Below are 115,343 nucleotides of genomic sequence, written 5' to 3'. Positions count from 1 at the left end.
CCTGAGCCACCAAGAGGATCAACACCTAACTTTAAGTTTGCTTTTTGAATCGCTTCAATATCAATAACATTGACTAAATCAGCAACATAAGGTGCAACAAGATCTTGTTCTACAACAAGATCTGACGCAAAAGCATCTGTAATTGAAACACGCTTTACGTCAACCATGCCATTAGCAATAATGTCGTTCGCACGCTGTTCAATCGCAGTGGTTAATTCACTTTCAGCAGGGCCACCGTGAACGGGGTTATATTTAATACCACCATCTTGTGGTGGATTATGCGATGGAGTAATGACAATACCATCAGCTTTATCAGCATGGGCTTTATTATGGCAAAGAATTGCATGTGAAATGCCCGGTGTTGGTGTGTAACCTAACCCTTCTTGAACCACAACTTTAACATTATTTGCCACTAACACTTCTAATGTTGAAGTGAATGCGGGTTCAGATAAAGCATGGGTATCCTTACCTAAAAATAGCGGGCCAGTTAAACCATTTGCTAGACGAACTTCAGCAATCGCTTGAGCAATTGCCCAAATGTGGTGCTGATTAAAGGTACCTTTGTCTGCTGTACCACGATGTCCAGACGTACCAAATGCTACTTTTTGTAGCGGATCGGTAATATTTGGCTCAATGAGAAAATAATTAGCAACAAGTGCTGGAATATTATGCATATCTTCTTGCTGAGCGCGTTGACCCGCACGAGGATGGATTGCCATTGTCTTATCCTTGTAAAAACTCAATAGTGATTATATTTCACCACAAACTTTATCAATAATATCAGAACTGAAGCCCATCTTCGTCATTAATTGGTCAATCATTTGACGCTTTCGGTCAGTATTGGTATTAGTGATCACCCAAAATGGCGTCGTTGGGATTGATTTAGGCTTGGTTGTTTTACCACTTGCAAGCAGCGTTTCTTCGTCATGCGCAAAATAAACGCGTGTACGCCCTTTAATGGCTGCCGCTTCAGCAAAGCCGTCAGCATCAATGCGATAAAGAGAAGATAAGATCAGCATAAAACGGCCAATGGCTTTTTCTTGCGCTGCAAATTCATCAGAAATTAGCACGGTACGCATTTCTTTAACGCGATCCATGGTTGATTCATTACCAGCATCTCGACTCACAACGATGCCTTTAGGACGAACCGGCATTACAACAGCAACGTCTGATTGCAATTGTTCTTCTGGCACCATAAGCAAGCGACGTAAAATATCAGAAGCGCTTTCACCAATGTGTTGAGTTTGGCTAGCAATAAAACGATATAGCTCTTCGTCTACCTCAATAGTCTTCATGGTATTATTCATTATCATTCCGTTTAAAATTCTGGGTACGATTATAGCCTGATCCGAGGTTATACTCTATGGTAAATACCACACCTAACTAGAGAAAATAGCCAGTGAATCTTCATTTTCGTGCTGAAGGCAAGGGTAAAACGATCGTTTTGATCCATGGTTTGTTCGGCAGCGCAGATAATCTTGGTCTTTTAGCCCGAGAATTAAAACACCATTACCAAGTGATCAGTGTCGATCTTCGCAACCATGGTTTATCCCCGCATAGTGATCAATTTAACTATGCTGATCTTGCGCAAGATATTATTGAGACCCTCGATCATCTAGCCATTGATCAGTTTGATGTTATTGGTCATTCGATGGGAGGAAAAGTTGCAATGACATTAGCAGCACTCATGCCTGCTCGAATTAACCATCTTATTGTTATCGACATCGCTCCCGTTGCTTACACGGAACACCGTCATCAAAATGTCTTTAATGGATTGCGTGAAGTCAATCTTCACTCTATAGCCAAGCGTTCACAAGCTGAAGACTATTTAGCCCGTTATGTTGATGATGCTGGTGTGCGTCAATTTTTATTAAAATCATTAACCAAAACCGACACCGGCTATCAATGGCGATTTAATGTCGAAGGGTTAATTGCTAACTACGCCACAATTATGGGTTGGCAACCAGCACCACAACCTTTTAACGGGCAGACGTTATTTATTAAAGGTCAGTTGTCTGATTATATTGAGCCTCAATACCGTAGTGAGATTATGGCGCAATTTCCACACGCTAAAGCACATGTGGTTGCTAATAGTGGCCATTGGCTTCATGCCGAGAAGCCAACCACCGTTAATCGAATTATTGATCAATTTTTAGCGCAATAAACACAAATAACAGCTCATTAAAATCAGCTGTTAACTATAGTAGACTACAAGAGTAATTATTAAATCCCGTACTCTACTGTGATATAGTGCGTTAAGTTTGATAGCTTTCATTGATCTGTAATGCGATTAAAACAGCTTATATGTAAGCTGGCGCTATTAACGAGATGCTATCGCGCCCTACTTAGTCAAGGGCAACAATAACCAGTGATAATATTTGGGCGAAAAAACACCAAATCGTCATCAAACAGCAATTATCATTGCGTCATTTATACTGATTTCTGTAAACTGCCAGCAGCAGTTAACAATTTAATATGGGTAATATCTACTATGGCGAGCGTTGGACTCTTCTTTGGTAGCGACACCGGTAACACCGAAGCTGTCGCTAAAATGATTCAGAAGCAACTAGGTAGCAAACTAGTTGAAGTAAAAGATATCGCAAAAAGCAGCAAAGAAGATATCGACAACTTTGATCTGATACTACTAGGTATTCCTACTTGGTATTACGGTGAACCACAATGTGATTGGGATGATTTCTTCCCTGAGCTTGAGCAAGTTGATTTCTCAACCAAGCTTGTTGCTATTTTTGGTTGTGGTGACCAAGAAGATTACGCAGAGTACTTCTGTGACGCGATGGGTACAGTACGTGATATCGTTGAAAGCAAAGGCGGCACAATTGTTGGTAATTTTGCAACAGCTGGCTATGAATTTGAAGCATCAAAAGCATTAGTTGATGATGCAAACTTCGTTGGTTTATGTATCGATGAAGACCGTCAACCAGAGCTAACAGCTGCTCGTGTTGAGCAATGGGTTAATCAGATCTTTGATGAAATGTGTCTTGCTGAACTTGCTGACTAAGCATCGTCACAATTGACCAATGAAAACGCGCTTCAATAGCGCGTTTTTTATTACCTTACAATCGTTAATCAGCCCGCTCCATTTCAATATCAGCACATGGTTCAAGCCCTTGTGAACGGTATTGCGGCTTTTTCCTAACGTATAATATTCGTGTAACTTGCGCCACAACCTCATTATTCGCTTTAGTCACACTGACACGAAACTCTGGTAAATATTTACTCCCTTCAGCGGTTGCCGCAAGAATGTCAGTTATACACGATTGTGAAATAACAAACTCAGCAAATAAATCGCCATCACCTGGGCGTATAAACTCGATATGTGCTTGCTTATCCCACACGAAATAGTGCTTACCTAAAATTCCCATCAGCATCAGTGAATAAACCGGATCAGTTAACGAGAAAATACTGCCGCCATACTGAGTTCGATTGGCATTTTTATTCCACCAGCGCAATTTTAATTGTAACCGTACATAACGAAAATCATCACTAATAAACAATATTTTAATACCAGCTCCCCAAAATGGAGGCCATAAGTTTAACGCTAGCTTAACCAAACTTGGCTTATAGTAATCAAACAAGGCAATACTCCATACAAGCTGGTATGATGAGTTAATTTATTACATAAGTTTTACAATATTGCAAACTAAAGAAAAGTGACACTTCTGCTAGATAACTGACCTTTTAAGGTTTATTGTTATTGTTACGTCACTTATAATGAATCTAAATGAGAAAGACTACTGCTACATGTGCAGCTAGCCAACAGGAAAATCGGATGTCAGATAATAATCACGCGCTCAAGCAAGCAGGTCTTAAAGTAACGCTTCCTCGTCTTAAGATTTTAGAAGTGCTTCAACAACCTGATTGCCAACATATCAGTGCTGAAGACCTGTATAAAAAACTCATCGATATCGGTGAAGAAATTGGCCTTGCGACCGTTTACCGTGTCCTTAACCAATTTGATGATGCAGGCATTGTAACTCGTCACCATTTTGAAGGTGGTAAATCAGTATTTGAATTAGCCACTCAACATCATCATGATCACCTTGTTTGTCTTGATTGTGGAAAAGTAATTGAATTTTCAGACGAAATGATTGAGCAACGCCAAAAAGACATCGCGGCACGCTTTAATGTTCGTTTAACAAACCATAGCCTATACCTTTATGGTCATTGTTTTGATGGCAACTGTAATGCAGATGAAACGTTGCACGATGAAAAATAACAATGATTAGTTATTTTCACCCTAAGAACCAGTGAGCAATATCACTGGTTTTTTTATATTCAGTAAAATAGCGACCCAGCTCACTATTCAAATAACGTTACAATTGACCTCGTGACAACCAATGATTAATTAAATATATATCAGTTAGTTACTTATATAGGGAATTAATCATGAAATCGAATTCATTAACTGTCGCTCTAATCACTGCTTTATCTTTAGGCTCTATGTCATCGGTTGCTAATGCTTGCACTCGTGTTTTATGGCAAACCCAAGATCAAGGTACCTTTGTTGCTCGTACCATGGACTGGTCAGAATCAACTCAACCAACATTGGTCAACTTCCCTCAAGGCAGTGAATATTCGACTCATTTAAGTAAGCTTAATAATGTTAATGCCAAGTATGCCGTTACCGGTATTACCGCCTATGGTATTGTGCTAGACGGAATCAACTCGCAGGGTTTAAGCGGCAATGTTCTTTATGATGGTGGTATGGATTTAGGAGCTGCCGATCCACAACAAAAAGTGGGCGCAATCACCTATTTACGCCATTTATTATCACAGTATAAAAACGTCAATGAACTGGTTACTGCAATTAAAAATCATGCCCCAATTGAAGAGCTGATCAACGGTATTCCAGTGCGTATTGCATTACACCTCTCTTTTCAAGACCCAAGCGGTGACAGTGCCATTATTGAATGGCGTGATGGCAAACCACAAATTTGGCATGGTAAGCAATATACTGTACTCACCAATCAACCAGGCTATGACCAACATCTTGCAAATGTAAAACGTTCACAACGAGGTTGGGGCGAACAAGCTCAGCAATGGAGCCAAACGAACCTTGGTACTGGTGGTAATGCTAACCCTGAAGATCGCTTTATTCACACTACTTATTTTTCAAAACACTTGAAAGAGCCAACCAGCGTCATTAACGGTATTCTAAAACTAGATTCGACCATGTTCCGCATTCCCCATGATGCTCCCAACCGCCCTATCAATGGTAAAATGGCTGGCTATGCAACTGAATATTCAGTCAATACCCATTTACAATCAGGCCAAACCTTTGTTCGTTACCAGTGGGGCGATACTTACACCCAATTTAACTATGACGTTAAAGCCATTCAACAATCACAAAAGTTGATCAACTTTAATATTGTCAACAATGAGTTAGCGGGCAACATTACTCAAAAAATCATCATTTCAGGCAAGTAGTTCCCAACAAGAGAGCATAAAAAAAGCGCCGATTCCATCACTGAAATAGGCGCTTTTCAACAAAGATTAATAACTAATTAGTCACCAATTTTTGCCCAAGTATCACGTAAGCCCACAGTGCGGTTAAACACTAAGTGCTCTGCAGTTGAATCTTTGTTATCAGCACAGAAGTAACCCATACGCTCAAACTGGTAAGCTTTTTCTGCTTCTGCTGCTGCCAATGCAGGCTCAACAAAACCATTTAATACCGTTAGAGATTCAGGGTTAATCACTGATACGAAATCTTCTGCAGCACCTGGATTTGGCACTGTAAATAGGCGATCGTATAAACGAATTTCTGCTGGAATACCGGCTTGTGCTGATACCCAGTGAATAACACCTTTTACTTTACGACCGTCTGCTGGGTTTTTGCCTAGCGTGTCTTTATCGTAAGTACAGTAAATAGTCGTGATATTGCCTTCAGCGTCTTTTTCAATACGCTCAGCTTGAATCACGTATGCGCCACGTAGACGAACTTCTTTACCTAGCACTAAACGCTTGTACTTCTTATTTGCTTCTTCGCGGAAGTCTTCACGTTCGATGTAAAGTTCACGGCTAAATGGCACTTCACGCGTACCCATTTCTGGCTTGTTCGGGTGATTAGCGACAGTCAACACTTCCGTTTCGCCGTCAAAGTTTTCAATAACAACTTTAACAGGATCTAAAACAGCCATTGCACGTGGTGCATTTTCGTTAAGATCATCACGAATACAAGATTCTAGTGAGCTAATTTCGATGGTGTTGTCTTGCTTAGTCACACCAATACGCTTACAGAATTCACGCATAGAGCCTGGAGTAAAGCCACGACGACGTAAACCAGAAATCGTTGGCATACGTGGATCATCCCAACCATTTACTAACTTATCTGTAACCAGTTGGTTTAGCTTACGCTTTGACATCACAGTATATTCAAGGTTTAGACGACTAAACTCATACTGGTGGGGTGTGCAATCAATAGTGATATTTTCAAGCACCCAATCGTACAGACGACGGTTATCCATGAATTCAAGCGTACAGATAGAATGCGTAATGCCTTCTAATGCATCAGAAATACAATGCGTAAAGTCGTACATTGGGTAAATGCACCACTTATCACCGGTTTGGTGGTGAGTTGCAAAACGTACGCGGTAGATAACCGGATCACGCATAACCATAAACGGTGATGCCATGTCGATTTTTGCACGTAGGCACATCTTGCCTTCTTCAACTTCGCCATTCTTCATTTTTTCAAATAAGGCTAAGTTGTCTTCAACGCTACGATCACGGTAAGGACTATGTTTACCCGCTTGGGTTAACGTACCGCGGTATTCGCGCATTTGCTCAGGACTTAGCTCATCAACATACGCTAAGCCTTTATTAATTAATTCAATGGCAAACCCGTGAAGCTGATCAAAGTAGTTTGATGAGTAACAAATCTCACCACTCCACTCAAAGCCTAACCAGTTAACATCATTTTTAATCGACTCAACGTATTCAATGTCTTCTTTCTCAGGGTTAGTGTCATCGAAACGTAAGTTACATTGACCCTGATAGTCCTGAGCAATACCGAAGTTCAAACAAATAGATTTCGCATGGCCGATATGCAGATAACCATTTGGTTCTGGCGGGAATCGGGTATGTATGCTTGTATGTTTGCCACTGGCTAAATCCGCATCAATAATTTGGCGAATAAAGTTAGATGGACGAGCTTCAGATTCACTCATCTATTACACCTCGTGTACTTACAGGATTGAGAATTATGTACAGTTCATCAATATGAACTATGACTGCACACTATACCTTAATGCTGCTATGCAAAAAATCAAAAACACCGTTATCACAGACAATAGTTGTTGATTTCATAAATAACGCGCAATAAAAAGCCGACGATGGTTATCCCATCGTCGGCAATTAACCAGATCAGTCTGTGATCTGGCTTTATATTATCATCAGTTGATTACAGTGATGTAACACGACTGAAACGCTTACCGTTACCACTTACAGCACGAATTTCAACGTTACCCGTTACTGTTGGCTGTGCTTTCGCATCATAAGTGTTCCATATTTTACCAGCATCTGTAGAGTACTGTAGTGTAAGACCAGGCATGCTTACGTTCATCGCAAGTTTACCGTTTTCAATCTTAGCACCAGGTACTGGTACGCGGTACTGAATACCAGCTGCATCTAATTTAGCTAGCTCACGTTGACCAAGAACGTTAGCAAAACGCTGCCACTCATCGTGAAGTGCTTTTTTGTTTACCAGCTTAGAGTCTTGAGAGTATTCAACGCCTACTTGGTATTCATTTTCCCACTCACCTTTGTGCCATGCACGCTCAGCTGCTGCTAATACGCGTGGGAATACCATGTATTCGTATTGCTCGTCATTACCAACAGTCTCACTCCAAAGCTGAGCTGATAGACCGTGGAAACCTTTTGACTTCACCGTACCTTTACTTGCAAAACCGTTACCATCACGATCAAGTGATGTTTCCGCATTTTGCGGTAAGTTCTCTGGTGCAAAACCAAACATCTTACGCGTATCTGTTGCACGTGTTGCCCAGTAGTAGCCACGCTCTGATGGGTCTACTTCGTATGGCATATCCATGTAAACATAATCAGGGTTAGAAACAACTACATCGTAGCCTTTATCAGCCCACTCGTATGCAGATGCACCGCCGCCCCAGTATAGAACGTCCCAGAAGTTTACACGTACATTGTCAGTTTTAAACGCTGTTGAATCTTTAGAGTACTTCAAGCCATCTTGCCATGCTTGGAAGTTCTCAATACCTTTACCGTTAACCACTTCACTTACACGCTCTGCAAAGTAGCTTGGTAGACGGTCGTAATCACTTACCACACCTTCTGCGATCAACTTCTGACACATTGGTGATTTCTGGTATGGCTTATCTTGCTTAGATTGGTCAATAGAACCGGTCCAAGCTGTTTGATCAGCGGCATTAATATCTTGGAAACCAGCATTTAGTTTGATATTTTTCGCTTCATCACCACCGAAGTGCCATGTATTTAGCGGCATACCCGCTTCTTTGTGCATTGCTTGCATTTCAGTGATAACTTTATCAACAAACTTTGCAGAAGAATCCATACATGGGTTAATGAAGCTACGCTTATCGTAGAACTGTACTGTGGTTACGTTTGACGTATCTTGTGGATCCATCAAGCGGTACTCATTCGCTTCATCCATTTTGCCTTCAGCAGCTAGACGCTTGTAACGCGCTTCCATTGCTACAACTGCTGCACGTGCGTGAGCGGGCATATCGATTTCAGGAATAACTTCAATACCACGTGCTTTAGCGTACTTAAGAATATCTAAGTAATCTTGCTTGCTGTAGTAACCTGAGCCATCGTTATCAGATGTTGGACCTGAACCTAGTTGTGGTAGTAGACATGATGTCTCAGACAGATCGTGACAACGCTTGCCACCAATGTCTGTTAGCTCTGGTAAACCAGGGATCTCTACACGCCAACCTTCATCATCAGATAAGTGGAAGTGGAATTTGTTCATCTTGTACGCTGCCATTTGGTCTAGCGTACGTAAAATCACTTCTTTTGAGTGGAAGTTACGGCCCACATCAACCATCACACCACGGTAATCAAAACGCGGCGCATCGGTTACTTCTAGCGTAGGAATGCTATTTTTAGCACCAGTGCTCATTAGCGAGATAAGTGACTGCATACCATAGAATGCACCTTGGTCATCAAAACCAATAACCGTTGCACCTGTTGGTGTTACATCTAGCTTGTAAGCGCCAGTGATTTGTTGATCTTTAGCAAATGAACCAGGTAATAGGCTCACTTTTACTGGGTATTGACCTTTAGTGTTCACACCTAATACGTCAAGACGCTCATTCACCGCAGCCATCATATCAGCAGGTAGTGTGAAGTTGCTGATTTTAATACCGTTATCTAGTGAAACAGTATTACCTGTTAGCTTAGTGCTTAATGGCGTAGGAACAATCGTTGCTGCCACTTCTTCTGTTGCTAACACATTAATATCTTGGTTTTTTTCAAAACGTGTTGCTGCAGTTGCAAGCACGTTATTATCGGCTTTAACACGCTTGAATTGATCACCTTTAAGCGGCACTAGGTAATCAGCAGGATTTGCTGTATCTGTGCTCTTAATGGTTTGTGGTGCGGCATCGCCAGACGTTACATATGCACGTGGCATATAATCGTTTTCAAATAGCGTCCAGTACTCACCGATGTAAGGAATAACAACCTTCTCACCTTCTGCAAAACCATCAAACTTTTCAGTTGGTTCTAGCGTATGAAGGTCACCTGTTACGTGGGTAACTTTAAATTGGTCGTTTTGTACTTCAAGGATTTGACGAATGCTGCTGAAGTAAATTTTCCAGTCAGTACCTGTCACTGCTGGACCATTATTTTCCAGCGTCAAATTAATTAGATCACAAGATGCCCACTCTGCGCCTAGCGTCTTACATTGTAGGCCTTCTTCTGCACCGTGCTGAGTAACGATTTCATAAGTAACATCAAGGTTATTTGCTAATTTTTTAACAACCTTTTCATCATCATTTCCTTGTGTTGCACAACCAGTTACTGCTAGTGCAATGAAAGATGCTAACGCCGTAAGTTTAATAGTCATGAAATATTCCTTTCTCCCGATATCCCTTTAAAATGAAGGGAAAATCTATATAGAGCCCAAAAGTTGGGTACTCAAAATGCCGGTCTTGATATCTTACAACTAAAATATCAGGACCGGTCTAATTAAAAGTGTTGCGGTATTTCGTGTGTCGCTTAATTACTTAAGAATTTAAGTAATTATGGAAGTTTTACTGCTGATAGGTCTTCTGATGCTGGAATTTTTTTCATTTCGCCAGCAACGATTTCAGCTAGAGGGCCAAGGATAACTTGTAGGTTATTTGTACCTAATTTAACCACACCCATTGCACCTAGTGCTTTTAATGTCTTTTCATTCGCAAGGCTACTGTCTTTTAGAGTAAGACGTAGACGCGTAATACAAGCATCAATGTTTTCTAGGTTACCGTGACCACCAAGCGCTTTTAAGTATTGCTTCGCTAGTTCACCCGTTTCAGCAGAACCTTTAGCTGATGATGTTTCTTCTTCGTCGTCTTCACGGCCAGGCGTTTTAAGATTGAACTTAACAATCGCAAAGCGGAAGATTCCGTAGTAGATACCAAAGAATACGATACCTTGAAGAATCAACATGTACCAGTTCACTGCTAGTGGGTTACGTGCAGACAATACCATGTCAACAAGACCTGCAGAGAAGCCGAAGCCTGACATCCAGTGCATTGAAGCTGCAATGTATACTGAGATACCTGCTAATGCTGCGTGGATAACATACAGTGGCGGAGCTAGGAACATGAATGCGAATTCTAGCGGCTCAGTAACACCGGTGAAGAATGATGCAAAACCAGCAGCAATTAATAATGACGCTGTACGCTCTTTATTCTTAAGTTTAGCTGTGTGGTACATCGCTAACGCTGCACCTGGTAGACCAAACATCATTACAGGGTAGAAACCAGCTTGGTACATACCTGTTACGCCAGGAACACCTTGACCACTTAGGAAGTTAGGAATGTCGTTAATACCTGCAACGTCAAACCAGAATACTGAGTTCAGTGCGTGGTGTAGACCAACAGGAATCAATAGACGGTTGAAGAATGCATAGATACCAGCACCTGCAGCGCCTAGACCTTGAATACTTTCACCAAAGCTAACTAAACCGTTGTAAACAAGTGGCCATACGAACAGTAATACTGCCGCAATACCAATACCTGCAACAGAGGTTAGAATTGGAATTAAACGCTTACCACTGAAGAATGCTAATGTCTTATGCAATTCAACATTTGAGAAGCGGTTGTAGATTTCAGCAGATACGATACCAACCAAGATACCAACAAACTGGTTATTAATCTTCGCAAAAGCAACTGGAACAGCACTTGCGTCGATACCTTGAATCATTGCCACTGTTGCTGGCGATAGCAATGTAGTTACTACTGTGTAACCTACAAAACCTGCCAGTGCAGCTGCACCGTCTTTATCTTTAGACATGCCGTATGCAACACCAATTGCAAACAATACTGACATGTTGTCGATAATTGAAGAGCCCGCTTTAATTAAGAATGCTGCAATTGCAGAGTTAGCACCCCAACCTGACGGATCAACCCAATAGCCGATACCCATTAAAATCGCCGCTGCAGGAAGTACTGCAACTGGCACCATTAGTGCTTTACCTACTTTTTGAAAATATCCAAGAATATTCACCCTTAGTTCCCCCTATGGTTTTCTTAGATGCGATAGTGATAGCTTTTTTTTGCCATCGCTTTTTTGTCCTTTGCAGTTTATGAATTTTATTTCGCTCCGCAAATTAAAACATCATCATTTGTGATCTTAATCACCGACCGAGGTTAGAACTGAGTGATTTTGCTAGCTCGATCATAAAACTTATTTTATCATTCGAAACAAAGGCGCTATGCCGCTCAGATTTTTCCTGTTTTAACTATCTTCAAAGAGGTGTCAACGTGAGACTAATCCCGCTTAATAACGCTCAAGATGTTGGTCTATGGTCTGCTCGCTACATTGCAGATCGTATCAATAAGTTCCAACCAACAGCAGAACGTCCATTTGTATTAGGTCTACCGACTGGTGGTACACCTCTAGCAACTTACAAGCGTCTTATCGAGCTATACCAAGCTGGTGAAGTAAGCTTTAAGCATGTTGTTACTTTCAACATGGATGAATATGTTGGCATGGCTGCTGATCATCCAGAGTCATACCGTAACTTCATGTATAACAACTTCTTCAACCATGTTGATATGCAAGAACAAAACATTAACCTGCTTGACGGTAATACCACAGATCACCAAGCAGAATGCCAACGTTATGAAGATAAAATCAAAACCTATGGCCGCATTAACTTGTTTATGGGCGGTGTGGGTAACGATGGTCATATCGCATTCAACGAGCCAGCATCATCATTAGCTTCTCGTACTCGTATCAAGACGCTAACTCATGAAACACGTATTGCAAATTCACGTTTCTTTGACGGCGACATCAACCAAGTACCTAAGTACTCATTAACAATTGGTGTTGGTACGTTATTAGATTCTGAAGAAGTAATGATTCTGATCACAGGTCACAACAAAGCACAGGCACTACAAGCTGCTGTTGAAGGTTGTGTTAACCACCTATGGACAGTTTCTGCACTTCAGCTTCATCCAAAATCAATGATCATCTGTGATGAACCATCAACTCAAGAACTTAAAGTGAAAACAGTTAAGTACTTCCAAGAGTTAGAAGCAGAGAACATTACACACATCTAATCCTCATAAAGGATAATTCATGTACGCGCTAGTAAACTGTCGAGTATTCACAGGTAGCGATGTGCTGAATAACCACGCCGTCATTATTGACGGCGTGAATATTCACGCAGTAATTCCTGAAAACGACATAAAAAATGATATAGAAACAATTGATTTACAAGGTGCAAACCTAACCCCTGGCTTTATTGATTTACAACTCAATGGCTGTGGTGGCGTGATGTTCAACAACGACATAACCCCTGCCACCATCGATACCATGCACCGCACCAACCTCAAATTCGGTTGTACCAGCTTTCTGCCAACACTCATCACTTCTGCTGATGAAGACATGAAGCAAGCCATTCAAGCCCAACGCACTTACCAACAACAATACCAACATCAATCACTAGGCATTCACTTTGAAGGCCCTTACATCAACGTATTGAAAAAAGGTATTCATCGCCCAGACTTTATTCGCCCCGCAACCGATGAGATGATCAATCTTCTGTGTGAGAACGCAGATGTTATAACCAAAGTCACCTTAGCGCCGGAAATGAATACTGCTGAGCATATTAAACAACTGGTAGCTGCTGGCATTGTCGTTTCAGCAGGACACAGTGATGCAACCTATACCCAAGCTCGTCAAGGGTTTGATGCTGGTATTAGCTTCACAACCCATTTGTTCAATGCCATGACATCTATCGAAAATCGTCAGCCAGGTCTTGTTGGCGCAATTTATGATAGTAGCGAAATATATACTGGTGTTATTGCTGATGGCTACCATGTCGACTATGCCAATATTCGAATGGCACATAAAATGAAGCAAAGTCACCTTGTTTTAGTGAGCGATGCCACAGCTCCAGCAGGCGCTAACATCGATAGCTTTCTTTTTACAGGGAAAAAAGTATATTACCGGAATGGTAAGTGTGTTGACGAAAATGGCACACTTGGTGGTTCGGCACTGACAATGATTGAAGCTGTACAAAATAGTGTCGAACACATAGGCATCGCCTTAGACGAAGCGATTCGCATGGCTACCCTTTATCCTGCGCGCGCCATTGGTGTTGATAAGAAATTGGGTGCTATTAAAAATGGTATGGTTGCGAACCTGGCTATTTTTGATCGTGACTTTAACGTTAAGGCGACAATCGTTAACGGTAAATACGAGCAGAACTAAACTATGACAGGCGGACAAATTGGTAACGTTGATCTGGTCAAGCAGCTAAATAGTGCTGCTGTATACCGACTCATCGACTTGCAAGGCCCTATTTCTCGCATACAGGTTGCTGATATTAGCCACCTAGCCCCTGCAAGCGTCACTAAAATTACCCGCCAATTATTGGAGCGCGGCCTGATAAAAGAGGTCGCGCAACAAGCTTCTACTGGTGGAAGAAGAGCAATATCCCTGACAACAGAGTCAGTCGATTTTCACTCTATCGCAGTACGCATTGGCCGAAATTATATTGAAATAACCCTTTATGACCTCAGCGGCAAACATATTACCGGTGCGGCTTACCCATTCTTATATTCTGATCAATATGTATTAGCTGAAGGCCTTATCAAATATATTCAAGAATTTATTGATAATAACCAGAATGTAATGAAAGAACTGGTGGCATTTGGCATTATCCTGCCAGGGCTTGTTAACCCCGAAAATGGCACCGTCACTTATATGCCCAATATTGACGTGCACGATTTTGAGCTGGCTCATATTATTCAAGACACCTTTGATATTATTACTTTTGTTGGTAATGACATTCGAGGTCTTGCATTAGCTGAACACTATTTTGGCGCTAGCCGCGACTGTAAAGATTCAATTTTAGTCAGTATGCATAATGGTACTGGTGCTGGCATTATTGTTAATGGCCAAGTATTCCTAGGCCAAAACCGTAATGTTGGCGAAATTGGACATATTCAAATTGATCCCCTTGGTGACAAGTGTCAATGCGGTAACTTTGGTTGCTTAGAAACCGTCGCCTCTGATCCTGCGGTCATCAAACATGTACAGCAATTGCTAGATCAAGGTTATCCAAGCAGCTTACAAGCTCTTGAAGAACTGACAATGCTGGCCATTTGTGATGCTGCTAATAACGGGGATGAGCTTGCAACTCAAGCATTACTTAACGTCGGCCATCATCTTGGTAAAGCATTAGCAATGACGATTAATTTATTCAACCCTCAAAAAATCATTCTCGCGGGTAATATTACTCAAGCCCAAGCGATTGTATTACCCGCAATACAACGCTGTGTTGAGAATCAATCATTAGCTGCGTTTAATCATGATTTACCCATCGTCGCATCTGAGTTATTTAATCAGCCAACTATCGGTGCATTTTCAATGATCAAACGCGCGATGTTAAACGGCGTATTATTGCAACGCTTATTGGAAGATTAATCATCAATCACGCTTAAATTTGACAATAAAAGCATCACATTCAAAGGGGATTAATCACATTCGATTAATCCCCTTTGTGCTATCATCGGTATTATTTTTATACACTATCTTGCAAGGATGTAGTTCAAGGTATGGAGTTACTGTATATTAGCGCGGCATTTCTAGCCGGTTTCATCGCTCTACGTTGTAAATTACCGCCGCTGGTTGGCTTTTTAGTCGCCGGCTTTGGGCTAAATAGTTTTGGCTTTCATTCAACGCCAGCGCTAACCACGTTAGCCGATCTTGGCGTTACGTTGTTATTGTTCACCATTGGCTTAAAACTTGATGTCAAAACGCTACTCAATAAAGAAGTATGGGGTGGCGCAACCCTGCACAATCTATTATCTACTGCACTATTTACGCTATTTTTAGTGGTACTTAAACAATTAGGCTTAACCATGTTTGCCGAAATGGCATTCAATCAACTGGTACTCATCGGCTTTGCCTTATCATTTTCTAGTACTGTATTTGCGATTAAACTCCTGCAAGATAAAGGCGAGCTCAATGCTAAATACGGCACTGTCGCGATAGGTATTCTGGTTATGCAGGATATTTTTGCGGTGCTATTTCTCACTATATCAAGCGGAAAAGTACCAGAGATCACCGCGCTTGGTTTGTTCGCCCTGCCTTTGTTACGCCCACTGTTATATAAAATTCTTGATAAAGCAGGCCATGGTGAAATATTAGTCCTTTATGCTGTTATGTTAGCGTTAGTTGCTGGCGCGGGGTTATTTGAAATTGTTGGTATGAAACCTGATTTAGGGGCGTTGATATTAGGAATGCTGATGGCTGGCCACCCTAAAGCCTCTGAGATGGCAAAATCACTATTTAATTTCAAAGAGTTACTATTAGTTTGTTTCTTTCTAAATATTGGCCTTGCCGAATCACCTACCGTTAATGGCTTTTTAATGGCATTGATATTAATGCTATTACTGCCCCTTAAAGGGATCCTATATTACGCTGTTTTCCACTTATGTCGTTATCGGGTTCGCACCTCAATGTTAGCCACTTTAACCTTATTTAATTACAGTGAATTTGGGTTAATTGTGGGTGGCGTTGCTTATAAAATGGGCTTATTACCTGGCACTTTTTTAGTGGCAATGGCAATGGCGGTCTCATTATCATTTTTATTAGCGGCACCACTTAACAGCATGAGTCATAAACTCTACACCGAAGCCGCTAAACGTTTAAAAGAATTCGACCCAGATCGGCTTAACAGCAACGATAAACTGATTGATTTTGATCATGCCAAAATAGTTATTTTAGGCATGGGCCGCATTGGCTCAGGTGCCTATGACGAGCTAGAAAGCCGTTATGGCAAACAAGTGCTTGGGATTGAAACCCGTAGGGATTCAGTGGAACTACATCGTAAGCAACAACGCAATGTTATTCATGGCGACGCAACCGATCCTGATTTTTGGGAACGGACGATTAATAATAATCACATTGAGCTTATTCTATTAGCGATGCCCAACGGCACTGCTAATATTTATGCCCTTGAGCAACTAAAAAGCCGTCATTTTCATGGGAAAATTGCAGCAATAGCTAAATATGACGACGAAGAAACCCAATTACATCAACAAGGTGTTGATGCTGCCTTTAATATTTATAACGAAGCAGGCAGTGGTTTTGCACGTGATGTCTGTGAACATTTACCCCTCCAACTAACCGCACTTAAAACCGATTAAATTACACTTCAGAAGTTAGATATTTCGCAGTGAAAAATAAACAGTAGCGATCCTACTGTTTATTTTTTCAATTAAAAAACTGTTACAAAATAAATAAAATTCACTAAAACTCGATTTAAATAGATAATATTCACCAACAAGGCTTTATTTAAATTGAATTAAAATAAATGATTGCAATTGATTAGTGAATACGTAATTTTAACAAACAGAAGCGAAATAGAAGTGGCAGCAACATAAATTATCATAATGATAACTTCCCTGCTACATGATACATTTCCATTAATTATGGATAATTAAAAAGATAACATTTGGAGCGGTATTATTATGTGTTCAGTATTCGGTATTCTAGATATCAAGAGTGACTCTTCAGCACTTCGTGCAACGGCGCTTGAATTATCAAAAAAAATGCGTCATCGCGGCCCAGATTGGTCTGGCATTTATGCTTCAGACAACGCAATCTTAGTCCATGAACGTTTAGCGATTGTTGATCTTAATAGTGGTGAACAACCGCTATATAACGCAGATAAAAGTCATGTATTAGCCGTTAATGGTGAGATTTATAATCACAAGGAACTACGCGCTGAATTTGCACCTGACTACCCTTTCCAAACTGAATCTGATTGCGAAATTATTTTAGCGCTTTACAAAGAAAAAGGCCCTGAGCTACTCGACTACCTCAACGGCATATTTGGTTTTATTCTTTATGATGAGCAAGAAGATGCTTACCTTATTGGTCGTGACCATATTGGTATCATTCCGCTTTATCAAGGTTATGATGAGCACGGTAACTTCTATGTTGCTTCTGAAATGAAAGCATTGGTACCAGTGTGTAAAACAATCAGTGAATTTCCTCCAGGTACTTACCTTTGGAGTAAAAAAGGTGAGCCTGTTCGTTACTACAAACGTGATTGGATGGAGTTCGATGCCGTTAAAGACGCTAAAACCGATAAAGTGGCATTAACTGATGCGCTTGAAAGTGCGGTTAAACGCCAATTAATGACCGATGTACCTTATGGTGTATTACTGTCTGGTGGTCTTGATTCATCAGTTATCTCAGCAATCACCAAGAAATTTGCTGCTAAACGTATTGAAGACGATGAGCAGTCACAAGCATGGTGGCCAACATTGCACTCATTTGCGATTGGTCTTGAAAATGCACCCGATTTAAAAGCCGCTAAAATTGTTGCAGATGCGATTGGCACCGTTCACCACGAATTAACCTATACCGTCCAAGAAGGTTTAGATGCTATTCGTGATGTGATTTACCACATTGAAACTTATGATGTAACCACCATTCGTGCTTCAACACCGATGTACCTAATGTCACGTAAAATCCGCGCAATGGGGATTAAAATGGTGTTATCGGGAGAAGGCGCTGACGAAATCTTTGGCGGTTACTTATACTTCCATAAAGCGCCTAACGCTAAAGAATTCCATGAAGAAACCGTACGCAAACTATTAGCGCTTAACATGTTTGACTGTGCACGGGCTAACAAATCAATGGCAGCATGGGGCATTGAAGCACGCGTACCGTTCTTAGATAAAGAATTTTTAGATGTAGCAATGCGCATTAATCCCCAAGATAAAATGTGCGGCAACGGTAAAATGGAAAAACACATTATTCGTGAGTGTTTTGAGCATTACCTTCCAGAGGCGGTTGCATGGCGTCAAAAAGAACAATTCTCAGATGGTGTTGGCTATAGTTGGATCGATAGCCTCAAAGAAGTCGCTGCAGCGAAAGTCACCGATCAACAGTTAGCAACCGCAGCATTCCGTTTTCCATATAACACGCCAACAACTAAAGAGGGTTATGTGTACCGTGAGATTTTTGAAGAGCTCTTCCCACTAGAAAGTGCCGCAAAATGTGTTCCTGGTGGACCATCGATTGCATGTTCTAGTGCTAAAGCGATTGAGTGGGATGAGAGTTTTAAAAATGCTGCCGATCCATCAGGCCGTGCAATTGCTGCAGTTCACAACCAAGCTTATACAAAATAGATAAACCGAAGTCATAAAAAAACCGCCACGAATAATGGCGGTTTTTTTGTTAACAACAATATGCCATTAACGTTCCCAGTAAGCTTCTTCTAAACTATCTTCACGCTCAGGTAGGCCACGAGAAAGACGAGGAGAATATTGGGCTAATACTTCATAACTTACACGGTTTGAATATAAACAAACTTGTGAGAATGATGAGTACGTTAGGAAAGAGTATTGGTGCTTACTTGAATTTGGCACGTTTTCTTTATGGTAACGGTTAGCTGACATATCATGCAGTAATGCTGAAAGTGCACCATCACCCGCACCATTAGTATTTTTAATGCGCTCAGGACCGCCCATATAAGGTGCAATGTGTGAATACGCCTTAATTGGGCTCTCACATGCTGCCTTTAGCATTGGTCGGCTAAATTCATAACGGTTAAATTCAGCAATATCACCAGGAAGTAATGGCAAGCTTGTTTCACGCTTTGCATTGTCCTCAGTGTAACCTGCAGTGTATAAACCGACAGGACCTGCAGTACACAATACAAGATCAACCCATTCTAGGGTTTTATCTGCTGCAACTAACGGATCAGACTCACCGGTTAACGCTTCACCTTCGTCTTCATTCATCGCAACCACAGTAACATGATCACGTAGGAAATCACGCCACCACTGTGGATCGTCTTGAATCACAAATTTAGTGCCGAGGGTTAATACCACAGGCACATCATATTTTTTAGCGAATTCAATTGCTTTCATTGTTGCTGCTGGCATTGGATCGCCAGGCTTACAACGAACAAGGTATGCCGTTAGAACAAGTGCTGATGCATTTTCAAACACACACTCAGGAATACTCTCAGGCTTAAGTTGGTTCATGTTACCTTCGTTAATCGCGAAAGTACGTTCACCATCTTTAGAAATCAGCGCAAAACAACGGCCAATTGGACCATTAACAGGCTGAAGATAGTTCATATCCATACGGCTTGAGGTATTACAAAGATAACGGTAAGCATAACTACCAATTTCAATGTCTTTACTCATCACACCCAATAGTACCGATTTATCATCAGCTAATACTGAGTAGTTATGTAAAGTGTTACCGATAGTGCCGCCAGCAAACTCATGCGTCACTAAATTGTTTTCTTTTAGCTCATTATAAAGCGCTTCGGCTTTTTCATCAGTAATAACCAATGAATGGCCTTTGCTTAACTCATAACGTTCCAGGAATTCGTCATCCACATAGGCTTCAATATCAACCAATGTCTGATCAATACCCACCACATGAGTACGTGTTAAACGCTTCTCTACCTTAGTTTGACTTAAAAGTGGATCGCGAGCATGTACGGGAAAATAATGCTTAGATTTTCGTTGTCCTGGAAATTTCATGTCAATGGGCTATCAAGTTGTAAATTTTGCGAATTCTATCACAGAATTTAAGACATAAAAGCAAAAGCTATCATTGGTTTTGCGAATACAACCAAAAATAACCACGCAAACGTTATCGTTCAAAGTATAGCGGTAACTGCGAGCTAAAATTTACCACCCTTGTGTATGTTGCTTAATCAAACTTTCCATCATCAAAATATGTGCAGGGCTGTCATTTAAGCATGGAATCAAATTAAACTCTTTGCCACCCGCTTCCAGAAAAACCTCTTTACACTGCTCAGCAATCTCTTCCAGTGTTTCAAGGCAATCAACCGAAAACGCCGGGCACATTACATCTAAGCGCTTAATGCCTTTTTCTGCTAATGATTTGATAGTGGCTTCGGTATAAGGTTTCAACCATTCTTCACGACCAAAAATAGATTGGTAACTCATGCTCATTTTTTCACGCGCCATATTAAGCGATTGAGCCAATAGTGCCGTTGTTTGATGACAGTGCTCTGGATACGGATCGCCATTATCAGCATAGCGTTGCGGAATCCCATGATAAGAACAAAGTAGATAATCAGGTTGGCCTTTCTGTGCCCAAAACGCGTCAACCGACTGCGCTAATGCAGCAATATAGTCAGGATGATCATAATAATGATTAATAAACCGCAACTCTGGTAACTCAGAAGTCTTTTTTAAATCTTTAGCAATACGATCAAAAGCAGCCGCAGTGGTTGTTGCTGAATACTGTGGGTATAACGGTAGCACAACGATGCGCTTACATCCTTGTTGCTGCAATTGTTGTAAGCCTGATTGAATACTTGGCTCACCATAGGTCATACCTAATGCAACAGGAACATTGAGTGTTTGTTGCAGTGATTGTTGCTGGCGACGAGAATAAACCATTAATGGTGAACCCTCATCCATCCACACGGATTGATATAATTTAGCTACTTTAGGCGAGCGAATAGGTAAAATGACACCATGTAAAATTGGACACCACAACCAACGTGTCATATCAACCACACGCTTATCATGTAAGAAATCACCCAGAAACTGCTTTACTCCCGCGGCTGTTGGCTCGGCAGGTGTTCCAAGGTTTACTAGCAATACCCCATAGTTATTATTTATTGTCATCGGTATATGTCCTTTTTATCATTCGTTCGCGGCTGAACATTATATTATCTTCAGCAATGTGATCATACAATCTCGTAACCAAAATCACTCAATTGAACAACGTTCGTGATATTATCCTGATATTAAAACCAAAAAAAACGAGCATTACCAATCGGTAAGCCCGTTCATTTACATCGTTATTAGCTATGATGAGTCATTAGCTAATTGGCAATGCTATTTATGCTAATGCTTTCTCAAGCTGAGCACTTACTTCAGCAACAGGTAAAGTACCATCAAACTTAAGGTACTTAGTGTTACCAGCCGCAGCTTCTTTACCGTAGTATTCGATAAGAGGTGCAGTTTGCGTGTGGTATACGTTTAGACGTGCACGAACGGTTTCTTCTTTGTCATCTTCGCGAATAACAAGCTCTTCACCCGTTACGTCATCTTTACCTTCAACCTTTGGTGGGTTGTAAACAGCGTGGTAAGTACGACCAGACGCAAGGTGAGCACGACGACCCGCCATACGCTCTACAATCACATCATCAGCAACATCAAATTCAATAACGTAATCGACAACAACGCCATTTTCTTTAAGACCATCAGCTTGAGGAATTGTACGAGGGAAACCGTCAAGTAGGAAACCTTTTGCACAATCTTCTGCAGTGATACGCTCTTTAACAAGACCAAGGATGATGTCGTCAGATACAAGTTGGCCTGCATCGATCACTGATTTTGCTTGCTTACCTAGTTCAGTGCCAGCTTTGATTGCTGCACGTAACATGTCACCAGTAGAAATTTGAGGAATACCAAATTTTTCCATGATGAATTGAGCTTGAGTACCTTTACCTGCACCTGGAGCACCCAGAAGGATAATGCGCATTGTGTTCCCCTTTAAAATAGAGTGGAAATTTGCAAAAAACTGAAAATACACTGATTAGCGCTCAGTCGCAAGCTTGGCACTATGACCAAGCCGCGATTGAATGATTTATCAGAATAGTCTGTGACTTTGATGGGTTAATTGGTTATTTAACCAACAACTTGTTTACTGCTGCTAAGAACTGTGAAGGATCATCCATAGTGCCGCGTTCAGCCAGCATTGCTTCACCAAATAGAAGCTCAACCCAACGGCCAAAGATTTCTTCATCGGCTTCATCAGCCATTTGCTTCACTAGGCTATGCTCTGGGTTTAACTCAAAGATGTACTGCACCTCTGGCGCTTCATGGCCTGCAGCTGCAAGCAATTTCGCCATTTGGGTACCCATTTCGTTTTCGTCTGTCACCATTACAGCTGGTGTATCATGCAGTTTAAACGTTGGACGTACTTCTTTAACGCGCTCACCAAGGTAAGCTTTAGTGCGCTCTGTTACTGAAGTGAATTCTTTTTCCGTTTCTTTCTGCTTTTCTTTTTCTTCTGCATTATCAAATGAAGACAGATCAAGATCCGCTTTAGTGATTGCTTGGAACTTCTTACCATCAAATTCAGGTAAGTGACCCATTAGGTATTCATCAATACGATCGTACATCAAAATAACTTCTAAGCCTTTAGCACGGAATTGCTCAAGGTGCGGGCTATGTTTCGCTGCATTAAAGTTATCGGCAGTCAGGTAGTAAATCTTATCTTGGCCTTCTTGCATACGGCTAACATAATCAGCTAAAGAAACAGTTTGCTCTAGTGAATCATTGTCTGTTGATGAGAAGCGTAGCAGTGACGCAATTTTTTCACGATTGCTAAAGTCTTCCGCGAGACCTTCTTTTAATACTTGGCCAAACTCTTTCCAGAATGACTGGTATTGCTCAGGCTCATTTTTAGCCATGCGCTCAAGCATTTGTAGTACACGTTTAGTACATGCTTTACGTAGTGCTTGAGTGATTTTGTTATCTTGTAGAATTTCACGCGATACGTTTAGCGGCAAATCATTTGAGTCGATTAAGCCACGAACAAAGCGTAGGTAAGTTGGCATAAACTGCTGTGCGTCATCCATAACGAATACACGCTGAACATACAATTTAAGTCCATGTTGACCATCGCGATTATTTAAATCCCACGGTGCTTTTGATGGAATGTATAACAAGCTAGTGTAATCTTGCTTACCTTCAACACGGTTATGGCTCCATGTTAGTGGCTCAGCGTAATCATGGGCAACGTGAGTATAAAATTCTTTATACTCTTCATCACTAATGTCAGATTTATTGCGAGTCCATAGTGCTTGCGCTTTGTTAATTTGATCCCATTTAGTCCCCGTCACCTCGCCTTCTTCATTTTTTTCTTCAGCTTGAATGAAAACCGGAATACCAATGTGATCAGAATATTTACCCACAATTTCACGTAAGCGATGTTCGTCTAAGAACTCTTGCTCATCAGCACGTAGGTGCAAAATAATCTCAGTGCCACGCGTTGCTTTAGTGATAGTCTCGATGCTGTAATCACCTTCACCTGCAGAGGTCCAGCACACACCTTCATCAGCAGCAACATCAGCACTACGTGTATTCACCGTTACACTGTCAGCGACAATAAATGCTGAATAGAAGCCAACACCAAATTGACCAATCAGTTGCGAGTCTTTAGTTTCATCTTCATTTAACTGTGCAAAAAATTCTTTGGTGCCTGATTTCGCGATGGTGCCTAAATGCTCAATCGCTTGTTCACGTGTCATACCAATACCATTATCACTAATGGTTAAAGTGCCCGCTTCCTTGTTAATTGATAGCTTTACACATAAATCAGCATCATTGCCGTATAAATCGGTTTTTGATAATGCTTTAAAGCGTAATTTATCTGCAGCATCCGATGCGTTAGAAATCAATTCACGTAAAAAAATCTCTTTATTAGAGTAAAGTGAATGAATCATTAGATGCAGTAGTTGTTTTACTTCTGATTGGAAACCGCGTGTTTCCTTTTTATTATCAACTGTTTGCTCGCTCATTTCGACTCCAAAAAAAATTATGAGTAGTATATAAAGATAAATATGGTCAAACTGTATGATTTCAACCTAAAATAACATGTTTTTTATTTTTATATTTTTTGAGTAGTGGTTTTATATTTTTATATTCAGACAACATTCAGAGCAAACGCATAATAATATTGTTTATATAAAACCCTTGGCAAGGCTAAACCAATGACAACAAATGCAACTAAGTATTTGATTGGAAATCGTTTTATTTTCGATCCTAATGACAACAGCTTAATAGATAAATGTGATAATAATGAATTAACTCGACTTGGAAGTAATGAAAGTCGAGCGTTAAGTCTGCTCATTGAAGATCCTAGCCTCATTATTACTCGCCAACGTATTCATGATTATGTATGGCGTGAACAAGGTTTTGAAGTCGATGATTCTAGCCTTACGCAAGCAATTTCAACCTTGCGTAAAGCATTAAAAGACTCAACTAAATCACCAGAATTTGTTAAAACCGTCCCTAAACGTGGCTATCAAATGATTGCCAGCGTGGAAAACTACATCTGTCAAAAGTCACCACAAGACACAACGGTTGATATCGATGAGCCTGCAGTTATTTCGATGCCACCCGAGTTTGAGCCCGTGCTCTCTTCACCACGTAAAGAGGCATACCTTAACCTTTCAACAACAGAATATTACCAACAAGAGCAAACAGCATCCAAATCAACCTTTATTTCTTGGAAAGGTTGGCTGGCGCTGATCATTGCTTTTATATTACCTATTATTGTTAACATCAGTATGCCACCCAAATCTGCGGCGTTTACTCCTTTATTTGATGTTGACGGGGTCATGCTTTACACCCCAAATAACAATCCAGATATATCACAATGGCATAGCATGATAAAAACCTGTGTCAGTAATTATCTTCAATACCATAAAAGTCCCAATCAAAAGCCATTTGAAATTATCGTTACTGGTGGTCAAAACAACCAACTGTATTTAAATTACTTGCATAACAGTAAGGTGCCAGCAGAAAACGTTACAGTGCGTTTACTCACAAGTGATAAGGATAACTCGAGCTTATGTCGCTAACCGCCTCCAACCCAATAACGCGTTTATTACGCCAATATTGGCCATTACTGATTTTAATTAGTTCGATGGTGATTTGCTCATGGGTCTACTTTTCAACAGACTATAAACAACAGCAATTGTTGATGTCGCGAGAGTGGCAAAGTACCACCATCAGTCAGATAGAATCGTTACCGCAAGATTCTCTGCAAGCGCTTCGTAAGGTAAAACAAAGCAGTAATATGGTATTTTTACCCAATCATACCTACTCACGGATCACCATACTTGAGCTTCATAGCGATGAACCGCGACCATTAACGATTCATATTTCAGAGTCGGGACGTTGGGATGTCAGCGGCGGTTATTTACTGACTGAACCGTTGGAATTTAAAGATATCACCTCAGGTTCAAACCATGATTTTGATAGTAAGCAACTCAATATCATCAAAGATATCTTTAGAATGAATGCACAAGAAAGCCGCCGAATTGATGTCATAAATGAGCATACATTGCTGCTTACCAGCCTCACACATGGCTCAAAAGTATTATTCTCAACCAAATAAATTTTAACAAATAAGACATTATTAATAATATCTTATTAAATAACAGCCAATAAAAAACCGCGTCCAAAGAACGCGGTTTTTTTCTAGCAATAATAACCATGGTTATAATCGCTGTCGTCCAGCAAGGGAATGCGACAACGTAGTGCCATCAACTAACTCTAGCTCACCACCAACAGGGACACCATGAGCAATTCTGCTCGCTGGTACACCATATTCATGGCAAAGTTCCGCAATATAATGGGCTGTTGCTTCACCCTCTACGGTAGGGTTTGTGGCTAGGATCAATTCACTAATGGCTTCTTTTTGCAATCGAAACTCTAGTGTATCAAGGCCAATATCTGCTGGACCAATACCATCAAGTGGTGATAAATGGCCCATTAATACAAAGTAACGCCCTGAAAATTGTCCTGTTGCTTCGACTGCTACAATATCTGCGGGGCTTTCAACCACACAAATAATGCCGTTTTCTTTTCGACGAGGATTGTCGCAAATCGCGCAAACATCATCTTCGGTAAACGTACGACAATCACGGCAATGACCAATCTCAGTCATGGCTTGATTTAGCGCATCAGCCAGCTGCAAGCCGCCCTGACGATTTCGTTGTAGCAAATTAAAAGCCATACGCTGTGCCGACTTAGGACCGACCCCAGGCAGACAACGTAAGGCTTCCATCAAATGCTCCAGTAAGTGACTGGTTCGCATTGATTAGAAAGGCAGCTTAAAGCCAGCAGGTAAGTTCATACCGCCGGTAACACCCGCCATTTTCTCTTTTTGTGTTTCTTCGATACGACGTGCTGCATCATTGAATGCCGCAGCAATCAAATCTTCAAGCATATCTTTGTCATCTTCCATTAGGCTTTCGTCAATTTCTACGCGACGTACGCTATGGCTACCAGTGATAGTTACTTTGACAAGGCCCGCACCAGATTCACCAGTTACTTCCATGTTTGCAACTTCTTCTTGCATCTTTTGCATGCGCTCTTGCATTTGCTGCGCTTGCTTCATCATGTTACCCATACCGCCTTTACCAAACATAACTCTTCTCTCTCTATCTGGTCTGGTTAAAAATCTTTAAACTGGTCTAATACTTTCTTCATCCAGTTGTGCAGCAAACCGCTGACAAATGAAATTCACATTAGGATCGTTCGCTAAACTGTCTCGTGCTTGTAACAATTTTTGTTGATACAAGTGTTCACGTAATTCCAATGGTGTTTGACCTTGTTCGCCCAACACAATTGATAATTGTACAGATGTTTGTAACACATCATTTAAAGCACTATTTAATTGCGCCGTCGCTCGCTCTGCTTGTAAATGTTTCTGAGCTGAACGCAGATATAATGTGATGTGATCATCAGTACGCTCAAAAGCAGAGTTTAGTGCTAATTGCTGAATTAACTTAGGCACATCAAGCTGAGTGACTAACTGTGACCAACTATCCTGATTTGCTGCTTCATTGACAAGTAATTTCGCCATCTCAGGGGTTTTTTCATGCTCTAAAGCGCGCTTTAATACTCGTGGCGTTAACTCAGGCTTAACCACTGTTTCAGCCTCAGGTTTTGCCATTGGCTTCCAGCGATATTCATCATTCTCTGCCACATTAGTAACAGTCGACGCCGGCATCGCATGAGTATTCAATGATGGCATTGCCGTTTGCTTATTGGCTATGCGATCCATCACTGAAGTTGCGACTTTTTTAGCTGGCGCCGTTAGAGCCTTTTTTGGCAATACTGCTGCCGGTTGTTCTTCTTGACCACGTTTAGTTTGGCTACGTAACTGATTACGCGCAGCTAATAATCCAGATGCCGCCGATGGTCGAGCTGCAGCAGGTTGCGGCTGTGATGGTGTTGACGCTGCAGGAACAAATTGCTGCTGTGATTGTTGCGGTGCTACTACTGGCGCTGTCGGTACCGATTGCTGCTGTGGCATCGGTGGTACTGGCGCTGATAACGGCGGCTGCGATGGTGGCATCACTGTTGAGGTGACATTATCGGTTACTGGTGGTTGCATTTGTGCTTTTAATGCTTGCACCCGCGACACACCACTTACAGCAGTATTAACCGCTGCTGGCTGAGTACTTGGCACGACAATTGGCTGTGGTGTAATACTACCACCGCTCACTGGACGGAAAGCAAGCATGCGTAATAACACCATTTCTAAGCCAGTACGGCCATCTGGTGCAAACGACAAATCTTGACGACCTTGTAAACAAATCTGATAACACAATTGTACATCTTGTGGTGTCATCAGTTGGCTAAGTAAATTCACGCGCTCGGCATCGGGCAAGCTTTCGTCAAGACTTGCAGGCAAAGCTTGAAACATTGCCACTCGATGTAATTGGGCTGACAATTCACGCAATAAACTGTCCCATTCAATGCCAATAGCTGCAAGCTGCTGCAAACTTGCCATCGCGGTATTGGCATTAGCGCTAGCAACAGCCTCTAACAAGCACAGTGCTTGATCAGTATCTAGCGTACCCAGCATGGTCGCAACCGTTTCAGCGCTAACATGGCCATTGCCTAATGCTATCGCTTGATCGGTTAAACTTAATGCATCACGCATACTGCCTTCAGCAGCACGGGCTAATAATGCTAATGCACGCGCTTCATATTCAACTTTTTCTTCAGTTAATACTTTCTCTAATTGCGCGTGAATTTGTTGATGGTCTAGATGCTTTAAATGAAACTGTAAACAACGAGATAAAATCGTTACTGGCAGTTTTTGAGGATCGGTGGTTGCCAGAATAAATTTCACATATTCAGGCGGTTCTTCAAGTGTCTTTAATAACGCATTAAAACTGTGACGCGAGAGCATGTGAACTTCATCAATAAGATAAACTTTAAAGCGCCCACGTGCGGGTTTATATTGCACGTTGTCTAATAATTCACGGGTATCTTCAACTTTAGTGCGTGATGCAGCATCAATCTCTAACAGATCAACAAAACGCCCTTCATCGATTTCACGACAGGTTGTACATTTACCGCAAGGTGTCGCCGTAATGCCTTGCTCACAATTTAGCCCTTTCGCAAAAATACGTGCGATCGTCGTTTTACCGACGCCACGAGTACCACTAAAAAGATAAGCATGGTGAAGCCGATTTTGTTCTAAAGCATTACCTAATGCTGTTAACACATGTGATTGTCCAACCACATCTGCAAACTGATAAGGACGCCATTTTCGGGCCAGAACCTGATAACTCATTTATAAATAACCTTAATCAATCTGGACTGCATCTGGTGCAACGAAATTCGCCACTCTTTCTTTTATTCTCGCCATCATAGCTATAATGATAACAACTGCTAGTGATCATTATAAAACAAAGAAAATAAACGAAATAGTAACGAGATAGGTAAAACATTAGATTCAACATTAATGCTAGCATAGTGCCCATTTATGAGCGAGAGGGCGCTAGAGTAAGCGCCCAATGATTAACCAACTATGACCTTATTACAGAATATAATCAGCATAGTTGTTAAAGACATCTTAATGTCCTGGGAAATCACAAATAGAGTAAACGTTAAGTCCCAAACCTTTTAGACGTGCTTCGCCACCAATATCAGGTAGGTTGATAACAAATGCAGCATCAGCAACATCACCGCCTAAACGACGCACTAGATTAGTCGTTGCTTCAATAGTGCCACCCGTCGCCAGTAAATCATCAACTAACAACACTTTATCACCAGCAACAATCGCATCTTTATGAATTTCTAGGGTATCTTTACCGTATTCAAGTTCATAACTCTCAGCAATTACTTCACGTGGCAATTTACCCGGTTTACGTACAGGTACAAATGCAACCCCTAACGCTAATGCTAATGGCGCACCAAACAAGAAACCACGCGCTTCTGTACCAATGATCTTCGTAATACCTTGATCTTGATATTTTTCAGCCAAAATAGCGATCGTGGCACGATACGCTTCTGGCACTTCCATTAGGCTAGTGACATCACGAAAAAGAATACCTGGCTTAGGATAATCTTGAATTGATTTAATGCTGTTAGTAATTAGATCTAATGTTTCTTGGTTCATCATTCTTTCCGTACTTACTCTTACTGCAAACAGAGTAATCTCAAGTTAAAGCCTGCTGATTGCAGACGAAAGCATAAAAATAAAGCCGTTCACAACAGCTGTATTTTTATGTGATAAGTACGCATTTTATGGGTTTTCGTCAGCTTCGGCAACTGACGTAACATCAGCTTGAAGTTCAACCACTGGTAAGCGATTAAAACAGTATAATAAAACCATCATTCCCAGCAGCAACATTACTTTATGCCACCACAATGGCACCATCACGATTGAAAAGCTAAAGCTGAGTACTATCATTACCCTGCCACGGCGCTTTACAACAGATGTTACTGCGCCATGTTGGTGCCAATTAACTAAAATCGGTCCAAGCTGAGGATGTTGATGTAACCACTGATTTAATTTCGGTGATCCTCGCATAAAGCAAGCACTCGCCAACAACAAAAAAGGCGTTGTTGGTAATAAAGGTAAGAAGATCCCTAATACACCCAAAGCGACAGCAAGCCAACCCAAGATGACTAAAACATAGCGTATCATTCTGCTTTTCACCGCAATGTCTTTATTCAAGCCTTACTACCTCAACTCGCAAATTTAACAACTTATATACCTTTTCTATTGCGAAACTCGCACTTTGTAACATCAACCACTAGCAATTGTTAACATTTATCATTATTCATTGATGTTGGCTATACCACAGCAAAAATTAACCAATATTTATTAAATTCGCTTAAAGAATTGATTCAAATCACAACAGCATACTGAATCTCGATTAGACTAATAACACTTAGAGGTACTGCATTAGATTTTTATTTAGCCGCAGTATAACAACACTCAATCAAAGCAGCGGTAATGAAATTATTGCCCTGACTTTATTATTGAATATCACCACTATGGCTATGACCGATATGAATTATAAAAATTTTCAGTATCCGCTAGAGACAGAATATTTGTCTTTAGCTGAACAGTTAAAAAATGAAATGTTAATCAATCATTTAAATAACAGTGCGATTGCAGATAATAACACTGATCTTAATGATCTGATCGTAATGGCTAAATCGTCTTTTATACCTAACCTTTTTGATATGGCGATACGATTAGAAAAAGTAGATGCTGCGGTATGCTCATTTAAGTTAGGTATGTATGGCTTATGCGCCGATTGCGAAGAAGAAATTGAGTATAGCGATCTTGAACAAGATCCCGCTCAACCTCGATGCAAAGCTTGTCGAGAGCATAGCCGTTATCACCACGATTAATTATCGCTAAAGGCTATACTTAGCCACCAAACAAACAAAAGGCAACCTCGGTTGCCTTTTACTTTTTTATTACAAAATAACCACATTGCTAATCTGCAACCCATTAACTGAGTTGTTTAATTAAAATCTTTTTCCGCCATCCAGATTTTAAAGGCTTTTTTATCGTTATTTGATGCCTTGGTGTACCACATTTTTAATTGCGTTAATGCATCACCCGTAATTTCTACCTTGCCAGTTTTATTATCAACATTAACCGCAACTTGTTGTAAATCTACTGCGTTACCTTGTTCAATCACAATGCCATTGTCACTATTATAAGCAGCAACAAGTGCTTCAACATCACTGTAAGCCGCTAAACCTTCACCTTGTAATTCAACACCGTCGAGAGGTTGTAGCGCACCGCCTTCAACCGCTAATTGCCACTTAGCACCCCGTTCAAAAAAGGCTTTCGCTTGTGATTCAGTGCTTAAACGTGGCAGCGTGATTTCAGCATTTTTTTGGGCTAAATCAATCTCAAATAAATACGGACGAGTGGTAAAAATAGTCGATTTTGAACCGCGCTTAACATCACCGTCAAAACGCACTACCACTTGGTGTTTACCTGCTGATAATTCTACGCTATCGACAGTGTTCCAGCCTTGCGCTTTAACTTCTTTACCATCGACGACTAATAACTCAATTTTATCCGCGACTGATAACGTTGCCGCTTGGGTTGTTGCTGAAAACAGTGCCACTAATAGCCATAATGTGTTGTTCATTATTAATCCTTAATATGTTTTTTTATCGGCTGCTCATTGCTATCACTAGCGCTATTTAACTAATGCGTGATAGCAATATTCACTCAGTAAAAAATAAAAGTTAGCAAAAAGCCGCCCAAGAAGGCGGCTTCATTAATGATTACGTTAACACTTGATTAGAATTTAACTTCTAGGCCAGCTACGTAACCGAATTCTTCAACGTCAGCAAATACTTTGTCGTTATCAGAATAACCAACTTCAGCGTATACTTTAACATTGCTGTGTAATTGCTGTGTTACGTTAGCATATACGTTATCGTGCTGAACTTTACCTTTGCCAGCATGGTGGCCATTCGCATGTACGTAACCTAGAGCAAATGTTGTTTTGTCTAGCGTGTAAGAGCCGTTAACTTCGTATAGATCTAGATCTTTTTGAACTTTCTTAGTGTCAGAGGCTTTGTATTTCATCTGACCAAAAGAAGCCGCTAGGTTTACAGCACCCATAGCGTATTCAGCTTCTAAGTTGTAACCACGAATGTCATCACCAGCTTTGCCAGGAATAATAATAGGCGTACCATCAGCGGTTTCACCAGTCTCAACTAAACCTTGAAGACCGATACGCTTACCGTCATAACCGTATACACGAACGTCTAGACCGCCAGTACGGAAACCAACACGGCCATCAGTGATTGTAGTGCTGTGGTTAGTGTCCATATCATGAGAAATAGCAGTGTAGAAAGTACCGTTATCGTAAACGTACTTAGCAACACGGTCACCTTCAGTCTGAACAAAGCTAATTTGCTCTAGGCCCATTTCGTAGTCTTTACCAATACCTGAATCATCTGAAACTAGTAATTGACGACCAAAAGTTAGTGTACCGAAGTCACCAGAAAAACCAGCCCATAGCTCATAATTCTTAACTTCTTTGCTTTCATACTTAAACGCAGTACCAGAAACAACATTTAGGTTCTCAGACACAGCAACAGTTGCGTTAAGTGCTAGATCACCATCGTCTAAACGAATTGTTGAATCTGCATTCTTTTCATAGCCATCATATAGTTGCACTTCAACTGCGCCAGAAAGATCAACTTTAACGCCATTTGCGTCGTAAAGGTTGATGCCAGCATTTGCAGAACCAGCTGCAGTAAGAACTGCTAGCGCTAATAGAGTTTTTTTCATGATATGTCCACTGCCTTTCTTATTGTTGTAAACCTCAATCCTGAGGTTCCCTGTCCCTATATTCCCCTGCTATGTGTATTGATTAAAAAACAAAACACTAAAATATAAGGGGAAGTAATTTATGGCTCACATCCTGACAGAAGTTCAATATTTTTGTCAAATAATCTAAATTAAACATAAAAAAATATAAAACACATCACAAAAACAATGAGTTACAAATAAACAACTAGATATTAATCACATTAAAATAAGTAAAAAAATGCAATTAACAATTATTTAATAGCTGTAAATAACTGTTAATAACACTACTAATAAACTAGTTATTTACCTAAAAGCAGCATAAAAAACTGATTGTTTAATTATGTTATAGATTTTAAATTGGCATAGACCAAACGAATATAAACTCAATGTAACAGAAGTAAAAAATCGTGAGCAACCCCTCACTTTAAAACATAAATAGCGTAAATTTTGTTACCGCTCACATTTAGCGCTTCATGCTATAATGTATTTCCCGATATTTATGAAGTTTCAGTCATGCTGCATAACACCATCAAAAGCGACATTAAACAGTGCTACACCAACCTCGGTCATCAACTTGATAATTTTATTCCACGCCGCGCACAAAACTATTTAGTGGCAGAAATTGCTAAAACACTAGCGGGGGAATACCACAAAAAAAATCGTATTCTGGTGGCAGAAGCTGGAACGGGTATCGGTAAATCTCTGGCCTATTTAATTGGTGGAATCCCTTTTGCTTTGTTCAACAATAAGAAATTATTGATTTCAACGGCAACAGTGGCACTTCAAGAGCAGCTGATCAGCAAAGATTTACCGCTGTTTAATCAAATTTTTCCGCGCGAGTTTAGTTTTATTCTTGCTAAAGGCCGCCAACGCTATTGTTGTAACCATAAATTAGAAGCCAGTTGTTCAACCGATAAAGACTTACAACTGGGGATGTGGGAAGAAAAGCCGAAAAAATCTGATCTCGATTTACTCAAGCGCATGCTCAAAGCGACCGAACAAAATAAATGGGATGGTGATCGCGATAGTTGGCCAACCACGATTCCAGATAAAATATGGCAGCAAATCATGGCAGATAAACACAGTTGCCATGCGGGAATGCCCAAGCACCGTAGCTGTCCATTTGCTAAAGCACGTGAACATCTCGATAAAGCAGATGTAATTGTTGCTAACCATGCACTACTGATGGCAGATATTGAATTAGGTGGCGGCGTCATTCTGCCTGAGCCTGAACAAACCATTTATGTGATTGATGAAGCTCATCATTTACCTCAAGTTGCGCGTGACTTTTCATCTGCGGCTTCAAGTTTAAAAGGCGCTGCTGCTTGGCTTGAAAAGCTTAATCAAATTGTGTCTAAATTTGCAGAATTAGCCGATTATCAAAAATCAAATCGTTTTCAAAACGCGATTCAAGACAACATTCAACATTTAGTACCAACCTTAAATCAAATTGCCAATAATATTGATGCCAGCACATTTAACAAAGATGGCGTCTATCGCTTTGAACATGGCGAACTGCCTCAATGGCTTGAAGAAGAAGCCAAAGGCTGTAAAGAAGCCAGTAAAAAAGCGCTACAGTCACTGGGTAAAATTCAAGATCTTATCGCTGAGCGCACCAAAGAAAACATCATTATTCCGCGTTTAGGTGAGCAAGCACTTACTGAAATTGGTTTCTACTTGCAACGTCTTGAAAATTTAGAAAAAGTTTGGTCATTAATGGCACAGCCAAACCATAAAAAAGGGGCACCACTTGCGCGCTGGATAGAAAAAAGTCCTGATCGTGAAAATGACTACATCATTGAGGTGTCACCATTAGAAGTCGGTTATCGACTTGATCAATTATTATGGAGTCGTGCGGCAGGTGCTATTTTAGTCTCGGCAACCTTGCGCGCTTTGAACAAATTTAGTTTCTTTTGTCGTCAAGCAGGCATATCAGACACAGAAACTGACGGCACCCGTTTTCTGGCATTAGCGTCACCATTTGATTATCAAAACAATGCGCGCTTAGTGATTCCTGCATTAAAACTTGAGCCTCAAGCAGAACAATTTACCGATTTATTGATCGATGTATTACCCGAATACCTTGAAGGTGAAACCGCAAGCTTAGTGTTGTTTTCCTCTTATTGGCAGATGAACAAAGTTGCCGATGCACTGCGCCCACTAGCAAAGAAAAACAAATGGCAATTACTGGTTCAAGGGGAAGAATCACGAAATGAAACTCTAAAAAAACATAAAGAAAATTGTAAAAACGGCCAGCCAAGCATTTTATTTGGCACTGGAAGCTTTTCTGAAGGTCTTGATTTACCGGGTGATTTATTAACTAATTTAATTATTACCAAAATTCCTTTTGCGGTGCCAACCTCACCGGTTGAAGAAGCACATGCAGAATATATAGAAAGCCGCGGAGGTAATCCTTTCTTACAAATATCTGTTCCAGAAGCCAGCAAAAAACTGATCCAATCCGTAGGTCGATTGCTGCGAAAAGAGCTCGATTCTGGTAGAGTGGTTATTTTAGATCGTCGTATTATCAATCGTCGCTATGGAAAAGCATTACTGGATTCTTTGCCTCCATTTAAACGCGTAATTGAGTACAACTAATATCATCTTAACCATAATAAAAAGCATTTAAATGATTGATATGATTGAACCAAGTACGCTGTTGATTCTTGGTATTGTTGCATTAGCTGCAGGTTTTATAGATGCAGTGGCAGGCGGTGGGGGCATGCTAACTGTTCCCGCCCTGCTTTCTCTTGGGTTGCCACCTCATATTGCGCTTGGCACTAATAAATTAGCAGCAACATTTGCGTCATCAACAGCGGCATGGGCTTATTATAAAAAGCAGCTGTTTAGCCCTCAATTTTGGCGTGCATCTTTTGTGGCGACATTTATTGGGGCTATTGCCGGTACGGTTATCGTTAATCTGATTAGTGGCGCTTGGCTAGAAAAAGCGCTGCCTTTAATTATTTTTGCGGTCGCAATTTATAGTTTGTGGCATCCGCACCCAAATCCTGATCAAACCAAACTGCCAACCGTTAATCGCCAGCTTAAGTGTAAACAATGGCTGCAAGGTGCCAGTTTAGGATTTTATGATGGAATCGCAGGTCCAGGCACTGGCGCATTTTGGACAGTGTCGAGCTTGGTATTATATCGCTTAGATATGCTGCGGGCTTGTGGTCTGGCAAAAGCGATGAATTTCACCAGTAACATAACCTCATTAGTGACTTTTATTATTTTAGGTCACGTTAATATCGCATTAGGTTTAACGATGGGAATGTGCTTAATGATTGGGGCTTACCTCGGTGCACACTCAGCTATTCACTTTGGTGCTAAATTTATTCGTCCAGTCTTTATTAGCGTGGTCTTTATTCTTGCGGCTAAATTAGCTTGGCAAGCGTGGTTCTAACCATCGTTATTGATAGGTATTGCAATGATAGATCTTTCTCGACTTCAAACGCTGGTTGAACAATTACAACATCAAGCAGCAGCAACAGATCGTATTCGTGGTGAAGCATCGCGACCATTATTTGATCAACAATTATTTCGTTATCGCAGTAAATTGTTAGTGCCTTGCGTAGCAGAAATCGCTCAAGAATTAGCAATACTTCAAAAAGAGCAACAAACGGGAAAGTTATTACCGGAACGAACGCAACATGTCTGTGAAAAGTTAGTTGCTCAAATCCATGCTGTACAGCGTGAATTTGCCACCCAACACATTCGTAAAAATGAGCCAAAACAGGCAATACGTAAGCAACGTTCAATCAATCAAATATATCAAGATTTGAATCAACATCGTGATTGGGAGCGCCGTTTAAAATCGATGCTTCGCGATAAAGAGTCATTAGTTAATCGTTGCAGTTCTCAATTTGAGCAACAACAATTACAAAAAGAAATTCTAGCATTAGAAGGACGGATCAGTCGTTGCCAAGCCGCATTAATCAAGCTTGAAGATGAAATTAACCGCCGTGAAAGAAAAGGCTAATCACCATAGTCTCAACACACTACACTTAAATAATATTAAACCAGAGATTGATTAATGAGTAACGCTCCTGCATCACCTTTAGAGAATGCCCCTGCTGAAATTAAACTAGCCGTTGATCTTATTTGCCTATTAGAAGATAACGCGATTGATCCACATACGGTATTATCAGCGTTAGATATTGTGCGTCGTGATTTTGAAAAGAAACTGCAACCACAATCGGCATAATTATAACGAGCAGCCATAAAAAAAGGCTGAATTAATCAGCCCTTTAAAATAGTGGTATTTCTTAAAAATAAATTAGTTAATGCCTGCACGCTTTAATAGACCAGCCATCAATGCTGAACTTGATTTCACTTGCTTTGATTTGTTTTTCAAATCTTTCGCTAGTGCTGCATCATTAATGTCATTAGCAATGAAGATCATTGATTGATACATATCACGTGGTGTTTTGATACGCTCTTTATCATTCAATGGCTTCAGCAATGTCACTACATCAGAGCCTTTCTTTTTATTTTCAGTTGTATAGCGTAAAATAGAATCAAGTAAGCGATCCATATCAACCATAAATTCAGAGTTTTCAGTACCCTGCTTTTTCATTTCTTTAAGGTTTTTCTTACGAACCTGATTAATAACAAATGCTGGTTGATTTATTTTACGGTAAGCGAAGATACCCGCTAGCACCAATAACGCTACACTACCTGCTGCAACATAACCCCAGATAGAACCTGAAGATTCAGCAACAGGCTGAGCGACAGCGGCAACGTTTGCAACAGACTCTGGTACATCAGACATATTTGTAACCTTTTACTTTAAGAATTCGGAATGCGGTGAGACCTTACCACCTACTCGATAAACTGCTATATCTTTTATCAAAAATTAGTTCAAATAGGCGACAGAGCTCAAATCTATGCTCATTCTGCCGTTTTCACCAACAAAAATAAAGCACCGTTTGGTTGATTTACAACCAACCAATGGTAACTGTTTGTCTAACAATGTAAAAACCTTGATTCAATTCAAAGTTTATTTTCTGATGGAGCACAAACTAGCTAGCAGTTATACAAATTAATCAGTTGTCAGAGCCCTATTTCACGAAACTCGTGTCAGTACTAATACATCGACTTTAAACAACCATACCAATGCTTAAAGTCTAGTTGGTTTTAGCGACAATGACAGTATCAAGATATCTATCATTAATAGCAGCTAACACCACCAAAACCACAGTTATAATCAACCGCAGTAGCAACACTATTTTAATCGATATTAGAGGCCGTGACTGAAGTCTTGGTTCGTTTTAACTTTTGCACCATCAAGTACACACTTGGCACCACAAATAGTGGATCAACAATACCTAACGCCATCCCAGCAATAATAATGATCCCTAGCGATCCCATCGCATTAGCGCCGGGGCCGGTTTCGCACAATAATGGTAACGTCCCTAAGATCATCGTCAATGACGTCATTAATATTGGTCTTAAACGGGTTTTGGTTGCTTCTAAAATAGCCGCTCGTGGTGATAATCCTTGTGCCTGTAATTCATTGGCAAATTCAGTAATTAATATGCCATGTTTACAAATCAAACCTATCAAAGTGACGAGCCCTATTTGCGAGTAGACATTTAAACTGTAGTCACTGCTATATAATGCCCATAACGCGACTGATAACGTAATCGGTAATGACAGCATCACCACCAGTGCATCAACCACACTCTCAAATTGCGCACTTAATACCATATAAATAAACACTAACGCTGCAATAAATACGAACAACATTTGTTGATTAGCATCTAAATATTGTTTAGCACTATCGACATAGGTATAACGCGCATTAGCTGGCAACACAGTAGGCAATAACTGATTTAAGGCGTTAATCCCCTGTCCCATGCTAACTCCCTCCGCTAATCGAATCGATAATGAAGCAGATGTCGCACGATCATATTGCTCAAGAGAACGTGGACCAAGCTTATTTTTAATCGTAATTAGCTCAGATAACGGCACTAATATGCCTTTATTATTACTGATCTTCAGTTGTTTTATCGTATTCGGCGTTAAGGTATAAGCAGAGTCTAATTGTAAATGCAGTGGATAATTAGTCCCTTGGTAGCTCATATCATTACTGAATGATTTACCGCTCATAGCTAATTTCAATACTTGCTGAATATTATGCAGTGGAACACCATACTGCGATGCCAACACACGATTAATCTCAATGCTAAATTGATTCTGATCGAACTTTAGCGCGCTTCTTGCATGATCAAACAGCGGTGATTGCTGAATCTTATGCGTAACCTCACGCATTTCTTGTGCCAGTGTTTGCTCATCAATATTACTACTAACATTGATATCAATACCATTACTGTTACCACGGCGACCGCCGCCGGTTTCAATCGCGGGGATGACACCGGTAAAGACAATATTACCGCCAACTTTTAACCGAGCATTGATCATTTCACTGATTTTTAGCGCGGATAACTTACGCTGATCCCACGGTTTTAAAGTTACAAAACCACGAATAAAATCACTACTCGCTAAAATTGCTACATGCTCAATATCAGGGATCTGGCGTAACTGTTGATTCATGTTATCAATCATTTTTTGTTCGCTAGTGTCATCACTACTACCCACTAACGGCTGAAATAAAAATATTTGTCCAGAATCTTCCGTCGGTAACATTTCTGAGGGAGTTTGCATAAATGGCCAATAGCTACTGGCTAAAACAACCACCATAATAACTAATGTTGTTTTACGATAATCAATGGTCGCTGTTAATAGCCGTTGATAAGCATGAGCCAAACGAGTTAACTGATGATTGATCCATATCTCAAACCGACCCGGTGGTTGATGGTTCATCATTTTACTGCACATCATCGGTGATAAGGTTAATGCCACTACTCCAGAGATAATCACCGTACCCGCTAAGGTAAATGCAAATTGTTGAAATAACTGTCCTGTAATACCATCAACTAACCCTACCGGAATATACACAGCAGCCAATGTCAGTGTGGTTGCAATAATCGCAAATCCAATTTGACGACAAGCAATCACGGTTGCTTTACGCACTGACGAATGATGCCGCAGTTGACGATGCACGTTCTCAACCACCACTATCGCATCATCAACCACTAACCCAACAGCTAATAACATTGCTAATAACGTTAATGAATTAATGCTAAATCCGGCCAGTTTAAGAATAATAAACGAGCACGATAAACATACGGGAATGGTCACGATTGGAATTAGCGCAATGCGTAAATTACCTAAAAACAGCCAAATCACCCCAGCTACCAACAATACCGCTAACCCAATCGCAATATAAACATCATTAAGCGAAGTAATAATAAAGGTCGATTTATCCAGTAATACTGTCGCTTTCATGCCACTTGGTAAGGTGGTCGAATTCAACAATTGATGCACTTGCTGTGATAACACTAATGGATTGGCGGTCGCGGTGTATTGTGGATTAAGTACAAATAACATCGCACTTTGCTTAGAAAAATCCACCATCGGCTTTAATTCCAACTGGCTACTTGGCGTACCAATTTCCACCGTCGCAACTTGGGATAACCGTACTGGCTGCTGCTGATACATAGCCACAATGGTATTTTTAATATCATTAAGATTGGATATTGCACCAGTAGATACCAATTGATATTGACTTTGAGACCCCGATGTTTGCCCACTAAGTGCCGTTATACTGTCAACATCAGCGATTTTATTAATGACTTTATTTAACGTTAACCCATAATGCTGCACTTTATCTGGATTAAGCGTAATCAGCACCGATTGGCCAGAACTAGGCGCAACACTCACTGATCCTGCAGCTGGTAGCTGTTCTAGCTGCGGCAACAATGTATCAATACCATATTGATGAAATTCATACTCTGCTTGATGCGGCCCAGGGGTTAAGCCAATCAACATTGCAGGCATGCCCTGATCATCAGATTTAGACACGCGTGGCGAAATATCATCCGGTAACTGGCTTTCTATATTGCCAATATCATTATGGATCTCACTGACTAAGGTATCAATTTCACTGTCATCAACACTGGCAGCAACGTCAATGATAATATTGCCTCGACCTTGGCGCGCGGTTGCCGATAAATGGCTGATCCCTTCTGTACCTGCAATAGCATTTTGAATTGGGATCAATACTTCAGTCATCATATTTTGTGCAGCAAGTGCACTATCATGGACTGAGACTTGAATTTTAGATTGGCTAATTTGGGGTGTATAACGCCACGGTAATTTTTGACAAAACAGTAACCCAATAAATACTGGAATCAGCCACAACACAGTACATAGCACTGGGCGGCGAAGGCAAAGCTCTGTTAATTTCATGCCTTACCTTCTTTTGAATGTGGTTGTGAAGACGATAGTGGTTGAGACTGTTTAGGAACAACAATTTCAACCTTTTGATCAGTGCGTAAATAATTTTGACCATTAACAACCAGTTGTTCTCCTGCTGCTAAACCAGAAATTATTTGTACATAACCATCATAATATTCACCAACTTTAACATCCCGTAAACGCGCTTTTTTATCCACCACGATAAATGCCTGTGCGCCTTGTATATTGGTCATTAACGCTGATGTTGGAATCGTTACTTGATGAGGTAATAGCTGCGTTTTTTGAACAACGTTAATATTTTGTCCTGGAGAGAATGGCGCATCAGGCGGTAATTGCGCTTTTAATGTCACTAGTCCCGTTACCGTATTAGGTGCAATGTAGTCTACCGTAGCAGTAACCTTAGTCGTAGGATCTAATTCTGATTGCACCAACACTTGCTGGCCTAATTTATACTCTGAGCGTTGTTGTGCTGGTAGTTGATATTCGACTGTGAGTTGGTGAGGGGAGTATAACGTTGCGATGCTATTACCGACGGTGACCACATCACCAACATGGAAATCAGTTTGGCTGATCACGCCATCAAACGGCGCTTTTATGGTCAGTTCGGTTAATAAGGTTTTATCTTGCGCTAACTGCGCTAATGCCTGCTTATAACTGCTTTCACTGTCATCATAACTGCTACGAGAAATAACGCCCTTAGCACTTAATTGCGTTTGGCGTTGCCAGGTAGATTTTGCTGCCGCCAATAATGCTTGGTCATGGGCCACTTTTGCTGTGGCTACACGGGGATCTAACTGCACTAATCGTTGTCCTTTGACAACTGTCTGCCCTTCAGTAAACAAAATAGCGGTTATTTTATTGGTTTGTAGACTTTTTAGCGTCACAACATTATGGCTATTAATCACGCCATAGCCTGTTACTTGCTTAACCAATGTACGTGCATTAATCGTTTGGGTTTCAACTTGTGCCGCAGCTGCAGTTGGTTTTTTAGCCGCTAAATTAGCGCCACTATCGCAACCTGTAATAACGGATGCTAAAGCAGTTATTACCACCATTGAAATGACTGTTCGTTTTATCATGATCTACTTCCTAGAACATTAAACAACATGCGCTAGGATCAACCAGCACCATATATTCTCATAAGGAATACAATACTAGCAAAGCTATTTTTTCGAATATATGGCGATCACTCACCTTTACGCTGTTTTACATTTAGGTTGCCAAAAAAGCTTGTAACACGATAATTACTAACAATATTAGGCTAATAGATTGCCATAACAGCAATGGATTACGTTCAATTAATGGCTGTTGCATCATTGTCGGTAAGGGGGCGGGAGTGGCTAATGCAATCACTAATTCAGAAAGCGCTTGGTAACGATATTGCGCATACGGATGGCAACTTTTCTTGAGGCTCACATCTAACCATAACGGTAAATCTGCACGATAATGATTGAGCGCGGTATAATTCATTTTGATGGCGACAGGTACGCTACTATGAGGTGTTAAACGTGGGTAAGGTAATGATCCGGTTAGCATTTCATAGATCACAACTGCAACTGAAAACTGCTCACTCAACAATGATGGATTGCCACCAGCATGACATTCAGGAGCAAGGTAATTTAAATCTCCTCGAGGATGAGAGTAAGTCTGTGCTATGTCTAACTCTTGATAGCCATTGATCCACGCACTGCCAAAGTCAATCAGAGTCACCCTTAAATCAGGGCCTAATATAATATTTTCGGGTTTGATATCGGCATGATAAATACCTTGTCGTTGTAAGGTTCGTATCACTGCCACAATTTCAGTAACAATCACTCGCACAGTCGCCAAGGGTGGATTGGGATTATCGATTATCCACTGCCGCAGTGTAGAACCTTCAAGATATTCACACACATGATAGAGAAACGCTGATTGGGCATTATGATTAAATATTGGCATTATTCCATCAAACTGACATTGTCGTCCTAGCCAACCTTCACGCACAAAACAATCGAGGTATTGGACATCATCAACCATATTGGGCGATGGCATTTTTAATACATAATAATTGTTATCATCATTCGACTTGGCCAAGTAAATATGACTTCGACAGCCTGCATCAAGAATACGGCAAATAACAAATTGATCGATTCGTTGCCCAACATTAAGTGCAGCCGGAATAGTTTTATGACGGCACGCCGCTAAAATTTCATCAGCAGCAGGCAAAGGTAGCGCTGCAATCTCTAGCACCACACAACTGGCATTATCTGGTGATCCTTGTAGCTGAGCATTCGTGACTAACTGACGCGCTTGCCGCTCTAAACACTGTTGCTGTTGTAAGCCAGATAATAGAGGTTCAGTCGTCATCGTGGTTGCAATTGATTGTTCAATATCACCAACATCATGCACACCGTCAGTGGTCATCACGAGCTTATCACCGACATTTAACGCGATGGTTTGATAATCCACTTGTAGGTGCGAATCCATTCCTAGTGCACGAGTAAGATAGTGTTGACCATCATGATGATTGCGGCGGTGATCTTGAGTTAAGCAACAACAATTGCTATCACGCCATAAATACACTCGGCAATCACCAATATGAAAGATATGCGCCGTATTGGATTTAATGATCACCACTGAAAAAGAGCTCACAGCAGCATCTTGCGGTAACCCTGCTTGGTGGCCATCATCAAATAGCCATGAATTAAGCGTATTTAATACCGAAGAAGCAGCTTGCTTAACCGATAACGTGGTGGCGGTCGCTAAATAATCTTCAATAAAATGAACAACACTCAATTGGCTGGCGATATAACTGCGATGACTACAACTAACACCATCAGCAATACACGCCACCACCCCTTTATGTTGTAACTCTAGCGTTTTTGAGGGGGATAACACCGCAAAGGCATCCTGATTTTGCTGCTTTTTTCCTGCATCAGAATAACCACCATAACCTACCGACAGATTAGTTACCGTCATGATATTCCTTATTGAATGACTCGGTTATGCCACTAACTGACATCAATTAAGGTCACGCTACCATCATCATTGATCTCGGCCATTGTGCCTGATGGCTCCTGCAGTGCTAATAACGCCACAAAACCTAAGATAGCGGTTAATGCAATAATGACAAAAAAAGTACTGTATTCAACCACCGATAAAATAGTCAGATAACACACCGCACCAACATTACCGTACGCCCCAGTCATACCTGCAATTTGACCTGTCATGCGGCGTTTAATTAATGGCACCACAGCAAACACAGCCCCTTCTCCTGACTGAACAAAGAACGAACATATCATTGCTGCTAATACCGCACTCCATAGTGGCCAACTGGCGTTAATATTAGCCATTAACAAATACCCAATTGCCAAGCCAGCGGTTAAAATCAGTAACGTTGATTTACGGCCAAATCTATCCGACAACCAGCCGCCACCAGGGCGAGAGACTAAATTCATAAACGCATAGGAAGATGCAACCACACCCGCCATCACAGGGGTTAAGGTAAAGATGTCAGCGAAAAATAATGGCAGCATCGATACCACCGCAAGCTCTGAACCAAAGGTAGTAAAATACAGCACATTAAGCACCGCAACTTGCCGAAAAGAATAGCGATGAATGGCGGCTACAGGCTTGATTAACATTTGCTGATTAGCTCGCCACAGTTGTTTAATATCAAATAAATACAATCCAACTAAAACGATATAAATACCATAACTAATATCAGCATTTAACATACCAATCGCTGGCGATGACAGCTTCCACACCAATAACGCCATTGCGGCATACATGGGGATTTTCATAACAGTTAATAGCCATAAATCTCCGCGTGATGTCACTTCCATAGCACCAACATGATGGGATTTATAATAGGTTGCACCTTTGGGAGTATCTGTCACCGTCCAATAAAATATCACCCCAAAAATAACGCTTAACCCGCCAGTTACTGCCATCGCATAACGCCAACCATCATCACCACCGAACCATAATGCTAACGTCGGTAATGTAAATGCCGCCGCCGCAGAGCCAAAATTGCCCCAGCCACCATAAATACCTTCCGCAGTGCCTAATTCATGATGGGGAAACCACTCCGACACTAATCGAATCCCAATCACAAACCCTGCACCTATAAAACCGAGCGCAAAACGGGCAATAGCGGCTTGCATAAACGTGGTTGAAAATGCAAAAACAAAACAAGGGATCGCACACAGTACTAATAACAAGCTATACACAAGCCGTGGGCCATATCTATCGGTTAACATACCAACCACGACTCGCGCTGGAATAGTTAATGCGACATTTAATATTAATAAGGTTTTTATCTGCTCTGTGGTTAACCCTAACGAGGTTTTTACGGCTTGCAACAAGGGGGCGAAATTAAACCACACCATAAATGTGATAAAAAAAGCTAACCAACTTATATGAAGTATTTTCATCTTGCCGCGAAAAGAGAACAAATTAAACTTGTGATAATTCGACATTATTGCTCCCTATTTACCCAATAAAGAAACGACCAATTGCACCTGAACATTACCGTTATCGCGGCGCACAGGGTATGTCGGTACTAGCGTTTCAGCCAGCTCGACACATTGACCACTTTCAAGACAAAAATGCTGTTTATATAAAGGGGATGCCACCACCACCGTACCGTTTAATGAGCCAACAATCCCCCGTGACAGCACGTTCGCTTTGCCGATTGGATCATAATTATTAATCGCATAGAGGCTATTATTATGACCACATAGAAACAGCGCTATCTGATGACCATTGACCAACGCACAGACTCCGGCATCAAGGAATAAATCATTTTCATTACACACAGTAATCCATTGATTAATCATTATTTATCCTTATTCGGTAATATTAACAATTGCAATCGAATCTGCGCTTTTAGGCCATGTCATTGGCGCTCGTTGCTGACGAACCGTGTGATATAGCAACCCCAAATCAGGCTGACGACTATTAATGAAATGTTGAAACCGACGCAACTCTTGTGGTGACTCAAGGGTAGTTTTCCACTCACATTGGTAATTACTCAAACTGGTTGCCATATCTTGCTCAAGTTCAGCATTAATCGTTAACGCATCATCAATCACCACTTGGCGTAAATAATCAATGCCACCGTCAAGGTTTTCTAACCAGACCGAGGTCCGTTGCAACCTATCGGCAGTGCGAATATAAAACATCAAAATACGGTCGATATAACGAATTAAAGTATCGCTATCAATGTTTGAGGCAAACAAATCGCCATGACGTGGACGCATGCCGCCATTACCCGCAACATATAAATTCCAGCCATTTTCAGTAGCTATTACACCAATGTCTTTAGATTGTGCTTCTGCACATTCACGGGTACAACCAGAAACGGCAAACTTAAGCTTATGCGGTGAACGTAAGCCCTTGTAGCGATTTTCAAGATCGATCGCAAACGCCATGCTATCTGCCATGCCATAACGACACCATGTTGATCCGACACAAGATTTTACGGTTCGTACCGATTTACCATAGGCGTGTCCAGTTTCAAAACCCGCATCCACCAGTAACTGCCATATTTGAGGCAATTGATGTAACTGGGCGCCAAATAAATCAATTCGCTGACCACCGGTTATTTTGGTATACAGTTTAAATTGCTGTGCGACTTGGCCTAATATAATTAATTTTTCAGGCGTAATTTCACCTGCAGGAATACGCGGCACAACCGAATAAGTACCGTCTTTTTGCATGTTGCCAAGATAAATATCATTGGTGTCTTGCAGGCCAACATGTTGTGGCTCCAAAATATAATCATTCCAAAATGAAGCTAAAATTGAACTGATAGTCGGTTTACAAATATCACAGCCTAATCCTGATCCATATTCAGTTAATAGAGCACTAAAGGTTTTAATTTTTTTAACTCTAATAATGTCGGCTAACTGCTGGCGACTATAGCTAAAATGCTCACATAAATGGTGATTCACTTGGTGGCCTAACGCTGCTAATTCAGTTTGCATAATTTGTTTAGCAAAACTGGCACAACCGCCGCAACCTGTACTGGCCTTAGTGATGGTTTTAAGCTCAGCCATATCGCTACAACCATTAGCAACAGCTTGACGAATATGGCCTTTCGTCACATCAAAACATGAGCATACTTGCGCCTCATCACCAAGGAGATCATCACTTGCGGTCAGTTGAGCACTCGCTGCTAACGCCTTTGGCATTAATAATAACGACGGCGGGGTGGGTAATGGCTGTTGGTTGAGTGTTAGTTGTAATAGCTGCGAATACTGTTCAACATTACCAACTAATACTGCCCCAAGTAATCTATCACCTTGCTTGGAAACAATGATCCGTTGGTAACTTTGCTCAATATCATGAGATAACGTAAACACTTGAGCAGCATCAACATCATGATGAACGTTACCGATACTGGCGACATCAACCCCTAATAATTTCAATTTGGTGCTCATGTCGGCACCCGTAAATGCCGCCTCAATACCGCATACCGTCGACGCTGCCACCCGTGCCATTTTATAGCCCGGTGCCACTAACCCAAAAATACGGTTATTCCATAACGCACACTCACCAATGGCATAAATATCAGCATCACTGGTCTGGCATTGATCATTAATCACAACACCACCACGCTCACCCACTGTCAGCCCCGCTTGTTTTGCTAGCGTGTCTTGCGGGCGAATACCTGCTGAGAAAACCACCATATCTGTTTCTAATTCAGTACCATCGGCAAAAATAAGTTTATAGCGGCAATGATCGCCAGTTGCGATTTTCTCGGTTGCTTTACTGGTATGGACATGTACGCCTAATGCTTCAATTTTTTGCCGTAATACCGCGCCGCCGCCTTCATCTAGCTGCACCGCCATTAACTGCGACGCAAACTCAACCACATGGGTTTCCAATGCCATATTTTGCAGTGCATTTGCCGCTTCTAGTCCCAGTAAACCACCACCAATCACCACCCCAACTCGACTGCTTTTACCTGATGCCGCAATGGCTTTTAAATCATTAATAGTGCGATAGACATGACAATGTTGACCATCATTACCCGTAATCGGTGGCACAAAGGGGTATGATCCAGTTGCCAAGATCAACTGATCATAGTCAATCTTTTTCCCCTGAGCGGTAACAATGTATTTATGCTCTCGCTCAATTGCTGTCACTTGTTGATTAATATGGTAACCAACCCCTGCTTGTTGATAATCAACCTCATCGACAAGGGCTAAATCTGCCGCCGTTTTATCACTGAAATAATGACTCAGTTGCACTCGGTCATAGGCTAAGCGATCTTCTTCAGAGAAAGTCACCAACCTGATGTCATTAGCACTATCAAGGGCTAATACCTGCTCAATAAAATGATGCCCAACCATGCCATTACCAACAATAACCACTCGCTTTTTATTCATGTTATTCTCCCTGTGTTTATGCCAACTGGTGATGTTTATTCATTGACATCAGCGCATCCATTTGAGGTTGATACCACGCTAAGCTGTCACTTAAACTCACCACCTCACCAATAATAATTAATGCTGGAGAGCAAACTTGATGACGGTTAACTTGCTCGGTTAGAGTCGCTAATGTGGCGCTAATGAGTCGCTGTTCAGCAGTGCAGCCTTTTTCTATTATTGCAGCAGGTGTTGCCGCCTTTAATCCTGCCAACACTAATTGCTGACAGATCAGATCAACTTTGGATAATCCCATATAAAACACTAAGGTATGGTTGAGATTGGCTAATGCTTGCCATTGAATATCAAGATCTTTTTCGGCGTGAACCGTGACTAGCGTGCACCCTTGAGACACACCACGATGGGTTAATGGAATTCCCGCATAGGCACTACACCCACTCGCGGCAGTAATACCTGGTACAACATCGACCTTGATACTATGCTGACGTAAATAGTGTATTTCCTCACCACCACGACCAAACACAAATGCATCGCCACCTTTAAGGCGACACACGTGTTTTCCTTTTTGGGCTAACCGCACTAATAACTGATTAATTCCAGTCTGAGTCATGCTTTGTTGGCCTTTGGCTTTGCCGACACATAAGGTTTGGCTGCGAGCTGGAATCAACGCCATAATCGCCGCACTGACTAAGCGGTCGTAAACCACTACATCTGCTTGCTCAAGAGTTTTTAACGCTTTTAATGTTAATAAATCAGGATCCCCAGGCCCTGCACCGACTAACGTCACTGTTCCTGAGTGAGACAGACTATTCTTCGATTGTATTACCTGACACCATTGAATCTCAGCGTCATTAGTCACTAACGAATATTGTTGCGGCTGCAATGGTTTCATTGTTCACCTCTTATTTTAAAATCATCATTACTTTTATTTTTATTTCATATTGTTATTTGAGACTGTTATTTATTCAGCAATGTTAATGCCAGCCTGCATTTAAAAACAAATAAAACCATCAAGCACCTGAATTAAAAAAGTAAATATTAATTAATTACCAACAAAGAAAAACTTATTTAAGATATATTAAAAACAATAAACACCGTGATGGTGCAGGATTAATCTACTGTTGCACCAAAATGATTAATAATAAATATTAACCAACCATAATAGCGCTAAAACAAATTAATAAACCAAAAACTATAACAAATAAAATCAAATGCTTAATCAATAAAAAACGAACACGTAAAATATTTAATGGCTATTGGTACATATGTTGCCTGTATTTATTAATGACCATCTATTATGGCTACATTAATAAAAGGAGCCGTCATCAATGAATAAAAAAAGCTCATGGAAAAAATCAACCTGTGCTTATTGTGGTGTTGGTTGTGGAATAAAATCACGGTTTAATCATGATGGTCAACTAGAAATAAAAGGTGACGAACAACACCCTGCTAATAAAGGTAAACTGTGTGCAAAAGCATTAACGTTATCAGAAACACTCACCACAAATAATCGTATGCTAACGCCACAAATATTAAATAAACCTGTTAGCTGGAACCAAGCTTTAAATGAAACAGCAAATCAGCTTCAGAATATTATTGATAACCATGGTCCTGATGCGGTTGCGTTTTATGTTTCCGGACAATTACTCACCGAAGATTATTATGTAATTAATAAACTAGCAAAAGGCTTTGTTGGCACCGCTAATATTGATACCAATTCACGGTTGTGCATGTCATCAGCTGTCGCAGGCCATCAACGGGCATTTGGTGAAGATTGTGTTGCAGGCTGTTACGATGATTTAGAAGCCGCTGAAGTGGTTATTTTAACAGGCTCGAACCTTGCGTGGTGTCATCCAGTACTTTTTCAGCGTCTTAAACAAGCACAACAACAGCATAATACTAAAATTGTGGTGATTGATCCGCGCCATACTGCCAGTTGTGAGATTGCTGATTTACACCTTTCAATCACCGCAGGTAGTGATGTCGCACTATTTAATGGTTTACTCAGTTACTTACATAGCAATGACTATATTAATCAACATTATACCGATGCCCATACCAACAATATTACGGCCGCATTAACAACAGCAACCGCTTTAGATCAACAACAGGTAAGCCAATTAACCGGACTCAGTGAGCAGCAACTGCACAGCTTCTATCAGCTGTTTGCCACTCATTCACGCACTGTGACACTATATTCTCAAGGCGTAAATCAATCGGTATCAGGCACAGATAAAGTCAATGCGATCATCAACTGCCATTTAGCGACAGGAAGAATTGGCAAACTAGGCGCGAGCGCTTTTTCTATTACGGGTCAACCTAATGCGATGGGCGGACGTGAAGTCGGCGGCTTAGCAACTACCTTAGCGGCGCACCTAAGTTTTGATCGCCACGATCATTGGCAGTTACTCAGTGATTTTTGGCAAACCGATAAACTGGTGACTAAGCCGGGGCTTAAAGCAGTTGATATGTTTGATGCGATTGCCAATGGATCAATAAAAGCGGTATGGATCATCGCCACCAATCCTGCCGCTAGCTTACCTAACAGTAATAAAATCAATCAAGCACTGGCTCAATGTCCGTGTGTGATCGTCTCAGATTGTGTCGATAATAACGATACGCTACGCCATGCTACAATCAAACTTCCAGCTCAAGGTTGGAGTGAAAAGTCAGGCACTGTCACCAATTCTGAGCGCTGTATTTCCCGTCAACGACGTTTAGTTCCCACTCAAGGCGAAGCCAAACCTGATTGGTGGATAGTCACTCAGATCGCACAAAGAATGGGATTTGAAAACCAGTTTAATTACACCAATGAAGCCCAAATCTTTACCGAACATGTTGCATTAACGGCAACCAACAATCACCCTCATCAAAGCCCACGCTTGCTTAACCTTAGCGGATTAAGCAACTTAACCGCTGCCGAGTATGATCATTTATTGCCGCAGCAATGGCCAATTAATGGTGATAATAGTAACCCGCAGCGATTATTTAGTGACGGTATTTTTCCAACTCAAGATGGGCGCGCGTGTTTTATTGCAACCCCTTATCGCCCAGTGATAACTCACGCTTCAGCGGCTTATCCCTTATTACTAAATACTGGCAGAATTCGAGATCAATGGCATACCATGACACGCACCGGGCTTGCGGCCTCGCTAGCTGATCATATTCAACAACCATTGATATCAGTACACCCAACAGATGCTAATCACTACCAAGTTATAGATAATCAATTAGTAACGGTAACCAGCCACTACGGCGAAGCTATTTTTCGAGTCCGTATTACTACCGATGTCAAACCTCAACAGGTATTTATCGCCATTCATTGGACTCAGCAGACTTCATCAGCAGGCAGTGTTTGCGCGCTTATTGGTGAACACCGCGATTCGATTTCAGGACAGCCACAATATAAAGCAACAGCTGTTCAACTGTCACCACTCACCTACACCACTGATGCTATTTTAACGACCACCACCGCAATCGCAGCAACTGAGCTTACCGCATCAACAGCACTCTATTGGGTATGTAAAAAAGTCGCAGCCGGTTATCAATATTTTATCAGCTCAAATCTGACCTCAAGCGCCTTAGAGCAAATATTAATGGCCCATTTCATGACTTCGACGCAACACTCCTTACGAGCTATTACTCACAACAGCCGCCGTGCTGTGGTATTTAACAATAATCGCTGCCTAGCCTCTGTGGTTATTCATCCCCATAATAGCCATCGTTACTGCACCACATCGGCAAACATTATTGGTAATGACGTTAACGATATTAACGTTCATCAGTTCCTTAACGGCGAAGATAAGCTTACCGCCTCTGATATTGTTTGTGTTTGTAAGCAAATAACGAAACAACAACTTATTGATACGATCACCAATAATAAAATACAGGATCTATCGACATTATGTCGTATAACAACCGCAGGTACAGGCTGTGGTGGCTGTTGTCATGATATACAAACCTTGCTCAGCACCACCGACATTAATTAGATTTAACTATAACGATTATTGTTTATTTAATATTACGTAATGTGTTCACTTTAGTTTGAATTAACTGTTTTATTAATTCAGATAACCACCTAATACGCGAATGGTGACTATCACGTTTTAAAGTCACCATCTTTCTACCGACCAATATTCATCTAACGGTTATTGAGTCACAATAATACTTGTTTACAAGTCCTCGACCGCAGAAGTAAAACCATTGGCTGATAAATTAAACCCTGCGATATCGACATACTCTTTCTTTTGAAACAAGGCTAATACTCGATCCATATTGCCACCATTATTACCCGCATAAGCATGGGCAGTACAATTGTGGGTGCTTGGATTGTAATTGGTACTTACTCGTAATACGACTTCGTCAGCAACATTAAGATTATTGAATGCAGGAACATATAACCAGTTTTTGCATGCTGCTGCTTGCGTTTCCATATGATCAACAAAATCTATACTTGATAACCGCTGCCCATTCGCAGTGAAATGGAAAATATAGGTCTGATAGCCAAAATCCGTTTTAGTCACAATTTCATTTTGAGCAGGAAGAACTTGATAACTATTATGCTGGGTTGTGCCCGCAAATGCAGCGGGTGCCACGAAAGATAAAGAAAGCAATAATGTCGAAATAACGGTGGTTCGGTTAAGCACAGCAGTAGACTCCAATGGCTAAATGACTCAAATAGTCATCTAATATGCCTTTTGGCGATAATAACACAATAGTTTTTACGTCAATTTTAAGATTAACCACCGTATTTATACATATTTAACCCGCTTGCATTAATCTATCAACACTAATGAATCCAAAATCCCTGTACCGCTATGAATGCTAATCAACCTCACTCTACAACTTTTTTAATTACTCACCTTATAAAACGAAAAAAACAACAATCATTTAGACTGTGATACCGATCAAACTTAGATTTAATCACCACCATCAACAACAAAAGTAGTTGATACCGCTTTAATTAACCACAAAAATAGTTGCACATTCCAACAAAGTTGGCCTAACCTATAAACATACCAATAACAAATACCCACATTCCAATAACACAAAATCAAGGTTGATTATTATGATCCTAGGTGTACCAAAAGAAATTAAAACTCATGAATACCGTGTTGGCATGGTTCCAGCAGCAGTAAAAGAAGTTGTTTCTCATGGACATAGCGTATATATCGAAACTCAAGCAGGCTCGGGAATCGGTTTTAGCGATCAAGATTATATCGACGCAGGCGCGCAAATTTTACCAACAGCGGCCGAGGTATTTTTCGAGTCAGAAATGATTGTTAAGGTTAAAGAACCGCAAGCGATTGAGCGCGCTATGCTACGTGAAGGCCAAATTCTATTTACTTACCTCCACCTTGCCCCCGATCCAGCTCAAACAGAAGATCTTATTCGCAGTAAAGCAATTTGTATTGCCTACGAAACAGTAACAGATCAACATGGACGCTTACCTTTACTCGCACCGATGTCTGAAGTTGCAGGACGAATGTCGATTCAAGCGGGTGCATTTGCACTTGAAAAATCACGTGGTGGACGCGGCATGTTATTAGGTGGCGTTCCAGGGGTTGAGCCCGCAAAAGTCGTTATCATTGGTGGCGGTGTAGTGGGTAATAATGCTGCTCAAATGGCACTAGGGTTGCAAGCCGATGTAGTAATTTTAGACCGCAATATTGACGTGCTACGTCAGCTTGATGTGCAATTTAATGGCAAACTAAAAACCGTTTATTCAACCAATGATGCTATTGAGCGCCATGTCTTAGAGGCTGATTTAGTGATTGGTGGAGTGCTGGTTGTCGGTGCTGCTGCACCTAAACTTGTCACCGCTGAGATGATCAAAAAAATGAAACCTGGTGCAGCTATCGTTGATGTTGCGATAGACCAAGGCGGTTGTGTTGCGACATCACATGCCACTACTCATGATGATCCTACTTATATTGTTGATGATGTCGTGCATTATTGTGTGGCAAATATGCCAGGGGCAGTTGCGCGTACTTCAACAGTTGCACTTAATAACGCAACTTTGCCTTACATTGTTGAACTTGCTAATAATGGCTATCAACAAGCCCTTCAAAACAACCCGCATTTATTAAATGGGTTAAATGTTTATCGTGGCCACATTACCTGTCAAAGCGTAGCTCAAGCTCTTGATTTACCTTATGTCTCGGCAGAAAGCGTTCTCGCCTAATTTATAATTCTTCAATAAGGCTTCTATTGCAAAATAGAAGCTTTTTTATTTCTCTAAGCTCAACATCACACCGATAACTACGCTCATGCGAACATCAGTACCGATACCAACATACCTATAATAAAATACTAATATAAAGGTCAGTTATATGCCTTACCCTAATGCAGAAACACTTTCTAATCATAATAAGCAAAACCTAACTAAACACGATAAAACGTGGATCATTAGCCTGTTCGGCACCGCCGTCGGGGCGGGGATCTTATTTTTACCGATTAATATTGGTGTCAGTGGACTCTGGCCATTAATTGTCATGGCATTGCTGGCAGGCCCTATGACATTTCTTGCCCATCGCGGCTTAGCACGGTTTATTTTATCGTCTCAACAACCTCAAGCCGAATTTACCGATGTGGTTGAAGAGCACTTTGGCCATAAATTTGGCTTGATGATTTCAGTATTATATTTTCTATCTATTTTCCCCATTTTGATGATTTATGGCGTTGGCTTAACCAATACTGTTGAAAGCTTTATTGTCCACCAGTTACAGATGACCCCTCCACCACGAATATTACTTTCAGGGATATTAGTCACCTTAATGATCGGCGTTATGCTAACTAATGAAAAAATGGTATTACGCGCGTTTGAGATTATTGTTTATCCGTTAGTGTTTATTTTATTTGGATTGTCTATTTATCTAATCCCACACTGGCAAATGCCTGATTTTGCAACCGTACCTAGCGCCTCCGATTTTGGTAAAACCCTTTGGCTTGCTATTCCAACCACTATTTTTGCGTTTAGTCATACTGCTGCTATTTCCAGTTTTTCTGTCGCTCAAAAACGTCATTACGGCGCTCAGGCTAGCACTAAGGTCGATTACATTTTAAAACACACTTCGATGATGCTTATCACCTTCGTATTGTTGTTTGTGTTTTCATGTGTACTGAGTCTATCTCCTGCTCAATTAGCGGAAGCGAAAGTACAAAACATTTCAATTTTGTCGTACCTTGCCAATGAGATGAATAGCAGCGTGATTGAATCATTAGGGCCTTTTATTGCGTGTATTGCCATCACCTCTTCTTTCTTTGGTCATTTTCTCGGTGGGCGTGAAAGTCTAAACGGCATTATCACTAAACACACCAATATCACGCCTAAACTCGCCAACAAACTCACCATCGCGATATTATTTATATCAGTATGGTATGCCGCAGTCATTAACCCTAGTGTACTCAGCATTATGGAAACCTTTTCCGGTCCGGTAATTGCTATGATTTTGTTTATCATGCCAATGTATGCAATTAGAAATATTGAATCACTAAAAAAGTACCGCGGTAAAATAAGTAATGCTTTTGTGACTGTGATTGGTTTAATTGCCATTTCAGCGATTATATTTAACCTACTTTAAACCCTCTTTGTTAATCCTAATAGCCAACCTTTAACGGCTGGCTATTATTTTTTAACGTCCAAAATAGTTTGCTGAAAATCATGGTAGATCAGAAACAGACACTTTATGCTAATAAGGAATTATCCATTTTTAATGGCATCAAATTAACCAAACGATAAAAATACCATGCAGATCAAAAACCATAATATGCTCGGTGCGATGTTAATTATCGTTGCTACCTTGTCATTAACCCTTAAAGACAGCGCTGATAAATACCTGATACAACACGGATACCACCCGATTCAAATGGTATTTTTTAGGTTTGCGATCCCTTTTTTATGCATGGCTATTTTTATGCCTAAGCAAACAAAAACGGCCATTTTTGCCACTAACACTAAATTAATCCTACGGGCGGTATTATTTTTAGTGTGTGCAGTAACGTCAGTGATTGCGTTAAAATATATACCGTTGGAAATGTATATCATCATTGTGCAAATGGGCAGTATCGCCTATATGCTCGGGGGGACCTTATTTTTCAAAGAAACCCTGACCCCAATAAAAATTATCGCAACCTTATTGGGCTTTGTTGGGGTAGTGGTGGTGATTAACCCAACCAATATAACAGGCTTACAGTGGGTGTATTTATTGCCTTTACTGATTGCGATAACAAACTCTGGTTACAACCTGATCACTAAAACTATTGATTCTAAGATCTCACTGCTGTCGGTGCTGATTAATTCGTTCTTTATTCTTGGCACTATTTCAAGCTTGCTACTCATTATTCAGCCGCAGATGTGGCAAACGCCAACACTAGCAGCCTTACCCTACTTTATCACTATTCCTATCGTCACTATTGTATCGCAGCTGTGTTTAATTAAAGCCATGAACATTGCCGAAGCATCGCATGTTGCGCCGTTCTTTTATTTTCAGATTGTCTTTTCCTGCATCTTTGGCTACTGGTTATTTGATGAATTGCCAACCTATAACACCCTTGGTGGCGGATTATTTATCGTGATCGCAGGCCTGCTTATTACCTATTCCAATTATCGGTCCATAAAAAAAGTCGTAGCTAATCAAGGCTAATATCGATTCATCTAGTATATTTTAATCAACATGGTCGATTATTGAGTTAGAGATTCGATTCAAATAAGCGTATGTTGACGTTAGAAACTAATAATAAATAGCTAAAAAAGGCGACTCACTATGCCGGACAATGTTTTTATTCTACATTCAAAATACCCACCTTCTGGCGACCAACCACAAGCGTTAGCTAAACTGATTGATGGCGTTGAGCAAGGCATCACTCACCAGACCCTAAAAGGGGTAACAGGTTCAGGCAAAACCTTCACAATGGCGAATATGATCCATCGCTTACAACGCCCAACACTGATTTTGGCACATAACAAAACTCTCGCCGCGCAACTTTATAGCGAAATGAAACGCTTCTTTCCTGAAAATGCGGTCGAATATTTTGTATCTTATTATGATTACTACCAACCTGAAGTTTATATTCCCGGCAGTGATCGCTTTATTCGTAAAGACTCAGCCATTAATGAGCAACTTGAACGGTTACGATTATCGACCACTAAATCCTTAATCGAGCGTAAAGATGTGATTGTAGTGGCATCGGTTTCGGCTATTTATGGCTTAGGCGATCCCGACCAATACCGCGCCGTACAAATTCCGCTATTTGTTGGCGCAACAATTACTCGCCAAGACTTTATTCAACGTTTAACCGCACTTCAATATAATCGCTGTGATCGCACCATTGAACGCGCCACGTTTCGAGTTCATGGTGATGTATTTGATATTTATCCTGCCGACTCGGAATCCAAAGCAGTACGAGCGGTATTGTTTGATGATCAGGTTGAAACCCTGCAATGGCTAGATCCATTAACAGGCAAGGTAGAAGGCGATATTGAGCACTACTTTGTATCCCCAAAAACCTTGTATGCAGCCTCCAAAGAAAAACTGACTCAAGCGTCGGTTAAGATACAGCAAGACTTAGCATTACGTGTTACTGAACTTAATCAGGATAATCGAATTATTGAAGCAGCTCGGTTATATGAACGTACCATGCATGATATCGAAATGATGCAGCAACTAGGCTACTGCTCTGGGCTTGAAAATTATGCCAGTTATATCAATGAGCGTGATGCGACGTTACCACCAATTACCTTATTAGATTATTTACCTAAAGACGGGTTATTATTTATTGATGAATCACACGTGATGGTGCCGCAAATATCGGCAATGCAACGCAGTGATCAAAGCCGCAAAGAAACGCTAATTGATTATGGTTTTCGCTTACCGTCAGCCAAAAACAATCGCCCGCTCACATTCAGTGAATTTGAAAAAATAAAACCACAAACGATCTTTGTATCAGCAACACCTGGCGACTATGAGCTTAAGCAATCTCAAGGCCATGTTGTCGAACAGATTATTCGCCCAACAGGTTTACTCGATCCGATTGTTGAAGTGCGGCCGCTCGCCACCCAAATTGATGATTTACTAGAACAAATAGCGCAACGGGTCATAAAAAATGAACGGGTATTAGTCACCACCCTGACCAGAAAAAGTGCCGAGTCTTTATATGAATTAATGCAGCAACACGACATTAAAGTCAGCTATATTCATGCCGATGTCAAAACCCAACAACGGGTAGAGATCATCGATGCGCTCCGCCAAGGTCAATATGATGTATTAATCGGCATCAACTTATTACGCGAAGGGCTGGATATTCCAGAAGCATCGTTGGTAGCGATTCTGGATGCGGATCATGCTGGTTTCTTACGTTCGAGCCAAGCCTTAATTCAAATCATTGGTCGAGCCGCCCGTAATGCCAACGGTAAAGCCATTTTATATGCCGATAAAATCACGCCAGCGATGAAAAGCGCGATTGATGAATCACAGCAGCGTCGTCAGCGCCAACAGCTCTATAATCAAGCGCATCAGATTACGCCGACCTCATCGCAGCGCAGTGTCATCACTGCTACAGATGAAGGCATACACTCAGCTGAGTTTTGTGCCAACATTACAGATTTATGCCAGCAGATCACTGCCACTGAGAAAGGATTATTAACCGCTTGTGATAATAACGATGATGCCCAAATACAATCAATAAGAGCCGAGCTTGATAAGCTATATCGGCAGTTTATTTATATGTAATCTTCATCAATATCGGGTAGCGATAATAACCTATTCGCTACCCTTTTTATTGATAGTTACTAACCTCATCGAGGCTCAACAAGCGCTATTTTTCCATCAGCCCTTTACTGTGAAAATATTCCGCTATAAATGGACGCGACTCTTTTGAAAGGGTTTTAGTAACGGTGTTAGACCAATCTTGGTGTTTATTATGGCTTGAACGCTGCTGGTAATATGCCATCGTTTGTTGATCATATTGTGCTAACAGTGGTTTATTTAATGGCTGATACTCATTTTGATGTAAAATCATATCCATTGGTAAACGCGGTTTTAATTGTGGATCTTGCGCAGGTACACCTAAACACATACCAAATAAAACCGCACAATACGGCGGTAAGTTAAGTAGCGCATCAACCTCATGCGGATTATTACGCAGCCCACCAATATACACGCCACCAAGACCCATTGATTCCGCAGCGACTAAACAGTTTTGCGCCATAATACCGCTATCAATTGCACCAATTAAGGCTAACTCAGTATATTCAGGTTTGATCTCAGTGCTAATTGAATAATGACGTTGATAATCAATACAAAACACCAAAAACTCAGCCGCTTGAGCAACATAAGGTTGATCACCAGCAAGGTGCGCCAATGCTGCTCGCTTATTTGGATCAGTGATACGAATAATAGAGGTTGCTTGGATCATACTTGAGCTAGAAGCCGCAATACCTGCCGCAATGATCGCATTTAATTGCTCATCAGAAATATCAGCGTCAGTAAAACTGCGGATCGAGCGATGATTGAGTATTGTTTCAATTGTGGTGTTCATAACAAGCAGCCTATAAAAAGATTTAATTAACCATAATATTAATCACCAAAGCTGCAACAATTTTTTCAGTAATCTATTTTATCAACCTATATTAAATCAAGTATCACCACACTCGGTTTAATATGATATCGTCGATAGCAAATTATTGAGAGATAAGGAGTTACTCAATGAAGCTTAGTCATCTTGATCATTTAGTATTAACAGTCGCTGATATAAATGTAAGTGCTAACTTTTATCAGCGGGTGCTTGGCATGGAATTAATCACCTTTGGCGATAATCGGTTTGCACTTCGGTTTGGTAATCAAAAGATCAACCTCCACCAGCATGGCGCAGAATTTGAGCCTAAAGCCGCCACGGTGCAAGTTGGCAGTGCTGATTTATGTTTTATTGCCACCACTGCTCTGGATGAGGTTCAACAACATCTGCAAGCGCAAGATGTCATTATTATCGAAGGCCCAGTTGAACGCACTGGCGCAACGGGAAAAATCATCTCGCTCTATTTTCGCGATCCCGATGGTAATTTAATTGAGGTTGCAAATAGGCTTTAAATTAAATAGTTATTTTTCGGCGCGTGACGATTTGCTTAAATAGCGTTAATTGCTTTTCCGATAATTGACCGTGATAAATTAACGTTTGATTTAAGTTACTTAAATAATCACGCTCCCAATGGGTTAAAGATTCAGAATGCAATAACAACACCGTATTCACTTTATGCATTAACTCAGTATCCTGCGCCATCGCCTTTTTCACTCGCCTTAATTAACATCGAGTATTGATATCATCACTCAACAGCATTAACAATCCCTTTCAAGCAACTATCGTCATTACCGTCAGGAAATTCAATTCTCCCGTTATAGCCACCATAGATACCAATTTGCCATTGCCAACAGTGAATACCAAACCAAATCCCGTCATTCCCTACAGTGAGGTTACCAACGGAATAGGGTATCTACTCACAGCGCGTTGAAACCTAAAAGTATTAACACCCCTATTTGTCTCCACAAAGATACAGTGCTATAGTTTGTGCATAATAAGTCTATTGAGGTTCACATGCCCGAAATTGATGTATTGCTGGGGCTTTCTTTTTGTATGTATTTCTTTGATAACAAACAGCACAAACTGCCTCATGTCCATATAAAATATGGCGGCTATGAACTTATCGTAGCAATAGAAACAGCTGAAAGTTTAGAGGGTTATCTTCCAAATAAACAGCGAAAACGAGCAGAAGCACACATTGAAAATAACCGTGAAAAGTTACTTAAAATGTGGGCAAAAGCTGTCAACGGCGAGAATCCAGGTAAGCTATAGGTGATGTATGCTAAAAGTAATTGATGTTGATTGGTTGGAAGGCTTCAAACTTGAGTTAACATTTAGTGATGGCTTTTGTGGTGAAGTAGACCTCAAAGATATTTTCCAGAAACCTGCTTTTAAATTAGTGCGTGATTTTAAGCGCTTTGCCTTACGTAGCGACGGTTCATTAGATTGGGAAGGCGTTGATCTTCCAGCAAGCGTCCTTCGAGAACTCGCTGTCGGTCGTTATATTGATTCGCCTCTCAACCTTATTAATGTTCAAGAGATGGAACAAGTTATTAAACAAGCCGCTTGGGATTCAATGAAAGAGGGGCGTGTTGATATTCTTCAAGCAGCCATTCGGTCATATGTTGAATTTTTCGGTCACAGTCAGGTCGTTGAACGCGCAGGAATAAAAAGCCGTACCAGTGCTTATAAATCATTAAAACCTGAAACATCACCAAGTTTTGGTACGTTAGTGCAACTAGGCCATGCGGTAATTGAAATAGCTCAAGATCAGGCAAAGTCATCTGATATAAGCCGTATATAATAAGTCATCAATACGACCATATTCACTCGACATTATAGATGTCGAGTGTTTTTGTTAGTGGCTAATTTCATCATAATTTACGCCCCATTATAGTAAGCACTCCCCCCGACTGTTATTGATATCAACAACCATCACCGAGTAAATAAACTCATTCATATAAGCAACCACCGTCATTACCGCCAGTAAATGTCAATTCTCCCGTCATTGCCAACAGTGAATGCCAAACCAAACCCCGTCATTCCCTACAGTGAGGTTACCAACGGAATAGGGAATCTACTCACAGCGTGCTGGGTTTTCAAACTAAATATATTACTGCCCTATTTTGTGATTGCTCTCGGGATTAATAACTAAAAATGTATCTGATTTATAATGGTTTTTATATTTATACCGCAATCAATCGTCTAACCTTTTCATCGCTTTGCGGTAAACATCGCTACGTTCGCGTTTTCCAACAGCTAAGACGGTTACAATGATGACATCGTCTTCAACTTTGTAGACGAGACGGTAGCCCGATTGACGCAGTTTAATTTTATACATGTTGTCAGCTCCAGAAAGTTTTGAAGCCGGAACATGTGGGTTATCTAAGCGCTCGATTAGCTTTTTCTTAAATTGTTGTTGCAGAGTAGAGCCAAGCTTTTGCTATTCTTTAAGTGCGCTCTTTTTAAAATCAAGCTTATAGGTCATCAATATTTACCGAAATACTCTCTTCAGATTCACGCTCTTTAGCGATAGCTAGTAGTTCAAGATCTTCGAGTCTGTCCATCATCATTTCGTACGCTTCGGCAGGTATACAATAAAAGACTGGCTCATTTCGGTTTAGTACAGCAACAGGTTCGCCGTAAGCACTCGTTGCAACTTTCATAGGATTAGCTTTCAACTCAGTAATGCTTGCAGCAACATCGGCTAAAATTCTAGTGGTCATATAACAGGTCTCTTAAACAGTCTTTATATTGGTCATCTTAGCCTCAACCAAGCGGTATAACAAGTTGCTTAAGAGTGATGCTGAAAAGAAGTCGAACGTTATCCTTGCCATGAACCATCAATTAAATTCATTGGCTTCTTTAAGGCTCAAGCACGCTTTGAATAGATCACAGATAGCTTCGTTCCTCAACTTCCGAGATGACGAATAATGGGCTGAGTGCATACTAAGCCCCATCATTGCCAACAATGATTACCAAACCAAATCCCGTCATTCCCTACAGTGAGGTTACCAACGGAATAGGGTATCTACTCACAGCGCGTAGGGTTTTTAAACTAAATATATTACTGCCCTATTTTGTGATTGCTCTCGGGATTAATAACTAAAAATGTATCTGATTTATAATGGTTTTTATATTATGAAGAGATAAATACGTGTGCATGTTAAAAGGGCATATTGTTAATATATAAGTAATTAGTTACCCCGCGAACATTGGAAAATACGAGGAAAGAAATTGGAAGAAGTAAGAATAGGTAATATGCCAAAAACTAAATTGGTAAACCTTTATCATTCGATGGAAACTGATGAGTTAGACATATTGCTAATAAAGAGTAGTGGTCAGGAAATCAATAGATTGCTATCTCATTTGAGTGAGCGTCAGTTAAACGAGCTTTTCGCATCTCAGTCACAACGGGCAATTAATGCGGTTTTTGAGCGAATACCTCAAAATAGAATTAATAAGTATTTGTTGCTAGCATCAGAAGCTAATATACGAAAAATAGTAATTAGTTTGTCAAATGATGCGAAGTTTAGAGTGCTATCAGGCTCTTCATCAAGCTTAAGGACTAAATTACTAAGCACTCTTCCGGCAAAATCGCGTGAAGAATGGAAACATTTGATCAATGAAGAGAGTCTTTTGAATCGAGAGTTGAGTTTGATTACAACAAACCGTATCGATAATTCTTTGGAAAAGGAAGCAATAGATAGAATTCGCTCGCTAGAGCACCAAGTACAGCTAAGGCAAGAGCAAGCTGAAGCTAGGCTTCAACAATCTGACCTTAAGTTATCAATGGTACAGCAGCAAATCGCGCAGTCTGAGAAACAGCTGCATGATCAGCAGATTAGAGCTCAAAAAGAACATGACATACTTAAGAAGCGTGAGAATGACTTATCAAATAGGTTACTTAAGTTGCGAGATGAGCATGAAAAGCAAATTCAAAATCGAATTGACATTAAGGTTCCTGAATATGTTGCTAACGCAATTTCTGCGCTAGAGACTAAAGAGAATGAATATAAGACTAAAGCTAAAGATTGGAGTGATAAAGGCAATATTGCGTTGGCTTGCGCAATTGGAGCTGCACTATTGGCATTAGGTTACGGAGCTTATGAATTTAGTAACACTCCAAAAACTGACATTAGCTGGTTATTTTTTGGTTACTTGATGTTAAAGGGCTTGATTGTGATTGGTCTGTTTGGAGCGTGGGCTAAGCACGCATATAACCAATCAAATGCGTATATGCACGAGGCACTAAAACGAACAGAGAGAACACATGCGATTAGTTTCGGGAAATTATATCTAGAAATATATGGCAATGATGTAAGTAAAGAAGACATGAAGTCTATTTTTGAAAATTGGAACATGGAAAGTCAAAGTGCATTCAAAGACATAAAGCAAGTGGATTTTCAGCCACAAACACTAGATAAATTAAAGGATATCATTGGCTTGATGAAATCTGGTGATTCAGGAAATACCACTGCCAAATAATAGTAATAAATAAGGGACAACTAACAGATAAAAATATGCACCGCGCAGCCGACACCTATTTGAAATATCAGGTAGCCAAATCCACCTTATATAAATATTGCCAATATCATCAAGGGTGATTCTCAAAATAAATCGAGAGTTATCCTTGGTGTCACCCCACCAATTAAATTCATTGGCTTCTTTAAGGCTCAAGCACGCTTTGAATAGATCACGGATAGCTTCGTTCCTCAACTTCCGAGATGACGAATAATGGACTGAGGCATGCCAAGCCCCTATCCCACTCAAACCTTACAGCTAAAAATAACACTATCAGACTAACTTAAGAGTTTAGTGAGATCATAGTTTACAAAATCTGACCATTTTATTTAGCCGCTGAATCATGTTCAATAAGCAGTACTATTATTTATAGATTATTCTATTTACACATTTTTGAGATTGCACATGCTTTCAGTATTCAACGCCGCAGAATTGTTCTCACTCATTCTTACTCTCGCGACCTTAATAACAGGTATTGTGTTCGCGTTAGATAAGTTCGTTTGGCAACCAAAACGTAAAGAGCAGCCACAGCAGAGTCGATCTGGTTGGGTTGATCAAGCACGCTCACTGTTTCCGGTGTTGTTTGCCATTTTGATTATTCGATCTTTTATTATCGAACCTTTTCAAATTCCAAGTGGCTCAATGCAACCAACCTTGCTGCCGGGTGATTTTATTGGGGTAGAAAAATTCGCTTACGGACTCCGTGATCCTATTTTCCACAAAACCTTAATTCCCACAGGCAAGCCGCAACGTGGTGACATTACCGTATTTATTGATCCATCTAACCCAAAGATCGATTTAATCAAACGTATTGTTGGTTTACCGGGTGATACCGTTATTTACCAAAACAAAACCCTGTATATTAAACCTGCTTGTAATGGTCAAAAAGTCTGTCCTGTCGCGCAAGAAGTGCCTAAACAATATGTGGGCTTAACTAACTTTACAGAGCAAGGGGTGCGGTTAGATGAATACAACGAGCAACTAGGCACAGTGAATCATCACATTTTGCGTGATCCTGCATTGCCTGAACAACTTTACCGTTATTACCAACAGCCAGGTTCACCAATGGGCGAATGGGTTGTACCAAAAGGTCATTACTTTGCGATGGGTGATAATCGAGATAATAGTTTAGATAGCCGTTACTGGGGCTTTATGCCAGAACAAAACTTAGTCGGCAAGGCGACCTTTATTTGGATCAGTTTTACGTTCAACCATAATCCAAATTCAATGTGGCCACACTGGTTACCTGATGGGGTTCGCTTCCACCGTATTGGCCGTATTCACTAGCGCCACCACAACCAGTAAGCTCAAATCAAAAAAGCCGATATGCTAATACCATGTCGGTTTTTTTTAGCTTAAATGTTTTCACGCTACAGCGCTGAGAGTTTGAGAGTTTGAGAGTTTGAGAGTTTGAGAGTTTGAGAGTTTGAGAGTTTGAGAGTTTGAGAGTTTGAGAGTTTGAGAGTTTGAAGATTACAACAAAGAGATCTTAAAAAACAACAGCGACAAGCTAATATTGAACTACACTATAGAAAGTTATAATTAAATTAACTATTTGATAGTATGGGGATTTTCTGAATTTCTGTCGCTTGCACCATACCTCTGCATAACACTCAATAACTTACTACCCAATCTGCACCATACCTCTGCATAGAGTGGAACCATAGTCCTGCATAACATTTACGTATTTGCACAACTCTTTCTGCTAACTGAAAGAAAGTTTCATACATCCAAAAGTTCCTACTACTAATATACTGTATGTTTCATATTGAAGTTACACTATGATATTATTGAATATAAAGCTCAAAAACATATAGAAGTGATAATTGAAAATATCATTATTCAAATTTCATAGCGAGGAGGCTTCTAAAATAAATGAAAAAAATATTTGAAAAACAAATAGATGTAGCTAAGACATTAAGTGACCCGAGCGCGCAACTTAATTTTCAATCATCAATTTTAAGATCTTTAATGCAACTCGCTACAATTACTTCACTTGAATATGTAAAAGAGTCAATTCCAGTAGAAGATCCTAATCTTGACGAAAATATTGAACGATTTTTAACACCGTCAGATGGCATGCCTATAACTCTTTTAGATCAATTAATTCCAATCATACGTTCAAATGAAAAAAAATATTGTAACGGGTGGTTTGAAGCAACTAATGGCTTTGATAATTCATTATGCAAAGATTTACTTCTATGGGTGCAATTTAGAAATAAAATACAGGCTCATGGTGTACTAGACCAAGAAAAAACAAGACTTTGGGCAAATAAAACAATTCAATTAATTGAACGTTGTTTAAAAATTTTTGATTTAGCGATACCAAAGGTAAAAGATAAAAAATTACTTACAATAAAAATTGCAGGCAAAGAGCGAATCATAGAATCTCCATTATTAATAAATGGTAACGCTACAGTAATTTCAAGAATAACTCAGAAAAAAACTGGTTGGAAGATGAGTGTCCAGCCATTGAATTATGGTTGTTCTGATGAAGTAATCTTAGATCTTTCTGAATCCAATATTTTCGCAACAAAAAGCAATGCATATGAATCATATAAAATAATAGAAATAACAACTAATAATAATGATTATATAATCCAACATAACTCCCCAGTAAGACAAACAGATACATTTGAAGGTCGAACTGAAGAATTAGAAGCATTAACTGATTGGCTAAGTGATGACGATTCTCGTAGATGTTTAGTATACGGGGACGGTGGATATGGTAAAACAACACTTGTACTAGAATTTATAAATCAGTTACTTGAAAGTAATTTAGAACTAACAAAAAAACCACCGGAAGTTATTTGTTACTACTCTGCAAAAATGACACGTTGGACGTCAGAAGGAATAACATACTTCACAAGCATACAACCTGTTTTAGATGATAGTGTACGTGAGCTAATGGGTTGCTTACACGATGTGCTATCAAAAGATTGGTATACTCGAAGTGGGCGTGCATTAGTAAATAAAGCAGTAGAAGAACTTAAAGCCAATAAATTTACTCGAGATGAGATTTTAATTATACTCGATAATACAGAAACTTTAGCTTCTACTTCTCAAGAAACAAAAGAATTAGCTCAACAAATAGACCTTATGGGACGAGTAATAGGCAGAGTAATTGTAACTTCAAGACGCCAAGAAAGTATTGAAGCAAAACAATTATTAGTTCAAGGACTTACTATGACTGACTCAGTTAATCTATTACAGTCTTTAGCTCATGAACATAAAGCTAAACCAATAATACAAGCAGGCGATGCAAAACTAAGAAAAATTTCAGAAAAGTTAATGTATAAACCAATCTTGTTAGAAGCTTTAGTAATTTACATAAGTCGTGCAAATGTTGGTATTGAACAAGCTATGGAGAATCTTTATCGTAAATCTAATGATGAACTATTAGAGTTTTTATATGAAGATGCTTGGGAAAGAATTGGGGGATTACAGAAAGAAGCATTCTTTATATTAGCCTCTCTTCATTGTCCTTTAGATCAATATTCGATTAGTAGAACTTGCCAATTATTAGAAATTCAACATAGTGAATTTCAAACAAGTTTATCAGAAACACATTTCGCAACAGTTATTGATTATGGTTCACACTATATACTTGAATTAGTTGAACTCGCTAAGCGATTTTTTATAAAAAAACTAAATGAAAAGTCATCTAAAACTCAAGCTCGAATAAATTCATTTGTAGATGAAATAGATAAATATGTTGTACAACGAAATGAAATTGAATCTGCATATAAAAAAGATAGAATCGCTGAAGCTTTTCGCAGTGAACTAGCTAAAGCTGCAAAAGTGGAGGTTGATAAAAATAATATTAATGAGGCTATTGTATTATTCGAGCTTGCTTTAGAAGAAGATTCTCTTAATGCGGCATTACATGACAGATATGCTTGGATACTTTTTAATAAAACAAATGAGTATGAAAAAGCACGTACTCTATCAGAAAAAGCTGTTAGCCTTAACCCAGACAACTGCGATGCGATCGTTAATTATGCAATAATTAATTATCGACTCAATAAATTAGAATTAGGTGATAAATATATTGAGCTATCTGAAAAATTAGGTCGACCAAAATCTTTTGTTTTATTAAGAAAAGCAATAGCTCGTCAGCACAAAGCAAGATTAGAAACTAACCCTAAAGTTTCTCTTGAATGGTATGGTAAATCAATGGAATTATTGAATCTTGCAGAGAAGTTTCATGAAAACATATCAGGCTATGATGCAAAGAACCTAAGAGATATTAAAAAGTATCAAGATGATGTTCGCAAAAAAGTCTATCGATTAGAGAAAAAATTAAAAGCACAACTAGCTTTTAGTAAATAACAATATTGGTTAACCATCTTTATATAAAGTAAAGGTGGTTACTTCAATGAGAATTACAATTTACAAATAATCACCTCAAATAAAAAACAACCCCGTAACAATAGCCATTGATTATCTTAATGGGCATCAAAATATAGCGCCCAAATTAGAAGCGATGGAAGTGCATGAACTAGAAGATAAACTTGAAGAACACCTTTTTGAATACGATTAAAAATATCCCAGCAAATGCTGGGATATAATTTCCTAATTCTGCCTTTTCGGCAGGTTTAATATAGCCTGATGCGATTGCTTACTTCTTGGCCTAATCTCAACTGCCTACGCGGCAGGTCACATTCCGCGCCTTCAATTAACGCTTTTACTTTTTTTCTCAGCTGCCTACGCGGCAGGTCACGTTCTCACTGAAAAGTAGTGACGCTAAATCATTTTCTCAGCTGCCTACGCGGCAGGTCACTGTTAAGTGTAGAAGATAACTATCGATTATTCATATAATTAGAAAAGCTTTCTTATATTTATTCTTTTTACTCCAATAAATATAACCATTTGATTTAATAGAACTTAAAATTTAACTATAAAAAAGGGTCTTGTGAGGATAAATCAGGAACACTACCTTGATACTCTTTATTGGTTGCAAAACCATAGGAAGTAAAGGTATCGGTTGCACCCTGTGAGAGTTCTTTTTGAATATGAAGAATATACCGTTGGCCTGATTGTTTACTGGTCATAAACACACGATGAAATATACCAACCTCTCGATTTTGATAATCATTAATAGGTTCAAATATTTCCCCGCGTTCTTTAGATCTACGTTTAGCACGTTCTAACCGTCTGCGTTTTTCTCCAGAAAAACATTTGGCTATATTTTGATTTCGTTTAAACCTTATTTCAGGTAAATCATTAGGTACGATGCAAACACAAGAGATAGCAAAGATATTATCACTCACCATCATTTCAAAGTATGGCTGATTAATAAGAAACTGGAGTGCTGATTTATCAGAAGAAACGAACGCAATTTCATTGCCAAGGCTATCGTTACTCCATTGAGGGAAAGCCACCCCTATTCCACTATACTTATTAGCTTTAGAACAAAGCACCCCATGGAGGATACTAATACACCGTCCAGCAACTAAACCAACATCAATATCATCAACCAGATAGCGAATTACAACAAAATAACGTTGATTCATTAACTTTTCCCTCGTTGAAATAGTCCGCCTTTACATAAAATCGACATTACATAATGTATATTAGGATGAATTCCATCAGCTGATTTCACCGATCGCAAATAACGAATATAAACCGCAGTCAGCTTTAATAATGAATAAAAGTCGTTACTATTTATTGGATGCCTTCGTGCAATTAGATTTTTCCTATCAGCCGCATATTCATGTGCTCTTAACGGTTTATAAGCTCGCTCATCCCACCAGTCATCAATAAGCTGTAAAGCTGCTCCAACTTTCTCTGCATGGAAGCATACGGCTTTCTCACCATTAACACAGCTTGTCGTCGCGTATTGTTTTGACGCTTCACCTTCTTTACGCTCAATAAACTTTTGACTCGGGTGTATCTCTTGGCAAAAACCTGTCATAAGCACTGCATGAACATCAGCAAACCAATATTTATCAGGATTAGTTAATGCTTGTTCCATTTCTTCTGATAACGCCAATAGTGTCTTTTGATCCTGCTCAGGCCATTCTCCATCCCATGACAATAATCGTGCATCCGCTATTACATAATGACCATTATCAGAAGTCGTCACTTCAATTTGAGTCCCTAATGTATGATTGTTCCGCCATAGCCATGTTCCTATCAACAAGTTTCGGCAATAACGTATCGCTAATTCTTTATAACCATTTTTCTGTGTATATAAATGAGATAATTTCGTTAAGTAACGCTTAACTTTTATATCTTCACACGTTTCAGGTTCTAAAGAATTAGCCTCAACTCTCAAAGAGAAACGGCAATGAATTGATGAAATGTTAGGAGGTACATAGCATGCTTGAATACACTGAGGATTACTGTAAGCGAGATCATGAGGACTAATGTTTTTTAATTTACCTTTACTGTCAAACGCTTCAGTAAACCCACTTTTAGGTGCTCTAATTTTATTAGTTTCTAACTGCAATGGTACAAAATCACAATCACGCATTTGATAATAAAAAATAGCTTTTCCTGGTGATAACGATCTGACATAAGTTAAATGGCGACAAATCTGCATGCCTCAATCCTTATGATGTGTTTTCATAAGCATAGCTGTATTTTCTGAACTGAAGTGCCAAAAAGCCGAATCAAAAAATTGCTTTGCACCTTCTAATCTCACTTCTATTGCATTTTTACATTGCACTACACCAATGCAAGGTTCTGCAAAACAATGTTGTTCTGCTATAGAGTTTACTCGTTCTTGAGGCTTTTCTAACGCAATGAATCCCATATTTACTGGTTTTAAATCAGGCTCTAATTTTAATCTTTGCTCTAATTGTTGAAAGCTATCAAGCTTTCCACTATCTGAATAAATCCAACATCCCGATTTAGGAAAACGTGAAACAACAGAAAATAGCTCACTTCGGCTGCTATAGATATTTAGCCAGTCACGCTGTTCATATAACGCAGGAGGTAACAATGTTCCCCCTGCAAATTTAGATGGTAATGCCGCTTGTAATAGTTGTTTAGTCGGTGTTGTATCTTCATCAGGAATACGTAACGCTATAATTAAATCAACCGTCAAATCACAGTATTTACCGTCAATAATACCTGAACGTTTGATATTACTAACACTACGCTTAGAAACTGGAGTACAAGGCTCTGGTAGCTTTTTCGTCTGAATCTCTTGATATTCAGAAATAAACCACGCGACACTTTCCATATCAATTGATGTTCCTGCTAGTTTATTCAACCGTGATTGATAATGTTCAACAAATCCCCATAAGGCGGTTAAAGAAGGTATACCTGCTACATATGGGTTTGATAATGAAGATGCATCACTCACTTTGAGTTGCTGCAAATGCAAATAAACATAAGAATTGCTAGTAACAGTTGTACTCATCGGTGTCGCTAAGTAACGTAACAGCCATGATAACTGCATCTTTATCGGTAAGATTAATTCAGGGTGAAAAGCATAACGAGAAGCATATTTATTAAACTGAATACTTTGATGAAACTTAAGGTTTAACTCTGCTACTAACTGTGGCAGTTGTTCCAATGGCGTAACGATAAGCTTATTTTCAATACCATTAGGCTCTGTATCATAATTGGCATTTGGTTCACTATCACGCCACTCCATCATTGGTGCTAACCATAAAATGAGTTGTTTACGAATAAATCGTAATGCTGATACTCGCAATTGACGGCGTTGTCTTACTGTTGGGGCTAAATTTTCTTTCGCAATACATTTCAAAGCATTAACAAAAGATTTAGATGACAATACGCTATTATCAAAGCAACCCCTTTTGTCTCGACGTGCAGTAATAAAATCTTTAGTTCTGTTTCTTTTAACTGACGGATAATAATTAAGAACACGAGAAAAACCACCAACTGAAGCAACTAAACCACTAACACTTGCAGGATGCCCATGGCTAATCGTCGTTGTTCGTAATGATGGAGCAAGCTTATGTATTTTAGCTTGAACGGTATGACTCACTATTGGTGTCACCGCTATGGGCTTTCCAGTAACCATAAATCTTAATTGTTTTGAATAATCACTTATCTCATGGGGCGTTTGCTTTTGACCTAACTCGTTATCTAAATAAGCAATCATCGAATCAAGTTTGTTTTTGTTAACACCTAACAATACCAACTTATCTAACCACAATGGTTGTTTCGCTGTCAGTAAAGTACCTAGCGTTAATACATCACCACGCCATAAAAACTCAGCACTAAACAATTTGGCATAATTAACCATTGCACTGTTATTTGCCCATCCTAAGCCATAAGGTAAATTGGCACTGCTCAAGACGTTTTGATAAACCGCTGGGGAATCACCTCGATACACTTGATGACTCACTCTAGCATCAGGATATTTAAGGTTATGCGTATGATACCAGCCAACTTCAGTTAAACATTTATCAAGATGACCATAATCTTTCCATAATTCCTGAGCCTGCTGTTTATCAATAATGTCTTTTATCTTATTACGAGGAATCGTTGAATTAATAAGTATTATCAGACATGTAAGTTCTTCACCATCAACAGCTATTGGTAGCGAATAAGGCGAGAAAGCTTTTCTAAGTTCCTTATCAAGTAGCTTTTTATCATCGATTTCAAGAATTGATGCTAAATCCATTTGATCACCATGATGGTAAATAAGTCATATTATTACTGTAAGTAGGCGTAATACGTGATTGCCGTAATTCAATCACTTGCCGTAGATAAAATGCACCTTGATTGGGCGATAATCGAGAGTGCAATTTTAGTTTAATAGCTAACTGTAGATATCCTTCTTCTATCAGCCGATAAACTTGTTCTATTGATGTTGATAGCAAAGCCGCTGTTTCAATAATATTCAATTGCAAATCGCCTAAATTAGCCATTTTGCATTTGGGATTTTTCTCAACGAGTGATATCAAATAATCCACAACCGACTCAAGAACAATATTTTGCAGTGGTGTTCGAAAAGGCAACTTTTGACAAGATGCTAATACATCACCAAATACCACAGAAAAATCCGTCTTATTAAATGATTTTAATTGCTTATCACAAGCTGTTTTCGATAAATCATCTAGCTCTTCAAAAAATGATTGAGGCCAATGCTCAAAAAAAGAAATTAATGAACTTTCATCTTCACTTTTAGAGTGTAAATAGCGATTTTGATACCACAATATGATCCCAAATCGTTCACTCATATCAGCTCGAAGTGGTAAACAATCAACGTCTTTACCTGCAATATATTCAGATATAATCTTTTTGACAGTTGGTGCTTTTATAGTATTTATCAACCGAAGATCATAACCACATTCACAATGTGTAATTCGCTCTGCTTGTAGATAATTCAACTGTTCATTACATGAAGGGCAATGTGTTATCAATTCACATTTATGATGATGGCAAGCTTCATAGGGGCTTATATGCCAAAGCTGAGGAATATATTGATGTTCAGTTAGGCATTGAGGACACACTGGAATAATTGATGTTCGAATAAATTTAAGGGGAATAATAATATTACGCTGTGATATCGAAGCCGAATTAGGTGAGAAGGCTGTCGTAGTGTTCAGTAAGCAGCGTTCTAACATTGATGGTGAATTAGTATCAAGTAACTCATCCAGTAGCTTAAAAGCCCTTACACGAAACCCACTAGAATGATTTGCATGGTAGATATTGGCGCAAGATAGTGTCAAAGGCCATGAACCCGCCGCCTCATGATCATTATCTTGCAACCAGTCACGAATCACCAATGCCATAGTTTGATATGACTCAAAGCCATTAGCTTTGCAAAGCCTTATCAAAAAGCTTTCAAGTGATTCATTTGCTATGGCTTTATCTGGTGAAATGAGAAACATAGCCAACCCAAACTAAGAAATACTTAGTTTAAGTGTGAGCTATTTTCATTATATTGCAAATATCAGTACACAACCTCAAACAAAAAACTATAACAAACTGATATATATTGACATTTTAAATTTTAAGCATTAAAAATGCATTCATAAAATCGCTATTAATCATAAGTGAATAATTATGGCTGAACATCAACTTAAAGCATCTGAAAGTGGTGTGAAAAGTAAATTTCGAAGCACAACCAAAGAACAAGCTTTTGCTGAATACATATGGAATGCACTAGATTCTGGTGCAACTAGAATTCAAATAACCGCTAAAATGAACTATGAATTAGATCAAATAATTGATATTTGTATTCAAGATAATGGTTCTGGCATTGAAGTTACTGACTTAAAATCTCCTTTTGATAGCTTTGAAGATTCAGAAAAAAAGAATAATAACCACCCACTGGTACAAGGAAAAAAAGGAAGAGGGCGATTAAGTTTTTTTAAATTCTGTGATTCAGCAAGATGGATTAGCAAACATAAAAATAGCCTAGATAGTTACGAAATTGAAATAACATCAGGATCTTTAAATAAATTTAGAATAAATAAAAAAGAAAATCACAGCCAAGAAAATGGTACAAGCGTATTTTTTAACAATATGCATTTAACCATTAGTGAATTTAATGGAAAAATAACAAAATATATAACAGAAAATATCAGCTGGATGAGTATAATAAAACCAAACATAAATATAACAATTAATGGCGAAGTGATACCAAAACCAAGATACATTTTAAATAAAAGAAGTACAGAATATGTCCATGATGATTTATTTGAATATAACTGTTTCGTTTGGGAAAATAAAATAAGAACTGAACCTTCTCATATATACATTTCAGACACTCAGTTTAATATTATTGACAAAATAAAATTCGTTAAAAATGACAAATCTTTTTTTTGCTCATGCATTATATCATCTGAATGGTTTAACTCCTGTTCAAATAAAGAAGATGAACTTTCTATCTCTCTTGATAAAAAATCCACTAAATTTATAGAAATAGAAAAATTAGCTAAAGAAAAACTGACATCTTTATTTTTAGATTTAAGAAAAGATGCTGTCGAACAACTAATCTCTGAATATGAAGATAAAAATATCATGCCAAAACATCAAACAACTAACAGAGCAATGAATCAATTTAGAGATCAACAATTAAAAGATACGATTAGAGTAATATATGAAGCTGATTCAGCTATATTTACAGATCTCATTAATGATAAACAAAAAAAGATTTTAATAAAACTACTAGATAAAATTGTAAATTCAGAAAATCCAGAATGTTTATTTGATGTTTTAGATGGTATTGTTTCCTTATCAGAAACAGAGATTAGAACTTTCTCTAATTCATTAAATAAAATATCCATGCAAAATATCATTAAAACGATTTCTCACTTGGAGGAACGCTTAAGAATAATTGACCTTTTTGAAGATGTTCTTAAAAATAAAGGTGAGTCTTATGAGGTCGCTCATATTCAAGTAATTATTGAAAATAACATGTGGCTTTTTGGTGAAGAATATAACTTAATCTCAGCAGAAGAAGATAAATTTGATAAAGCATTAAGAAATTATTTAGAATTTAAGAGTGAAGATATAACAGCTTTAGATAACCCCAATGAAGAAAAATTCCACCCAAAACATTATGATAAACATACATCAGTAGTTCACCCTCATAAATATAAAGAAATGGATATTTTCGCATCTCAAAAAGGTGCTCATTATTATAATGGAGAGAGTTGTTTTAGGAATATAATTTTAGAACTAAAAAGACCAAGTGTTAACCTAACAAATAAAGAATTAAATCAAATAAAGGAATACGCAAACGTCATAGAATGTACTGAAGAGTTCAATACCAAAGATGAAGAATGGGATTTTATTCTTGTTGGTAACAAAATCTCTAATAACCCTCAAAAAAGCTATGAAATTACACGAGGGTTTTCAAGTACAAAAGATTTTGGAAAACCAGGATTAGTTCAAATATTTGGTGAAAATAATAATATAAGAATTTGGGTAAAAGAATGGTCTCAAATTATTAGCGACTTTAAACTAAAATATAACCACATTATCCAAAGATTAAATGTTAAAGCTATGAAGATACAAGACAAATCTCCTGATTTTCTGGTTAATGAAATCAAAAACACAAACCTTTATAAGGAAAAAATTCATACCAAATAATTAATGTTCATATTTTTCTTTATAAATTCTCAAAATAATTTTAGATAATTTATCATCTTCACAATAAAAATACGCCGTAGGTACACCAAGTACCTTACCTATCCGCTGCATAGTTTGATAGTCAGGCGTATGTTTACCCCTCTCATACTGGTTCATCCGAGCACTAGCTGTGTTCGGATCCATTCCTAATGCCATTCCAAGTTGTTGTTGTGTATAACCAGCCGCTTTTCTTGCTGCCTTCAAACGTACAGGGATCGGTGTTTCCATGGAAAAACTCTCAGGTAAAGAATGCTTACCTAAGAGTTTCTTAGTAAATGAGCCACTTATGTACTAAGGAGTCCTTAGTTTAATGGTAGCCTGTTGTTATATATTACTTTTTTAAAATTTGTGACAGTGTAAGTTTATCGGTGAATTGAGTAGGTATGATGGCATCAAACTCATTATCAGCACCAGAATCATATCGAGAATAAGATTCAACTTCGCTACCAATAATTTCATCTAATGATTGTTTGAAAGGATTTATCTCATTGGGATAATACATTGAAAAGACAACCGCAAATGAATGTGGTGTTAACTCATGCTTGTTTTGCAACATAACATACTTCACTGTTTCATCTAAAAACCGCTTGAGTGCTCTCAGTTGCCCTCGACACACAGAAAACAAAGCTAATATAACTACCTTGCTTTTAACCTCAGCAGAGGTGCTTACAGGCATTCGTGTAATCAGTCCTTTAATAAAACGAATAAAATGAGCAGGATCATCTGATAATTTAAAATAGCCTAACTCACGACGAATCATTAACCGTGATGCCCATTGTGGTTCTGAGGCTATTTTTTTAGCCCAAGGCATACCAACCAAAACAATAGGGATTTGCGCTTCTTCGCTGATATATTTTAATCTATTTGCTATCTCATTCAGTGCCTTACCCGACTTAAATTCCACTAACTCTTGGAATTCATTAATTATAATCAGTTCTGTTTTCTGACTTCGTACACACCGAATAAGAGATTCAGTTAAACTTTGATCGCCACTTCTTCCTTTACGATAGGTACTCCCAAAGTGACCTAAATCTTTTAATAACTGAATAATAGTTGAAGATAATGTAGGTTTACTCGGAATACGGCTAACAAGGACTAACGAGGAAGATTGATTTTTTATTAGCTGTAAACGCTGCTGGTACTCTTGAATCAATCGTGATTTTCCAGATCCCGTATCTCCCGTTAGCAACATGCATTGTTGCTCTCCACCTAATCGTTTGTTATAGCGAAGACGGTCAAAATCATCCATCACCATCGTCGCAACAGGCGATTCAATAAAAACGTTAATGAATGCCTTAAGCTCTTGTTCCTGCTGTTCGCTTAATGTCTGCATTAATATGAATCCAAATCTGACATGAAATCATCCCAATCATCATCATTATTCGGTAATGTTTTTTTTACAGGAGCTGATTTATTTTCTAGATTTAATGATGGTAACTTATCAGGTTCAATACTTATTTTTTTATCATTAGCAATACCTGAATGTTTTGCTAACCGACTCATACCTTTGATTGATTTTCGCTTATGTATATTTTTTATCTCGTCAGCTTCTTGAACAATACGATCATGAATATAAAGCCGTACTCTAGCTAAACTATCTAAATCTAAGTGTTGATCTACAAAATCTCGTTGTAATTTTAGATTGATTTGATGCTGAAACAATGACAATTCTTGAGTATAGCCAACAGGATCGATACAAGGTACTTTGAGATAATGATGTTCATTGTCTAAATAAACATAAATTGATGATATATCTTCAGGATCAGTTTTTGTTAGTACATCAATATTCGATGGGTACATTCGGCGATAATCAGCAAGTTGATCACTATCGTAGCGAAGATTATGTAAATGAATTCCCCCTCTACGATGCTTTCTTTTTGTTTTTATACCAAGAATAACAGCAAGTTGTTGTTCATCTTCAGCTGTATAGCTTATTGGTGGTAACTTACTCGTGGCATCCTGCCATTTCAAAAATGGAATTGAGCGTTTTCGTGAATCAGATTCATGGTGATAAACATCAATAATCCACTTATGAAGAATCTCATTAAATGTAGAGAAACGCAGAATAGCATCTTTTTTAGAATCATATTCTTCACGCGCCATAATGTTAGAAAATGTTTTACCCGGAATATTGATAAGTAATTTACTATTTATACTTTGAAATATCCTTTCAACAAGAGGCTTTAACCATGGTTTTCTTACTGGGTTATATTGAATATTAATCCCTAATTCTAAGCAGGATTGTTCAAGGCTTTTACCCCAAAATTCTGCCCCATTATCAACGACAAGCGACTCCATTTTTCCATGGCAATACCATTCATTTTCAATAGTAGGAAACTTATCAGCAATGTAATCTTTAGGCCGAATAGCATTCAGTAATGCTTTCATTACAGAGAAATAACTAGGCTCTTTAAAACCAAAATAAAAGCCAACGATACTACGACTAAATTGATCAATAAGAAGCGTTAAATAAGGCCGTCCTAAAGGAACATTCAATTCATCATCCAATAAGATGAGATCTAATGGAGTATGATCAATTTCTACCTTTTCAAGCACCCGATTAGCAGGGTAATGAGCATCTATTTTATTAAACTCCATATCTGCTAAATATTTACCGTGTCGAGCGAGTTTTACATCATAAGCAGGCAATTTCTTAATTCTTTTATAAAAACCTTTATATGATAATGCTTTGATTTTATTGCCAACGAGCGTTTGGTTTTCAATACGAATTAAATCCGAATAATACTGATAAATGGCAGCAATAGATGGGCGCTCAGGCACTAAATAACGCTCAAGGGCTTTATCAAAAAACACCATTTCACCTTTCACTTTAATCTCTCTATTTCCTACTTGTTCGGTTCTAGGAATTAATGAAATAAGACTAAAATTCGATTGTGAATAAAGCTGCCACCATTTAGCTAGAGTTCGCCATTTAGGCGCAGGTAAATTAAGCTGTTGAGCGGCTTCATCAAGTAAAGGTTCTAGATTTTTCTGTGTCCAACCACCCACTAACTCCTTTCTCATCCACTCCAAGAAGTAATATTTTCTCATTACATCTTTCTGAATTTTATCAGAATATGACGCAAGATCTCTTACTGCAATATTGTCAGGTGAAAAACACTTTTCATCATCTAACGGTTGATTATCTGGTTGAAATTCATCATTAAAAGATCCAAAAGTATTATTACTCATCAGAATCACACCATACAAATGATTCTAAATTAAGTTCTTGCGCCGTTAAGTTGGTATATAACAATCCTGATGATAAAAGACCTAATGTCATTTTTATAGCAATACCATATTCAATACTAAGGTACTTCGCTAAATTTTTTATTTGAATTTGGTTAGAACGCCTAACAATATCCAGTAATGATTGATGTAATGGCGTTAGGCTTTGAAAGCCAGAATAACGATGTAATAACTTGAGATTATTTAAAACAGGGTTCACGCGTATTTGTTTATCAGTCACTAATATTAAGGGAATATTATGCTGATTCACCTGCTTTTGTTTAGCTAAAAAACGCTGATGAAACTCTACCGATTGTGCTTTTGCCCATGGTTTCACCTCAACGAATTTTCTCACACCTTTATCAATAATTAGAAAATCAGGGGTATAGGGATATTGTTTATCTTGATATGAGTAATAAAAACCTTCTGGTTGAGCGATAAAATGCTCAATTTCAGTGGAATATTCGAAATGAAAACAAGTATCAAATTCCAACCGTGATTCAACCGTCAGGACTTGGTTCATCTTTGAACTAACAAATTTGAAGATATTTTTAACACGAGAATGTTTTAGATTTCGTCTGTACATAACAACGCTCTTTTGTTGTTAAACTACAACAAAAATAGGTTATGCAGAGCTATGGTGCAAGTTATGCAGTGGAAAAGTAGAATTATGCAGAGGTATGGTGCAGATTACAATTTCAGATGGGTGGAAGCCCCCACCAGCCACATCCCGGCACACACGACGCCTGCTGCGGTTGCTCCCTTCCGGGCCTGGCCGAGTTCACAGGTTAGTGTTGCGGGAGGACCAATGGGGGCCTCCATAGATTCTTTGTCTCTTTCGAGAACGGGAAGGATTATCTATTAACCTCGCCCACAATGCAAGCCGTTATCTTACGCTTTTGTTTAACTGCTGATTATTTATGCAAAATAAAACAAAATTGTAATAAAGTCAGCCTATTGGTCACTGTTAGCGATGGTGTTATTCATCTTCCTCTTCAGGTTCATCCAGTAATGATTCCCCTAATAAGCCGCCACCTAACACTAACAACCATGACACTAAAATTGGATTGGCAACACTGAACTGTGGCAACACCACTAAGGTTGTAAATCCAATTGCAGGTAACACACACGCTAAACGCGGAATCCAATCTTGATGATGCATTTTAACTAGGCTTTGCAGCGCGGCAATTAAGCCAGTGACACATAATCCAACTAACGCTGCCGCTTCCATGCCGCCAAGCCATAGTGGAAAAACAGCAAGTAAAGGCCACCACGTATTACCAGTGATCGGACGCCAACAACGGGCAGCATACCAAATTACACCAATTGCTATAATTTGGATCACGGTAGCACTAATACTGCCTTCAAGCTTACCTTCGCCTTGTAATGCCATTAGACCGACGTTCATAGACAGCACAATCGACACCATTAAAGCACCAAGTTGCCAACAACCTTTAGCCGAGGTACAGATCATCAGGATCGGTAACATCATGAACAAACTGATAGATAATGCCAATGGTTGCTCTGGCAGCACTGCGCCATACGCACCAAGTCCAAATACTAACAACCACCCTGCAACTCCACTTTGCGGTAATAACCACAACGCAGGAATAGCAAGTGCTAACACTGGCAGCTCTCCAGCCGTTGGACCAAGAGCACTTACACCTAACACCGTTAAAATTAAACTAACGGCAACTAATGAAGCAGCATACAACATGGCAACACCTCCTTGCGTTATCCTGTTGTCTAAAAAGATAGAGCCGCTATCATATAACAAGCATATTATTTACTATTTACCGAGTATATTTGTTAACGGCTACTTATAAATATGGACGACTTTTCCAATCAAATCTATAGCCAAGTCTATCAAATTCCATTTGGGCGAGTTTCAACCTATGGCGATATAGCAAAATTTGCCGGTTATCCCGGTTATGCTCGCCATGTCGGTCGCTTAATGGCAACCTTACCCGAAGGGTCAACAATTCCTTGGCATCGCGTGATTAACAGCCAAGGTCGTATATCATTAACCGGTGAAGCACTCGCAAGACAAATTGCTGCATTGCGAGCAGAACAGGTTGAAGTATCCGATAGCGGACGGCTATCACTGCGCTATTATCGTTGGCAAGGGCACTCGTAGGCATATTGGCACTAAAGTTAAATAGGCTTACCATTGTTTTAGTTTTTATTTTTCAGGATATACCATGAGCAAACAATTAGATGAACTACTCACTCTGCTGCAATTAGAGCAAATTGAACGTGAACTCTTTCGAGGCCAAAGTGAAAATTTAGGTTTGCCACAGGTATATGGCGGTCAAGTTATTGGTCAGTCTTTGTCTGCAGCACAACAAACGGTAGATCCAGAGCGCCACTTACATTCTTTTCATAGCTACTTTCTGTTACCTGGCAACCCAGAAAAGCCGATTATTTATGACGTAGAAACCCTACGTGATGGCAAAAGTTTTAGTACTCGTCGTGTTAAAGCGATTCAAAATGGTCGCCCTATCTTTTACTTAACCGCATCGTACCAAATTGATGAATCTGGATTTGAACACCAATCGGTGATGCCAGCAGTTGCAGGGCCTGAAGGTTTAGCCTCTGAAAGTGAATTGGTTGAATCAGTAGCCCAATATTTACCGCCAAAGATTGTTGAAACCTTTGGTCACAAGCGTCCAATTGAAGTGCGTCCAGTCACGGTGGTTAATCCATTAAAACCGACCATTGAAGATCCTAAACAATATTTATGGATCAAAACCAATGGTGAGATGCCAAATGACTTAAGTATTCACCAATATATGCTGGCTTATGCCTCTGATTGGGGATTTTTAACTACCTCACTCCACCCACATGGCGTGACATTGTTCAGCCCTCGTATGCAGGTTGCTACTATTGACCATTCAATGTGGTTTCATCGTCCATTTAACGTCGATGAATGGTTACTGTATGTGATTGATAGTCCATCAGCCAGCGGTTCACGCGGTATTGTGCGAGGTGAGATTTATAACCAACAAGGGCAATTAGTCGCAACAGCAGTACAGGAAGGACTGATTCGCCAGCGTTAATGCACACTCGCCGTACTACCTAAAAATAACCCCGAGCCACTATTGATAACGACTCGGGGTTATTTTTAGTATAAATACAATATTTAAACAGGTAAGGCAGTGGTATATTTAAGTGGTTCCATAGCAAAGGTGGAAGTCACATTGGTCAGATCAGCAACAGAAGCCACTAACTTTTTATATAAATTATCAAAAGCCTGCATATCCGCAACTTGTACTTTCATCATATAGTCATACTCTCCCGCCATACGATAAAACTCCATCACTTCAGGAAAGTCTGTCACAGTCGCAACAAAATTATTAAACCAATCTTGCGAGTGATTGCTGGTTTTTATTTGCACGAAAGCAGTAAATGCAATACCTAATTTGACCGGATCAAGCAAAGCAACCCGTTGGCGTAAAATACCATCTTCTTCAAGACGTTTTAGTCGTTTCCAACAGGGTGTGGTTGTTAAATTCACAGCGTCTGCAAGCTCAGCCAACGGCATGGTTGCATCATCTTGTAACAAACGTAATAACGTTCTATCAACACTATCTAAAACTGCCATTCATTCCACCAATTACAACAAAAGGGTAAATACTTACTAAAAAATACCTCTTATTACTCAGAGAGGCAAAAAAAATCATCCATTATGACGATCAGTGTCAGTTTATTGGGGCGAATTAACAATAAACGCGCTTTGATTTGCGCTATAAAGTGGTAACATTTAATCATACACCTCGGAAACAATGGTATTTATATTCCATAAAATGAATAATAAGTAGCACTAAATTTCAATTATAAACTGAAAAATAGCAAATATTCCTACAAAATAATCAAAAAATAGCAAACAAGGTAAAGTTTTCCCCCGTATTTATGTTTACTATATACCCAGTTGCTTCAAGGGAGTTGATTAAGTAAACACTCGATGGATTTGAATTAAGCAAAGAGGTAATACTATGACAGCAAATACCGTACAAGAACAAAATGCTTGGATCAGTAACGCAATAAAAGTGATTGAGGCTGACTATCAACGTTCTGCTGATACCCATTTAATTAAATTAGATATTCCAAGCCTTGAAGGTATCGATCTTTATCTAAAAGATGAAAGTACTCACCCAACCGGGAGTCTCAAACATCGTTTAGCGCGTTCACTGTTTTTATATGCCTTATGTAATGGTTGGATCAATCAAGATACCACCGTGATTGAATCATCATCTGGCAGTACAGCTGTCTCTGAAGCCTACTTTGCACGTTTACTCGGACTGCCTTTTATTGCTGTCGTTCCACGTAAAACAGCCCATAAAAAAATTGAACAAATTGAATTTTATGGTGGTAAAGCCCACTTTGTTGATTCTTCGGCGGCTATTTATGATGAATCACGCCGCTTAGCTAAAGAATTAAATGGTCACTATATGGACCAATTTACTTATGCTGAGCGTGCTACTGACTGGCGTGGTAACAACAACATTGCCAATAGCATTTTTAACCAAATGAAATTTGAGCGCTTTCCTATTCCAACATGGATAGTGATGAGTCCTGGCACTGGCGGTACATCAGCAACAATTGGTCGTTATATTCGTTACCAAATGCATCCAACCCAATTGTGTGTGGTTGATCCTGAAAACTCAGTGTTCTATGACTATTTCATCAATCGAGATGCGACGATTACTTTAGATTCTGGTAGCCGTATCGAAGGTATTGGTCGACCACGTGTTGAACCAAGTTTTATTCCTAATGTAATCAGTGAAATGCGAAAAATTCCTGATGCTGCAAGTGTGGCAACAGTACATTGGCTACAACATATTATTGGCCGTAAGGCGGGCGCATCAACAGGCACTAACCTGTATGGCGTATTGCAATTAGCGGCTGAAATGAAACAACGTGGTGAAACGGGTTCCATTGTGACGTTATTGTGCGATAGCGGCGAGCGTTATTTAGATACTTATTACAATAACGAATGGATCGCTGCCAATATTGGTGATACCAGTGCTTACTTTGCCCAATTACAACAGCTACAACAAACGGGAACATGGCAAGCAATATAGCCAACAAACAACCCCTTGAGCTGGTTAGCTACAGCGCCAGCTCCCCTATTTAGTATTTTGTGTCTTTAAACAAATATGAGTACACGTTAAGTACCCTCTGCACTTCGGTTGCTTAACTGTACATGGATACCATATTTTGTTTATTTTTATGCCGCCCTCTTTTGGTGCGGCTTTTTTTTATCTACGCTATTTGTGATCGCTACTTTTCTATCGTTAACAGCTGGGTTAGCATAGCCCCTCATGTTAATAACACCATTATTAGCATGTTGTTGTACCGACTGTTTATCGGTAATCACTTATAAAAGGATATTCATAATGACAAAAGCTGTTGTTGTTTTCAGTGGTGGTCAAGACTCAACCACTTGCCTAATTCAAGCATTAGCTCACTACGATGAAGTGCACTGTATTACGTTTGATTATGGTCAACGCCATAAATTAGAGATCGAAATTGCTGAGCATATCGCCAAAGATCTTGGAGTAACAGCACATAAAGTTATGGATGTGAGTTTATTAGGCGAGCTTGCGATTAGTTCACTAACCCGTGATAACATTGCTGTTTCGCATGAATTACAAGCCAATGGCTTACCCAACTCTTTTGTGCCTGGGCGCAATATTTTATTTTTAACCTTAGCTGGTATTTATGCTTATCAAATCGGGGCTGAAACGGTGATCACTGGTGTCTGTGAAACCGATTTTTCTGGCTACCCTGATTGCCGCGATGAGTTTGTACGCTCACTTAATCAATCGTTAGTGCTAGGTATGGATCGTCCATTTACTATCGCAACCCCATTAATGTGGCTTAATAAAGCTGAAACATGGGCACTGGCTGATCAGTATGGTAAATTAGACTATGTTCGTGAGCAAACTCTAACTTGTTATAATGGTGTCGTCGGCGATGGTTGTGGTGATTGTCCATCGTGTGATTTACGTCGTGTTGGTTTAGAAGATTACTTACAACACCAATCAACAGTGATGGCTGCATTAAAAGAAAAACAAGCACAACAGAAAGCGTAAAATAACATCGTTTATTAACTCACTCCATATTTTCTATGGAGTGAGTATTAAAATAATATTGTGCGAAACAAATAACAAAATAACATATCAACAACACTTACTTTATTAAATATTACTGCTCTCCCCGCTTGTTTTAATAACACTTCAGTTTTTCTTAACCCCTAATAAATAAAAATCAAATAGTAATAAACACCGATCGTAATATATATTGTCGCCAATTTACATTTGTCACTCTAATTGATAACACAACCAGCCACTAACGATACAATATATTACAATAACGCTAAAACACGATTTTTAGATTGCAAAATACACGACTTAATAAAATTAAATAGTGAAAAATTGTTGTTTATAATACGTTTCCATTTAATCACGGCTGTTATATTTATAACAATTATTGTTCACAAACAATGACCAAGCATAAATTTAACACCTCGTAATATAATATTAATTTTTAAAGTTTTATAAATTAATATTATAAATAAGGCTTTATTATTATGTTACACGATGTCGTTGATTTATCGCGATTTCAGTTTGCATTTACTGCAATGTATCACTTTATATTTGTACCATTAACGCTAGGGATGACGTTCTTATTAGCAATAATGGAATCAATTTATGTCATAACCGGTAAACAAGTTTATAAGGATATGACTAAATTTTGGGGAAAACTTTTTGCCATCAACTTTGCACTTGGTGTGGCGACAGGTTTAACCTTTGAGTTTCAGTTTGGTACTAACTGGGCTTATTATTCTCATTATGTGGGTGATATTTTTGGCGTGCCATTAGCGATTGAAGCTTTGATGGCGTTCTTCTTAGAATCAACCATGATCGGTATGTTCTTTTTTGGTTGGGATCGTCTTTCAAAACGCCAGCACCTTACAGTGACGTGGCTAGTTGCCTTAGGTTCTAACTTATCTGCATTGTTGATCCTTGTTGCCAATGGCTGGATGCAAAATCCAGTTGGTGCACATTTTGATTATCAAACCATGCGCATGGAAATGATCAGCTTCTCAGAGGTTATCTTTAACCCTGTGGCACAAGTTAAATTCGTTCACACTGTCGCATCAGGTTATGTCTGTGGCTCAATGTTCGTGCTGGGTGTGAGTGCCTTTTACATGCTTAAAGGCCGTGATCTTGGCTTTGCGCGTCGCTCATTTACCATTGCAGCCTCTTTTGGATTAATGGCAATTATTGCGGTAATGATATTAGGTGACGAATCAGGTTATGAGCTAGGTGCCGTTCAAAAAACCAAGCTTGCTGCGATTGAAGCGGAATGGCATACCGAACCTGCTCCCGCTGCTTTCACTGCTTTTGGTTTCCCTAACCAAGATAAGATGGAAACTGAATACGCGATTAAGATTCCATATTTAATGGGGATTATCGCAACCCGTTCACTAGATACTCAAGTAACTGGCATTAGTGATCTTAAAAAACAACATGAAGTGCGCATTCGCAACGGTATGGTTGCCTATGGGTTACTGCAAAAATTACGTTCAGGTGATAAAAATCCAACCGATATCGCCGCCTTTAATGAAGTAAAAGGTGATTTAGGTTATGGGCTGTTATTGAAGCCTTACACAAAGAATGTCGTTGATGCGACACCAGAGCAAATTCAACAAGCGACGAATGACTCTATACCGCGTGTATGGCCGTTATTCTTTAGTTTTAGAATTATGGTTGGTGCTGGCTTCTTAATGTTTGCCATTGTTGCTGCTGCATTTTTCCAATCATGTCGGCATAAGATCACGTCTAATAAGTGGATTCTTAAAGCGGCGCTTTATGGCATTCCTTTACCTTGGATTGCGATTGAAACGGGCTGGTTTGTGGCAGAATATGGTCGTCAACCATGGGCTATTGGTGAAATTCTACCAGTAAATATGGCGGCGTCTCACTTAGCACCATCACAATTGTGGTTCTCACTGGCGGTAATTATTGTGCTTTATTCTTTGTTCTTTATTGCAGAGGCTTACTTGATGGTGAAATTCGCCCGTTTAGGTCCAAGCAGTTTAAAGACCGGTCGTTATCATTTTGAACAACCGAATAATACCAAAGATGCGTTAACACATCAGGTTGAAGCATAAGCAGGGAGACACAAAGTAATGTTTGATTATGAAAGCTTACGAGTTATCTGGTGGGTATTAATCGGTGTGTTATGCATCGGTTTTGCAATCACTGATGGCTTTGATATGGGTGTTGGTATGCTGTCGCCATTTATTGGTAAGACCGATACCGAACGCCGCGTAATGATTAACGCCATTGCACCGCACTGGGACGGTAACCAAGTGTGGCTTATCACCGCCGGTGGTGGCTTATTTGCAGCATGGCCATTAGTTTACGCGACAGTGTTCTCTGGTTTTTATGTGTTACTTATCTTGGCATTAGCATCGTTATGGTTACGCCCATTAGGGTTTGATTACCGCTCTAAGCTGCCTAATAGCCAATGGCGTAATTTGTGGGACAAAGCGATCTTCGTCGGCAGTATTGTGCCACCGATTGTTTTTGGTATCGTGTTTGGTAACCTGATGCAAGGTGTACCGTTTGAGCTGAATGAATTTATGATTTCGACTTATCACGGATCATTTTATCAATTATTAAACCCATTTGCGTTACTGTGTGGCGGTGTTAGTTTACTGATGATCATCACTCAGGGTGCAACATTCCTGCAATTGAAAACAACCGCGGCTATTCATGCTCGTTCACGTAATGTTGCCGTCATTTCGGCGATATTAATGGCAATATTGTTTGTTATTGCCGGTTTTGTTGCTCAAGGCATTAATGGCTATGTGATCACATCACAAGTATTACCCAATGCAGCATCCGATCCATTAACCAAAGAAGTTGCACGTCAAATGGGAGGGTTATTCACTAACTACCATAATCACCCTATTTTATGGATTGCACCAATATTGGCGGTTGTAATGCCATTACTAACAGCAATCTGTTCACGTGCAGATCGTGGTGGCTTTGCCTTCTTATGTTCAAGCTTAACCGCTGTAGGCGTGGTATTAACGTTTGGGTTTGCGACTTTCCCATTCATTATGCCGTCAAGTTTAGATCCAAATGTAAGTCTAACTCTTTGGGACGCGACCTCATCAGAATACACATTACATATCATGACCATTGTGGCGTTTGTAATGGTACCGGTGATCTTGGCATACACCTCATGGTGTTACTACAAAATGTTTGGTCGTCTTGATACCAAATATATCGAAGACAATAAGACGTCACTGTACTAAGGAATAAACACACAATGTGGTATTTAGCGTGGTTTTTAGGTATTTTGCTCGCATGTTCATTTGCGATAATTAATGCCTTATGGCTTGAACAAGACAGCAGTGATGATGAGTTAATAAAATAATTCTAAACTCACACACATAAAAAAAATCAGCCATAACTTATGGCTGATTTTTTATTACCAGTATTGATTTAGCTTGGTGTTAATTAATCGCGGTAAAGAGCAAAATCTTCAGCACAATCAACTAGCTGTTCACGGGTTAACATAAACACGCCGTGACCACCATTAGCAAACTCTAACCACAAAAATGGAATATGCGGGTATTGCTCTTCCATGTGGATCATTGAGTTGCCAACTTCACAAATCAAAATACCATTATCTTTCAAGTAATCTGGCGCATTAGCAAGAATGCGGCGAACCAACTTTAGACCATCACTGCCTGCGGCTAAACCTAGCTCTGGCTCATGACGGAACTCTTCTGGTAGGCTGTCCATATCTTCTTGATCAACATACGGCGGATTAGTAACGATAAGATCGTATTTATCTTTTGGAATATCACGTAAAAGATCAGAACGAAGCGGAATCACTTGCTGCTCAAGACCATGATCCGTTATATTCTGTTCAGCAACAGCAAGTGCATCTGTCGAAATATCAACGATATCGACTTCTGCTTCAGGGAACATGTGCGCACAAGCTATACCAATGCAGCCACTTCCCGTACACAGATCCATGATCCGTGTTGGCTCTTGTTGTAAAAAGGGTTCAAAGCGGTTTTCAATGAGCTCGCCAATTGGTGAACGTGGCACAAGTACACGCTCATCAACAAAGAACTCCATACCGCAAAAGTAGGCAACATTCGTTAAGTATGAAACAGGTGTACGTTCATTGATACGACGCATTACACGTTCAACAATGCGATGACGCTCACTGCTTGTTAAACGAGAATTACGCACTTCCGGTGGAACATCCAACGGTAAGTAAACTGTCGGTAGTACCAGTTGCACAGCTTCATCCCATGCATTGTCTGTACCATGACCGTAAAATAGGCCAGCAGCATTAAAACGGCTTACCGTCCAACGTAGCATGTCCTGCAATGTGTGAAGTTCGCTGACAGCTTCGTCGACAAAAATCTTATCCAAAATAGCCTCCGATAAACGCTACAATACCACTATACAATTGTTGGAATTTCATTATGAGTAATAAAGATTCACAGCTTGAAGATGATTTCAATCTCTTCAAGGCAGAAGTAAAAGGCGTAAAAAAGTTCACGCATGATACCATAATCGCGCCACGTCAACAGAACTCTAAAGCGGATAAAGCAAAAGTGATGGGCAAAGAGACCCAAAATCATGAGTTTTATTTCTCAGATGAGTTTGAGCCGCATCTTAGCGACACAGGCCCTACGCAATATGCGCGCACGGGTGTGTCTAAATATGAAGTGAAAAAGCTTCGCCGTGGAGTGTATGTTCCTGATATTTACTTAGATATGCATGGAATGACACAACTAGAAGCAAAACGTGAGCTTGCGGCAATGATTGCTGCGTGTATCAAAGAACATGTGTCATGTGCTTGCGTTATGCATGGTATCGGTAAACATATACTCAAACAAAAAGCGCCAATGTGGTTAGCCCAACATCCAGATGTGATGGCATTTCACCAAGCGCCACTAGAGTTTGGTGGCGCAGGCGCATTATTAGTGTTGATTGATATTCCTGAACGCTAATATCTCGGTTTTACCATATGGCCTACATTCACTACTTTACCATGGTTAAATAACGTCACTTCTCCTGTCTCGCAGACTTTTAGACGTTTTTTAACCGCGGTTTCAACGTAAAAGTACTCACAGTTATCATTACGGGCACTATCAATACGCGCAAAAATAACCAAAGGCGGTTCGCCAACCTCATTGGAGTGGTTTACAAAGGTTAAGCTACTGCCCGTTTGCGAAACATGCATCCCCTCTGTACGTCCATCAGACCACTTCACCATTCCGTTAGCAGACAGTCGAACTGGCTCGCCAACACTGCAGCCAGTCAGAAATAATAGCCCTATAGTGGTAACTATTGCTAATTTAGTCATGGTGGTTATCCATTATTTATGTGGCTGGTGTTGCCATAACAAGCTGCTGGTTCCTGTTTGAGGATCAAAGTCAATCGCGGCAATCGCAGAAGTTAAAAACATTGGCGGTTGAACACCAGCGACCAATTCTGCGGTTAAATAGCCGACTAATGGCAGGTGTGAAATCAATAATAGTGATTGCGGTTGTTCAGTCTCAATGATTGCCTGAATATATTCAGCCACAGTTTCAGCATCACCGTAAGGCGTAATATCTTCAACACTATCTACTTGCGTTGGTGACGGTAAGCTATCAGCCATTGCTTGCCATGTTTGTTGCGCACGTAAATACGGACTAACCCAAACGTGATCTAACTCGCCATTCAAATGTGATGCAAGTAATGTCGCCATTTGCTGTGATTGAGCAATACCGCGCGCAGTTAATGGGCGCTCAGCATCACTGGCTGCAAAATTTTCGGCTTCGCCGTGACGCATAATATATATTTGCATAGATATTCCGATAACCTCAGTTAAACAATCGCCATAACCACTCTGGAGTTTGTTGGAGTGGGTCGATCATTATTACATGGTTTGATTATTGGCATAACCATAGAGTTTTAATTCTGTGGCTAAGCCTACTATTTAACGGCTTAATTGATTAAGTAATGACTAATTCATCAATTTGTTAACAAAAATGCGACTTATACTTCATCTAATCGCATCTTCAATTTGCCAGCCTCAATATTGAACGTCATACTTACTCTAATTCCCTCTAAAATAGGCTCTTCCTGTGCATACTAGCCCTAACGATCATAAGCAGTATCGCTACCTCACTTTAGCGAACGAACTTCGAGTACTGCTCGTTCATGATGCTGAAGCGCCTCGCTCTGCAGCTGCATTGTCTGTCGAGATTGGTCACTTTGATGATCCCATCGACCGTCAAGGTATGGCGCATTTTCTTGAGCATATGCTCTTTCTTGGCACTGAAAAATACCCACGAGTCGGTGAATTCCAAACCTTCATCAACCGTAATGGTGGTAGTAATAATGCGTGGACTGGCACTGAAAACACCACCTTTTTCTTTGAAATAAGTCCTCATGGTTTTGAAGAGGGCTTAGATCGCTTTGGCCAATTTTTTACCGCGCCATTATTTAATGAAGATGCGGTCGATAAAGAACGTCAAGCTGTTGATTCTGAATACAAATTAAAAATAAAAGACGACGTGCGTCGTTTATATCAAGTTCAAAAAGAAACCATCAATCAAGCCCACCCTTTTGCCAAGTTCTCGGTTGGTGATCTTACCACTCTTGATGACCGTAATGGCCAATCTGTACGTGACGATTTATTGGCTTTTTATCATCAACACTATTCAGCTGATGTAATGGGACTGGTGCTATTAGGCCCACAATCACTAGATGAATTAGAACACTACACTCAAGAATTCTTTAGTAAAATTCCTAATGCTACCACTAAAAAATTAGCAATTGACGTGCCATTTGTTACTGAAAACGAGTGTCAGAAGTTCATTCAAATTGAACCTATTAAAGAATTGCGTAAGTTAACATTATCATTTGCGCTGCCTTCGGTTGACGAGCACTATCAAATCAAGCCGTTATCCTATCTTGCCCACTTATTGGGTAATGAAGGTAGCGGTAGCTTAATGGCGATTTTGAAACAACGCGGCTTGATCAATACCCTAACTGCTGGCGGTGGCGTGAGTGGTAATAATTTTCGAGAATTTACTATTGGTTTAAATTTAACCCCTAAAGGCCAGCAACATACCGATGAAATCGTGCAGTGTGTGTTTGCCTTTATTGCGCTCATAAAGCAACAAGGATTAAATAGCTGGCGTTATCAAGAAAAGAAATCCGTGTTAGAGATGGCATTTCGTTATCAAGAGAAAAGCCGTCCACTTGATACCGTTAGTTATTTAGTTATGAACCTGCTGCATTACAACGCCGAAGATATTATCTATGGCGACTATATGATGGAAGGCTACGATCAAGAGTTACTTGAGCAATTACTCGCCTATTTTAGCGTCAGTAATATGCGCCTGACATTAGTGGCACAAGGGGGGCATTACGACCGCATAGCCGCTTGGTATGATACCCCTTACTCAGTAACGCCATTTACAGCACAGCAAGTGGAAATGTGGACCAATATTAGCCTTGATGCCGAGCTACTATTACCTGAGCCTAATATTTATTTGTGCGAAAAATTTGAGCCGTTAGCGCTTGAGGCTGGATCAGAATTACCACCACAATTAATTCAAGATCTGCCCGGATTTAGACTGTGGCATAAACAAGAACATGATTTTCGTGTGCCAAAAGGCATTGTTTATGTCGCGATTGATAGCCCACATGCCGTCAGTTCAACCACCAATATTGTCAAAACACGGTTGTGTGTTGAGTTACTGTTAGAGGCGATCAATGAGTCAGCTTACCCTGCTGAAATTGCAGGTATGTCTTACAACCTTTATGCCCATCAAGGCGGCGTAACGCTACAACTTTCAGGGTTTAGTGAAAAACAGCCACAACTGATGCAATTGATTTTAGAGCGTTTTAAGCAGCGTAATTTTACGCAACAGCGGTTTGATAATATCAAAGCGCAAATGTTACGTAATTGGCGCAATGCAGCTGAAGATAAACCTATTTCTCAGCTGTTTAATCAATTAACCGGTTTATTACAGCCTAATAACCCGCCTTATCCGCATTTAATTGCAGCACTAGAAACCATTACTATCGATCAACTACCGCCGTTTGTTGAAGCGATGTTTGCAGAGCTGCATATTGATACCTTCGTGTATGGTAACTGGCTCAAAAAAGATGCATTGGCGCTAGCTGAAACCCTCAAAGATGCATTTCGTGTCACCGACCAACTTTATGGTGAATCACAACGGCCGTTAGTGCATATAGAAAACAGTGGCACATTGACCTATGAGTTAGATTGTAATCATGAAGATTCGGCTATCTTAATGTATTACCAATCACGCCAAACAACACCGAAAAAAATTGCGATTTATACCCTTGCAAACCATTTAATGTCGACCACGTTTTTCCATGAATTACGTACTAAACAACAACTCGGTTATATGGTAGGGACCGGTAATTTACCGTTAAATCGCCATCCTGGATTGATCTTATATATTCAATCACCCGTAGCTGAGCCAAGTTATTTATCTGATGCTATTGATGACTTTACTAATGCCTTTGCATTGGTGCTGTTAGAGCTTAATGAAGCCCAATGGCAAGCCAGTAAAACAGGATTAATTGCACAAATATCAGAGCCTGATACTAACCTTCGAGCGCGAGCACAGCGATTCTGGGTTAGCATTGGTAATAAAGATGAGCACTTTAATCAACGCCAATTAGTGATTGAGCAACTTAAAAAATTAAGCCGCGCCGATATGATTAAATTCATTGTCGATACCGTTAAGCCGCGTACTGCTAATCGATTGGTAATGTATTACACCGGTAAAACACATCAAGGTTCTGAGCCACTAACAATAGGCCAACCGATTGAATCTATAGATGATTTCCAGAAAAACGCTTACTAAATAAAAAACCCTATTTATATTGAATAAATGGGGTTTTATTTTAACAGCTAACATTTAAGTAGTTTTATTATGCTAAAAAACACTTTCATAACATTTCAGTAGCTAAATAACAGTCCTCATAAGCATAATAATCATTATAAACATATTGCCATTATTGCAGAGACATACGGCATTAATTGCAAATAGCATTAAATTGATTAGAAGAGGATCGCCGTGACTCAACGATGTCCGCACTGCCAAATTGAAATAGATGCACCCAAGCTACATGCATACGAAGATAACTTTGTTTGTCCTCATTGCGCCGCTACGTTATCTCATAGCCAAATTGATATCTTTTTTTATGCCTTTTGCTTTATTGCATTAGTCTCATTGCTACTGATCACTGTTGGCCACGTTAACACCTTTATCGCCCTCGTCGTCGCTGCAGTGAGCTATCGTTTCTGTCGTGGTAAGCTATTTGAGTCTCGCTTCCGTTTAATTCGCTGTACCTTTTAACATTCTCCATTACAGCCAAATGACGCTCATAAAAAAGCCTGCATCAAAGCAGGCTTTTGGGTTAATGTTGATTATAGCGGCTTAATAAAACCGTTGCTGAGCTTGCGCCATCTCAACCAAATAATCACAAGGTGCAAAACGCTCACCATAAAGATCACTGTATTCATGCATCATATCGACCACTAAATCGATGCCTAAATGATCCATATAACTAAATGGCCCGCCAAGGAATGGTGGAAAACCGATACCAAATATCGCGCCAATATCACCATCTCGCGCTGATTTGATCACCCCTTCATTTAAACAGCGTGCAGCTTCGTTCAACATCATTAGAGTACAACGAACCGCAATATCAACTTCGGTTAATTGTTGCTGCGGCTCGACCCCTAATAAGGTATATACCGACTTATCAACTTCTTTATTTTTGGTGTTATACAAATAGAAGCCCTTACCACTTTTACGCCCCTTACGACCATCTTGTTGTAATACATCAAACATTGCAGGCGTTGTAAAACGCTCACCTAGCTCTGCGACCAAAATAGGACTAATTTTGGCGCCGATATCGACCCCAACTTCATCAAGCAAGGTTATTGGTCCGACAGGAAAACCAAAATTCAACAATGCGGTATCAATATGTTCAATCGGCTCACCAGCCAATAATAGCTGCGCGGCTTCATTCATATAAGGCGCAAGAATACGGTTAACATAAAAACCGGCTTTATCTGCGACTACAATCGGCGTTTTGCCTTGTTTTTTGGCTAATGCAACCACGGTAGCAATCGTTGAATCTGACGTTGTTGCATGAGGAATAACTTCAACTAACGGCATTTTTTCAACCGGACTGAAATAATGCAAACCAATCACATTTTCAGGACGTTGTGCCTTTGCTGCAATTTTATGAATCGGAATCGACGATGTGTTAGTGGCAAAAATGGTCGTTTCTGAAGTATTGGCTTCGATTTCTGCAACCATCTGCTGTTTAAGTGCAATATCTTCAAACACAGCTTCAACCACCACCTCAGCATGCTTCAGGCCACGATAATCCGTACCACCTGTAATACGTAACATTTGCTGTTGTAATTGTGGCTTACTTATAATTCGGCGCTGACGTTGCTTATTTAAAATAGCGTAGTTGTATGCTAATGCATGTTGAATACCATCATTATTAATATCTTTAATTCTCACCGCATAGCCAGCTTTCATTGCTGATACATGCGCAATACCTCCGCCCATTAAGCCGCCACCAAGTACCGCTATTCGATGAATAGGGTTGGGTGTAGCCGCAGCGCCTGGTTCTTTTTTCATTGCGGTAGTCGCAAAAAAGATATTCCGTAATGCACGCGATTCAGCGGTCATCACTAACTCACCAAAGACCTTGGCTTCTTGCTCTAACCCTTGCTCAATACCTTTTTCTAAACCGTATTTTACCGTATCTAAAATCGCATCAATGGCAGGATAACAACCACGCGCTTTTTGTTGGGCTTTTTTAGTTGCTTGCTCAAACACTACACTGCGACCAAAAGCATTACCCGCCATAGCCCAATCTTGAAATGAATGGGAACGTATCGGTTTTGGCGTTAACGCTACTTGCTCCGCGGCGTATAATAAAATACTTTGCGGAACCATTTGATCAACCAAACCTTTTTTCAAGGCTTGTTTAGCGCGAAGTTGTTTACCGGTTAGGATCAACTCTAAACTATGTGCGACACCAATCAGGCGCGGTAAACGTTGAGTACCACCAGACCCCGGTAATAAGCCTAATTGCACTTCTGGTAATCCAAGGCGGGTAATTGGATCATCGCTACAAATACGACTATGACACGCTAAAGCAAGCTCTAATCCGCCGCCTAAACACGGTCCGTGAATAGCTGCCACAACATGAATCGGTAAATCTTCTAATGCTGAAAACAGTTGTTGGCCTTTAATGGCTAATACTTCGGCTTCTGCGGCAGTTTCGCAGTTAGCCAACATTTTAATATCAGCACCTGCAATGAAATTGTCGGCTTTACCGGAGTACACCACTAACCCTTTAAGATCAGTATGGGTACTTAATTGTGTTAACACTGCACTGATTTGATCAGCAAAAGCGGCTTGCAGTGTATTCATTTTTTCATTGGCAACATCAATTTTAAGCCAGCCAATGCCATTATCACCAAACGATAAACTAAATGCAGATTGGGTCATTATTCTGCCTCCAAAATCATTGCTGCACCAAGACCACCAGCTGCACAAGCGGTATTTAATGCAAAACCACCACCACGACGTTGTAATTCATGTAGTGTTTGAGTGATCATTCTTGCGCCAGTTGCCGCAAAGGGATGCCCATAAGCAATCGAGCCACCAAGCACATTGAACTTATACATATCAATATCACCAATCGCATGATTTCGACCTAATTTTTGTTTTGCAAAGCGTTTAGAACCAAACATTTTAACGTTGGCTAAGGTTTGTGCCGCAAACGCTTCATGCATGTCAATTAAGGTTAAATCACTCAGAGTTAACCCTGCCCGTTCAAGTGCCAGCGGGCTCGCATAAGCAGGTCCCATTAGCATATCTTCAACAACATCAATCGCAGCAAAAGCATAAGAACGAATGTAACCAAGCGGGGTTAAGCCTAATGCTTTAGCTCGCCCTTCACGCATGAGCAATATTGCCGCGGCACCATCGGTCAATGGGGTTGAGTTTGCAGCAGTAACACTGCCATATAAACGATCAAAAGCTGGATTAAGTGTTGCGTATGCTGCCAATGTAGAGTCTTGACGAACGTTATTATCTTGAGCAAGCCATTGTTGGTAAGGGGCTGGAAATGCGGTCATAACTTCATTAGTCAGTAAGCCATCACGCCATGCTTGCGCTGCTAACATATGTGAACGATGGGCAAAGGCATCTTGTTCTTCACGACTGATAGCATGACTTTTGGCCATTTGTTCTGCGGTTTGCCCCATGCTTAAGCCGGTTGAATATTCGGCAACGGCAGGAGGAACGGGCATTAAATCCTTAACACCTAATGCACTGATTAACTTCAATCGAGCAGGCATGGTTTTAGCTTTACTTAATGCCAGTAACGTTGCTGCCATTTTTTTGCTAACGCCAATCGGTAACAACGAGGTTGAATCTGCACCACCTGCGATACCAATATCAATCGTACCTGCCATGATACTTTCAGTGACATTAACTGCAGCCTGAAAACTGGTAGCACAAGCACGGGTTACACTATAAGCATCAGTATGAACGTTCATACCTGTACCGAGCACAATTTCACGGGCAATATTCGGTGCTTCAGGTGTTTGTACAACCTGACCAAATACAACTTGTTCAATTAACTGCGGATCAAAATCAGCAACTTGCAGCATTTCATTAACGACTATTTTGCCTAAATCAAGCGCGGATAAACGTTCAAAGACTGTTGATTGCCGTGCGAATGGTGTCCGTAACCCACTAACAATAGCAATACGTTCACCGTTACGTGTGGTGATATTTTGAAGACCCGACATCGCAACTCCTTGTCACAATTATAATTAACCTCTCAATTGAGGTCAGACCACACAATTGTAACTACAAAGTTATAAAAATAAAACATTTGTTTAAATTTGCTGGTTAATTGGTTTTTTTAAGTAAAAGATATCGACATTAACAGCAGTTGTAGTATAAAAACATTCAATGCTATATCCATATGGGATTGGTAATCCAAAGGGCTGGTTGCTAGGGAATAATAGCAACTCAATGTTTAGGTAAAAAAAAACCACACCCGTAGGTATGGTTAGAATTCACGCCGAAAATAATCAAATCAACGTAATAAAATAATCAATTAACATAAAGCCAATTGCAAATCAGGAAAATCCTGATAGGAGAAAGTAAAGTCAGCCTTCAAAAGGAAGTTGTCATCTTGCTCAACAGACGGCATTAACTATCATTAAGTCATACGACCTAATCATAATTTCAACCATCAGATGACGCGACAACTATAACCTACCGCTAAAATCAGAATTTGAACCAGATCAATTTTAGTGCTGTTTATAGGACCTAACACACAAAAAACCACAGTCATTACTCAAAAGTTATCAGGTGGCATCGTTTATTGATGCAATAACGCTAAACAGGCACATCAATGATAAAAAATATTTTTAGAAACAAAAAGTCTTCTGCCTCGGTCTGTTTAAATATGAACAAACAAAAACGTTACGAAGCGCTTGTTAGAGCTTGGCATCAAGATTTATATCGCTACGCTTATTGGCTATGCCACGATCCTCATATTGCCGAAGATTTAGTGCAAGAAACATGTCTGCGCGCCTGGAAATCACTTGATAACTTACAAGATGATAACGCCGCCAAAGCATGGCTAATCACAATTCTACGGCGAGAGAATGCACGTCGATTTGAACGTAAACAATTTGATTTAGTGGATATTGATGATCATCATATTGCAGACACCAATCCCAGCGTTGAAATGGATACCGAACAATATTTATTACAGCGATTAATCATGAAACTGACACCTGAATATCGAGAACCGCTGATTCTACAAGTGATGGCAGGATTTAACGGTGATGAAATCGCAGGGATTCTAAATCTAAATCGTAATACGGTAATGACACGGCTATTTCGTGCTCGTAATCAATTAAAAGAACAACTTGAAAAAAAACCGACTCAACGGGGGAATCATAATGGATGATCTAGAATTTCGTCGCCGCTTACTGGCTGATCCTAATGATAATGATCCTGATCTGATTAAAACCAAAAATCAGTCTACTGCCAATCGCCATTTCTCAAATGAATTGCAGCAGCTAGATCAACAATTAAAACAAGCTTTGAATGTTGAGATACCAACGAATCTTGCTGATAGGATCCTATTTCATCAATCCAGCCAGGCACAGCCACCAAAACAATCTCATTATAAGCGCTATATTTCTTACGGATTGGCAGCATCGGTAATGTTTATGGTTGGAGTTATGGTGGGGCAACAACATCCTTTTTCGTCGGTGTCGCCTACACAACATGTCTATACTCCGGCATCAATGTCTAGTATCGCTTTACAACACGTCAACGCTGAAGCGCAATTTGTTAACCAGACCGATGAAGCGGTTACCTTGCAGCAAGTGAATGCCAAATTGAAACCTTTTGGTACCAGTATGAATCAACTACCTGGTCATATTTATTATCTAAATTATTGTGGTTTTGATGGCAACCGTGCTTTGCATATGGTTGTTGGTACTGATAAAGGAAAAATGACAGTCTTTATCGTCCCACAAACAAGTACAAAAATGGCGACAGATAGCGACAGTACTAATCAAAGTTTATTATTACCCCTGCAAGATGCTAGCTTAATTGTGGTTGGTGACAAAGGTGAAAAGCTGATGCCAATCGCCGAAAAACTCAAATCTGAGCTCTATTGGCAAATCTAGCCCCATAAGTCCCTTCGATATCCAGCTAAAAATTCGATATTGGTAATTAAGTATCGATTTTTAGCTGCGATTTATAGTGTCAATTGTAACGAAAACTGCAATAAATCAGCGTAAAATGATACCAAATGAACTCAAATGTTCGCTATAACGTATTTTTTACTGTCTAAAGGACTGGTCAGCTTTGCTGGTGCCCTTTCCCCCCCTACAATCGTCGCCAATCAGTCATATATAGACTGGAATAATAAATATAAAAACATGATCAGGAATCATAAATGAATAAGAAGCAGATATTCACTCGTTCAGTTATTACTGTTGCTATCGCTGTTGCATCGTCACAAACAATGGCGGCAGGCTTTCAGCTAAATGCTCAATCAGCTACCGGATTAGGTCGCGCATTCTCAGGTGATGGTGTTATTGCAGATAACGCCTCAACCATGGCTAAAAACCCAGCGTCAATGGCACTGTTTGATGCCCCTGCATTATCGTTAGGTGTAATTGCGATCAATACCGATGTGCATGTTAAAAACACTGAAACTGCAATGACTATTGGTAAGCACACATTGCCATCAACTGCTATTGCTGACGCATCTATTGGTGGTACTAGCTATGCACCAAACATCTACTATATTCAACCAATTAACGATAAATTTTCTGTAGGTGCTTCGCTGTATTCAAACTTTGGTACTAAAACTGAGTTTAAAGAAGGTTATAAAGCCGATCTTTTCGGTGGTTTAACTGATGTTAAAAGCGTTAACTTAGGGCTAAGTGCTGCTTACCGTATCAACCAACATTTTAGCGTTGGTGGTGGTTTAGACATTATTCACGGTAGTGGTAAACTACAACGTGGTAATTCACAAGCACTGAATATCGATGCAGATGGTATTGCATTAGGTTACAACCTTGGCGCTATTTATGAATACAATCAAAATAACCGTTTTGGTTTATCTTACCGTTATAGCCCAACACTAAAAGCAAAAGGCGATATTCATTATAAAGGTGATAACCTAAGTAATGAAAAACTCATCATGCCATTACCTGACATGATTGAGTTTTCTGGCTTTAACAAACTTAACGATAAATTTGCAGTGCATTACAGTGTGCAATGGATCCGTTGGAGTGAGTTTGATAACTTAGCCACAACGGGTGACTCTTTTACTAAGGCTTACCAATGGCAAGATAGCTGGCACTATTCTGTTGGTGGTACTTATTACCTCAACAACGATTGGACATTACGTGCGGGTTACATGCATGACACCAGTGCTCAAGGTAAACTAACATCAATTTCAGTACCTGATTCTGATCGTAACTGGCTATCTGGCGGCTTTAGTTACCACCTTGACAGCAAATCAACTATTGATTTTGGTCTAACCTACCTAATTGGTGAAGATGTTAAGGTAAATGAAACTCAGCCCTTACTGCCAGGTGTGAGCACATCAGTTGCTGCAACTACTCGTGCTAACGCATGGTTATACGGTCTACAGTACAGCCGTTCATTCTAATTTGAGCGTACACTAATTACTGATTCTAAAAAAGAAGCCGCTGTGGCTTCTTTTTTTATATCGAAAAAACATCAATCAATATATTTCCACGCACTAACGCCCTAAAAATTCGTATAAAAAATAGCAATCAGTCATAGTTATAACAATTTTATTTACTTTATTTTTCGTACAAGTGTACGCTCAAATTTAAGTATTCGTCATTTATTGCACAAACAACACCCGATAAAAAACTTCAATATTAAACAATAAAAGCATAAAGTACTTAATGACTCGCTTTTATAAGATAATTTTTAACGCACTTTATTGCTACGGGTATCATTTAGCTTATTATTTCGATCAACAATAAGTTTTTTATACCATGCATAAAAATAAAATCACTCTAGCCTTAGCCATTACCGCAACTGTCGGCATCAGCAGCCAAGCTTCTGCCGCAGGTTTTCAGTTAGCTGAATATTCAGCAACAGGTCTAGGTCGTGCTTTTGCCGGTGAAGCAGCAATGGCCGATAATGCCAGTGCCCAATTCCGTAACCCTGCGATGCTAACGTATTTAGAAGGCATTCAAGTTTCTGCTGGTGCGATTTATGTTGATCCTAATATTGATATTGCAGGTTCACACTCAAATCCTAAATATAACAAATTAAGCTTAGGAGCAACTGGTTCAGGTGACTTTGCTAACAGTGCGGTTATTCCTAACTTTTATTTCTCTCGTCCATTAACCGATAAAGCCACCATAGGTTTAGCCGTTGGTACTCACTTTGGCATGCGTACCGATCTAGGTACTGATTTCAAAGCATCGATGTTTGGTAATCAAGCAGATGTACATACAGTTGAAATTAACCCTAACCTTGGCTATAAAATCAATGACCAATTCAGCGTTGGTGCAGGTGTGCGTTATGTGATGGCAAGTGGTCACTTTGGTGCTGCTGTGCCAACAAATGCATCATTAGGTATATTGCAACCTCTTGCGGGAAAAAAGCTTAAATACATGGAAGGTGAAGATAATGCTTGGGGCTGGCAAGCCGGTGCTGCATGGCAAATAGATGCCAATAACCGCATCGGTGTTAGCTACCAATCGGCGGTTAAACTTAACCTTGAAGGCCATGCTAATGGTATTGGTTTTGATGGTACAGGTAAGGGTTCATACACTGGCTCATTACCGATTGAGCTACCCGCATCAGCTGAAATCGCAAGCTTCCACCAGTTAAATGATCAGTGGGCTGTGCACGCGAGTGTTAACTGGACTGATTGGAGTGCGTTTGAAAAACTCGAAGCCAATATTCCACAACTTGGCGGAAGTAAAAAAATCAAAGATGAAAATTGGAAGGATAACTACCGCTTTGCTATTGGTACCACTTACCAAGCGACCAATAAGCTAGTTTTACGTTCAGGTATTGCCTATGACACCTCAGCGGTTGATGAAGCTAACCGTACGCAAACCATTCCTGAAACTGATCGTACTTGGTTAAGTGTTGGCGCTGGCTACGCATGGTCTGAAAACCTAACCTTAGATGCTGGTTTTACTTATATTTTTGCTAAAAAAGCCCATATGCTGGAGCAAGAAAAAGGCAGCGGTGCTATCGGTGAGATACTAGGTCAATTTGACGGTCAAACATCAGGCCACATTTGGCTAGCTGGTGTTCAGGCAAGTTACCGTTTCTAATCTACTATTAGCTATACACAAAAAGACCGCCGATTATGGCGGTCTTTTTATAGCGCATAGTTAATCAATAAAATTAATCACTATCAATTTCATCTAAATAACTATCATCAAATGTATCACCTGTCGCTTGCTCACTCACTTTACCGTCACTGGCAGTGAAGTTCTTATACTGAATATACGCATCACGAGTAAACAGATAAGGATCTGGTGAGTTGTTAAGCATTGACTCTTGGTTCACTAAAGCTGCACGATCTTCCATACCTTCAAAGACCCACTTGCCTAATCCTTCCCAGAAATTAAGTAAATTCAACGGGAAGTACAAACCATCAACCGAGTCTGTAAAGCCTCTAAATGTGATAGGCCCATAAACAGGCAGCATTAAATATGGCCCATTACCGACACCGTAATAACCTAGTGTATCGCCAAAATCACGATCCTGAACTTTAGTAATATCAGCTGCTGATGCAATATCGATAAGACCCGCTAAACCAAAAACAGTATTAATCCAAAAGCGGTTAAAATGGGTTAGCGCATCTTTACCATGCAGTGTTAACAGGCTATTCACCATTCCTGCTGGCTCATCGAGATTTGATAAGAAATTAGTAATACCAGTACGCGCAAACGAAGGCGTATAGTTCACATAAGCAAGTGATACTGGGCGCGCAACATACGGATCGACATAATTAAAATTAAAATTCCACATTGCGCGGTTAAAACCTTCAAACGGATCATACACTGCCGTTGTGGTCGTATTATCACCGTCAATATGATCAGTTACATTGGTTGAAACTGTTTGGTCAGTGGTTTTATCGGGTGACTGCGCACAACCAACCATACCAAGGCTGAAAAAAATTATAAGTAATAGCTTTTTATTCAAAACATACACCTAATAAAAAACAGGCTGAACGTTGATATTCAGCCTGCTTTATTCATTTTAGCAATTAATTAATATTGCTTATTAATGACAAACGCTGTTTCTCCACCCAGAGACGTTTGGCTACTTTGACCATACCAATCGCCTTGTTTGGTCATCACGTTACCATCGCTATCCACACGCGCTCGAATGATCATCTCTGATAGTGATGATAGCTGACGCTGTGGAATCATGCTGTCTTTATCCGTTAACGTAATCGTTAATGGAAACTTAGTCGATAACGGTAATTTTACCGCTGCAATTGGCATTGGCGAACCATCTGCATCATGCACCGAAATAATAATATTACCTTGCTTTGGCAACACAACGTTTTTACCTAGCGCTATAGTAGCAGTTACTTGCTTCTCTGTATCGGCATTTTGCGTTTCAGATTGTGTCGTTGTTTCATCGATTGCGGTTGGATCGGGTGCAACCTTTGAACCATTTCCGCCACTGATCTGCGCTTGTGCACGTTCGATACTGCGCGTCAGCATTGGTGTACGAGAATCATTAGGACCGATAAGAGTTTTCATCATTGTCCAATAATCAACGGCTTGCTGATAATTTTTCTGCTCAAACGCATCAAATGCTAATAATGATAATGCTTGAACGTTACTATGATCACTCTTGATAATTTGACGTAAAAGCTGGCGAGCAAGTTCACTTTGACCAGGCTTACCACTTAACATTAATGTTTGTGCGTAACCTAAGCGAATATCAGTATCAACGGGATTTAGATCATAAGCACGTTTCATTGCCATTTCAGCCGTGGCACCATCGCGGTTAGCAATAGCAATACGCCCTAACAGTAACCATCCCATTGGATCATCACCATCTTTGTGCAATTTCGTTCTTAATGCCAAAGTAAGATCTGACATATCTTGGTCTGATAGCGGTTCATTAGCCGCATTATCGCCCATTAAACGTTGGGTTAGCTCTGGTAAGCGATTCACAGCTTGATGCCATGCTTCAACTTTAGCACTGCTACCGACTGCGCCATAAACACCGTAACAAATACCGACAATCAAAATCAGACCAGGTACAACCATTGCCGGACTAACATATGCCGCTTGTTTCTTTTCAGTAACAGGCAAATCATCCAGTAATGTTTGTTGTAAATCGGTCACCATTTCTTGTTGGTTATCGACTAAACCTTCTTGCGATTCTTCTTCAAGTTCATGAATACGATCTTTAAAGAAGGCTTTATTGAGCTCATCTCGGCTAGCTTCATCGTCATACTCTTTACCGAAATACATCGGAATCACAAAAATAGCGATAGAAATTAAAACCAAAACAGCGGTTAAAATCCAAAACAGGGTCATTTAGTTACCTTTGTGTTATTGGTTGTTTCAGTATCTTGCTGCGCCATTTCAGCTAACAACCCCTGCAAACGTTCCGACTCAACATCATCAAGTGGCTTATCTTTAGCTAGCTCACTTTTTTTGCGAGAACGATAAACCAAGACAGTAAAACCAATCACAATAAATCCAATAGGACCAGCCCATAAGATTATTGTTGAAGCCGTCACTGCTGGATCGTAAGTTACGAAATTACCGTAACGTGCAATCATATAATCAATGACTTGCTGTTTAGTTTTACCTTCTTTTAACAGCTCATAACTTTTCAGACGCATATCTTCTGCTAACGTCGCATTAGAATCGGCGATGCTGTTATTTTGACATTTAGGACAACGTAACGTCTCGGTTAACTCTTGAAATGCTTTCTCTTGTGCTGGATTTTTAAAATCATACACATCAATGGCAGCCAATGCGGGTGCCACCATCGAAAACGTCAGTCCAAGTGCAAATATTAAAGCAAATAAACGTTTCATTATGCTTTAACCTCCGCGTTAGTATGGCTTGCTTTCGCTTCCGCTTGCATTTTTTCATACAAAGGCTTGAGGGTTTTATTCCAGTTTTCTGGATTAACATCACCCACATGGCGATAACGAATAATACCGTTAGCATCAATTAAGAATGTTTCTGGTGCGCCGTAAACGCCAAGATCCATCCCTAACATGCCATTGCCATCAAACAAAGAGATCATATAAGGATTACCCAGCTCTTTAAGCCATCGAATCGCTTTCGGTCGTTGATCTTTGTAATCTAAACCAATGATCTTCACCCCTTGATCGGCAAGCGTATTAAGGTATTGGTGTTCAGCTTGGCAAGTTGGACACCAAGTTGCCCATACATTCAGCAACAGTGGTTGACCTTTAAAAATCGTTTGCTGGTATTCCTTACCTGGCTCAAACAAATCTTCTAACTTAAATGCAGGTACAGGTTTACCTACCAATACTGATTCAAGTTTTGTCGGATCGTCACCCGCTGCGTTACGAGTTAGTTGGATCATGAACATCACAACTAACCCTAAAAACAGCACTAAAGGAATAAATAATAGCTTCTTATTCATTAGTTAGCTTCGCCTCTGATTTTTTGTCATTTGCGGCAATATTAGCAGGCTTACGGAACCGATAACGCTTATCACTGATAGAGAAAGCACCACCAAGCGCCATTAAGAACGCACCCATCCACATCCAGTTAACAAATGGCTTGTAGTAAATACGTACAGCCCATGCACCGTCATTACCTAAACGCTCACCCATCGCAACATAAAGGTCACGTGTAAAGCCGCTATCAATTGCTGCTTCCGTCATCATTGAGCCGGCAACAGTATAGAAACGCTTTTCAGCATGTAGAGTAGTAATTTCAATACCACGACGACTGATTTCAAAGTCAGCCACGTAGCCATCATAGTTAGGACCGTCTGCATCGCGTAAACCTGCAAAGTGGAAGTCATAACCTTTAACGTTAACTGATTGTCCTGGTGATAAACGTAAATCACGCTCAATACCGTAATTAGACACTAACGTCATACCAATAATAGCGATCGCTAAACCTAGGTGACCTAACATCATCGCCCAGTGACTGCGTCCAAGTTTACCCAAACCTTCAAGGAAAGAGTGACGGTGAGTCGCACGACGGTAGATTTCAACCAGGTGAAGCACAATGATCCACACTGCCATCATTACGCCAACAACCGCTAATGGTTCAACAACGCTTGCTGTTAAGTAAATTGCCAAGAATGAGAATGGCACCGTAAATAGCGCACTCCAAATCATTGGTTTAGCAATCGAGGCAAAATTATCGCGTTTCCAGCGTACTAGTGGACCAATACCCATTAAGAATGAGAATGGCACCATTAACCATGTAAACAAAGTATTAAAGAACGGTTCGCCAATCGATACCGAGCCTAAGCCTAATTGTTTATGAACTAACGGTAATAGTGTGCCAATCAGTACTACCAACAATGCAGCCACTAATAACAAGTTGTTAGCGAGTAAGAAGTTCTCACGCGAGAATAGTGCGTAGTTACCACGAGAACGAATTTGACCACCACGTAGTGCATAAAGCAGTAATGAACCACCAATAACCACGACTAAGAAGCCAAGAATAAACATACCGCGTGATGGATCTGACGCAAATGCGTGCACAGAAACCAATACACCAGAACGGACTAAGAACGTACCTAATAAACTTAATGAGAATGCAGAAATTGCCAGCAATACTGTCCACGCTTTAAAAGTACCGCGTTTTTCAGTCACTGATAGTGAGTGCATTAATGCTGTACCCGCAAGCCATGGCATTAATGAGGCGTTTTCTACTGGATCCCAGAACCACCAGCCACCCCAGCCAAGTTCGTAGTAAGCCCACCATGAGCCTAGTGCGATACCTAAGGTTAGAAATGACCATGCTGCAATTGTCCAAGGACGCGACCAACGTGCCCAAGCAGTATCTAAACGGCCTGTCATTAATGATGCAATAGCAAATGAGAATGCAACTGAGAAACCTACATAACCCATGTACAACATTGGTGGGTGCACAATCAAACCCGGATCTTGTAATAATGGGTTTAGATCACGACCTTGTACCGGAAAATCTGGCAATGTGCGTAAAAATGGATTCGACGTAACGATAATAAACAGTAAGAAACCCACTGCTACCATGCCCATCACTGAAAGTACACGCGCCACAGCTTCTATCGGCATACCGCGGCTAAATCGAGCAACAGCTGCTGCCCAACCTGCTTGAATAAGTACCCATAGCATCAATGAACCTTCATGGCCGCCCCATACTGCGGTTAAACGGTAATACCATGGCAATAAGCTGGTTGAGTTACTGGCAACATACGCTACCGTAAAATCGTTGCTATAGAACGACCAGCTCAAAATACCGAACGACAATGCAAGCATGCCGAATATTCCGTAAGACAGTGGACGTGCCATACGCATCATTGCTTGGTTACCAACAGTGGCACCATACAATGGGTAAATGCTGGCCAGCACCGATAGCGCAAGCGCGGCTATAAGTGCAAATTGGCCTAATTCAGGGATCATTGATCACTTACCTTGTAGTTGTTCTTCAGTGTACTGAAGTCGGTTATGGTTTATCTTCATTGCATCTGCCACTTCTGGCGGCATGTATTTTTCATCATGCTTTGCAAGCACTTCACTGGCTTTAACTGTGGTTGGGTTAATTAATACACCCTGCGCCACAATGCCCTGCCCTTCACGGAACAGATCCGGCAAAATACCATCATAAATAACAGTCACTGATGGGCCAACATCTGCCACTTTAAAGCTAATTCGTAACGATTTAGGATCGCGCTTAACCGATCCCTTTACCACCATGCCACCAATACGCAACCGTTGACCTACTTCAGGTTTAGCGCCTGTATCGGCTTTACCATTAATTAACTCTGAAGGCGTATAAAACAGGTTCATATTTTGGTTTAACGCATACAGAATTAAACCAACCGTTGCACCGAGTCCAAGCACTAACGCCAGTACAATAACTAAACGTTTTTGACGTCTTGGGGTCATAGTGTGTTCTCCAATGTTTTTGCTTCTTTAATGCGTTGTTCACGCGCCATTTTATTTTTTATTTCTCGTAACAAACGGCGTTTCGTTGTTAAGCTCGAAAATAAAACCCATAACATCGATAGAAAAGAAATAGCATAGGCACTCCAAACGTAACCTGCATACCCACCCATCGCAAAAAAATCTTTTATAGAATCAAAATACATAACCATCTCACTTCACCAACTTCTGCACCCAAGGGCGGTGGCTCTCACGTGATAGAATTTCATTGCGTAACCGTACTAAAGTGACAGCGGCAAAGAAACAACCAAAACCAAGTAGCATCACTAGCAATGGCCATAACATATCGCTAGACATCGATGGCTTGCCAAATTTAGAAATTGTTGCACCTTGGTGAAGGGTATTCCACCATTCGACTGAATAGTGAATGATAGGAATATTAATCACGCCAACAATTGACAAAATACCGGCAGCTTTAGCCGCTGTTTTGTGATCATCAAACGCGTTATACAAGGCAATCACACCAAGGTATAAGAATAATAGAATCAATTCAGAGGTTAAGCGAGCATCCCAAACCCACCAAGCGCCCCACATAGGTTTACCCCAAATAGCCCCTGTAATGAGGGCAATAAAGGTAAATACTGCGCCGATAGGTGCCATCGCAGCCGCAGCCATATCTGACATACGAATCTGCCACACTAGGCCAATGAAAGAAGAAATAGCCATAGTCACATAAATACTCATCGACCAAATTGCTGATGGTACGTGAATATAAATGATTCTAAAGCTATCGCCTTGTTGGTAATCTGCAGGAACAAATAATAGTCCCCATACAGATCCTACTAAAATGGATATCAATCCGATAATAGAAAACCAAGGCAACAACTTACCGCATAATCGGTAGGTGTTTTCTGCTTTAGCGTAGGGATGTAACCACTTCCACATAATGCTCTCAACTTATAATAGATAGTAAATACGTCACTGAGAGTAAAATTGTTACTCTCACTTTCTTTAACGCTTCACCGTTGACGAGGTGAGCATTAAAGAAAAATTCATCGGCTAATTAACACTGATCCTTAGTGATGCTGCCACAGCAAACGGTGCCAGAGTCAATGACCCAACTAACATCGCCCCCATAATGGCTAATTGACCATCATAAGCCATGCCTAAACTTGCCGCCTCAATGGCGGAGGTCGCGAATATAAGTACAGGAATGTACAAAGGCAGTATGAGCAAGCTCAATAAAACGCCACCTTTTCGTAATCCAACCGTTAATGCCATACCAATGGCACCTAAAAAACTTAATGTTGGTGTGCCAATCAGCAAGGTTAATAACACTGCGATCCATGTATGCCAATTCAACGACAATAAAATAGCCAGTAATGGGCTAATTAAAATCAATGGTAATCCAGTGAGTAACCAATGCGCGATCATTTTAGCAAATGCAGCCACCGACAATGGCACTGGCATCAACAGCATCTGCTCCAGTGAACCATCAAGGTAGTCATCGCGGAACAAACGCTCCATCGATAATAATGCCGCTAATAGCGCTGCTACCCAAATAATACCCGGAGCAATGCGAGCTAATAAATTAGGCTCAGGTCCGATCCCTAATGGGAACAGCGTGATCACAATAATAAAAAACCATAGCGGATTAAAAATATCCGCTTGGCGACGATAAGCGATTAATAACTCACGCCGAATAATTTGAACAAGGGTGTTAAGCATGGTTAGTATGCCCTAACTTAATTTTTCGTAACCGATCGCTATCAACAAACATATCTTGGTGAGTGGTCAGTAATACCATTCCTCCACGCTCAGCATGTGCCAAAAATAGCGCCTCAAGCACCTTAACCCCTTGCTTATCAATCGCGGTTAGCGGTTCATCAAGCACCCACAGTTTATGATTACTTAACCATAAACGCGCTAATGCAACTCGACGTTGCTGACCTGCTGATAACTGCCCTGCGCTAATATCTTCACGTCCAGCTAAACCAACATGGGCCAATGCTTGCCACAATGCATCATCACCGGTTACTTTGGGTGTTCCTTTGAGATCGGAGCCTTGTTGGCAGGTATGCATTGCCTGAAAAAAAGCCAAGTTCTCAAAGGCCGTAAGCTCGCGCTTTACGCCTGTTTGATGACCTAAAAATAACAGTGATTGGTGATAATCCTCACGTGCAGTTGTAATATTTTCATTACACCACAGCACCTCACCACTATCTGGATGGCCTAAGCCCGCTATTATTCTTAATAAGGTCGTTTTACCCGCGCCGTTTGGCCCTTCAATTTGAACTAATTCACCACTTGAAATCGTGAAATTTAATTCATCAAATAAGACGCGCTCATCACGAACGCAGCTCAAATTTGCTACTGACAACATAAAATGCTATATCCTAGGTGCCACAAAATAGCCGCATAGTACCACAATGGCTAACAAATTGGCTAAACTGCTCAGCTTCTTAGTCGTTAACTAACGTAAGTAATTGTGAAATAAATGCAAACTAAACTATTGCCAAATTCAGCGCCATTTATAGAAAAACTTTCGACAATAGAAAGAATTACTACAATACCGAAGGCTTCCAATTTACTCTCATCAACAATCACTGCTAACAATCAATCAAATTTGATCTCTCAGCTGCCGCAATTATTATTATCTATGAATAGCTTGCAACGATTAGTTACAAATTTATTGCTGCCGTTAAACTTAGGTACAGCTAAATCGTCACACTCGATGCCATCATCACTGCAACAATTGTTTAGCCAATTATTATTACCCAATAATCAAGCTGGCTTAATTCACTGGCTACAACACAATACTGGTCACCAAACATTAGCAACGTTATTACTGCAATTATCGCAACCATCAAGCCCACTAAAGCAGTGGTTAAGCCAATTGAGTCCTGAGCAACAACAAGAGTTTACTGCTTTACTTCGCCTTGCAAGTGAACAACGCGGCCCTGAAAGCCAGCGTTCTCCTGACAGTCACCAACTGCACTTACAATGGGTGCAAGACAACGGTCAAACCATTGAGCTACAAATTAACGATCATCACAAAAATAAAAAAAATACTACTAAGGATAACAATAACCGCTGGACGGTCAAATTGAGTTTACCTATTGGTACAATAGATACAGTAAATGTTATTGCTTGTTGGCACCAACAACAATTAAGCACTCGTTTTGAATGCATGAATCAGCAATTATTACTACGTATTGAACGGCTAACCCCCTATTTAATTTCACGGTTGCAGCAATTAGGCATTAATAGCACGCCACCCCAGTATAAACGGCTTACAGAGCAACCACTGCAAACGCCACCAGCACCATCAGGGCTATCAATCACAGTTTAATTATAAGGATAAAATAACCATGACGGTAAAGCTAACCTCAACTCCACAACAAGCAATTGCCCTGCGTTATGATGGCGATAAAAGCCCTTATATTGCGGCGAAAGGCTACGACCAATTAGCACAACATATTATTGAACAAGTAAAACAGCAAGGTGGATTAATCCATCAAGACCCAGTGTTGGCACAGTACCTTAATAGCTTTGAATTAGGCGATCACATTCCCGAGGAGTTATATCAAATTATAGCCGAGTTAATTGCCTTTTCATGGTACCTAAACGGCAAAACCCCTCCGGGCTGGGAAGGGTTTGAAAATATCGACATCACCGCATAGTAATGGGTGTTTAAAGCCATTAACGTCGATAATGCTGTGGCATACTTCTTTGTAAACTCAGCAGCAATTCAGCTTCAGCTTTAGGTAAATCACATTCTTTCATTAATTCGTCGACATCAGCGCCTAGTTCAACCATTTTACTGGCGCGACTGTATAAGCGCCCACCGGAATCATTCATCGCCACTTCATTTTGACGTACTTCAACCCGATCAATCTGCTCGATCAAATCAACTAATTTATCACTCATACCGATGCTGCCTGTACGTAATTCGTGAAATTGTTTAGTTAAGCTTTCATTTTGCAACCGCGCATTTTTTAATACGGTTTCAATGGCTGTGAATTTGACTTCTAATGCCAACCGCGCTTGACGCTCACGACGGATTAGCACTGCGCCGATTAGCGCAATAAGCACAGAGATCACCACCGGTAACCATTGTTGAAGTATGATATCCATTACAAATACGCCATCTCGTCCCACTCGTCTTCCGACAGCAGTTTATTTAAATCGACCAAAATTAATAGCTGCCCGTCGCGGTTACTTACCCCTTGAATAAACTTGGCGCTTTCTTCGGTGCCAACACAAGGCGTACTGTCAATTTCAGAGCTACGTAAATACACCACTTCAGCAACACTATCGACTAAAATACCAATCACTTGGGTTTCAGCTTCGATAATAACAATACGGGTGCTGTCTGTAATTTCACCATGTTGTAAGCCAAAACGGGCACGAGTATCAATAACAGTAACAACATTACCACGTAAATTAATAATACCAATCACGTAATCAGGCGCGCCCGGTACAGGTGCTATATCTGAATAACGTAATACTTCACGCACTTGCATGACATTAATACCATAGGTTTCATTTTCTAATTGAAATGTAACCCACTGTAGTACTTGATCGTTAACGCCATCTTTTTGAATTTCCGTTATATTTACTTGGGACATATTATTTCCTCTTTAATGCCTCAACTCGCGTCACTATTAACATCTAAGCCTTTATTCAACATTTGAATTAATGCATCAACATGGATCAGTGCACACATTTTTTGTTTGACCATTCCCGCTAACCACGGTCGCTTACCTGCTTGTTGACGCCAACGAATATCTGTCGTCAATAATGTTTGCGTACCATGTAAAATATCGCACGCTAATCCCCACTGACTATTACCTAACATCACCATGTAACGATAATTAGCACGATAACAATCATTGGTTAACTTATCAGCCATCACCCAGCGGGCCGTATCTACAACATCAACATTATATTGAGCTAATGGTGCTAAGCCTAAATACCAATTTGGGCGACTAACAATCTGGTTTAATGCTCCCAATCGATGAATTGAGCCTAACTCTGTTAACGCCACCGCAAACATCATGCCATTGACTTCAAAAAACAATGCTTGAAATGGCTGCTGCTGGCCATGATGCTGCCAGGTAACATATTCTGGTTCTGGTTCTGGTTCTGGTTCTGGTTCTGGTTCTGGTTCTGGTTCTGGTTCTGCATCAGTGACAACCACCACTTGTGGCTCGGTTGCAACCGTTAGTGGTACTTGATCTAATAACTGTTGTAATTGTTGTGATGATGACGGCTCACAAAACGTTGGCGACTTAATAGACTCGGGCTCGGCATCTAACAGTAAATCACCAAAATAATCATCCAATGCTTGTTC

At 40.0% G+C, this 115,343-nt stretch carries 100 protein-coding genes, 1 other RNA gene and 2 pseudogenes (2 of these 103 only partly in view); 44 read left to right on the top strand and 59 right to left on the bottom strand.

Annotation, left to right across the window (positions count from 1 at the left end):
* Together pgm and seqA are read right to left on the bottom strand one after the other, a co-directional pair.
* Positions 1-719 carry the start of a phosphoglucomutase (alpha-D-glucose-1,6-bisphosphate-dependent) gene (gene pgm, locus G6R09_RS07065; protein ID WP_065166373.1) on the bottom strand. It extends 928 nt beyond the left edge of the window, so only the first 719 of its 1,647 coding nucleotides appear in the window; it begins with the start codon at positions 717-719; its stop codon lies off the left edge, out of view.
* A 30-nt stretch (positions 720-749) separates the two neighbouring features.
* Entirely contained in the window at positions 750-1,295 is a 546-nt protein-coding gene (seqA, locus tag G6R09_RS07060; protein ID WP_163921407.1) for a replication initiation negative regulator SeqA, read from the bottom strand.
* Between the two features lie 104 nt (positions 1,296-1,399).
* Between seqA and G6R09_RS07055 the strand changes: the two genes are divergently transcribed.
* Positions 1,400-2,164, top strand: a complete 765-nt coding sequence (locus tag G6R09_RS07055; RefSeq protein ID WP_065166374.1) for an alpha/beta fold hydrolase — start codon at positions 1,400-1,402, stop codon at positions 2,162-2,164.
* A gap of 327 nt (positions 2,165-2,491) precedes the next feature.
* Positions 2,492-3,019: a flavodoxin FldA gene (gene fldA / locus G6R09_RS07050; protein WP_065166375.1), complete on the top strand. Its 528-nt coding sequence runs from the start codon at positions 2,492-2,494 to the stop codon at positions 3,017-3,019.
* A 64-nt stretch (positions 3,020-3,083) separates the two neighbouring features.
* Here the strand turns inward: fldA and G6R09_RS07045 are convergent, their stop codons facing one another.
* The gene (locus G6R09_RS07045; RefSeq protein WP_163921404.1) at positions 3,084-3,596 is read right to left on the bottom strand and encodes a DUF4442 domain-containing protein; all 513 of its coding nucleotides are present in this window, start codon (positions 3,594-3,596) and stop codon (positions 3,084-3,086) included.
* 194 nt (positions 3,597-3,790) lie between these two features.
* Between G6R09_RS07045 and fur the strand changes: the two genes are divergently transcribed.
* Both fur and G6R09_RS07035 read left to right on the top strand, forming a co-directional pair.
* Positions 3,791-4,237 (top strand): ferric iron uptake transcriptional regulator, encoded by a 447-nt coding sequence (gene fur / locus G6R09_RS07040; protein WP_163921879.1) that lies wholly within the window; start codon positions 3,791-3,793, stop codon positions 4,235-4,237.
* Positions 4,238-4,407: 170 nt separating this feature from the next.
* Entirely contained in the window at positions 4,408-5,448 is a 1,041-nt protein-coding gene (locus G6R09_RS07035) for a linear amide C-N hydrolase (RefSeq protein WP_065166378.1), read from the top strand.
* 77 nt (positions 5,449-5,525) lie between these two features.
* On the opposite strand, the gene glnS is transcribed toward G6R09_RS07035, so the two are convergent.
* From glnS to nagE, 3 genes are all read right to left on the bottom strand, one after another.
* Positions 5,526-7,190 (bottom strand): glutamine--tRNA ligase, encoded by a 1,665-nt coding sequence (glnS, locus tag G6R09_RS07030; RefSeq protein WP_065166379.1) that lies wholly within the window; start codon positions 7,188-7,190, stop codon positions 5,526-5,528.
* A 233-nt stretch (positions 7,191-7,423) separates the two neighbouring features.
* Positions 7,424-10,087, bottom strand: a complete 2,664-nt coding sequence (locus tag G6R09_RS07025; protein WP_163921401.1) for a beta-N-acetylhexosaminidase — start codon at positions 10,085-10,087, stop codon at positions 7,424-7,426.
* Positions 10,088-10,263: 176 nt separating this feature from the next.
* Positions 10,264-11,733 (bottom strand): N-acetylglucosamine-specific PTS transporter subunit IIBC, encoded by a 1,470-nt coding sequence (nagE, locus tag G6R09_RS07020; RefSeq protein WP_065166381.1) that lies wholly within the window; start codon positions 11,731-11,733, stop codon positions 10,264-10,266.
* A gap of 257 nt (positions 11,734-11,990) precedes the next feature.
* Here nagE and nagB point away from each other — a divergent pair, with 257 nt between their 5' ends.
* The 5 genes from nagB to asnB all read left to right on the top strand — a co-directional run bounded on the left by nagB (position 11,991) and on the right by asnB (position 18,887).
* Positions 11,991-12,791, top strand: coding sequence for a glucosamine-6-phosphate deaminase (nagB, locus tag G6R09_RS07015; RefSeq protein WP_163921398.1), 801 nt, complete (start codon positions 11,991-11,993; stop codon positions 12,789-12,791).
* A 19-nt stretch (positions 12,792-12,810) separates the two neighbouring features.
* A complete protein-coding gene (gene nagA / locus G6R09_RS07010) occupies positions 12,811-13,947 on the top strand; it encodes an N-acetylglucosamine-6-phosphate deacetylase (protein WP_065166383.1) in 1,137 nt (378 codons plus the stop codon).
* A gap of 3 nt (positions 13,948-13,950) precedes the next feature.
* A complete protein-coding gene (locus G6R09_RS07005; RefSeq protein WP_065166384.1) occupies positions 13,951-15,165 on the top strand; it encodes an ROK family protein in 1,215 nt (404 codons plus the stop codon).
* 131 nt (positions 15,166-15,296) lie between these two features.
* The gene (locus G6R09_RS07000; RefSeq protein WP_065166385.1) at positions 15,297-16,892 is read left to right on the top strand and encodes a cation:proton antiporter family protein; all 1,596 of its coding nucleotides are present in this window, start codon (positions 15,297-15,299) and stop codon (positions 16,890-16,892) included.
* A gap of 324 nt (positions 16,893-17,216) precedes the next feature.
* A complete protein-coding gene (gene asnB, locus G6R09_RS06995; RefSeq protein ID WP_065166386.1) occupies positions 17,217-18,887 on the top strand; it encodes an asparagine synthase B in 1,671 nt (556 codons plus the stop codon).
* 66 nt (positions 18,888-18,953) lie between these two features.
* On the opposite strand, the gene G6R09_RS06990 is transcribed toward asnB, so the two are convergent.
* The 4 genes from G6R09_RS06990 to htpG form a co-directional block, all read right to left on the bottom strand.
* Complete coding sequence (locus tag G6R09_RS06990; RefSeq protein WP_065166387.1) at positions 18,954-20,258, bottom strand: inosine/guanosine kinase; 1,305 nt, start codon at positions 20,256-20,258, stop codon at positions 18,954-18,956.
* Positions 20,259-20,408: 150 nt separating this feature from the next.
* A complete protein-coding gene (hemH, locus tag G6R09_RS06985) occupies positions 20,409-21,380 on the bottom strand; it encodes a ferrochelatase (protein ID WP_163921395.1) in 972 nt (323 codons plus the stop codon).
* Between the two features lie 217 nt (positions 21,381-21,597).
* Positions 21,598-22,242, bottom strand: a complete 645-nt coding sequence (adk, locus tag G6R09_RS06980; RefSeq protein ID WP_065166389.1) for an adenylate kinase — start codon at positions 22,240-22,242, stop codon at positions 21,598-21,600.
* 142 nt (positions 22,243-22,384) lie between these two features.
* Positions 22,385-24,286 (bottom strand): molecular chaperone HtpG, encoded by a 1,902-nt coding sequence (gene htpG / locus G6R09_RS06975; RefSeq protein WP_163921393.1) that lies wholly within the window; start codon positions 24,284-24,286, stop codon positions 22,385-22,387.
* 192 nt (positions 24,287-24,478) lie between these two features.
* On the opposite strand from htpG, the gene G6R09_RS06970 reads away from it, so the two are divergent.
* Together G6R09_RS06970 and G6R09_RS06965 are read left to right on the top strand one after the other, a co-directional pair.
* Positions 24,479-25,351: a transcriptional regulator gene (locus tag G6R09_RS06970; RefSeq protein WP_065166391.1), complete on the top strand. Its 873-nt coding sequence runs from the start codon at positions 24,479-24,481 to the stop codon at positions 25,349-25,351.
* Complete coding sequence (locus tag G6R09_RS06965) at positions 25,342-25,890, top strand: regulatory protein ToxS (protein WP_065166392.1); 549 nt, start codon at positions 25,342-25,344, stop codon at positions 25,888-25,890. The genes G6R09_RS06970 and G6R09_RS06965 overlap by 10 nt, the downstream gene beginning before the upstream one ends.
* A gap of 102 nt (positions 25,891-25,992) precedes the next feature.
* Here the strand turns inward: G6R09_RS06965 and recR are convergent, their stop codons facing one another.
* The 5 genes from recR to G6R09_RS06940 form a co-directional block, all read right to left on the bottom strand.
* Positions 25,993-26,592 carry a recombination mediator RecR gene (gene recR / locus G6R09_RS06960; RefSeq protein ID WP_060997006.1) on the bottom strand — a complete coding sequence of 200 codons (600 nt, stop codon included), beginning with the start codon at positions 26,590-26,592 and terminating at the stop codon, positions 25,993-25,995.
* A 3-nt stretch (positions 26,593-26,595) separates the two neighbouring features.
* Entirely contained in the window at positions 26,596-26,925 is a 330-nt protein-coding gene (locus tag G6R09_RS06955; protein ID WP_045041700.1) for a YbaB/EbfC family nucleoid-associated protein, read from the bottom strand.
* 36 nt (positions 26,926-26,961) lie between these two features.
* A complete protein-coding gene (dnaX, locus tag G6R09_RS06950; RefSeq protein ID WP_163921390.1) occupies positions 26,962-29,088 on the bottom strand; it encodes a DNA polymerase III subunit gamma/tau in 2,127 nt (708 codons plus the stop codon).
* A gap of 282 nt (positions 29,089-29,370) precedes the next feature.
* The gene (gene apt / locus G6R09_RS06945) at positions 29,371-29,916 is read right to left on the bottom strand and encodes an adenine phosphoribosyltransferase (RefSeq protein WP_065166394.1); all 546 of its coding nucleotides are present in this window, start codon (positions 29,914-29,916) and stop codon (positions 29,371-29,373) included.
* 126 nt (positions 29,917-30,042) lie between these two features.
* The gene (locus G6R09_RS06940; RefSeq protein ID WP_065166395.1) at positions 30,043-30,447 is read right to left on the bottom strand and encodes a YbaN family protein; all 405 of its coding nucleotides are present in this window, start codon (positions 30,445-30,447) and stop codon (positions 30,043-30,045) included.
* A gap of 368 nt (positions 30,448-30,815) precedes the next feature.
* Here G6R09_RS06940 and G6R09_RS06935 point away from each other — a divergent pair, with 368 nt between their 5' ends.
* Entirely contained in the window at positions 30,816-31,163 is a 348-nt protein-coding gene (locus G6R09_RS06935; RefSeq protein WP_065166571.1) for a TraR/DksA C4-type zinc finger protein, read from the top strand.
* A 116-nt stretch (positions 31,164-31,279) separates the two neighbouring features.
* On the opposite strand, the gene G6R09_RS06930 is transcribed toward G6R09_RS06935, so the two are convergent.
* A complete protein-coding gene (locus G6R09_RS06930; protein ID WP_065166396.1) occupies positions 31,280-31,921 on the bottom strand; it encodes a DUF2057 domain-containing protein in 642 nt (213 codons plus the stop codon).
* A gap of 155 nt (positions 31,922-32,076) precedes the next feature.
* Positions 32,077-33,078, bottom strand: a complete 1,002-nt coding sequence (locus G6R09_RS06925) for a porin (protein WP_163921387.1) — start codon at positions 33,076-33,078, stop codon at positions 32,077-32,079.
* 534 nt (positions 33,079-33,612) lie between these two features.
* On the opposite strand from G6R09_RS06925, the gene dinG reads away from it, so the two are divergent.
* Genes dinG through rsmS form a run of 4 tightly spaced genes read left to right on the top strand, consistent with a single transcriptional unit; the run spans position 33,613 to position 37,303 of the window.
* A complete protein-coding gene (gene dinG, locus G6R09_RS06920; protein ID WP_163921385.1) occupies positions 33,613-35,697 on the top strand; it encodes an ATP-dependent DNA helicase DinG in 2,085 nt (694 codons plus the stop codon).
* A gap of 31 nt (positions 35,698-35,728) precedes the next feature.
* On the top strand, positions 35,729-36,502 hold the full coding sequence (locus tag G6R09_RS06915; protein ID WP_065166399.1) for a TSUP family transporter: 774 nt from the start codon (positions 35,729-35,731) through the stop codon (positions 36,500-36,502).
* A gap of 24 nt (positions 36,503-36,526) precedes the next feature.
* Positions 36,527-37,078, top strand: a complete 552-nt coding sequence (priC, locus tag G6R09_RS06910; protein ID WP_065166400.1) for a primosomal replication protein PriC — start codon at positions 36,527-36,529, stop codon at positions 37,076-37,078.
* 54 nt (positions 37,079-37,132) lie between these two features.
* Positions 37,133-37,303 (top strand): pleiotropic regulatory protein RsmS, encoded by a 171-nt coding sequence (rsmS, locus tag G6R09_RS06905; protein WP_082955610.1) that lies wholly within the window; start codon positions 37,133-37,135, stop codon positions 37,301-37,303.
* A 72-nt stretch (positions 37,304-37,375) separates the two neighbouring features.
* On the opposite strand, the gene G6R09_RS06900 is transcribed toward rsmS, so the two are convergent.
* The 8 genes from G6R09_RS06900 to cobA form a co-directional block, all read right to left on the bottom strand.
* On the bottom strand, positions 37,376-37,870 hold the full coding sequence (locus G6R09_RS06900; RefSeq protein WP_060997014.1) for a hypothetical protein: 495 nt from the start codon (positions 37,868-37,870) through the stop codon (positions 37,376-37,378).
* A gap of 458 nt (positions 37,871-38,328) precedes the next feature.
* Positions 38,329-41,412: an efflux RND transporter permease subunit gene (locus G6R09_RS06895; protein WP_065166401.1), complete on the bottom strand. Its 3,084-nt coding sequence runs from the start codon at positions 41,410-41,412 to the stop codon at positions 38,329-38,331.
* Entirely contained in the window at positions 41,409-42,500 is a 1,092-nt protein-coding gene (locus tag G6R09_RS06890; protein ID WP_240345707.1) for an efflux RND transporter periplasmic adaptor subunit, read from the bottom strand. Before G6R09_RS06890 ends, G6R09_RS06895 begins: the two co-directional genes overlap by 4 nt.
* Before the next feature lie 133 nt (positions 42,501-42,633).
* A complete protein-coding gene (locus tag G6R09_RS06885) occupies positions 42,634-44,379 on the bottom strand; it encodes a bifunctional protein-serine/threonine kinase/phosphatase (RefSeq protein ID WP_163921382.1) in 1,746 nt (581 codons plus the stop codon).
* A 32-nt stretch (positions 44,380-44,411) separates the two neighbouring features.
* Complete coding sequence (locus tag G6R09_RS06880; protein WP_163921379.1) at positions 44,412-45,881, bottom strand: NarK family nitrate/nitrite MFS transporter; 1,470 nt, start codon at positions 45,879-45,881, stop codon at positions 44,412-44,414.
* A 9-nt stretch (positions 45,882-45,890) separates the two neighbouring features.
* Positions 45,891-46,238 carry a nitrite reductase small subunit NirD gene (gene nirD, locus G6R09_RS06875; RefSeq protein ID WP_065166572.1) on the bottom strand — a complete coding sequence of 116 codons (348 nt, stop codon included), beginning with the start codon at positions 46,236-46,238 and terminating at the stop codon, positions 45,891-45,893.
* Positions 46,239-46,250: 12 nt separating this feature from the next.
* Complete coding sequence (gene nirB, locus G6R09_RS06870) at positions 46,251-48,797, bottom strand: nitrite reductase large subunit NirB (RefSeq protein WP_163921376.1); 2,547 nt, start codon at positions 48,795-48,797, stop codon at positions 46,251-46,253.
* Positions 48,798-48,813: 16 nt separating this feature from the next.
* On the bottom strand, positions 48,814-49,689 hold the full coding sequence (gene cobA, locus G6R09_RS06865; protein ID WP_163921373.1) for a uroporphyrinogen-III C-methyltransferase: 876 nt from the start codon (positions 49,687-49,689) through the stop codon (positions 48,814-48,816).
* A gap of 436 nt (positions 49,690-50,125) precedes the next feature.
* Here cobA and G6R09_RS06860 point away from each other — a divergent pair, with 436 nt between their 5' ends.
* Positions 50,126-52,786, top strand: a complete 2,661-nt coding sequence (locus tag G6R09_RS06860; protein ID WP_163921370.1) for a nitrate reductase — start codon at positions 50,126-50,128, stop codon at positions 52,784-52,786.
* A gap of 183 nt (positions 52,787-52,969) precedes the next feature.
* Here G6R09_RS06860 and G6R09_RS06855 read toward each other — a convergent pair whose 3' ends face one another.
* On the bottom strand, positions 52,970-53,443 hold the full coding sequence (locus G6R09_RS06855; protein ID WP_065166407.1) for a hypothetical protein: 474 nt from the start codon (positions 53,441-53,443) through the stop codon (positions 52,970-52,972).
* A gap of 422 nt (positions 53,444-53,865) precedes the next feature.
* Here G6R09_RS06855 and ald point away from each other — a divergent pair, with 422 nt between their 5' ends.
* The 4 genes from ald (at position 53,866) to uvrB (ending at position 59,527) form a co-directional block, all read left to right on the top strand.
* Positions 53,866-54,981, top strand: a complete 1,116-nt coding sequence (gene ald / locus G6R09_RS06850) for an alanine dehydrogenase (protein WP_065166408.1) — start codon at positions 53,866-53,868, stop codon at positions 54,979-54,981.
* Positions 54,982-55,129: 148 nt separating this feature from the next.
* The gene (locus tag G6R09_RS06845) at positions 55,130-56,380 is read left to right on the top strand and encodes an HAAAP family serine/threonine permease (RefSeq protein ID WP_065166409.1); all 1,251 of its coding nucleotides are present in this window, start codon (positions 55,130-55,132) and stop codon (positions 56,378-56,380) included.
* Positions 56,381-56,545: 165 nt separating this feature from the next.
* Positions 56,546-57,442: a DMT family transporter gene (locus G6R09_RS06840; protein WP_163921367.1), complete on the top strand. Its 897-nt coding sequence runs from the start codon at positions 56,546-56,548 to the stop codon at positions 57,440-57,442.
* 120 nt (positions 57,443-57,562) lie between these two features.
* A complete protein-coding gene (gene uvrB / locus G6R09_RS06835) occupies positions 57,563-59,527 on the top strand; it encodes an excinuclease ABC subunit UvrB (protein ID WP_163921365.1) in 1,965 nt (654 codons plus the stop codon).
* Between the two features lie 85 nt (positions 59,528-59,612).
* On the opposite strand, the gene nfsA is transcribed toward uvrB, so the two are convergent.
* On the bottom strand, positions 59,613-60,335 hold the full coding sequence (gene nfsA, locus G6R09_RS06830) for an oxygen-insensitive NADPH nitroreductase (protein WP_163921362.1): 723 nt from the start codon (positions 60,333-60,335) through the stop codon (positions 59,613-59,615).
* Positions 60,336-60,502: 167 nt separating this feature from the next.
* Here nfsA and G6R09_RS06825 point away from each other — a divergent pair, with 167 nt between their 5' ends.
* Positions 60,503-60,883 carry a VOC family protein gene (locus tag G6R09_RS06825; RefSeq protein ID WP_163921360.1) on the top strand — a complete coding sequence of 127 codons (381 nt, stop codon included), beginning with the start codon at positions 60,503-60,505 and terminating at the stop codon, positions 60,881-60,883.
* Position 60,884: 1 nt separating this feature from the next.
* Here the strand turns inward: G6R09_RS06825 and G6R09_RS06820 are convergent, their stop codons facing one another.
* Entirely contained in the window at positions 60,885-61,073 is a 189-nt protein-coding gene (locus G6R09_RS06820) for a hypothetical protein (protein WP_163921358.1), read from the bottom strand.
* A 312-nt stretch (positions 61,074-61,385) separates the two neighbouring features.
* Between G6R09_RS06820 and G6R09_RS06815 the strand changes: the two are divergent.
* Positions 61,386-61,657, top strand: a pseudogene (locus G6R09_RS06815) (DUF4160 domain-containing protein).
* Complete coding sequence (locus G6R09_RS06810; protein WP_065166414.1) at positions 61,651-62,175, top strand: DUF2442 domain-containing protein; 525 nt, start codon at positions 61,651-61,653, stop codon at positions 62,173-62,175. The pseudogene G6R09_RS06815 and the gene G6R09_RS06810 overlap by 7 nt, the downstream one beginning before the upstream one ends.
* 393 nt (positions 62,176-62,568) lie before the next feature.
* On the opposite strand, the pseudogene G6R09_RS06805 reads toward G6R09_RS06810, so the two are convergent.
* Together G6R09_RS06805 and G6R09_RS06800 are read right to left on the bottom strand one after the other, a co-directional pair.
* Positions 62,569-62,859 (bottom strand): annotated as a pseudogene (locus tag G6R09_RS06805) (type II toxin-antitoxin system RelE/ParE family toxin).
* Positions 62,849-63,097 (bottom strand): type II toxin-antitoxin system Phd/YefM family antitoxin, encoded by a 249-nt coding sequence (locus G6R09_RS06800; RefSeq protein WP_163921355.1) that lies wholly within the window; start codon positions 63,095-63,097, stop codon positions 62,849-62,851. Before G6R09_RS06800 ends, G6R09_RS06805 begins: the two are co-directional and overlap by 11 nt.
* 511 nt (positions 63,098-63,608) lie before the next feature.
* Between G6R09_RS06800 and G6R09_RS06795 the strand changes: the two genes are divergently transcribed.
* From G6R09_RS06795 to G6R09_RS06785, 3 genes are all read left to right on the top strand, one after another.
* Positions 63,609-64,859 carry a hypothetical protein gene (locus G6R09_RS06795; protein WP_240345706.1) on the top strand — a complete coding sequence of 417 codons (1,251 nt, stop codon included), beginning with the start codon at positions 63,609-63,611 and terminating at the stop codon, positions 64,857-64,859.
* 441 nt (positions 64,860-65,300) lie between these two features.
* Complete coding sequence (gene lepB / locus G6R09_RS06790) at positions 65,301-66,182, top strand: signal peptidase I (RefSeq protein ID WP_065166416.1); 882 nt, start codon at positions 65,301-65,303, stop codon at positions 66,180-66,182.
* Positions 66,183-66,770: 588 nt separating this feature from the next.
* Positions 66,771-69,227, top strand: coding sequence for an ATP-binding protein (locus tag G6R09_RS06785; protein ID WP_163921352.1), 2,457 nt, complete (start codon positions 66,771-66,773; stop codon positions 69,225-69,227).
* A gap of 566 nt (positions 69,228-69,793) precedes the next feature.
* Here the strand turns inward: G6R09_RS06785 and cas6f are convergent.
* The 4 genes from cas6f to G6R09_RS06765 are packed head-to-tail and all read right to left on the bottom strand — an operon-like array spanning position 69,794 to position 74,716.
* Positions 69,794-70,411 (bottom strand): type I-F CRISPR-associated endoribonuclease Cas6/Csy4, encoded by a 618-nt coding sequence (cas6f, locus tag G6R09_RS06780; protein ID WP_163921349.1) that lies wholly within the window; start codon positions 70,409-70,411, stop codon positions 69,794-69,796.
* Entirely contained in the window at positions 70,411-71,442 is a 1,032-nt protein-coding gene (gene csy3, locus G6R09_RS06775; protein ID WP_163921346.1) for a type I-F CRISPR-associated protein Csy3, read from the bottom strand. The genes cas6f and csy3 overlap by 1 nt, the downstream gene beginning before the upstream one ends.
* A gap of 3 nt (positions 71,443-71,445) precedes the next feature.
* Positions 71,446-73,503 (bottom strand): type I-F CRISPR-associated protein Csy2, encoded by a 2,058-nt coding sequence (locus G6R09_RS06770; protein ID WP_163921344.1) that lies wholly within the window; start codon positions 73,501-73,503, stop codon positions 71,446-71,448.
* A gap of 4 nt (positions 73,504-73,507) precedes the next feature.
* Positions 73,508-74,716 (bottom strand): TniQ family protein, encoded by a 1,209-nt coding sequence (locus G6R09_RS06765; protein WP_163921341.1) that lies wholly within the window; start codon positions 74,714-74,716, stop codon positions 73,508-73,510.
* 175 nt (positions 74,717-74,891) lie between these two features.
* Here G6R09_RS06765 and G6R09_RS06760 point away from each other — a divergent pair, with 175 nt between their 5' ends.
* Positions 74,892-76,925: an ATP-binding protein gene (locus G6R09_RS06760; protein ID WP_163921339.1), complete on the top strand. Its 2,034-nt coding sequence runs from the start codon at positions 74,892-74,894 to the stop codon at positions 76,923-76,925.
* Here G6R09_RS06760 and G6R09_RS06755 read toward each other — a convergent pair whose 3' ends face one another.
* The 6 genes from G6R09_RS06755 to G6R09_RS06730 all read right to left on the bottom strand — a co-directional run bounded on the left by G6R09_RS06755 (position 76,926) and on the right by G6R09_RS06730 (position 81,909).
* Positions 76,926-77,192 (bottom strand): helix-turn-helix domain-containing protein, encoded by a 267-nt coding sequence (locus G6R09_RS06755; protein WP_163921336.1) that lies wholly within the window; start codon positions 77,190-77,192, stop codon positions 76,926-76,928.
* 103 nt (positions 77,193-77,295) lie between these two features.
* Positions 77,296-78,297 carry a TniB family NTP-binding protein gene (locus tag G6R09_RS06750; protein ID WP_163921332.1) on the bottom strand — a complete coding sequence of 334 codons (1,002 nt, stop codon included), beginning with the start codon at positions 78,295-78,297 and terminating at the stop codon, positions 77,296-77,298.
* Positions 78,297-80,156 (bottom strand): Mu transposase C-terminal domain-containing protein, encoded by a 1,860-nt coding sequence (locus G6R09_RS06745; RefSeq protein WP_163921329.1) that lies wholly within the window; start codon positions 80,154-80,156, stop codon positions 78,297-78,299. The genes G6R09_RS06750 and G6R09_RS06745 overlap by 1 nt, the downstream gene beginning before the upstream one ends.
* Positions 80,149-80,778 (bottom strand): TnsA endonuclease N-terminal domain-containing protein, encoded by a 630-nt coding sequence (locus G6R09_RS06740; RefSeq protein ID WP_163921325.1) that lies wholly within the window; start codon positions 80,776-80,778, stop codon positions 80,149-80,151. The genes G6R09_RS06745 and G6R09_RS06740 overlap by 8 nt, the downstream gene beginning before the upstream one ends.
* A 128-nt stretch (positions 80,779-80,906) precedes the next feature.
* An RNA gene (gene ffs, locus G6R09_RS06735) (signal recognition particle sRNA small type) lies at positions 80,907-81,003 on the bottom strand.
* A 168-nt stretch (positions 81,004-81,171) separates the two neighbouring features.
* Complete coding sequence (locus tag G6R09_RS06730) at positions 81,172-81,909, bottom strand: hypothetical protein (protein WP_163921322.1); 738 nt, start codon at positions 81,907-81,909, stop codon at positions 81,172-81,174.
* Between the two features lie 111 nt (positions 81,910-82,020).
* Between G6R09_RS06730 and G6R09_RS06725 the strand changes: the two genes are divergently transcribed.
* Both G6R09_RS06725 and tesB read left to right on the top strand, forming a co-directional pair.
* Positions 82,021-82,329 (top strand): MGMT family protein, encoded by a 309-nt coding sequence (locus tag G6R09_RS06725; RefSeq protein ID WP_163921319.1) that lies wholly within the window; start codon positions 82,021-82,023, stop codon positions 82,327-82,329.
* Positions 82,330-82,393: 64 nt separating this feature from the next.
* Positions 82,394-83,251 carry an acyl-CoA thioesterase II gene (gene tesB / locus G6R09_RS06720; protein ID WP_163921316.1) on the top strand — a complete coding sequence of 286 codons (858 nt, stop codon included), beginning with the start codon at positions 82,394-82,396 and terminating at the stop codon, positions 83,249-83,251.
* 83 nt (positions 83,252-83,334) lie between these two features.
* On the opposite strand, the gene G6R09_RS06715 is transcribed toward tesB, so the two are convergent.
* The gene (locus G6R09_RS06715; protein ID WP_065166420.1) at positions 83,335-83,796 is read right to left on the bottom strand and encodes an Lrp/AsnC family transcriptional regulator; all 462 of its coding nucleotides are present in this window, start codon (positions 83,794-83,796) and stop codon (positions 83,335-83,337) included.
* 391 nt (positions 83,797-84,187) lie between these two features.
* Between G6R09_RS06715 and G6R09_RS06710 the strand changes: the two genes are divergently transcribed.
* The 5 genes from G6R09_RS06710 (at position 84,188) to cydX (ending at position 89,651) form a co-directional block, all read left to right on the top strand.
* On the top strand, positions 84,188-85,276 hold the full coding sequence (locus G6R09_RS06710; RefSeq protein ID WP_065166421.1) for a PLP-dependent cysteine synthase family protein: 1,089 nt from the start codon (positions 84,188-84,190) through the stop codon (positions 85,274-85,276).
* Between the two features lie 315 nt (positions 85,277-85,591).
* Complete coding sequence (gene queC / locus G6R09_RS06705) at positions 85,592-86,290, top strand: 7-cyano-7-deazaguanine synthase QueC (RefSeq protein WP_065166422.1); 699 nt, start codon at positions 85,592-85,594, stop codon at positions 86,288-86,290.
* Positions 86,291-86,787: 497 nt separating this feature from the next.
* The gene (locus tag G6R09_RS06700) at positions 86,788-88,374 is read left to right on the top strand and encodes a cytochrome ubiquinol oxidase subunit I (RefSeq protein ID WP_163921313.1); all 1,587 of its coding nucleotides are present in this window, start codon (positions 86,788-86,790) and stop codon (positions 88,372-88,374) included.
* 18 nt (positions 88,375-88,392) lie between these two features.
* On the top strand, positions 88,393-89,529 hold the full coding sequence (cydB, locus tag G6R09_RS06695; protein WP_163921310.1) for a cytochrome d ubiquinol oxidase subunit II: 1,137 nt from the start codon (positions 88,393-88,395) through the stop codon (positions 89,527-89,529).
* A gap of 14 nt (positions 89,530-89,543) precedes the next feature.
* Entirely contained in the window at positions 89,544-89,651 is a 108-nt protein-coding gene (gene cydX / locus G6R09_RS06690) for a cytochrome bd-I oxidase subunit CydX (protein ID WP_065177288.1), read from the top strand.
* Positions 89,652-89,734: 83 nt separating this feature from the next.
* Here cydX and prmB read toward each other — a convergent pair whose 3' ends face one another.
* A complete protein-coding gene (gene prmB / locus G6R09_RS06685) occupies positions 89,735-90,667 on the bottom strand; it encodes a 50S ribosomal protein L3 N(5)-glutamine methyltransferase (RefSeq protein WP_060997037.1) in 933 nt (310 codons plus the stop codon).
* Between the two features lie 53 nt (positions 90,668-90,720).
* Here prmB and smrB point away from each other — a divergent pair, with 53 nt between their 5' ends.
* Positions 90,721-91,251, top strand: coding sequence for an endonuclease SmrB (gene smrB, locus G6R09_RS06680; protein WP_065166426.1), 531 nt, complete (start codon positions 90,721-90,723; stop codon positions 91,249-91,251).
* Here the strand turns inward: smrB and G6R09_RS06675 are convergent.
* The gene (locus G6R09_RS06675) at positions 91,248-91,607 is read right to left on the bottom strand and encodes a hypothetical protein (RefSeq protein ID WP_107272687.1); all 360 of its coding nucleotides are present in this window, start codon (positions 91,605-91,607) and stop codon (positions 91,248-91,250) included. The two genes, smrB and G6R09_RS06675, sit on opposite strands and share 4 nt — an antisense overlap.
* Before the next feature lie 12 nt (positions 91,608-91,619).
* Positions 91,620-92,093 carry a phosphohistidine phosphatase SixA gene (gene sixA, locus G6R09_RS06670; RefSeq protein WP_065166427.1) on the bottom strand — a complete coding sequence of 158 codons (474 nt, stop codon included), beginning with the start codon at positions 92,091-92,093 and terminating at the stop codon, positions 91,620-91,622.
* 280 nt (positions 92,094-92,373) lie between these two features.
* Here sixA and G6R09_RS06665 point away from each other — a divergent pair, with 280 nt between their 5' ends.
* The gene (locus G6R09_RS06665) at positions 92,374-95,139 is read left to right on the top strand and encodes an insulinase family protein (protein WP_065177286.1); all 2,766 of its coding nucleotides are present in this window, start codon (positions 92,374-92,376) and stop codon (positions 95,137-95,139) included.
* Positions 95,140-95,352: 213 nt separating this feature from the next.
* Positions 95,353-95,634, top strand: coding sequence for a hypothetical protein (locus G6R09_RS06660; RefSeq protein ID WP_065177285.1), 282 nt, complete (start codon positions 95,353-95,355; stop codon positions 95,632-95,634).
* Between the two features lie 81 nt (positions 95,635-95,715).
* Here G6R09_RS06660 and fadJ read toward each other — a convergent pair whose 3' ends face one another.
* Together fadJ and fadI are read right to left on the bottom strand one after the other, a co-directional pair.
* A complete protein-coding gene (fadJ, locus tag G6R09_RS06655; protein WP_163921307.1) occupies positions 95,716-97,818 on the bottom strand; it encodes a fatty acid oxidation complex subunit alpha FadJ in 2,103 nt (700 codons plus the stop codon).
* The gene (gene fadI / locus G6R09_RS06650; protein WP_163921304.1) at positions 97,818-99,128 is read right to left on the bottom strand and encodes an acetyl-CoA C-acyltransferase FadI; all 1,311 of its coding nucleotides are present in this window, start codon (positions 99,126-99,128) and stop codon (positions 97,818-97,820) included. The genes fadJ and fadI overlap by 1 nt, the downstream gene beginning before the upstream one ends.
* 614 nt (positions 99,129-99,742) lie before the next feature.
* Between fadI and G6R09_RS06645 the strand changes: the two genes are divergently transcribed.
* From G6R09_RS06645 to G6R09_RS06630, 4 genes are all read left to right on the top strand, one after another.
* Positions 99,743-100,306, top strand: coding sequence for a sigma-70 family RNA polymerase sigma factor (locus G6R09_RS06645; RefSeq protein ID WP_060997045.1), 564 nt, complete (start codon positions 99,743-99,745; stop codon positions 100,304-100,306).
* Entirely contained in the window at positions 100,299-101,036 is a 738-nt protein-coding gene (locus G6R09_RS06640; RefSeq protein ID WP_065177283.1) for a DUF3379 family protein, read from the top strand. Before G6R09_RS06645 ends, G6R09_RS06640 begins: the two co-directional genes overlap by 8 nt.
* Positions 101,037-101,308: 272 nt before the next feature.
* Positions 101,309-102,535 (top strand): outer membrane protein transport protein, encoded by a 1,227-nt coding sequence (locus G6R09_RS06635; protein ID WP_065177282.1) that lies wholly within the window; start codon positions 101,309-101,311, stop codon positions 102,533-102,535.
* A gap of 358 nt (positions 102,536-102,893) precedes the next feature.
* Positions 102,894-104,195, top strand: coding sequence for an outer membrane protein transport protein (locus G6R09_RS06630; protein WP_163921302.1), 1,302 nt, complete (start codon positions 102,894-102,896; stop codon positions 104,193-104,195).
* Positions 104,196-104,268: 73 nt separating this feature from the next.
* Here the strand turns inward: G6R09_RS06630 and G6R09_RS06625 are convergent, their stop codons facing one another.
* The 10 genes from G6R09_RS06625 to ccmA form a co-directional block, all read right to left on the bottom strand.
* On the bottom strand, positions 104,269-105,072 hold the full coding sequence (locus G6R09_RS06625; RefSeq protein WP_065166434.1) for a VacJ family lipoprotein: 804 nt from the start codon (positions 105,070-105,072) through the stop codon (positions 104,269-104,271).
* A 68-nt stretch (positions 105,073-105,140) separates the two neighbouring features.
* Positions 105,141-106,430, bottom strand: coding sequence for a c-type cytochrome biogenesis protein CcmI (gene ccmI, locus G6R09_RS06620; RefSeq protein ID WP_065166435.1), 1,290 nt, complete (start codon positions 106,428-106,430; stop codon positions 105,141-105,143).
* Positions 106,427-106,939: a cytochrome c-type biogenesis protein gene (locus G6R09_RS06615; RefSeq protein WP_065166436.1), complete on the bottom strand. Its 513-nt coding sequence runs from the start codon at positions 106,937-106,939 to the stop codon at positions 106,427-106,429. The genes ccmI and G6R09_RS06615 overlap by 4 nt, the downstream gene beginning before the upstream one ends.
* The gene (locus tag G6R09_RS06610) at positions 106,939-107,520 is read right to left on the bottom strand and encodes a DsbE family thiol:disulfide interchange protein (protein WP_065166437.1); all 582 of its coding nucleotides are present in this window, start codon (positions 107,518-107,520) and stop codon (positions 106,939-106,941) included. Before G6R09_RS06610 ends, G6R09_RS06615 begins: the two co-directional genes overlap by 1 nt.
* Entirely contained in the window at positions 107,513-109,504 is a 1,992-nt protein-coding gene (locus G6R09_RS06605) for a heme lyase CcmF/NrfE family subunit (protein ID WP_065166438.1), read from the bottom strand. The genes G6R09_RS06610 and G6R09_RS06605 overlap by 8 nt, the downstream gene beginning before the upstream one ends.
* 3 nt (positions 109,505-109,507) lie before the next feature.
* Positions 109,508-109,990, bottom strand: coding sequence for a cytochrome c maturation protein CcmE (ccmE, locus tag G6R09_RS06600; RefSeq protein WP_065166439.1), 483 nt, complete (start codon positions 109,988-109,990; stop codon positions 109,508-109,510).
* Entirely contained in the window at positions 109,987-110,193 is a 207-nt protein-coding gene (ccmD, locus tag G6R09_RS06595; RefSeq protein WP_065166574.1) for a heme exporter protein CcmD, read from the bottom strand. The genes ccmE and ccmD overlap by 4 nt, the downstream gene beginning before the upstream one ends.
* A 7-nt stretch (positions 110,194-110,200) precedes the next feature.
* Complete coding sequence (locus G6R09_RS06590; protein WP_065166440.1) at positions 110,201-110,932, bottom strand: heme ABC transporter permease; 732 nt, start codon at positions 110,930-110,932, stop codon at positions 110,201-110,203.
* 114 nt (positions 110,933-111,046) lie between these two features.
* Positions 111,047-111,715, bottom strand: a complete 669-nt coding sequence (ccmB, locus tag G6R09_RS06585) for a heme exporter protein CcmB (protein ID WP_065166441.1) — start codon at positions 111,713-111,715, stop codon at positions 111,047-111,049.
* Positions 111,708-112,370, bottom strand: a complete 663-nt coding sequence (gene ccmA / locus G6R09_RS06580) for a cytochrome c biogenesis heme-transporting ATPase CcmA (protein ID WP_065166442.1) — start codon at positions 112,368-112,370, stop codon at positions 111,708-111,710. Before ccmA ends, ccmB begins: the two co-directional genes overlap by 8 nt.
* A 114-nt stretch (positions 112,371-112,484) precedes the next feature.
* Between ccmA and G6R09_RS06575 the strand changes: the two genes are divergently transcribed.
* Both G6R09_RS06575 and G6R09_RS06570 read left to right on the top strand, forming a co-directional pair.
* The gene (locus tag G6R09_RS06575; RefSeq protein ID WP_065166443.1) at positions 112,485-113,339 is read left to right on the top strand and encodes a hypothetical protein; all 855 of its coding nucleotides are present in this window, start codon (positions 112,485-112,487) and stop codon (positions 113,337-113,339) included.
* A 19-nt stretch (positions 113,340-113,358) separates the two neighbouring features.
* A complete protein-coding gene (locus tag G6R09_RS06570; protein WP_065166444.1) occupies positions 113,359-113,670 on the top strand; it encodes an EscU/YscU/HrcU family type III secretion system export apparatus switch protein in 312 nt (103 codons plus the stop codon).
* A 19-nt stretch (positions 113,671-113,689) separates the two neighbouring features.
* Here G6R09_RS06570 and G6R09_RS06565 read toward each other — a convergent pair whose 3' ends face one another.
* The 3 genes in view from G6R09_RS06565 to G6R09_RS06555 are tightly spaced (at most 20 nt apart) and all read right to left on the bottom strand, a layout consistent with a single transcriptional unit that may run on beyond the window.
* Positions 113,690-114,124, bottom strand: a complete 435-nt coding sequence (locus tag G6R09_RS06565; RefSeq protein ID WP_065166445.1) for a DUF2802 domain-containing protein — start codon at positions 114,122-114,124, stop codon at positions 113,690-113,692.
* Entirely contained in the window at positions 114,124-114,618 is a 495-nt protein-coding gene (locus tag G6R09_RS06560) for a chemotaxis protein CheW (RefSeq protein WP_065166446.1), read from the bottom strand. The genes G6R09_RS06565 and G6R09_RS06560 overlap by 1 nt, the downstream gene beginning before the upstream one ends.
* Before the next feature lie 20 nt (positions 114,619-114,638).
* A protein-coding gene (locus G6R09_RS06555; protein ID WP_163921299.1) for a chemotaxis protein CheW crosses the window boundary here: on the bottom strand, positions 114,639-115,343 show its 3' portion. It continues 24 nt past the right edge of the window; the window shows 705 of its 729 coding nt (coding positions 25-729); its start codon lies off the right edge, out of view; it ends in the stop codon at positions 114,639-114,641.

The organism is Photobacterium sp. Alg240-V54 (genome assembly GCF_900537155.1).
Classification (GTDB): domain Bacteria; phylum Pseudomonadota; class Gammaproteobacteria; order Enterobacterales; family Vibrionaceae; genus Photobacterium.
This window is presented reverse-complemented; position numbering and strand designations above follow the sequence as displayed.

What these genes read in the sequence shown, in the direction of transcription:
- seqA (WP_163921407.1), bottom strand. Translation starts at nt 1,295, where the DNA reads ATGAAGACTATTGAGGTAGACGAAGAGCTATATCGTTTTATTGCTAGC.
- fldA (WP_065166375.1), top strand. Translation starts at nt 2,492, where the DNA reads ATGGCGAGCGTTGGACTCTTCTTTGGTAGCGACACCGGTAACACCGAA.
- fur (WP_163921879.1), top strand. Translation starts at nt 3,791, where the DNA reads ATGTCAGATAATAATCACGCGCTCAAGCAAGCAGGTCTTAAAGTAACG.
- G6R09_RS07035 (WP_065166378.1), top strand. Translation starts at nt 4,408, where the DNA reads ATGAAATCGAATTCATTAACTGTCGCTCTAATCACTGCTTTATCTTTA.
- glnS (WP_065166379.1), bottom strand. Translation starts at nt 7,190, where the DNA reads ATGAGTGAATCTGAAGCTCGTCCATCTAACTTTATTCGCCAAATTATT.
- G6R09_RS07025 (WP_163921401.1), bottom strand. Translation starts at nt 10,087, where the DNA reads ATGACTATTAAACTTACGGCGTTAGCATCTTTCATTGCACTAGCAGTA.
- nagA (WP_065166383.1), top strand. Translation starts at nt 12,811, where the DNA reads ATGTACGCGCTAGTAAACTGTCGAGTATTCACAGGTAGCGATGTGCTG.
- G6R09_RS07005 (WP_065166384.1), top strand. Translation starts at nt 13,951, where the DNA reads ATGACAGGCGGACAAATTGGTAACGTTGATCTGGTCAAGCAGCTAAAT.
- G6R09_RS07000 (WP_065166385.1), top strand. Translation starts at nt 15,297, where the DNA reads ATGGAGTTACTGTATATTAGCGCGGCATTTCTAGCCGGTTTCATCGCT.
- asnB (WP_065166386.1), top strand. Translation starts at nt 17,217, where the DNA reads ATGTGTTCAGTATTCGGTATTCTAGATATCAAGAGTGACTCTTCAGCA.
- G6R09_RS06990 (WP_065166387.1), bottom strand. Translation starts at nt 20,258, where the DNA reads ATGAAATTTCCAGGACAACGAAAATCTAAGCATTATTTTCCCGTACAT.
- hemH (WP_163921395.1), bottom strand. Translation starts at nt 21,380, where the DNA reads ATGACAATAAATAATAACTATGGGGTATTGCTAGTAAACCTTGGAACA.
- adk (WP_065166389.1), bottom strand. Translation starts at nt 22,242, where the DNA reads ATGCGCATTATCCTTCTGGGTGCTCCAGGTGCAGGTAAAGGTACTCAA.
- htpG (WP_163921393.1), bottom strand. Translation starts at nt 24,286, where the DNA reads ATGAGCGAGCAAACAGTTGATAATAAAAAGGAAACACGCGGTTTCCAA.
- G6R09_RS06970 (WP_065166391.1), top strand. Translation starts at nt 24,479, where the DNA reads ATGACAACAAATGCAACTAAGTATTTGATTGGAAATCGTTTTATTTTC.
- G6R09_RS06965 (WP_065166392.1), top strand. Translation starts at nt 25,342, where the DNA reads ATGTCGCTAACCGCCTCCAACCCAATAACGCGTTTATTACGCCAATAT.
- recR (WP_060997006.1), bottom strand. Translation starts at nt 26,592, where the DNA reads ATGCGAACCAGTCACTTACTGGAGCATTTGATGGAAGCCTTACGTTGT.
- G6R09_RS06955 (WP_045041700.1), bottom strand. Translation starts at nt 26,925, where the DNA reads ATGTTTGGTAAAGGCGGTATGGGTAACATGATGAAGCAAGCGCAGCAA.
- dnaX (WP_163921390.1), bottom strand. Translation starts at nt 29,088, where the DNA reads ATGAGTTATCAGGTTCTGGCCCGAAAATGGCGTCCTTATCAGTTTGCA.
- apt (WP_065166394.1), bottom strand. Translation starts at nt 29,916, where the DNA reads ATGAACCAAGAAACATTAGATCTAATTACTAACAGCATTAAATCAATT.
- G6R09_RS06940 (WP_065166395.1), bottom strand. Translation starts at nt 30,447, where the DNA reads ATGATACGCTATGTTTTAGTCATCTTGGGTTGGCTTGCTGTCGCTTTG.
- G6R09_RS06935 (WP_065166571.1), top strand. Translation starts at nt 30,816, where the DNA reads ATGAATTATAAAAATTTTCAGTATCCGCTAGAGACAGAATATTTGTCT.
- G6R09_RS06930 (WP_065166396.1), bottom strand. Translation starts at nt 31,921, where the DNA reads ATGAACAACACATTATGGCTATTAGTGGCACTGTTTTCAGCAACAACC.
- G6R09_RS06925 (WP_163921387.1), bottom strand. Translation starts at nt 33,078, where the DNA reads ATGAAAAAAACTCTATTAGCGCTAGCAGTTCTTACTGCAGCTGGTTCT.
- dinG (WP_163921385.1), top strand. Translation starts at nt 33,613, where the DNA reads ATGCTGCATAACACCATCAAAAGCGACATTAAACAGTGCTACACCAAC.
- G6R09_RS06915 (WP_065166399.1), top strand. Translation starts at nt 35,729, where the DNA reads ATGATTGATATGATTGAACCAAGTACGCTGTTGATTCTTGGTATTGTT.
- priC (WP_065166400.1), top strand. Translation starts at nt 36,527, where the DNA reads ATGATAGATCTTTCTCGACTTCAAACGCTGGTTGAACAATTACAACAT.
- rsmS (WP_082955610.1), top strand. Translation starts at nt 37,133, where the DNA reads ATGAGTAACGCTCCTGCATCACCTTTAGAGAATGCCCCTGCTGAAATT.
- G6R09_RS06900 (WP_060997014.1), bottom strand. Translation starts at nt 37,870, where the DNA reads ATGTCTGATGTACCAGAGTCTGTTGCAAACGTTGCCGCTGTCGCTCAG.
- G6R09_RS06895 (WP_065166401.1), bottom strand. Translation starts at nt 41,412, where the DNA reads ATGAAATTAACAGAGCTTTGCCTTCGCCGCCCAGTGCTATGTACTGTG.
- G6R09_RS06890 (WP_240345707.1), bottom strand. Translation starts at nt 42,500, where the DNA reads ATGATAAAACGAACAGTCATTTCAATGGTGGTAATAACTGCTTTAGCA.
- G6R09_RS06885 (WP_163921382.1), bottom strand. Translation starts at nt 44,379, where the DNA reads ATGACGGTAACTAATCTGTCGGTAGGTTATGGTGGTTATTCTGATGCA.
- G6R09_RS06880 (WP_163921379.1), bottom strand. Translation starts at nt 45,881, where the DNA reads ATGTCGAATTATCACAAGTTTAATTTGTTCTCTTTTCGCGGCAAGATG.
- nirB (WP_163921376.1), bottom strand. Translation starts at nt 48,797, where the DNA reads ATGAATAAAAAGCGAGTGGTTATTGTTGGTAATGGCATGGTTGGGCAT.
- cobA (WP_163921373.1), bottom strand. Translation starts at nt 49,689, where the DNA reads ATGAAACCATTGCAGCCGCAACAATATTCGTTAGTGACTAATGACGCT.
- G6R09_RS06860 (WP_163921370.1), top strand. Translation starts at nt 50,126, where the DNA reads ATGAATAAAAAAAGCTCATGGAAAAAATCAACCTGTGCTTATTGTGGT.
- ald (WP_065166408.1), top strand. Translation starts at nt 53,866, where the DNA reads ATGATCCTAGGTGTACCAAAAGAAATTAAAACTCATGAATACCGTGTT.
- G6R09_RS06845 (WP_065166409.1), top strand. Translation starts at nt 55,130, where the DNA reads ATGCCTTACCCTAATGCAGAAACACTTTCTAATCATAATAAGCAAAAC.
- G6R09_RS06840 (WP_163921367.1), top strand. Translation starts at nt 56,546, where the DNA reads ATGCAGATCAAAAACCATAATATGCTCGGTGCGATGTTAATTATCGTT.
- uvrB (WP_163921365.1), top strand. Translation starts at nt 57,563, where the DNA reads ATGCCGGACAATGTTTTTATTCTACATTCAAAATACCCACCTTCTGGC.
- nfsA (WP_163921362.1), bottom strand. Translation starts at nt 60,335, where the DNA reads ATGAACACCACAATTGAAACAATACTCAATCATCGCTCGATCCGCAGT.
- G6R09_RS06825 (WP_163921360.1), top strand. Translation starts at nt 60,503, where the DNA reads ATGAAGCTTAGTCATCTTGATCATTTAGTATTAACAGTCGCTGATATA.
- G6R09_RS06820 (WP_163921358.1), bottom strand. Translation starts at nt 61,073, where the DNA reads ATGGCGCAGGATACTGAGTTAATGCATAAAGTGAATACGGTGTTGTTA.
- G6R09_RS06810 (WP_065166414.1), top strand. Translation starts at nt 61,651, where the DNA reads ATGCTAAAAGTAATTGATGTTGATTGGTTGGAAGGCTTCAAACTTGAG.
- G6R09_RS06800 (WP_163921355.1), bottom strand. Translation starts at nt 63,097, where the DNA reads ATGACCACTAGAATTTTAGCCGATGTTGCTGCAAGCATTACTGAGTTG.
- lepB (WP_065166416.1), top strand. Translation starts at nt 65,301, where the DNA reads ATGCTTTCAGTATTCAACGCCGCAGAATTGTTCTCACTCATTCTTACT.
- G6R09_RS06785 (WP_163921352.1), top strand. Translation starts at nt 66,771, where the DNA reads ATGAAAAAAATATTTGAAAAACAAATAGATGTAGCTAAGACATTAAGT.
- cas6f (WP_163921349.1), bottom strand. Translation starts at nt 70,411, where the DNA reads ATGAATCAACGTTATTTTGTTGTAATTCGCTATCTGGTTGATGATATT.
- csy3 (WP_163921346.1), bottom strand. Translation starts at nt 71,442, where the DNA reads ATGCAGATTTGTCGCCATTTAACTTATGTCAGATCGTTATCACCAGGA.
- G6R09_RS06770 (WP_163921344.1), bottom strand. Translation starts at nt 73,503, where the DNA reads ATGGATTTAGCATCAATTCTTGAAATCGATGATAAAAAGCTACTTGAT.
- G6R09_RS06765 (WP_163921341.1), bottom strand. Translation starts at nt 74,716, where the DNA reads ATGTTTCTCATTTCACCAGATAAAGCCATAGCAAATGAATCACTTGAA.
- G6R09_RS06760 (WP_163921339.1), top strand. Translation starts at nt 74,892, where the DNA reads ATGGCTGAACATCAACTTAAAGCATCTGAAAGTGGTGTGAAAAGTAAA.
- G6R09_RS06755 (WP_163921336.1), bottom strand. Translation starts at nt 77,192, where the DNA reads ATGGAAACACCGATCCCTGTACGTTTGAAGGCAGCAAGAAAAGCGGCT.
- G6R09_RS06750 (WP_163921332.1), bottom strand. Translation starts at nt 78,297, where the DNA reads ATGCAGACATTAAGCGAACAGCAGGAACAAGAGCTTAAGGCATTCATT.
- G6R09_RS06745 (WP_163921329.1), bottom strand. Translation starts at nt 80,156, where the DNA reads ATGAGTAATAATACTTTTGGATCTTTTAATGATGAATTTCAACCAGAT.
- G6R09_RS06740 (WP_163921325.1), bottom strand. Translation starts at nt 80,778, where the DNA reads ATGTACAGACGAAATCTAAAACATTCTCGTGTTAAAAATATCTTCAAA.
- G6R09_RS06730 (WP_163921322.1), bottom strand. Translation starts at nt 81,909, where the DNA reads ATGTTGTATGCTGCTTCATTAGTTGCCGTTAGTTTAATTTTAACGGTG.
- G6R09_RS06725 (WP_163921319.1), top strand. Translation starts at nt 82,021, where the DNA reads ATGGACGACTTTTCCAATCAAATCTATAGCCAAGTCTATCAAATTCCA.
- tesB (WP_163921316.1), top strand. Translation starts at nt 82,394, where the DNA reads ATGAGCAAACAATTAGATGAACTACTCACTCTGCTGCAATTAGAGCAA.
- G6R09_RS06715 (WP_065166420.1), bottom strand. Translation starts at nt 83,796, where the DNA reads ATGGCAGTTTTAGATAGTGTTGATAGAACGTTATTACGTTTGTTACAA.
- G6R09_RS06710 (WP_065166421.1), top strand. Translation starts at nt 84,188, where the DNA reads ATGACAGCAAATACCGTACAAGAACAAAATGCTTGGATCAGTAACGCA.
- queC (WP_065166422.1), top strand. Translation starts at nt 85,592, where the DNA reads ATGACAAAAGCTGTTGTTGTTTTCAGTGGTGGTCAAGACTCAACCACT.
- G6R09_RS06700 (WP_163921313.1), top strand. Translation starts at nt 86,788, where the DNA reads ATGTTACACGATGTCGTTGATTTATCGCGATTTCAGTTTGCATTTACT.
- cydB (WP_163921310.1), top strand. Translation starts at nt 88,393, where the DNA reads ATGTTTGATTATGAAAGCTTACGAGTTATCTGGTGGGTATTAATCGGT.
- cydX (WP_065177288.1), top strand. Translation starts at nt 89,544, where the DNA reads ATGTGGTATTTAGCGTGGTTTTTAGGTATTTTGCTCGCATGTTCATTT.
- smrB (WP_065166426.1), top strand. Translation starts at nt 90,721, where the DNA reads ATGAGTAATAAAGATTCACAGCTTGAAGATGATTTCAATCTCTTCAAG.
- G6R09_RS06675 (WP_107272687.1), bottom strand. Translation starts at nt 91,607, where the DNA reads ATGACTAAATTAGCAATAGTTACCACTATAGGGCTATTATTTCTGACT.
- sixA (WP_065166427.1), bottom strand. Translation starts at nt 92,093, where the DNA reads ATGCAAATATATATTATGCGTCACGGCGAAGCCGAAAATTTTGCAGCC.
- fadJ (WP_163921307.1), bottom strand. Translation starts at nt 97,818, where the DNA reads ATGACCCAATCTGCATTTAGTTTATCGTTTGGTGATAATGGCATTGGC.
- fadI (WP_163921304.1), bottom strand. Translation starts at nt 99,128, where the DNA reads ATGTCGGGTCTTCAAAATATCACCACACGTAACGGTGAACGTATTGCT.
- G6R09_RS06645 (WP_060997045.1), top strand. Translation starts at nt 99,743, where the DNA reads ATGATAAAAAATATTTTTAGAAACAAAAAGTCTTCTGCCTCGGTCTGT.
- G6R09_RS06640 (WP_065177283.1), top strand. Translation starts at nt 100,299, where the DNA reads ATGGATGATCTAGAATTTCGTCGCCGCTTACTGGCTGATCCTAATGAT.
- G6R09_RS06635 (WP_065177282.1), top strand. Translation starts at nt 101,309, where the DNA reads ATGAATAAGAAGCAGATATTCACTCGTTCAGTTATTACTGTTGCTATC.
- G6R09_RS06630 (WP_163921302.1), top strand. Translation starts at nt 102,894, where the DNA reads ATGCATAAAAATAAAATCACTCTAGCCTTAGCCATTACCGCAACTGTC.
- ccmI (WP_065166435.1), bottom strand. Translation starts at nt 106,430, where the DNA reads ATGACCCTGTTTTGGATTTTAACCGCTGTTTTGGTTTTAATTTCTATC.
- G6R09_RS06615 (WP_065166436.1), bottom strand. Translation starts at nt 106,939, where the DNA reads ATGAAACGTTTATTTGCTTTAATATTTGCACTTGGACTGACGTTTTCG.
- G6R09_RS06610 (WP_065166437.1), bottom strand. Translation starts at nt 107,520, where the DNA reads ATGAATAAGAAGCTATTATTTATTCCTTTAGTGCTGTTTTTAGGGTTA.
- G6R09_RS06605 (WP_065166438.1), bottom strand. Translation starts at nt 109,504, where the DNA reads ATGATCCCTGAATTAGGCCAATTTGCACTTATAGCCGCGCTTGCGCTA.
- ccmE (WP_065166439.1), bottom strand. Translation starts at nt 109,990, where the DNA reads ATGACCCCAAGACGTCAAAAACGTTTAGTTATTGTACTGGCGTTAGTG.
- ccmD (WP_065166574.1), bottom strand. Translation starts at nt 110,193, where the DNA reads ATGTATTTTGATTCTATAAAAGATTTTTTTGCGATGGGTGGGTATGCA.
- G6R09_RS06590 (WP_065166440.1), bottom strand. Translation starts at nt 110,932, where the DNA reads ATGTGGAAGTGGTTACATCCCTACGCTAAAGCAGAAAACACCTACCGA.
- ccmB (WP_065166441.1), bottom strand. Translation starts at nt 111,715, where the DNA reads ATGCTTAACACCCTTGTTCAAATTATTCGGCGTGAGTTATTAATCGCT.
- ccmA (WP_065166442.1), bottom strand. Translation starts at nt 112,370, where the DNA reads ATGTTGTCAGTAGCAAATTTGAGCTGCGTTCGTGATGAGCGCGTCTTA.
- G6R09_RS06575 (WP_065166443.1), top strand. Translation starts at nt 112,485, where the DNA reads ATGCAAACTAAACTATTGCCAAATTCAGCGCCATTTATAGAAAAACTT.
- G6R09_RS06570 (WP_065166444.1), top strand. Translation starts at nt 113,359, where the DNA reads ATGACGGTAAAGCTAACCTCAACTCCACAACAAGCAATTGCCCTGCGT.
- G6R09_RS06565 (WP_065166445.1), bottom strand. Translation starts at nt 114,124, where the DNA reads ATGGATATCATACTTCAACAATGGTTACCGGTGGTGATCTCTGTGCTT.
- G6R09_RS06560 (WP_065166446.1), bottom strand. Translation starts at nt 114,618, where the DNA reads ATGTCCCAAGTAAATATAACGGAAATTCAAAAAGATGGCGTTAACGAT.